Annotated in this window: 113 protein-coding genes, 1 tRNA gene and 2 pseudogenes (2 of these 116 only partly in view); 55 read left to right on the top strand and 61 right to left on the bottom strand. The window is 64.5% G+C overall.

The features are described from left to right. The 5 genes in view from ACVWZM_RS03215 to ACVWZM_RS03235 are tightly spaced (at most 30 nt apart) and all read right to left on the bottom strand, a layout consistent with a single transcriptional unit that may run on beyond the window. A protein-coding gene (locus ACVWZM_RS03215; protein ID WP_057015873.1) for a form I ribulose bisphosphate carboxylase large subunit crosses the window boundary here: on the bottom strand, positions 1 to 734 show its 5' portion. It extends 730 nt beyond the left edge of the window; the window shows 734 of its 1,464 coding nt (coding positions 1-734); its start codon is at positions 732 to 734; its stop codon lies beyond the left edge, outside the window. A 30-nt stretch (positions 735 to 764) separates the two neighbouring features. Further along, complete coding sequence (gene fba, locus ACVWZM_RS03220) at positions 765 to 1,847, bottom strand: class II fructose-bisphosphate aldolase (protein ID WP_456784420.1); 1,083 nt, start codon at positions 1,845 to 1,847, stop codon at positions 765 to 767. A gap of 15 nt (positions 1,848 to 1,862) precedes the next feature. After that, a complete protein-coding gene (gene tkt, locus ACVWZM_RS03225; RefSeq protein ID WP_456851839.1) occupies positions 1,863 to 3,884 on the bottom strand; it encodes a transketolase in 2,022 nt (673 codons plus the stop codon). Continuing rightward, entirely contained in the window at positions 3,881 to 4,756 is an 876-nt protein-coding gene (locus ACVWZM_RS03230; RefSeq protein WP_456851841.1) for a phosphoribulokinase, read from the bottom strand. The genes tkt and ACVWZM_RS03230 overlap by 4 nt, the downstream gene beginning before the upstream one ends. Positions 4,757 to 4,766: 10 nt before the next feature. Further along, positions 4,767 to 5,798: a class 1 fructose-bisphosphatase gene (locus ACVWZM_RS03235; protein ID WP_410469753.1), complete on the bottom strand. Its 1,032-nt coding sequence runs from the start codon at positions 5,796 to 5,798 to the stop codon at positions 4,767 to 4,769. Between the two features lie 155 nt (positions 5,799 to 5,953). Between ACVWZM_RS03235 and ACVWZM_RS03240 the strand changes: the two genes are divergently transcribed. Both ACVWZM_RS03240 and ACVWZM_RS03245 read left to right on the top strand, forming a co-directional pair. After that, positions 5,954 to 6,880, top strand: a complete 927-nt coding sequence (locus tag ACVWZM_RS03240; RefSeq protein ID WP_076833602.1) for a LysR family transcriptional regulator — start codon at positions 5,954 to 5,956, stop codon at positions 6,878 to 6,880. 139 nt (positions 6,881 to 7,019) lie between these two features. Continuing rightward, on the top strand, positions 7,020 to 8,735 hold the full coding sequence (locus ACVWZM_RS03245) for an ATP-binding protein (protein WP_456856612.1): 1,716 nt from the start codon (positions 7,020 to 7,022) through the stop codon (positions 8,733 to 8,735). A 13-nt stretch (positions 8,736 to 8,748) separates the two neighbouring features. Here the strand turns inward: ACVWZM_RS03245 and ACVWZM_RS03250 are convergent, their stop codons facing one another. Next, positions 8,749 to 9,453, bottom strand: coding sequence for a TetR/AcrR family transcriptional regulator (locus tag ACVWZM_RS03250; RefSeq protein ID WP_456851844.1), 705 nt, complete (start codon positions 9,451 to 9,453; stop codon positions 8,749 to 8,751). A gap of 157 nt (positions 9,454 to 9,610) precedes the next feature. Between ACVWZM_RS03250 and ACVWZM_RS03255 the strand changes: the two genes are divergently transcribed. Both ACVWZM_RS03255 and ACVWZM_RS03260 read left to right on the top strand, forming a co-directional pair. Further along, positions 9,611 to 10,795: an HlyD family secretion protein gene (locus ACVWZM_RS03255; protein WP_168857120.1), complete on the top strand. Its 1,185-nt coding sequence runs from the start codon at positions 9,611 to 9,613 to the stop codon at positions 10,793 to 10,795. Positions 10,796 to 10,803: 8 nt separating this feature from the next. Then, positions 10,804 to 12,417: a DHA2 family efflux MFS transporter permease subunit gene (locus ACVWZM_RS03260; protein WP_082653692.1), complete on the top strand. Its 1,614-nt coding sequence runs from the start codon at positions 10,804 to 10,806 to the stop codon at positions 12,415 to 12,417. A 45-nt stretch (positions 12,418 to 12,462) separates the two neighbouring features. Here the strand turns inward: ACVWZM_RS03260 and ACVWZM_RS03265 are convergent, their stop codons facing one another. From ACVWZM_RS03265 to ACVWZM_RS03275, 3 genes are all read right to left on the bottom strand, one after another. After that, entirely contained in the window at positions 12,463 to 14,106 is a 1,644-nt protein-coding gene (locus ACVWZM_RS03265; RefSeq protein ID WP_229193098.1) for a benzoate-CoA ligase family protein, read from the bottom strand. Between the two features lie 158 nt (positions 14,107 to 14,264). After that, positions 14,265 to 15,080, bottom strand: coding sequence for an alpha/beta hydrolase (locus ACVWZM_RS03270; RefSeq protein WP_456851846.1), 816 nt, complete (start codon positions 15,078 to 15,080; stop codon positions 14,265 to 14,267). 3 nt (positions 15,081 to 15,083) lie between these two features. Continuing rightward, positions 15,084 to 15,578 (bottom strand): MarR family winged helix-turn-helix transcriptional regulator, encoded by a 495-nt coding sequence (locus ACVWZM_RS03275; RefSeq protein ID WP_016845834.1) that lies wholly within the window; start codon positions 15,576 to 15,578, stop codon positions 15,084 to 15,086. Between the two features lie 294 nt (positions 15,579 to 15,872). Here ACVWZM_RS03275 and ACVWZM_RS03280 point away from each other — a divergent pair, with 294 nt between their 5' ends. Beyond that, positions 15,873 to 17,039 (top strand): ABC transporter substrate-binding protein, encoded by a 1,167-nt coding sequence (locus tag ACVWZM_RS03280; protein WP_456851848.1) that lies wholly within the window; start codon positions 15,873 to 15,875, stop codon positions 17,037 to 17,039. A 21-nt stretch (positions 17,040 to 17,060) separates the two neighbouring features. Next, complete coding sequence (locus ACVWZM_RS03285) at positions 17,061 to 17,513, top strand: cupin domain-containing protein (RefSeq protein ID WP_057015936.1); 453 nt, start codon at positions 17,061 to 17,063, stop codon at positions 17,511 to 17,513. Between the two features lie 134 nt (positions 17,514 to 17,647). On the opposite strand, the gene ACVWZM_RS03290 is transcribed toward ACVWZM_RS03285, so the two are convergent. The 8 genes from ACVWZM_RS03290 to ACVWZM_RS03325 all read right to left on the bottom strand — a co-directional run bounded on the left by ACVWZM_RS03290 (position 17,648) and on the right by ACVWZM_RS03325 (position 28,474). Then, positions 17,648 to 18,889, bottom strand: a complete 1,242-nt coding sequence (locus ACVWZM_RS03290; RefSeq protein ID WP_456851850.1) for a flavin-dependent oxidoreductase — start codon at positions 18,887 to 18,889, stop codon at positions 17,648 to 17,650. Positions 18,890 to 19,175: 286 nt separating this feature from the next. Beyond that, a complete protein-coding gene (locus ACVWZM_RS03295; protein ID WP_038382134.1) occupies positions 19,176 to 19,571 on the bottom strand; it encodes a RidA family protein in 396 nt (131 codons plus the stop codon). Position 19,572: 1 nt separating this feature from the next. Beyond that, on the bottom strand, positions 19,573 to 20,412 hold the full coding sequence (locus tag ACVWZM_RS03300) for an enoyl-CoA hydratase family protein (protein ID WP_194295415.1): 840 nt from the start codon (positions 20,410 to 20,412) through the stop codon (positions 19,573 to 19,575). An 11-nt stretch (positions 20,413 to 20,423) separates the two neighbouring features. Then, positions 20,424 to 21,203: an SDR family NAD(P)-dependent oxidoreductase gene (locus ACVWZM_RS03305; RefSeq protein WP_456851852.1), complete on the bottom strand. Its 780-nt coding sequence runs from the start codon at positions 21,201 to 21,203 to the stop codon at positions 20,424 to 20,426. Beyond that, positions 21,200 to 23,515, bottom strand: coding sequence for a bifunctional salicylyl-CoA 5-hydroxylase/oxidoreductase (locus ACVWZM_RS03310; protein ID WP_456851854.1), 2,316 nt, complete (start codon positions 23,513 to 23,515; stop codon positions 21,200 to 21,202). Before ACVWZM_RS03310 ends, ACVWZM_RS03305 begins: the two co-directional genes overlap by 4 nt. A 347-nt stretch (positions 23,516 to 23,862) precedes the next feature. Then, a complete protein-coding gene (locus tag ACVWZM_RS03315; protein ID WP_076833429.1) occupies positions 23,863 to 25,398 on the bottom strand; it encodes a sugar ABC transporter ATP-binding protein in 1,536 nt (511 codons plus the stop codon). Between the two features lie 11 nt (positions 25,399 to 25,409). Beyond that, positions 25,410 to 26,531 carry an SMP-30/gluconolactonase/LRE family protein gene (locus tag ACVWZM_RS03320; RefSeq protein ID WP_141340875.1) on the bottom strand — a complete coding sequence of 374 codons (1,122 nt, stop codon included), beginning with the start codon at positions 26,529 to 26,531 and terminating at the stop codon, positions 25,410 to 25,412. Next, complete coding sequence (locus ACVWZM_RS03325; RefSeq protein WP_456851857.1) at positions 26,531 to 28,474, bottom strand: ABC transporter permease; 1,944 nt, start codon at positions 28,472 to 28,474, stop codon at positions 26,531 to 26,533. Before ACVWZM_RS03325 ends, ACVWZM_RS03320 begins: the two co-directional genes overlap by 1 nt. A gap of 86 nt (positions 28,475 to 28,560) precedes the next feature. On the opposite strand from ACVWZM_RS03325, the gene ACVWZM_RS03330 reads away from it, so the two are divergent. Beyond that, complete coding sequence (locus ACVWZM_RS03330; RefSeq protein ID WP_456851859.1) at positions 28,561 to 28,722, top strand: hypothetical protein; 162 nt, start codon at positions 28,561 to 28,563, stop codon at positions 28,720 to 28,722. 47 nt (positions 28,723 to 28,769) lie between these two features. Here ACVWZM_RS03330 and ACVWZM_RS03335 read toward each other — a convergent pair whose 3' ends face one another. Then, positions 28,770 to 29,795, bottom strand: coding sequence for a sugar ABC transporter substrate-binding protein (locus ACVWZM_RS03335; protein ID WP_076833596.1), 1,026 nt, complete (start codon positions 29,793 to 29,795; stop codon positions 28,770 to 28,772). Positions 29,796 to 29,874: 79 nt separating this feature from the next. Further along, the gene (locus ACVWZM_RS03340; protein ID WP_225163682.1) at positions 29,875 to 30,900 is read right to left on the bottom strand and encodes an ABC transporter permease; all 1,026 of its coding nucleotides are present in this window, start codon (positions 30,898 to 30,900) and stop codon (positions 29,875 to 29,877) included. Between the two features lie 91 nt (positions 30,901 to 30,991). On the opposite strand from ACVWZM_RS03340, the gene ACVWZM_RS03345 reads away from it, so the two are divergent. The 3 genes from ACVWZM_RS03345 to ACVWZM_RS03355 all read left to right on the top strand — a co-directional run bounded on the left by ACVWZM_RS03345 (position 30,992) and on the right by ACVWZM_RS03355 (position 32,465). After that, positions 30,992 to 31,987, top strand: a complete 996-nt coding sequence (locus tag ACVWZM_RS03345; RefSeq protein WP_076833425.1) for a LysR family transcriptional regulator — start codon at positions 30,992 to 30,994, stop codon at positions 31,985 to 31,987. Between the two features lie 95 nt (positions 31,988 to 32,082). Beyond that, positions 32,083 to 32,376, top strand: coding sequence for a hypothetical protein (locus ACVWZM_RS03350; RefSeq protein ID WP_456851861.1), 294 nt, complete (start codon positions 32,083 to 32,085; stop codon positions 32,374 to 32,376). After that, entirely contained in the window at positions 32,373 to 32,465 is a 93-nt protein-coding gene (locus tag ACVWZM_RS03355) for a DUF6471 domain-containing protein (protein WP_229159983.1), read from the top strand. The genes ACVWZM_RS03350 and ACVWZM_RS03355 overlap by 4 nt, the downstream gene beginning before the upstream one ends. A gap of 289 nt (positions 32,466 to 32,754) precedes the next feature. Here ACVWZM_RS03355 and ACVWZM_RS03360 read toward each other — a convergent pair whose 3' ends face one another. Genes ACVWZM_RS03360 through ACVWZM_RS03370 form a run of 3 tightly spaced genes read right to left on the bottom strand, consistent with a single transcriptional unit; the run spans position 32,755 to position 34,760 of the window. Next, positions 32,755 to 33,318 (bottom strand): VOC family protein, encoded by a 564-nt coding sequence (locus tag ACVWZM_RS03360; RefSeq protein ID WP_076833421.1) that lies wholly within the window; start codon positions 33,316 to 33,318, stop codon positions 32,755 to 32,757. Between the two features lie 16 nt (positions 33,319 to 33,334). Continuing rightward, complete coding sequence (locus ACVWZM_RS03365) at positions 33,335 to 34,198, bottom strand: SDR family NAD(P)-dependent oxidoreductase (protein ID WP_057020286.1); 864 nt, start codon at positions 34,196 to 34,198, stop codon at positions 33,335 to 33,337. Positions 34,199 to 34,202: 4 nt separating this feature from the next. Further along, positions 34,203 to 34,760, bottom strand: coding sequence for a carboxymuconolactone decarboxylase family protein (locus ACVWZM_RS03370; protein ID WP_057020285.1), 558 nt, complete (start codon positions 34,758 to 34,760; stop codon positions 34,203 to 34,205). A 217-nt stretch (positions 34,761 to 34,977) separates the two neighbouring features. On the opposite strand from ACVWZM_RS03370, the gene ilvD reads away from it, so the two are divergent. Then, entirely contained in the window at positions 34,978 to 36,822 is a 1,845-nt protein-coding gene (ilvD, locus tag ACVWZM_RS03375) for a dihydroxy-acid dehydratase (RefSeq protein ID WP_076833416.1), read from the top strand. 241 nt (positions 36,823 to 37,063) lie between these two features. Here ilvD and ACVWZM_RS03380 read toward each other — a convergent pair whose 3' ends face one another. From ACVWZM_RS03380 to ACVWZM_RS03395, 4 genes are all read right to left on the bottom strand, one after another. Then, on the bottom strand, positions 37,064 to 37,276 hold the full coding sequence (locus tag ACVWZM_RS03380) for a hypothetical protein (protein ID WP_028345217.1): 213 nt from the start codon (positions 37,274 to 37,276) through the stop codon (positions 37,064 to 37,066). A 655-nt stretch (positions 37,277 to 37,931) separates the two neighbouring features. Next, positions 37,932 to 38,981, bottom strand: a complete 1,050-nt coding sequence (locus ACVWZM_RS03385) for a hydroxyacid dehydrogenase (protein ID WP_253640249.1) — start codon at positions 38,979 to 38,981, stop codon at positions 37,932 to 37,934. A gap of 15 nt (positions 38,982 to 38,996) precedes the next feature. Next, positions 38,997 to 39,893: an amidohydrolase family protein gene (locus tag ACVWZM_RS03390; RefSeq protein ID WP_253640250.1), complete on the bottom strand. Its 897-nt coding sequence runs from the start codon at positions 39,891 to 39,893 to the stop codon at positions 38,997 to 38,999. Positions 39,894 to 39,907: 14 nt separating this feature from the next. Next, the gene (locus tag ACVWZM_RS03395; RefSeq protein WP_456851863.1) at positions 39,908 to 40,429 is read right to left on the bottom strand and encodes a Bug family tripartite tricarboxylate transporter substrate binding protein; all 522 of its coding nucleotides are present in this window, start codon (positions 40,427 to 40,429) and stop codon (positions 39,908 to 39,910) included. 170 nt (positions 40,430 to 40,599) lie between these two features. Between ACVWZM_RS03395 and ACVWZM_RS03400 the strand changes: the two genes are divergently transcribed. Both ACVWZM_RS03400 and ACVWZM_RS03405 read left to right on the top strand, forming a co-directional pair. Next, positions 40,600 to 41,151, top strand: coding sequence for a thiamine pyrophosphate-binding protein (locus tag ACVWZM_RS03400; protein WP_050405122.1), 552 nt, complete (start codon positions 40,600 to 40,602; stop codon positions 41,149 to 41,151). An 8-nt stretch (positions 41,152 to 41,159) separates the two neighbouring features. Then, the gene (locus ACVWZM_RS03405; protein ID WP_456851865.1) at positions 41,160 to 41,762 is read left to right on the top strand and encodes a thiamine pyrophosphate-dependent enzyme; all 603 of its coding nucleotides are present in this window, start codon (positions 41,160 to 41,162) and stop codon (positions 41,760 to 41,762) included. Positions 41,763 to 41,918: 156 nt separating this feature from the next. Here the strand turns inward: ACVWZM_RS03405 and ACVWZM_RS03410 are convergent, their stop codons facing one another. From ACVWZM_RS03410 to ACVWZM_RS03425, 4 genes are all read right to left on the bottom strand, one after another. Beyond that, positions 41,919 to 42,980, bottom strand: coding sequence for a ketopantoate reductase family protein (locus ACVWZM_RS03410; protein WP_456851867.1), 1,062 nt, complete (start codon positions 42,978 to 42,980; stop codon positions 41,919 to 41,921). A 202-nt stretch (positions 42,981 to 43,182) separates the two neighbouring features. Beyond that, positions 43,183 to 43,572 carry a DUF1236 domain-containing protein gene (locus tag ACVWZM_RS03415; protein ID WP_016842369.1) on the bottom strand — a complete coding sequence of 130 codons (390 nt, stop codon included), beginning with the start codon at positions 43,570 to 43,572 and terminating at the stop codon, positions 43,183 to 43,185. A 214-nt stretch (positions 43,573 to 43,786) separates the two neighbouring features. After that, positions 43,787 to 44,566: an NYN domain-containing protein gene (locus ACVWZM_RS03420; RefSeq protein ID WP_057020277.1), complete on the bottom strand. Its 780-nt coding sequence runs from the start codon at positions 44,564 to 44,566 to the stop codon at positions 43,787 to 43,789. 148 nt (positions 44,567 to 44,714) lie between these two features. Next, positions 44,715 to 45,122 (bottom strand): hypothetical protein, encoded by a 408-nt coding sequence (locus tag ACVWZM_RS03425; protein ID WP_076833366.1) that lies wholly within the window; start codon positions 45,120 to 45,122, stop codon positions 44,715 to 44,717. A gap of 363 nt (positions 45,123 to 45,485) precedes the next feature. On the opposite strand from ACVWZM_RS03425, the gene ACVWZM_RS03430 reads away from it, so the two are divergent. After that, positions 45,486 to 46,898 carry an MFS transporter gene (locus ACVWZM_RS03430; protein WP_456815909.1) on the top strand — a complete coding sequence of 471 codons (1,413 nt, stop codon included), beginning with the start codon at positions 45,486 to 45,488 and terminating at the stop codon, positions 46,896 to 46,898. A 106-nt stretch (positions 46,899 to 47,004) separates the two neighbouring features. Further along, the gene (locus tag ACVWZM_RS03435; RefSeq protein ID WP_229189929.1) at positions 47,005 to 47,763 is read left to right on the top strand and encodes a GntR family transcriptional regulator; all 759 of its coding nucleotides are present in this window, start codon (positions 47,005 to 47,007) and stop codon (positions 47,761 to 47,763) included. Positions 47,764 to 47,769: 6 nt separating this feature from the next. On the opposite strand, the gene ACVWZM_RS03440 is transcribed toward ACVWZM_RS03435, so the two are convergent. From ACVWZM_RS03440 to ACVWZM_RS03465, 6 genes are all read right to left on the bottom strand, one after another. Beyond that, positions 47,770 to 48,879 (bottom strand): Zn-dependent alcohol dehydrogenase, encoded by a 1,110-nt coding sequence (locus ACVWZM_RS03440; RefSeq protein WP_076833361.1) that lies wholly within the window; start codon positions 48,877 to 48,879, stop codon positions 47,770 to 47,772. A 35-nt stretch (positions 48,880 to 48,914) separates the two neighbouring features. Then, the gene (locus tag ACVWZM_RS03445; RefSeq protein ID WP_076833594.1) at positions 48,915 to 49,223 is read right to left on the bottom strand and encodes a DUF6166 domain-containing protein; all 309 of its coding nucleotides are present in this window, start codon (positions 49,221 to 49,223) and stop codon (positions 48,915 to 48,917) included. Between the two features lie 40 nt (positions 49,224 to 49,263). Beyond that, the gene (locus ACVWZM_RS03450) at positions 49,264 to 49,461 is read right to left on the bottom strand and encodes a hypothetical protein (protein ID WP_024579640.1); all 198 of its coding nucleotides are present in this window, start codon (positions 49,459 to 49,461) and stop codon (positions 49,264 to 49,266) included. Between the two features lie 12 nt (positions 49,462 to 49,473). After that, a complete protein-coding gene (locus tag ACVWZM_RS03455) occupies positions 49,474 to 49,851 on the bottom strand; it encodes a hypothetical protein (RefSeq protein ID WP_057020272.1) in 378 nt (125 codons plus the stop codon). Continuing rightward, positions 49,838 to 50,635, bottom strand: coding sequence for a sterol desaturase family protein (locus ACVWZM_RS03460; protein WP_076833360.1), 798 nt, complete (start codon positions 50,633 to 50,635; stop codon positions 49,838 to 49,840). The genes ACVWZM_RS03455 and ACVWZM_RS03460 overlap by 14 nt, the downstream gene beginning before the upstream one ends. Before the next feature lie 274 nt (positions 50,636 to 50,909). Beyond that, positions 50,910 to 53,039: an acetate--CoA ligase family protein gene (locus tag ACVWZM_RS03465; protein ID WP_456815907.1), complete on the bottom strand. Its 2,130-nt coding sequence runs from the start codon at positions 53,037 to 53,039 to the stop codon at positions 50,910 to 50,912. Between the two features lie 217 nt (positions 53,040 to 53,256). Between ACVWZM_RS03465 and ACVWZM_RS03470 the strand changes: the two genes are divergently transcribed. The 3 genes from ACVWZM_RS03470 (at position 53,257) to frc (ending at position 57,111) form a co-directional block, all read left to right on the top strand. Beyond that, complete coding sequence (locus ACVWZM_RS03470; RefSeq protein WP_050387017.1) at positions 53,257 to 53,952, top strand: GntR family transcriptional regulator; 696 nt, start codon at positions 53,257 to 53,259, stop codon at positions 53,950 to 53,952. 89 nt (positions 53,953 to 54,041) lie between these two features. After that, positions 54,042 to 55,775, top strand: a complete 1,734-nt coding sequence (oxc, locus tag ACVWZM_RS03475; protein WP_168858129.1) for an oxalyl-CoA decarboxylase — start codon at positions 54,042 to 54,044, stop codon at positions 55,773 to 55,775. A 58-nt stretch (positions 55,776 to 55,833) separates the two neighbouring features. Continuing rightward, positions 55,834 to 57,111, top strand: a complete 1,278-nt coding sequence (frc, locus tag ACVWZM_RS03480) for a formyl-CoA transferase (protein WP_057020269.1) — start codon at positions 55,834 to 55,836, stop codon at positions 57,109 to 57,111. Between the two features lie 101 nt (positions 57,112 to 57,212). Here the strand turns inward: frc and ACVWZM_RS03485 are convergent, their stop codons facing one another. Both ACVWZM_RS03485 and ACVWZM_RS03490 read right to left on the bottom strand, forming a co-directional pair. Next, positions 57,213 to 57,455: a helix-turn-helix domain-containing protein gene (locus ACVWZM_RS03485; RefSeq protein ID WP_057020304.1), complete on the bottom strand. Its 243-nt coding sequence runs from the start codon at positions 57,453 to 57,455 to the stop codon at positions 57,213 to 57,215. Positions 57,456 to 57,466: 11 nt separating this feature from the next. Beyond that, positions 57,467 to 58,024, bottom strand: a complete 558-nt coding sequence (locus ACVWZM_RS03490) for a DUF2975 domain-containing protein (protein ID WP_159109482.1) — start codon at positions 58,022 to 58,024, stop codon at positions 57,467 to 57,469. A 133-nt stretch (positions 58,025 to 58,157) separates the two neighbouring features. Between ACVWZM_RS03490 and ACVWZM_RS03495 the strand changes: the two genes are divergently transcribed. Next, the gene (locus ACVWZM_RS03495; RefSeq protein WP_456851870.1) at positions 58,158 to 58,664 is read left to right on the top strand and encodes a DUF2147 domain-containing protein; all 507 of its coding nucleotides are present in this window, start codon (positions 58,158 to 58,160) and stop codon (positions 58,662 to 58,664) included. Positions 58,665 to 58,782: 118 nt separating this feature from the next. Here the strand turns inward: ACVWZM_RS03495 and ACVWZM_RS03500 are convergent, their stop codons facing one another. Next, on the bottom strand, positions 58,783 to 59,577 hold the full coding sequence (locus ACVWZM_RS03500; protein WP_456851872.1) for a helix-turn-helix transcriptional regulator: 795 nt from the start codon (positions 59,575 to 59,577) through the stop codon (positions 58,783 to 58,785). 1 nt (position 59,578) lies between these two features. Here ACVWZM_RS03500 and ACVWZM_RS03505 point away from each other — a divergent pair, with 1 nt between their 5' ends. The 7 genes from ACVWZM_RS03505 (at position 59,579) to ACVWZM_RS03535 (ending at position 66,286) form a co-directional block, all read left to right on the top strand. Then, positions 59,579 to 59,737 carry a hypothetical protein gene (locus tag ACVWZM_RS03505; RefSeq protein ID WP_456851874.1) on the top strand — a complete coding sequence of 53 codons (159 nt, stop codon included), beginning with the start codon at positions 59,579 to 59,581 and terminating at the stop codon, positions 59,735 to 59,737. Positions 59,738 to 59,925: 188 nt separating this feature from the next. Further along, a complete protein-coding gene (locus ACVWZM_RS03510) occupies positions 59,926 to 60,063 on the top strand; it encodes a hypothetical protein (protein WP_167350443.1) in 138 nt (45 codons plus the stop codon). A gap of 257 nt (positions 60,064 to 60,320) precedes the next feature. Further along, positions 60,321 to 61,613: an oxalate/formate MFS antiporter gene (oxlT, locus tag ACVWZM_RS03515; RefSeq protein WP_076833351.1), complete on the top strand. Its 1,293-nt coding sequence runs from the start codon at positions 60,321 to 60,323 to the stop codon at positions 61,611 to 61,613. Between the two features lie 237 nt (positions 61,614 to 61,850). Next, positions 61,851 to 63,167: an oxalate/formate MFS antiporter gene (gene oxlT, locus ACVWZM_RS03520; RefSeq protein WP_028331533.1), complete on the top strand. Its 1,317-nt coding sequence runs from the start codon at positions 61,851 to 61,853 to the stop codon at positions 63,165 to 63,167. 302 nt (positions 63,168 to 63,469) lie between these two features. After that, on the top strand, positions 63,470 to 63,904 hold the full coding sequence (locus ACVWZM_RS03525; protein ID WP_028331534.1) for a CBS domain-containing protein: 435 nt from the start codon (positions 63,470 to 63,472) through the stop codon (positions 63,902 to 63,904). Positions 63,905 to 64,150: 246 nt separating this feature from the next. Further along, complete coding sequence (locus ACVWZM_RS03530; RefSeq protein WP_168858126.1) at positions 64,151 to 65,146, top strand: NAD(P)H-dependent flavin oxidoreductase; 996 nt, start codon at positions 64,151 to 64,153, stop codon at positions 65,144 to 65,146. 171 nt (positions 65,147 to 65,317) lie between these two features. Next, entirely contained in the window at positions 65,318 to 66,286 is a 969-nt protein-coding gene (locus ACVWZM_RS03535) for a zinc-binding dehydrogenase (protein WP_456851876.1), read from the top strand. Between the two features lie 93 nt (positions 66,287 to 66,379). Here the strand turns inward: ACVWZM_RS03535 and ACVWZM_RS03540 are convergent, their stop codons facing one another. From ACVWZM_RS03540 to ACVWZM_RS03565, 6 genes are all read right to left on the bottom strand, one after another. After that, a complete protein-coding gene (locus ACVWZM_RS03540) occupies positions 66,380 to 66,874 on the bottom strand; it encodes a septal ring lytic transglycosylase RlpA family protein (protein ID WP_199805353.1) in 495 nt (164 codons plus the stop codon). Between the two features lie 54 nt (positions 66,875 to 66,928). Then, positions 66,929 to 67,180, bottom strand: coding sequence for a hypothetical protein (locus ACVWZM_RS03545; protein ID WP_316397107.1), 252 nt, complete (start codon positions 67,178 to 67,180; stop codon positions 66,929 to 66,931). 58 nt (positions 67,181 to 67,238) lie between these two features. Then, a complete protein-coding gene (locus tag ACVWZM_RS03550; protein ID WP_456856614.1) occupies positions 67,239 to 68,912 on the bottom strand; it encodes an alkyl/aryl-sulfatase in 1,674 nt (557 codons plus the stop codon). 89 nt (positions 68,913 to 69,001) lie between these two features. Next, on the bottom strand, positions 69,002 to 69,259 hold the full coding sequence (locus tag ACVWZM_RS03555) for a hypothetical protein (RefSeq protein WP_456851878.1): 258 nt from the start codon (positions 69,257 to 69,259) through the stop codon (positions 69,002 to 69,004). 431 nt (positions 69,260 to 69,690) lie between these two features. Continuing rightward, complete coding sequence (locus ACVWZM_RS03560) at positions 69,691 to 70,542, bottom strand: EamA family transporter (protein WP_253587335.1); 852 nt, start codon at positions 70,540 to 70,542, stop codon at positions 69,691 to 69,693. A 92-nt stretch (positions 70,543 to 70,634) separates the two neighbouring features. Next, positions 70,635 to 71,231 carry a TetR/AcrR family transcriptional regulator gene (locus ACVWZM_RS03565; protein WP_168858138.1) on the bottom strand — a complete coding sequence of 199 codons (597 nt, stop codon included), beginning with the start codon at positions 71,229 to 71,231 and terminating at the stop codon, positions 70,635 to 70,637. 426 nt (positions 71,232 to 71,657) lie between these two features. On the opposite strand from ACVWZM_RS03565, the gene ACVWZM_RS03570 reads away from it, so the two are divergent. From ACVWZM_RS03570 to ACVWZM_RS03580, 3 genes and pseudogenes are all read left to right on the top strand, one after another. Beyond that, entirely contained in the window at positions 71,658 to 72,743 is a 1,086-nt protein-coding gene (locus ACVWZM_RS03570) for an IS4 family transposase (RefSeq protein WP_456851881.1), read from the top strand. Between the two features lie 393 nt (positions 72,744 to 73,136). Beyond that, a pseudogene (locus ACVWZM_RS03575) lies at positions 73,137 to 74,526 on the top strand (cation diffusion facilitator family transporter). Between the two features lie 193 nt (positions 74,527 to 74,719). Beyond that, a pseudogene (locus tag ACVWZM_RS03580) lies at positions 74,720 to 77,042 on the top strand (ATP-binding protein). Positions 77,043 to 77,051: 9 nt separating this feature from the next. Here ACVWZM_RS03580 and mdoH read toward each other — a convergent pair. The 3 genes from mdoH to ACVWZM_RS03595 all read right to left on the bottom strand — a co-directional run bounded on the left by mdoH (position 77,052) and on the right by ACVWZM_RS03595 (position 81,765). Then, positions 77,052 to 79,172: a glucans biosynthesis glucosyltransferase MdoH gene (gene mdoH / locus ACVWZM_RS03585; protein WP_168858121.1), complete on the bottom strand. Its 2,121-nt coding sequence runs from the start codon at positions 79,170 to 79,172 to the stop codon at positions 77,052 to 77,054. Further along, positions 79,160 to 80,626, bottom strand: coding sequence for a glucan biosynthesis protein G (locus ACVWZM_RS03590; RefSeq protein WP_233475695.1), 1,467 nt, complete (start codon positions 80,624 to 80,626; stop codon positions 79,160 to 79,162). Before ACVWZM_RS03590 ends, mdoH begins: the two co-directional genes overlap by 13 nt. Before the next feature lie 242 nt (positions 80,627 to 80,868). Beyond that, a complete protein-coding gene (locus ACVWZM_RS03595; RefSeq protein WP_018270739.1) occupies positions 80,869 to 81,765 on the bottom strand; it encodes a LysR family transcriptional regulator in 897 nt (298 codons plus the stop codon). Between the two features lie 256 nt (positions 81,766 to 82,021). Here ACVWZM_RS03595 and ACVWZM_RS03600 point away from each other — a divergent pair, with 256 nt between their 5' ends. Genes ACVWZM_RS03600 through ACVWZM_RS03620 form a run of 5 tightly spaced genes read left to right on the top strand, consistent with a single transcriptional unit; the run spans position 82,022 to position 88,000 of the window. Next, a complete protein-coding gene (locus tag ACVWZM_RS03600) occupies positions 82,022 to 82,498 on the top strand; it encodes a formate dehydrogenase subunit gamma (RefSeq protein ID WP_168858119.1) in 477 nt (158 codons plus the stop codon). Further along, positions 82,495 to 84,063, top strand: a complete 1,569-nt coding sequence (locus ACVWZM_RS03605) for a formate dehydrogenase beta subunit (RefSeq protein WP_168858118.1) — start codon at positions 82,495 to 82,497, stop codon at positions 84,061 to 84,063. Before ACVWZM_RS03600 ends, ACVWZM_RS03605 begins: the two co-directional genes overlap by 4 nt. Before the next feature lie 13 nt (positions 84,064 to 84,076). Then, positions 84,077 to 86,956 (top strand): formate dehydrogenase subunit alpha, encoded by a 2,880-nt coding sequence (gene fdhF, locus ACVWZM_RS03610; RefSeq protein WP_168858117.1) that lies wholly within the window; start codon positions 84,077 to 84,079, stop codon positions 86,954 to 86,956. Positions 86,957 to 86,958: 2 nt separating this feature from the next. Further along, positions 86,959 to 87,795, top strand: coding sequence for a formate dehydrogenase accessory sulfurtransferase FdhD (gene fdhD, locus ACVWZM_RS03615; protein WP_141340902.1), 837 nt, complete (start codon positions 86,959 to 86,961; stop codon positions 87,793 to 87,795). Next, positions 87,779 to 88,000 (top strand): formate dehydrogenase subunit delta, encoded by a 222-nt coding sequence (locus ACVWZM_RS03620; protein ID WP_076833312.1) that lies wholly within the window; start codon positions 87,779 to 87,781, stop codon positions 87,998 to 88,000. Before fdhD ends, ACVWZM_RS03620 begins: the two co-directional genes overlap by 17 nt. Before the next feature lie 156 nt (positions 88,001 to 88,156). Here the strand turns inward: ACVWZM_RS03620 and ACVWZM_RS03625 are convergent, their stop codons facing one another. Beyond that, positions 88,157 to 91,114, bottom strand: a complete 2,958-nt coding sequence (locus ACVWZM_RS03625) for a bifunctional [glutamine synthetase] adenylyltransferase/[glutamine synthetase]-adenylyl-L-tyrosine phosphorylase (RefSeq protein ID WP_168858116.1) — start codon at positions 91,112 to 91,114, stop codon at positions 88,157 to 88,159. Further along, positions 91,111 to 92,565 carry a sensor histidine kinase gene (locus ACVWZM_RS03630; protein WP_057020254.1) on the bottom strand — a complete coding sequence of 485 codons (1,455 nt, stop codon included), beginning with the start codon at positions 92,563 to 92,565 and terminating at the stop codon, positions 91,111 to 91,113. The genes ACVWZM_RS03625 and ACVWZM_RS03630 overlap by 4 nt, the downstream gene beginning before the upstream one ends. 272 nt (positions 92,566 to 92,837) lie before the next feature. Between ACVWZM_RS03630 and ACVWZM_RS03635 the strand changes: the two genes are divergently transcribed. Next, complete coding sequence (locus tag ACVWZM_RS03635) at positions 92,838 to 94,115, top strand: tyrosine-type recombinase/integrase (protein ID WP_456851885.1); 1,278 nt, start codon at positions 92,838 to 92,840, stop codon at positions 94,113 to 94,115. Positions 94,116 to 94,304: 189 nt separating this feature from the next. Further along, positions 94,305 to 94,994, top strand: coding sequence for an ion channel (locus tag ACVWZM_RS03640; RefSeq protein WP_456851887.1), 690 nt, complete (start codon positions 94,305 to 94,307; stop codon positions 94,992 to 94,994). Between the two features lie 654 nt (positions 94,995 to 95,648). On the opposite strand, the gene ACVWZM_RS03645 is transcribed toward ACVWZM_RS03640, so the two are convergent. Next, positions 95,649 to 95,870 (bottom strand): hypothetical protein, encoded by a 222-nt coding sequence (locus ACVWZM_RS03645; protein WP_456851889.1) that lies wholly within the window; start codon positions 95,868 to 95,870, stop codon positions 95,649 to 95,651. A gap of 445 nt (positions 95,871 to 96,315) precedes the next feature. Here ACVWZM_RS03645 and ACVWZM_RS03650 point away from each other — a divergent pair, with 445 nt between their 5' ends. From ACVWZM_RS03650 to ACVWZM_RS03660, 3 genes are all read left to right on the top strand, one after another. Continuing rightward, the gene (locus ACVWZM_RS03650; protein WP_456851891.1) at positions 96,316 to 96,807 is read left to right on the top strand and encodes a hypothetical protein; all 492 of its coding nucleotides are present in this window, start codon (positions 96,316 to 96,318) and stop codon (positions 96,805 to 96,807) included. Between the two features lie 82 nt (positions 96,808 to 96,889). Beyond that, complete coding sequence (locus ACVWZM_RS03655) at positions 96,890 to 97,168, top strand: hypothetical protein (RefSeq protein WP_456851893.1); 279 nt, start codon at positions 96,890 to 96,892, stop codon at positions 97,166 to 97,168. Between the two features lie 74 nt (positions 97,169 to 97,242). Further along, positions 97,243 to 97,512, top strand: a complete 270-nt coding sequence (locus ACVWZM_RS03660; RefSeq protein ID WP_456851895.1) for a hypothetical protein — start codon at positions 97,243 to 97,245, stop codon at positions 97,510 to 97,512. A 141-nt stretch (positions 97,513 to 97,653) separates the two neighbouring features. Here ACVWZM_RS03660 and ACVWZM_RS03665 read toward each other — a convergent pair whose 3' ends face one another. The 10 genes from ACVWZM_RS03665 to ACVWZM_RS03710 all read right to left on the bottom strand — a co-directional run bounded on the left by ACVWZM_RS03665 (position 97,654) and on the right by ACVWZM_RS03710 (position 102,320). Further along, a complete protein-coding gene (locus ACVWZM_RS03665) occupies positions 97,654 to 97,863 on the bottom strand; it encodes a helix-turn-helix domain-containing protein (RefSeq protein ID WP_456851897.1) in 210 nt (69 codons plus the stop codon). 83 nt (positions 97,864 to 97,946) lie between these two features. Further along, positions 97,947 to 98,666, bottom strand: a complete 720-nt coding sequence (locus tag ACVWZM_RS03670) for a hypothetical protein (RefSeq protein ID WP_456851899.1) — start codon at positions 98,664 to 98,666, stop codon at positions 97,947 to 97,949. Positions 98,667 to 98,857: 191 nt separating this feature from the next. Continuing rightward, positions 98,858 to 99,283 (bottom strand): hypothetical protein, encoded by a 426-nt coding sequence (locus tag ACVWZM_RS03675; protein ID WP_456851901.1) that lies wholly within the window; start codon positions 99,281 to 99,283, stop codon positions 98,858 to 98,860. Then, on the bottom strand, positions 99,267 to 99,614 hold the full coding sequence (locus ACVWZM_RS03680; RefSeq protein ID WP_456851903.1) for a hypothetical protein: 348 nt from the start codon (positions 99,612 to 99,614) through the stop codon (positions 99,267 to 99,269). Before ACVWZM_RS03680 ends, ACVWZM_RS03675 begins: the two co-directional genes overlap by 17 nt. A gap of 8 nt (positions 99,615 to 99,622) precedes the next feature. Further along, on the bottom strand, positions 99,623 to 99,877 hold the full coding sequence (locus ACVWZM_RS03685) for a hypothetical protein (RefSeq protein WP_456851905.1): 255 nt from the start codon (positions 99,875 to 99,877) through the stop codon (positions 99,623 to 99,625). A gap of 10 nt (positions 99,878 to 99,887) precedes the next feature. Then, the gene (locus ACVWZM_RS03690; protein WP_456851907.1) at positions 99,888 to 100,046 is read right to left on the bottom strand and encodes a hypothetical protein; all 159 of its coding nucleotides are present in this window, start codon (positions 100,044 to 100,046) and stop codon (positions 99,888 to 99,890) included. A gap of 14 nt (positions 100,047 to 100,060) precedes the next feature. Beyond that, positions 100,061 to 101,014, bottom strand: a complete 954-nt coding sequence (locus ACVWZM_RS03695; RefSeq protein ID WP_456851909.1) for a hypothetical protein — start codon at positions 101,012 to 101,014, stop codon at positions 100,061 to 100,063. Position 101,015: 1 nt separating this feature from the next. After that, on the bottom strand, positions 101,016 to 101,192 hold the full coding sequence (locus ACVWZM_RS03700; protein WP_456851911.1) for a hypothetical protein: 177 nt from the start codon (positions 101,190 to 101,192) through the stop codon (positions 101,016 to 101,018). After that, positions 101,192 to 102,124 (bottom strand): PD-(D/E)XK nuclease-like domain-containing protein, encoded by a 933-nt coding sequence (locus ACVWZM_RS03705; protein ID WP_456851913.1) that lies wholly within the window; start codon positions 102,122 to 102,124, stop codon positions 101,192 to 101,194. Before ACVWZM_RS03705 ends, ACVWZM_RS03700 begins: the two co-directional genes overlap by 1 nt. Before the next feature lie 4 nt (positions 102,125 to 102,128). Further along, a complete protein-coding gene (locus ACVWZM_RS03710; protein WP_456851915.1) occupies positions 102,129 to 102,320 on the bottom strand; it encodes a hypothetical protein in 192 nt (63 codons plus the stop codon). A gap of 642 nt (positions 102,321 to 102,962) precedes the next feature. Here ACVWZM_RS03710 and ACVWZM_RS03715 point away from each other — a divergent pair. The 16 genes from ACVWZM_RS03715 to ACVWZM_RS03790 form a co-directional block, all read left to right on the top strand. Then, positions 102,963 to 103,337, top strand: a complete 375-nt coding sequence (locus tag ACVWZM_RS03715; RefSeq protein ID WP_456851917.1) for a hypothetical protein — start codon at positions 102,963 to 102,965, stop codon at positions 103,335 to 103,337. 12 nt (positions 103,338 to 103,349) lie between these two features. Beyond that, positions 103,350 to 103,868, top strand: a complete 519-nt coding sequence (locus ACVWZM_RS03720; protein WP_456851919.1) for a hypothetical protein — start codon at positions 103,350 to 103,352, stop codon at positions 103,866 to 103,868. Next, entirely contained in the window at positions 103,865 to 104,356 is a 492-nt protein-coding gene (locus ACVWZM_RS03725; RefSeq protein ID WP_456851921.1) for a hypothetical protein, read from the top strand. Before ACVWZM_RS03720 ends, ACVWZM_RS03725 begins: the two co-directional genes overlap by 4 nt. Positions 104,357 to 104,358: 2 nt before the next feature. Further along, on the top strand, positions 104,359 to 106,431 hold the full coding sequence (locus tag ACVWZM_RS03730) for an AAA family ATPase (protein ID WP_456856616.1): 2,073 nt from the start codon (positions 104,359 to 104,361) through the stop codon (positions 106,429 to 106,431). Continuing rightward, positions 106,431 to 106,652 carry a hypothetical protein gene (locus ACVWZM_RS03735; protein WP_456851923.1) on the top strand — a complete coding sequence of 74 codons (222 nt, stop codon included), beginning with the start codon at positions 106,431 to 106,433 and terminating at the stop codon, positions 106,650 to 106,652. Before ACVWZM_RS03730 ends, ACVWZM_RS03735 begins: the two co-directional genes overlap by 1 nt. Beyond that, on the top strand, positions 106,649 to 106,837 hold the full coding sequence (locus ACVWZM_RS03740; RefSeq protein WP_456851925.1) for a hypothetical protein: 189 nt from the start codon (positions 106,649 to 106,651) through the stop codon (positions 106,835 to 106,837). Before ACVWZM_RS03735 ends, ACVWZM_RS03740 begins: the two co-directional genes overlap by 4 nt. 57 nt (positions 106,838 to 106,894) lie before the next feature. Continuing rightward, entirely contained in the window at positions 106,895 to 107,056 is a 162-nt protein-coding gene (locus ACVWZM_RS03745) for a hypothetical protein (protein ID WP_456851927.1), read from the top strand. After that, a complete protein-coding gene (locus ACVWZM_RS03750) occupies positions 107,029 to 107,286 on the top strand; it encodes a hypothetical protein (protein ID WP_456851929.1) in 258 nt (85 codons plus the stop codon). The genes ACVWZM_RS03745 and ACVWZM_RS03750 overlap by 28 nt, the downstream gene beginning before the upstream one ends. Then, on the top strand, positions 107,283 to 107,654 hold the full coding sequence (locus tag ACVWZM_RS03755; RefSeq protein WP_456851931.1) for a hypothetical protein: 372 nt from the start codon (positions 107,283 to 107,285) through the stop codon (positions 107,652 to 107,654). The genes ACVWZM_RS03750 and ACVWZM_RS03755 overlap by 4 nt, the downstream gene beginning before the upstream one ends. Positions 107,655 to 107,800: 146 nt before the next feature. Further along, positions 107,801 to 107,876: transfer RNA gene (locus ACVWZM_RS03760), tRNA-Phe, on the top strand. Between the two features lie 15 nt (positions 107,877 to 107,891). Then, the gene (locus ACVWZM_RS03765) at positions 107,892 to 108,122 is read left to right on the top strand and encodes a hypothetical protein (protein WP_456851933.1); all 231 of its coding nucleotides are present in this window, start codon (positions 107,892 to 107,894) and stop codon (positions 108,120 to 108,122) included. 64 nt (positions 108,123 to 108,186) lie between these two features. Next, positions 108,187 to 108,780 (top strand): hypothetical protein, encoded by a 594-nt coding sequence (locus tag ACVWZM_RS03770; protein WP_456851935.1) that lies wholly within the window; start codon positions 108,187 to 108,189, stop codon positions 108,778 to 108,780. A 15-nt stretch (positions 108,781 to 108,795) separates the two neighbouring features. Continuing rightward, positions 108,796 to 109,023 carry a hypothetical protein gene (locus tag ACVWZM_RS03775; protein WP_456851937.1) on the top strand — a complete coding sequence of 76 codons (228 nt, stop codon included), beginning with the start codon at positions 108,796 to 108,798 and terminating at the stop codon, positions 109,021 to 109,023. Further along, the gene (locus ACVWZM_RS03780) at positions 109,020 to 109,268 is read left to right on the top strand and encodes a hypothetical protein (protein ID WP_456851939.1); all 249 of its coding nucleotides are present in this window, start codon (positions 109,020 to 109,022) and stop codon (positions 109,266 to 109,268) included. The genes ACVWZM_RS03775 and ACVWZM_RS03780 overlap by 4 nt, the downstream gene beginning before the upstream one ends. Continuing rightward, a complete protein-coding gene (locus ACVWZM_RS03785) occupies positions 109,258 to 109,641 on the top strand; it encodes an IPT/TIG domain-containing protein (RefSeq protein WP_456851941.1) in 384 nt (127 codons plus the stop codon). Before ACVWZM_RS03780 ends, ACVWZM_RS03785 begins: the two co-directional genes overlap by 11 nt. A gap of 61 nt (positions 109,642 to 109,702) precedes the next feature. Further along, on the top strand, positions 109,703 to 110,038 hold the 5' portion of the coding sequence (locus tag ACVWZM_RS03790) for a ParB/Srx family N-terminal domain-containing protein (protein ID WP_456851943.1). The gene runs 633 nt beyond the window's last position; 336 of the gene's 969 nt are visible here — the first part of the coding sequence; the start codon lies at positions 109,703 to 109,705; the stop codon falls past the right edge of the window.

Genomic DNA, 110,038 nt, shown 5'->3' on the forward strand with positions numbered 1-110,038 from the left:
ACGTTGAGATAGGTCCCCTTGATCTCGCCGGTCGCGGCCTGCGCGCGGTTGACCGCCTCCATGCAGTAAAGGAAGCGCTCGCGCCAGTGCATGAAGGGCTGCGAGTTGATGTTCTCGTCGTCCTTGGTGAAATCGAGCCCGCCTTTCAAGGCTTCATAAACAACGCGGCCATAGTTGCGGCCGGACAGGCCGAGCTTCGGCTTCACGGTGGCGCCGAGCAACGGACGGCCGAACTTGTCGAGCCGCTCGCGCTCCACCACGATGCCGGTCGCGGGGCCCTGGAATGTCTTCACATAGGCGGTCGGCAGCCGCATGTCCTCGAGCCGCAGCGCCTTCAGCGGCTTGAAGCCGAACACATTGCCGATGATCGAGGCGGTCAGGTTCGAGATCGAGCCCGGCTCGAACAGGTCGAGGTCATAGGCGATGTAGGCGAAGTAGCTGCCCGGCGAATTCGGCACCGGATCGACGCGGTAGCACTTCGCCCGGTATTTCTCCGCGGCCGTCAGCCGGTCGGTCCACACCACGGTCCAGGTCGCGGTCGAGGATTCGCCCGCCACCGCCGCGCAGGCTTCGGTCGGATCGACGCCATCCTGCGGCGTGACGCGGAACAAGGCGATGACGTCGGTGTCCTTGGGCTCGTAGTTCGGCTCCCAATAGCCCATCCGCTTGTATTCCATCACGCCGGACTTGTAGCGATCCTTGCCGCGCACCGTGATCGACTGCTGTATATTCATCGAAATCTCCTGTGGTTCGTCGCCATTTGCTCAGGCGGCCTGGGTCATCTTTCCAATTTGCGGATCGAGCGCGCCGGCGCGATAGCGGCGGGCCATCTCCGGCAGTGCAACCACCTTGATCCGGGCGGCATTGCCGGCCGTGCCGAATTGCTCGAAGCGGTCACGGCAGAGTTCACGAAGCGAATCCATCGCGGGCTTCAGGAATTTGCGCGGATCGAACTCGCTCTTCGATTGGACGGCGACCTTGCGGAAGGCCGCCGCCATCGCCAGGCGGCAATCGGTGTCGATATTGACCTTGCGTACCCCGTGCTTGATGCCGCGGACGATCTCCTCGACCGGGACGCCCCAGGTCTGCGGCATCTCGCCGCCGAACTGGTTGAACATGTCCTGCAGCGGCTGCGGCACCGAGGACGAGCCGTGCATCACCAGATGCGTGTTCGGCAGGCGGCTGTGGATCTCCTCGACCACGCGCATCGCCAGGATCTCGCCGTCGGGCCGCCGCGTGAACTTGTAGGCGCCGTGCGAGGTGCCCATCGCGATCGCGAGCGCATCGACCTTGGTGGCGCGGACGAAATCGACCGCCTGGTCCGGATCGGTGAGCAGCTGATCATGACTCAGCTTGCCCTCGACGCCATGGCCGTCCTCCTGCTCGCCGCCGCCATGCTCGAGCGAGCCGAGCACGCCGAGCTCGCCTTCGACCGACGCGCCGACCCAGTGCGCCATCTCGACGACCCTGCGGGTGATATCGACATTGTAGTCGTAGTCGGCTGCGGTCTTGGCGTCGGCCTTGAGCGAGCCGTCCATCATGACGGAGGTGAAGCCGTAGCGGATCGCGGTGGCGCAGGTCGCCTCTTCATTGCCGTGATCGAGATGCAGGCAGAGCGGAATCTGCGGATGCATCTCCTCGAGCGCGTCGATCATCTTCGCCAGCATGATGTCGTTGGCATAGGACCGCGCGCCGCGCGAGGCCTGGATGATGACAGGTGCATCGCAGGAAGCCGCAGCCTCCATGATGGCGAGGCCCTGCTCCATATTGTTGATGTTGAAGGCCGGAACGCCGTAGCCGCGTTCGGCGGCGTGGTCCAGCAACTGCCTCAGGGTTATCCGCGCCATGGTGGCGTCCTCCTTTCAATTCGCTCGTTGAATGAGCTGTTTTGCTGCAGCAGCGATTGCCGCGGGCGTGATGCCGAATTCGCGGTAGAGCACGTCGGCCGGCGCGGAAGCGCCGAAGCCGGCCATGCCGACGAACGCACCGTTGTCGCCGAGCCAGCGCATCCAGTCGCCCTCGACCGCAGCCTCCACGCCGACGCGCGGGGCGCTGCCCAGCACCTGGGCGCGATAGTCGCTCGGCTGCTGACGGAACAGGTCGAAGCACGGGGCCGAGACGACCGCGGCCTGTATCCCGTCTTCCGCCAGCAGCTTTGCGGCTTCGAGCGCGATCGCCACCTCCGAACCCGTTGCAATCAGGGTGACGTCACGCGCGAAGGCCGGCTCGACGAGAACGTAGGCGCCGAGCGCGACCTGGTTGTCCTTGCTGCCGTCGCGAACCGTCGGCAGCGCCTGCCGCGACAGGCAGAGGATCGACGGCGAGGTCTCTGCCTTCAGCGCGCAGTCCCACGCTTCCGCGGTCTCGACCGCATCGGCCGGACGGAACACCAGGACGTTTGGGATCGCGCGCAGCGCCGCCAGATGCTCGACCGGCTGATGGGTCGGCCCGTCCTCGCCGAGCCCGATCGAGTCGTGGGTCATCACATGGATAACGCGGATCCCCATCAGCGCAGCAAGGCGGATCGCCGGCCGGCTGTAATCGGCAAAGCTGAGGAAGGTGCCGCCATAGGGAATGAACCCGCCGTGCAGGGCGATGCCGTTCATCGCCGCGGCCATGCCGTGTTCGCGAATGCCGTAGTGGATGTAGCTGCCGTCGAGCGTTTCCGGCCGCACCGAAACCTGCGACTTCGCCAGCGTCAGATTGGAGTGCGTGAGGTCGGCCGAGCCGCCCAGCAAATTGGGCAACGCCTCTGCGATCACGTCGATGACCTGCTGCGAGGCCTGCCGCGTGGCGAGCTTCGGCCGCTCGGTCGCGAACCGCTCCAGCAACTTTGCCATCGCCTCGGCATAGGCGCAGGGCAATTTCCGATTCAGCCCGTCATGGAACGGAGACCGCTCGGCCCTGTCGCCTTTGCAGGCGCTGCGCGAACGCTCGATCCAGGCCCGCCGCGCGTCGCGGCCCCGGCCGCCGAGCTCGCGCCACTCCGCCAGCACCGCATCGGGGATTTCGAATGCCGGATACGGCCAGCGCAGCGCGGCACGGGTCTTCGCCACCTCATCGGCACCGAGCGGCGCGCCATGCACCTTTTCGCTGCCCTGCCGGTTCGGCGCACCGAACCCGATCACCGTCCGGCAGGCGATCAACGACGGACGATCGCTCGATCGCGCCTGCCTGATCGCCGCGGTGATCGCCTGCGGATCGTGGCCGTCGACGCGGTTGACGTTCCAGCCGCTGGCTTTGAACCGCGCCGTCTGGTCGTCCGAGCAGGACAGCGAGGTGGCGCCGTCGATCGAGATATGATTGTCGTCGAACAGCACGATCAAGCGGTTCAGCCGCAAATGGCCGGCCAGCGAGATCGCCTCATGGCTGATGCCTTCCATCAGGCAGCCATCGCCGGCGATCACATAGGTGTAGTGGTCGACGAGGTCGTCGCCGAAGCGGGCGTTCATCAGCCGCTCGGCAAGCGCCATGCCGACCGCGGTCGCAACCCCCTGCCCGAGCGGCCCGGTCGTGGTCTCGACACCCGGGGTGTGGCCGTACTCGGGATGGCCCGGGGTCTTCGATCCCCACTGCCGGAACGCCTTGAGCTGGTCGAGCGTCATGCTCTCGTAGCCTGTGAGGTAAAGCAGCGCGTAGAGCAGCATCGAGCCGTGACCGGCCGACAGCACGAAGCGGTCGCGGTCGGGCCACGCCGGATCGGCCGGGTCGAACTTCAGGAAGTCCGTGAACAGCACGGTCGCGACATCGGCCATGCCCATCGGCATGCCGGGGTGGCCGGATTTCGCCTGCTCGACCGCGTCGACGGCGAGGAAGCGGATGGCGTTGGCCATCTCGTCGTGGCTGATTTCGGGGCGGCTGGCAACGGACGCAAGTGCGGTCATATCGTTCGCCTCTTTCGTTCGATCAGTTGCAGGATCAGCGGGGTCAGGATGAGCTGCATCGCGAGGTCGAGCTTGGCGCCGTGCACCACGATCGAATTGGCGCGCGACATGAAGCTGTTCGGGATCATCGAGAGCAGATAGGGAAAATCGATGCCGCGCGGATTCTTCAAGCGGATCACGACCATCGATTCATCCGGCGTCGGGATCCAGCGCGCGATGAACGGGTTCGACGTGTCGACGGTCGGCACGCGCTGGAAGTTGATGTCGGTCTCGGTGAATTGCGGACAGATGTAGTTCACGTAGTCTGGCATGCGGCGCAGGATGGTGTCGGTCACCGCCTCGGTGGAGTAGCCGCGATGGCTGCGGTCGCGGTGCAGCTTCTGGATCCATTCGAGGTTGATGACCGGCACGACGCCGATCTTGAGGTCGGCATGCTGCGCGACATTCACCTTGGCGGTGACCACGGCGCCGTGCAGGCCCTCGTAGAACAAGAGGTCGGAATTCTCCGGCAGCGCCTCCCAGGCGGTGAAGGTGCCGGGCTTGGCGCCGTAGAGCCGCGCCTCCTCCTCGTCGTGCACATAGTGCCGCGTGGTTCCGGTGCCGGTCTCGGCATAGTCGCTGAACAGCTTCTCCAGCTCCTCGAACAAATTGGTCTCGGGGCTGAAATGGCTGAAGTGCTTGTTGCCGTGCTCGGCCCTCTCCGCCATCAGGCTGCGCATCTCGGCGCGGTCGTAGCGGTGGAAGGCGTCGCCCTCGATATAGGCGGCGACCACGTTCTCGCGGCGGAAGATGTTCTCGAACGTCTTCTTCACCGAGGTGGTGCCGGCCCCGGAGGAGCCGGTGATCGAGATGATGGGATGCCGACGTGACATGCGGTCCTCCTCAGCGGAACAGGCCGCGCCGCGCGAACAGCGGGGCATCGCTGCTTTCGAACAACGGCTCGACGGTCAGGTGGATCGCATCGACGTCGCGCACGGCGCTCGCCGATCCCATGATCAGGGGCACACGCTGATGCGGCGTGCGTGCCGACAGTTCGAGAATGCGCGACCGGCCGTTCGACGCCGCACCGCCCGCCCATTCCATGATCAATGCGATGGGATGCGCCTCGTACAGCAGACGCAACCGGCCTTCGCGGTAGCCCTGGCGCGCATCCGCCGGATACAGGAACACGCCGCCGCGCATCAGGATGCGGTAGGCTTCAGCGACCAGCGAGCCGATCCAGCGCATGTTGAAGTCCTGCCCGCGCTCGCCGTTCACTCCGGCGAGGCAATCGTCGATGTAGCTGCGCACCGGGCCGCTCCAGTGCCGCCGGTTCGAGGCATTGATGGCGAATTCCGACGCGTCCTGCGGCACGCGCAGATCGCGCGCGGTCAGGACGAACTCGCCACTTCGCGGGTCCAGCGTGAAGCAGTCGACGCACTGGTCGATCGCCAGCACCAGCACGGTCTGTGGACCGTAGATGAAACAGCCGGCGGCACATTGCGCCGTGCCGGGCTCGAAGAAGGTCGAGATGACGTCGTTTCCTTTCGGCCGGATTGAGAAAATCGTGCCGATAGAGATGTTATTTTCGAGATTGGCGGATCCATCGAGCGGATCGATCGCGACACAGAGCGGCGCGTCGGGATCGAGCGTCTCAGGCAGTTCGACCTCCTCCGACAGCACTGCGGCGACCGGCGCGGTGCGCAGCGCGTTCCGCATCAGATCGTCGGCGACGATGTCGATGGTCTTCTGGCGGTCGCCGTCGGGATTGACGCCGCCGCTCTCGCCGCCGACTCCGGCGAGCGGCCCGGCGGCAATGATGCGCGAGAGCTCGATCGCCGCACGCGCAAGGGCTTCGATCACCACAACGGTCGCGGCGCGCAACGGGTTGTGCTGCGCGGGCCACTCCAGATGGGCATGCAATGCTGGACGAATCTCCACCGGCCTCTCCCTATGATCGCGCCCTCTGTCCCGAGGCTTCGAGAGGCGACCTCAGGGGAGTCGCCTTCGCCCTATCAACGCGCGAATTGCCCAATTAGGGAAATTTTATTATCTTTGGTCCGAGCAAAGTATTTCTTATGGAGCTTGTCATGGCCGGCAACTTCTCGCGGGATCTCACCATCCGCCAGCTGCGCGCACTGTCGACCCTGCACGAGGCAGGCTCGATCACGTCCGCCGCCAACCGGTTGAACCTGACGCAGCCCGCGGTGACGTTGCAGCTCCGCAACCTGCAGGCGCTCGCAGGGTTGCCGCTGATCCAACGTACCGGCGACGGCATGGCGCTGACGGATGCCGGCGCACATGTGCTGACGCTGGTCGAGCGGATCGAAGCGGCGCTGAAGGATTGCGAGCAGTCGCTCGACATGATCGCCGGCCGCAGCGGCGGCCGCGTCGCGATGGGCGCGGTCTCCACCGCGAAATACTTCGTGCCGTTCGCGATCGCGGCGTTCTCGCGCCGCTTTCCCAAGATCGAGGTCACGCTCAGGATCGGCAACCGCGAGGAGATTCGCGACGCGCTGCGCGGCTATGATCTCGACATCGCGGTAATGGGCCGGCCGCCGGCCGACATCGAGGTCGAGATGAAGCCGCTCGGCCGGCATCCGCACTTCATCGTCGCCGCGCCCGATCATCGGCTGGCGCGGCGGCGGCACGTCGCCCCATCGGAGCTCGCCAACGAAACCTTCATTACTCGCGAGCAAGGATCGGGCACGCGGATGTTGATGCAGCAGTATTTCGAACGGGTCGGGCTGGAGCCGAAACTCGGCATGGCGATGGACAGCAACGAGACCATCAAGCAGGCTGTGATGGCCGGGCTCGGCATCGCCTTCATCTCCCAGCACACGGTGTTCCATGAGCTGGAGGACGGCCGGCTGGTGGTGCTCAAGGTGAAGGGCCTGCCGATCGTCCGGCAGTGGCACGCGATCAGGCGCGCCGACAAGATCCTGCTGCCGCCCGCGCAGGCCATGCTGGATTTCCTCGGCAAGGAGGGCTGGCGCTATCTGCCGAATTCAAACTAGCGCCCGGGCGACGTCGCAACGCCCGATCGAGCCAGAAAATCGAGGTGGCGCCGTATGTTAGGCATTGAAGTTCCGCGAAACGCATGTCACATCTTGACTGCGGTCACCCGGCGGACCGCACCCTGCGAGGGAGGTTGAACTGCAGAACCAGTCCCCGCCGACGCCCGACTTCAAGGCGTTATTCGAGGCGGCGCCCGGCCTTTATCTGGTGCTGACGCAGCCCGACTTCCGCATCGTGGCAGTGAGCGATGCTTATCTGCGCGCCACCAAGACCGAGCGCGCCGCGATCCTCGGGCGCGGGCTGTTTGAGGTGTTTCCCGACAATCCGGACGATCCGACCGCCGACGGCGTGCGGAACCTGCGCGCCTCGCTCGAGCGCGTGGTTCAGTTCCGCCGCCCCGACACCATGACGGTGCAGAAATACGATATCCGCAAGCCCGAGTCGGAGGGCGGCGGCTTCGAGGAACGCTACTGGAGCCCGCGCAATACGCCGGTGCTGGGGCCGAACGGGCAGTTCACCTACATCATCCATCGGGTCGAAGACGTCACCAGCTTCATCCAGCTGAAGCAGCGCGGTGCCGAGCAGGACCAGCTGACCGACCGGCTGCGCGAGCGCACCGAGCAGATGGAAGCGGAAATCTTCATGCGCGCCCGCGAAGTCGAGGCCGCCCGCGAACAGCTCGAAGCCGAGCAAAAGCTCCGCCAGGTGCAGAAAATGGAGGCCGTCGGGCACCTCTCCGGCGGCATCGCCCACGACTTCAACAATATCCTGACCGTCATCACCGGCCTGATCGACATCCTCGCGGAAGCCGTTGAACATGATCCGGCGCTGTCGTCTGTCGCCAAGATGATCACCGATGCGGCGTTTCGCGGTGCAGAAGTGACCAAGCACCTGCTGGCATTCTCGCGGCTGCAGCCGCTGCAACCGCGTGAAGCGAATCTCAACACGCTGGTGCAGGACACCGCGCGGCTGCTGCGCCCCTCGCTTGGCGAGCAGATCGAGATCGATACCGCGCTCGAGCCCGATGCCTGGTCGGCCTTCATCGATCCGAACCACATGGCGACCGCGCTGCTCAATCTCGCGGTCAATGCCCGCGATGCGATGCCCGATGGCGGCAAGCTGATGCTGGAGACCAGCAACGTCATCCTCGACGAGGTTTATGCCGTCGCCAACCCCGACGTGCGGGCGGGTGAATATGTGATGGTCGCGGTCAGCGACACCGGCGGGGGCATCCCGGCGGGGATCCGCGACAAGGTGTTCGAGCCGTTCTTCACCACCAAGGAGACCGGCAAGGGCACCGGGCTCGGGCTCAGCATGGTGTACGGCTTCATCAAGCAGTCCAACGGACACCTCAAGATCTATTCCGAAGAGGGCCACGGCACCTCGATCAAGCTCTATCTGCCGCGCAGCAGCGGCGACATGATCGACGTCGAGCCGCCTCCTCCGGTCGACACCCGCGGCGGCAATGAATCCATCCTGGTCGTCGAGGACGATCCGCTGGTGCGCAATTACGTCAGCGCCCAGCTCGAGCAACTTGGCTATCACACCATGGTCACCGCCAACGGCCCGGAAGCACTGGCTGCGGTCGACAACGGGTTCGTCTGCGACGTGCTGTTCACCGACGTCATCATGTCCGGCGGCATGAATGGCCGGCAGGTCGCCGACGCCGTGATCGCCAAACTGCCCTCGGTGCGCGTGCTCTTCACCTCCGGCTACACCGAGGACGCGATCATCCACCACGGCCGTCTCGACCCGGATGTAACGCTGCTGCCGAAGCCTTACCGCAAATCCGATCTCGCGCGGATGATCCGGCAGGTGCTGGCCCAGCCGCCGGCGGCGGCAATGGGCAAGTGACGCAGGGCCGGCGTCACGCCTCTCCGTTCTGCTTCTTGATCTGATCGGCCGGCACGGCGCATCCGGACAAGAACAGTGCCGCGCAGGCCTTGGCGCGGGCCTCGATCTGCGCCCGCGACGGCGGCGGCCTGTGGCCGTACATCACGTCGCGTTGCGGCTGGAACACGAGCATGCCGAGCAGCATGCCCGCAGCAGCCTGCGCGTCGTCCACCGCGATCCGTCCCCTCCGCCTTTGCACGCCGAGCCACGCAGCCAGCGCGCCAAGCGTCCGCTGCATCGCCTTCTCGTAGAACATCTCGGCGATGTCGGGAAATTTGTCGCTGTCGGCCAGGATGATGCGCTGAAGCGCGATGACCTCGGCATCGAGGATCAGCTCGCCACAGGTCGAGAGTGCGGCCTCCAGTGCCGCCGCGATATCGCGGCCATCGCAGGCGCCGAGATTTACGGCGGATATGAATCGGTCCATCCGGTCTGTCACCGTGCCCTCGAACAGCGCCAGCTTGGTCGGGATCAGCCGATAGAGGGTCTTGGTGGAGACGCCGGCGCGGCAGGCCACGTCGGCGATGTTGGCCGCAGCAAAGCCGCGCTCGGAGAACTCGCGCCGCGCGGCGTCATAGATCAGCGCGCGCGTCTCGTCGTCGGAACGCAGCTGCGGCCGCCCCCGGCCGCGCCGCGCCGGCGCGCCTTGCTCAGTCTGATCCTTGTCATTCCGGTTCATCCGCGAGCCATGCTTTTAAATGATGCCTGTCATTCTATTGACACTCCCAATATGGGCTCTATTTTGGAAAATATCAAGTTTCCTAATTAATCCTGCGAACGCCGACCGAAATTGGCAAGATTTTCCAGCAGGATAGAACTGATCAGGGAGCACTGCCATGAGCCAGCATGAGACATCATTCAAGGCCGAGAGCCAGGTTCCGGCCGAGACCGCCAGGCAATTGATCGCACATCCGGAGGCCGCCAGGCCGCCCGCCGCCAAGGGCAGGCTTCGCCGCCTCCTGCTGGCCGGCGCGGCGCTCGCCGTCCTTTCGGGCGGCGCCTGGTACGGCTGGGATTACTGGACGGTCGGCCGCTTCCAGGTCTCGACCGACGACGCCTATGTGAAGGCCGATAACACGACGATCGCACCAAAAGTCTCCGGCTATCTCAGCGCGGTGCTGGTCGGTGACAATGAGCATGTGCGCGCCGGCCAGATGCTGGCGCGGATCGACGATCGCGATTTCAGGGTCGCGCTGGATCAGGCCAAGGCTGACGTCGCGGCCGCCGAAGCCGCGATCGCCAGCAAGCATGCGCAGCTCGATGTGCAGCAGTCGGTGATCGAAGCGGCACGTGCGACCCTCGCCGTCGACACCGCGACGCAGACCTTCGCCGAGCAGGAGAACAAGCGCTACACCGACCTCGCCGGCACCGGCTTCGGCAGCGTGCAGAACGCGCAGCAGGCGCAGTCGCGCTACGCCAGCGCACAGGCCGCCGTCGCCCGCGATACCGCGAACCTCGCCTCCGCGCTCCGCCAAGTGGAGCTGCTCAAGGCCGACATTGCACAGGCGGTCGCGTCGCAGGCGCGCGCAACCGCGCTCCAGCATCAGGCCGAGTTGAACCTCGGCTACACCACCATATCAGCCCCGATCGACGGCGTGGTCGGCAACCGCACCCTGCGCACCGGCCAGTTCGTCCAGGCCGGCACGCAGCTGATGTCGCTGGTGCCCGCCACCGGCGCCTATGTGATCGCGAACTACAAGGAGACGCAGCTCACCAATGTCCGCAAGGGTCAGCCGGTCGAGATCGCGGTCGACATGTTCCCGGGACAGGTGGTGCGCGGCCATGTCGACAGTCTCGCGCCCGCCAGCGGCCAGGAATTCGCGCTGCTGCCGCCCGACAATGCGACCGGCAACTTCACCAAGGTGGTGCAGCGCATCCCGGTGAAGATCGCGCTCGACGCGACGGCGGTCGAATTGCGGCCCGGCATGTCGGTCATCCCGACCATCGCAACCTTGTCGCAACCTGGCGAGGCGCCGCGCTCCGGCGCCTCTCCCAAGCTCGCTGTCGCCTCCTTCAAATAGGTGATGTCATGTCCGATCTCGCGCTCTCCTCCCCGGCTGCCGCGCCCCGCGCGGCACCCGCAGTGGTCGATCCCAACCGCGCCAGCATGGCCGTCTGGATCTCCATCGTCGCTGCCATGATCGGCGCGTTCATGGCGATCCTCAACATCCAGATCACCAACGCCTCGCTGCTCAACATTGAGGGCGGCATCGGAACCGGCGTCGACAACGGCTCCTGGATCTCGACCTCCTATCTGATCGGCGAGATCGTGGTGATCCCGCTGACCGACTATCTCAGCCGGGTGTTTTCCTTCCGCAAGATCATCATCGGCTTCGCCACCCTGTTTGCGATCTTCTCGGTCGCCTGTGCCTTCACCCACGACCTGCCCTCGATGATCGCGATGCGCGGCTTGCAGGGTTTCTTCGGCGGCGTGCTGATCCCGATGGCCTTCACGCTGGTCTTCACCAAGCTGCCGAAGGCCCAGCAGCCGGTCGGCCTTGCCATGTTCGCGCTCGCCGTGACCTTCGCCCCCGCGATCGGCCCGACCATCGGCGGCTACCTCACCGAGAATTACGGCTGGCAGACCATCTTCTTCGTCAACGTGATCCCGACCGCGGTGATGGTCATCACGCTCTGCTTCACGCTGGAACGCCAGCCGATGCAGTTGCATCTGCTGCGCGAGGGCGACTGGCTCGGCATCGCCACGATGGCGATCGGCCTGTCGTCGCTGCAGGCCGTGCTCGAGGAAGGCAACAAGAACGACTGGTTCGGCTCGCCCTTCATCGTCAAGCTCGCGGTGATCGCCGCCGTCAGCCTCACTCTGTTCGTCTGGATCGAGCTCGTCGTGGAAAAGCCGCTGATCCGGCTGCGCCTCCTGACCCAGCGCAGCTTCGGCTTCGGCACCATCTCGGCGGTGTTCGTCGGCTTCGCGTTGTTCGGCTCGGTGTACCTGCTGCCGGCCTATCTCGGCCAGGTGCAGCGCTACAACGCCGAGCAGATCGGCCAGGTGCTGGCCTGGACCGGCCTGCCGCAGCTGATCCTGATCCCGCTAGTCCCGAAGCTGATGCAACGTTTCGATCCGCGCTTCATCGCCTTCACCGGCATGATCCTGTTCGCGGTCTCCTCCTTCATGAACATCGCGATGTCGCTCGATTACTCCGGTGACCAGTTCTTCGTCCCGAACATCGTCCGTGCGATCGGCCAGGCGATCATGCTGGCGCCGCTGTCGGCGGTCAGCCTCGGCAGCGTCGCGCCGCAGGATGCCGCGGCGGCCTCCGGCATCTCCAACATGATGCGCAATCTCGGCGGCGCGATCGGCACGGCCCTGCTCGCCACCATCGTCACCAAGCGCGAGCAGTTCCACTCCAACATCATCGGCCAGTCGGTCGACCTCGGCCGCGAGGAAGTGCGCACCCGGATCGCCGAGGTGACCAATTACTTCCTCAGCCACGGCATCTCCGATCCGGCGACCGCGCATCATCAGGCGATCGTGGCGCTCGGCAATATCGTGAAGCGCCAGGCCCTGGTGCTTGGTTTCAGCGACACCTTTGCCGTGATCGGCATCGTGCTGGTGTTCGCCGCGATTGCGATCCTCTTGACCGGCAAGCCGAAGAACGCCGCCGGCGGCGGCGCGGCGCATTGATCTGTCGGGCGGCGGCCGCGGGCCGTCGCCCTCCCCTTTTACTTGTCAGCTTGCCTCGCGCAGCTTGAAGCGCTGGATCTTCCCGGTCTGGGTCTTCGGCAGCGCCTCGACGAAGGCGATCGCGCGGGGATATTTGTACGGCGCGATCGTCGCCTTGACGTGATCCTGTAGCAGCTTGACCTCGACCTCGTCGCAGCGCGCGCCCTGCTTCAGCACGATGAACGCCGAGACGATCTGCCCCCGCTCCTCGTCAGGTGCGCCAATCACGGCGCACTCCGCGACATCGGGATGGCCGAGCAGCGCGGCCTCCACCTCGGGACCGGCGATGTTGTAGCCCGCCGAGATGATCATGTCGTCGGCCCGTGCCACGAAGGACAGCCGGCCGTTCTCGTCCCTGACGAAGGCATCGCCGGTGATGTTCCAGCCGTCGCGGACATATTTGGTCTGCCGGGAGTCGGCGAGATAGCGGCAGCCGGTCGGACCGCGAACCGCCAGCTTGCCGACCTGGCCCGCCGGCAGCTCGTTCATCTCTTCGTCGACGATCTTCGCCTCGTAGCCGGTGACAGGCGTGCCCGTGGTGCCGCCGACGGCGCTGCCGGTGCGGTTGGTGATGAAGATGTGCAGCAGTTCAGTGCTGCCGATGCCGTCGAGGATCGGCTTGCCGGTCTTCCTGGTCCAGCTCTCGAACACCGGCGCCGGCAGCGTCTCGCCGGCCGAGACGGCGAGCCGCAGCGACGACAGATCGGCGCCCTTGTCCATCGCGGCCATCATCGCTCGATAGGCGGTCGGCGCGGTGAAGCAGATGGTCGCCTTGTAGGTCTCGATGATCCGGATCATCTCGCTCGGCGCCGCGTTCTCCAGCAGCGTCGCGGTGGCGCCGAACCGCAGCGGGAAGATCGCGAGCCCGCCGAGGCCGAACGTGAACGCAAGCGGCGGCGAGCCGACGAACACGTCGTCGGGCGTCACCTTGAGCACCTCGTTCGCATAACCGTCGGCAACGATCAGGAGATCGCGGTGAAAGTGCATGGTCGCCTTCGGCTCGCCCGTCGTGCCCGACGTGAAGCCCAGCAGCGCGACGTCGTCGCGGCCGGTCTTCACCGCATCGAACTTGACCGGCTTGTTCAGCGCGATCCGATCGAGCTCGGCATCGTGGTTCTGCGTGCCGTCGAAATTGACGACCTGCTTGAGGAACTTGCTGGTCTTGGCGCAGGCCACCAGTTCATCCGCGATGCGGCTGTCGGTCAGTGCCAGCGAGATCTCAGCCTTGTCGACGATCTTGGCCAGTTCGCCGGCGCGCAGCATCGGCATGGTGTTGACGACGACGGCGCCCGCCTTGGTCGCCGCGAGCCAGGCCGCGACCAGCGCCGGGTTGTTGCCCGAGCGGATCAGCACGCGATTGCCGGGCTTGACGCCGTAATTCTCCACCAGCGCGTGCGCCAGGCGGTTCGACCAATCGGTCAATTCCTTGTAGGTGCGCTGACGGCCATTGCCGATCAACGCGATGCGATCGCCCATCCCCTGCTCGACGATGCGGTCGGTCAGTTCGACCGCGGCGTTGAGATAATCGGGATATTGAAACTCCGGCCGGTCAAGCAGCAGTTGCGGCCATTGCGCTGATGGCGGCAGGTTGCGCCGCGCGAAATCGTCGACATGCCCGGATGGGCCGAGCCCGGGAAATTCACCTGACATTCGATTGCCCCTCGCTTTCCATCCAGAAAGGCCAAGACCAACGTCGAGAAGAACAAGGACGCCCGGCAGCGTTCCAATCGCCAATCATTTTATACTTAAAACAATTCGGCGCAAGGGTGGAAATCGCGCGGCAAACGCCGGCCGATCCTTCAAGAAGCTCAGATTTGCGTAAGCTGCTTCAGCCGCGCGACCATCGCCGAGCCCGGGTCGGCGAGCGGCGCAATCGCGGTGAAATGATTGGCGTCGGGCACAGTGCCGAACCGCGTTGCAACGCCCGCTTTGCCCCAGACATCGACGATGGTCCGGCTCTGCCGGTGATATTCCGCGCTCTCGGCGCCGCCGACGACGGCATCGAGCGTCGCGCCCGCAGGCGGCGTCCAGGACAGCGGGCTCGCCGCCCTCGCTGCGGCGCGGTCGAAGCCAAGCGCCTTGTTGATGGAGGTGCCGACCAATGGCTCAAGCTCGAACAGGCCGGAGATCGCGTAAGCAGCCCTGACCAGGTCGTTCGGCAGCGATGCATCATAGGCCGGCCAATCGGTCGCGAGCATGCATGCGGCAAGATGTCCGCCTGCGGAGTGTCCCGACACGACCAGCGGCCGGCCGAGCCTGGCCAGTTCGCGGCACGCCGCACGCATCTCGCCGATGATGTCGCCGACCGTGACATTGGGGCAGAGATCGTAGCTCGGCACCGCGACGCTGATGCCGTGGCCGTTGAGCCCTCGCGCGCAGTGGCTCGATGACGAGCCGTCGAGCGCCTGCCAGTAGCCGCCATGGATGAAGACCACGAGCGGCCCGCCACGATCGCCCTCGAACAGGTCGATGACGTTGCGGCTGCCCGGACCATAGGTCAGCCGCCGCGGCGGATGCTGCTCGCGATAGGCCGCGGAGTCCCTCGCCCAGCCGGCCATCAGCGCCGGATTTTCTGGCACCCGCGCCCGGTTGTTGTATTCGACCTCGTAATCGACCTCGCTCACGGCTTAAGCGCTCCTCGCCTTGGCGGAGCGCTGCGCCGAGCCCTTGGCCTTGGCGAGCAGCCGCATCAGTTCGCGGATATCCTTCGGCGAGAGATCGCCGAAGATATCGGCGATCCACTTCTCGTGCTCGGCGGCCATCTTGCGGAATTCGGCGCGACCGAGTTTTGTGAGCCGGATGAACTGCACGCGGCGGTCCGTCTCCGAGGTGCGGCGGTCGAGATGGCCCGATTCAACCAGGCGCTCGACCAGCCCGGTGACGTTGCCGTTGGATACCATCATCCGCTTCGACAGGTCCGACAGCGTCATGCCGTCGGACACCTTGTCGAGCTGGGCCATCAGGTCGAAGCGCGGCAGCGTGACGTCGAACTTCTCGCGCAGCCGGCTGCGCACCTCGCCTTCGATCAGCGTGGTGCAGGTCAGGAGGCGCAGCCACAGCCTGAGCTCGGTGCCGTGATCGTCGGGCAGTTCGACGGCTTTGGTTTCGGAATCGAGGATCATGCGGCGATCGTGCCTCCGCGGCGGGTTCCGGTCGGACCAATTGTTTTGAGCTTCAAGCAATTCGCGGCGCCCCGCAAGGACAATTGCGAATCGTGCCTGATCCGTCTGGGCAATCCTGCAATTTCTTTAAACTTCAAGCAATTGGCGCGGCGCTTGCATGGGGTGCGCCTGCATGATGCGCGACGATCGCCCTGACGCGATGCCACATCGCTTGCAGCGGTTGCGCGCGTCAGACTAAGCTGAGGCCAATTGGGCTGAAGCCGAAAACATCAAGGCAGTGGTCGGGGGAGAGACATGAAACAATTGACGAAGCTCGCGGGATTGGCGGCGCTGCTGGGTGTCGCCGTCACCCCGGCGGCCGCGCAGGAGAAGATCAAGATTGGCGTGCTGGTCACAACGTCGGGCCCGGCCGCGGCGCTCGGCCAACAGGTCCGCGACGGCTTTGCGCTCGCGATCAAGGACCTCGGCGGCAAGATGGCCGGCCGCGATGTCGAGATCGTCAACGCCGACGACGAACTGAAGCCCGACGGCGCGGTGGTCAAGGTGCGCGGCCTGCTCGAGCGCGACAAGGTCGATTTCGTGGTCGGCCCGATCTTCTCCAACATCCTGCAGGCGATCCACCGCCCGGTCACCGACAGCAAGACCTTCCTGATCAGCCCGAACGCAGGCCCCTCCAGCTATGCCGGCAAGGAGTGCAACCCGTTCTTCTATGTGACGTCGTACCAGAATGACCAGGTGCATGAGATCCTCGGCAAGGTGGCGCAGGACCGCGGCTACAAGCGCGTCTATCTGCTGGTGCCGAACTATCAGGCCGGCCGCGACTCCGTCGCCGGCTTCAAGCTCGACTACAAGGGCGAAATCGTCGAGGAATCCTACACGCCGCTGAACACGCTGGATTTCCAGCCCGAATTGTCCAAGATTGCCGCGCTGAAGCCAGACGCGCTGTTCACCTTCATGCCGGGCGGCATGGGCGTTAATCTCGTGAAGCAGTACAAGCAGGCCGGCGCCACCGTGCCGGTGCTCTCCGCCTTCACCGTCGACGAATCCACCCTGCCCGCGCAGCAGGACGCAGCGGTCGGCATGTTCGGCGGGGCGAACTGGGCCCCGAACCTCGACAATCCCCACAGCAAGAAGTTCGTCGCGGCTTATGAAGCCGCCTACAACGGCGTGCCCGGCACCTATGCCATGCAGGCCTATGACGCAGCGTTGTTGATCGACAGCGCGGTGAAAGCCGTGAAGGGCGATCTCTCCAACAAGGACGCCGTCGCGGCTGCGCTGAAGAAGGCCGACTTCACCTCGCTGCGCGGTAACTTCAAGTTCAGCAACAACGGCTATCCGATCCAGGATTTCTACCTCACCAAGGTCGCGAAGCGGCCGGACGGCAAATTCCAGACCGAGATCGTCGAGAAGGTGTTTTCGAATTATGGCGATCGCTACGCCAAGGACTGCGCGGCAAAGTAGATCATAGGAGCAAGCATGAGCATGAAAGACGAGATTGCGGGCATCACCCGCGCCAATGAAGGCATGCAGGGCATTTCCTGGAGCATCCTTGGCCAGACCTACGTGCCGAAGAGCCGCACCGAGCATTCATTCTCCTGGCACGCCACCTTCCCGCCGGGCACCTTCGTTCCTCCGCATATCCACCCCGACCAGGACGAGTACCTCTATATCCTCGAGGGCAAGCTCGACTTCATGCTCGACGGTGCCGACGAATCCGCAACTCCTGGCGATCTGGTTCGGCTGCCGATGGGCAAGCCGCACGGCATCTTCAACAAGTCGCAGCAGCCCGCCAAGACGCTGTTCTGGGTGTCGCCGACGCGGAGGCTCTACGACCTGTTCTGGGCGATCCACAACATGAAGGAACAGAACCCGGACGACGTGGTGCGGCTCGCCGCCGAGCACAACATCCACTTCCTGCCGCCGCCGCCGGCGTAGCTTATTCCGTCATTGCGAGCGAAGCGAAGCAATCCATATTTCCGCGATCGCGGAACGATGGATTGCTTCGTCGCTTTGCTCCTCGCAATGACGGTGTGGAGATGGCCTGCCGGACGTCTCCTCCTGCAAAGGACCTACTGCCGCGCCACCACGCGCGCGGCAAAGCCGGCCTTGGCCGCATAGCCGCGTACGATCGCCTCGCGCGCCTCGTAATTGAGGATGGTGTCGACGTCGGTAAAGCCCTGCGGCGCGAGCTGCTCGACGGCGTCGATCACGCCCTCCGGCCCGCCGCGGCGGTTGGAGGCGACGATGTCGGCGGTCATCGGCAGCCGCTGCCGCTCATAGGCCGCCAGCGCCTGGCGCGGATGCTCCGCCCGCGCCAGCAGGTCGGCCAGGCAGCGCGCATCGAGGATCGCCTGCGATGCGCCGTTCGAGCCGACCGGATACATCGGATGCGCGGCGTCGCCGAGCAGCGTGACCCGGCCGCTCGACCAATACGGCAAGGGATCGCGGTCGCAGCACGGATACTCCCAGAACTCAGGCGTCGCGTTGATCAGACCGGCGAAGTCGACCTGCGGGATCGTGAAACCAGTGACATAGGGCATCATCTCGTCGCGCCGGCCGAGATTGGACCAGCCCTCGCGGCGCGGCGGCGGTGAGGTGCCGTCGCCGATCCGCACCAGCACCGCCCAGTTGGTGAGGCGGCTTGCCGGGCTCGAGCCCGGCGCGATCGGATAGATCACGGCCTTGGCGTTCAGGCCGCCGGCGATGATCATCGAGCGCCCGGTCAGGAACGCCGGCCAGTCGGTCGCGCCGCGCCACAGCATCAGGCCGTTCCAGCACGGCCCGCCCTCGTCCGGAAACAGCGTCTGCCGCACCTTCGAGTGGATGCCGTCGGCGCCGATCAGAATGTCGCCGCGCGCGGTGCGCACATGGGCGCCGCTGCGGTCGAAGAAATAGGCCGAGACGCCGCCCTCGTCCTGGGTGAAGGAGCCGAGCCGGCAGCCGGTGTGGATCGCATCCGCGCCGAGCCGGTCGATCACGGCCTGATGGATCACGCTTTGCAGACGGCCGCGATGGATCGAGAATTGCGGCACGTCGTGGCCGGCATCGAGCCCGCGCTTCTCGTGCCAGACCTGCTGGCCATGTCGCGTCAGATAGAACAGCTCATAGGTGCGGATCGCCACCTCGTCGAGCTTGTCGAGCAAACCAAGTCCCGCCAGCTCGCGGATCGCATGCGGCAGCGTGTTGATACCGACGCCGAGTTCGCGGATCGTCTCGGACTGCTCGTACAGCTCGCAAGCGATGCCGCGCGAGCGCAGCATCAGCGCAGTGGTGAGGCCTCCGATTCCGCCTCCGACGATAATCGCCTTCATCGTCCTCACCTCCACTCACAACAGGACGCTTTTACGCTTTGGGCTAAGGTCGCATGCCCCGTTGTCCGGCCGCAAGCGGGTTTGCGGCCCGGGACGAGGACTGGCCCACGACGATTGGGCTTAGCCTTAACATTGCTTCAGCGTACCCCGATCTATCCCCGTCACCCTGAGGAGGCCGCAACGCGGCCGTCTCGAAGGGTCGACGGCCACCAGCCGGGACGTGCATCCTTCGAAGCTCGCTCCGCTCGCACCTCAGGATGACGGGATTGGCGGAACTGCGTCACCCTCAATCCGGCACCACCGCAATTGCCTGGATTTCCACCTTGGCGCGGTCCTCGATCAGGCCGGCAACCTGGATCGCGGTCATCGCCGGAAAGCGCCGGCCGATGATGTCGCGATAGACCGTGCCGATCTCCTTCAGCCGCGCGGAATATTCCTTGCGGTCGAGCAAGTACCAGGTCATCGACACGATGTGCTCGGGGCCGGCGCCGCCGGCGGCGGCGACTGCGACGATGTTGCGCAGGGTTTGGCCGATCTGCGCCACGAGATCGTCGGTCTCGAACACGCATTGTCCGTTCCAGCCGATCTGGCCCGCGATGAAGAGCTGTTTGCCGCGCGCGGCCATGCCGTTGGCGTAGCCGATCGGCTTGGCCCATCCTTGGGGTTGCAGGATCTCGATCATCTCAATTGCCCTCGAAGGCCGGTTTCTGCTTGGCGGCGAACGCCTCGAAGGCGCGGCGGAAATCGCCGGTGACCATGCAGATCGCCTGCGCCTGCGCTTCCGACTCGATCATCTCGTCGACGCCCATCGCCCATTCCTGGTTGAACATCGTTTTCGTCACGCCATGCGCGAACCACGGCCCATCCGCGAGCGAGCGCGCCAATTCATGCGCAGCACCGGCGAGTTCCGCCGGCGGCACCAGACGGTTGTGGAAGCCCCACGCAAACCCTTCCTCGGCGCTCATCGCACGCCCGGTGTAGAGCAGGTCGGCCGCATGGCCCTGCCCGATCACGCGGGGCAGCAACCCGCATGCGCCCATATCGGCGCCGGCAAGGCCGACGCGGGTGAACAGGAACGCGGTCTTGGCTTGCGGCGTCGCCAGCCGCAAATCGGACGCCAGCGCCAGCATCGCCCCGGCCCCGGCGCAAATGCCGTCGATCGCTGCGACGATGATCTGCGGGCATTTGCGCATCGCCCGCACGACCTCGCCGGTCATCCGCGTGAAGGCCAGCAGGTCCGGCATCGCCATCCGCGTCAACGGCTCGATGATCTCGAACACATCGCCGCCGGAGCAGAAATTACCCTCGGCGCCGGTCAGCACGATGGCGCGGACATCGGCGGCGTATTTGAGATTGGTGAAGAGATCGCGCAGCTCCTCATAGGACTCGAAAGTCAGCGGGTTCTTCTTGTCCGGCCGGTTCAGCGTGATGGTCGCGACACGGCCGCTCGCATCGACCTGCCAGCGGAAGTGCTTGGCGGGATAATCCTTGAACGGCCGTAGCTTTGCTTTCATCTCGGACATGACGTGTTCCTTCACCCGGTAAAGACTTCGCCGCCGGCGACCGCGACGGCTTGTCCGTTGATTGACGATGCGCCCTCGGAGGCAAGCCAGAGGATGGCGTCGGCGACCTCCTCCGGCGTCACCAGCCGCTGCATCGGATTGACTTTTGCCAACGCTGCGCGCGCTTCCTGTTCGCTGCGGCCGGTCTTGGCGACGATGTTCGCGGCGGCATCCGCCACCAGCGGTGTATCGGTGTAGCCGGGACAGACCGCATTCACGGTGACGCCGCGCCGTGCATATTCCAGCGCCAGCGAGCGCGTCAGGCCGATGACGCCGTGCTTGGCCGCGACATAGGCGGAGACGTAGGCGTAGCCGGTGAGACCCGCGGTCGAGGCGACGTTGATCACGCGCCCGCGGCCGCGTTGCGCCATGCCGGGCAACACGGCATGCGTCACCAGGAACACGCTGGAGAGGTTGCTCGCCAGCATGTCGGCCCACAACGCCGCGCCGGTCTTGTCGAACGGCGCGCTCGCGGCCTTGCCGGCATTGTTGACGAGAATATCGATCGGCCCTGCCTCAGCCTCGATCTGCGCGACACCCTTGGTCACCGCGGCTTGATCGGTCACGTCGATCGAAACGGCGACGCCGGCGTGCTTGTCGAGCGATGCCGCCGTCGCCTTCAGCGCGTCGATCCGCCGTCCGGCGATGCTGACGCGCACGCCGGCTTTTGCCAGCGCGAACGCCGTCGCGGCGCCGATGCCGGACCCGGCACCGGTCACCAGCGCATGTGCGTTGGGCCAGAAGCGTGTCATGCCTTCACTCCCGTGGCGGCGCGTTCGAGATTGGCCTCGTATTGCGACTTGCCCGACAGATACTGCTTCGGCCACGCGATCTGCTTGACGCCGATCTTCGCAGCCTCATGCAGCGTCCAGGCCGGATCGGCGAGATGCGGCCGCGCGATGGCACAGAGATCGGCGCGGCCGGCGGCGATGATCGAGTTGGCGTGATCCGCCTCCGAGATCGCGCCGACCGCGATGGTCGCGATGCCGACCTCGTTGCGGATCTTGTCGGCGAACGGCGTCTGGTAGAGCCGGCCATAGATCGGATGGTCGTCGGCCCAGACCTGCCCCGAGGAGCAGTCGATCAGGTCGGCTCCCGCCTCCTTGAACAGCTTTGCGAAGACCAGCGCATCCTCGGGCGTGTTGCCGCCCTCGGCCCAGTCGTGACACGACAGGCGGACCGACATCGGCTTGTCCTCCGGCCACACCGCGCGGACGGCGCGGAACACCTCCAGCGGATAACGCGCGCGGTTCTCGATCGATCCGCCGTAGTCGTCGGTGCGGCGGTTGGTCAGCGGAGAGAGGAAGCTCGACAGCAGATAGCCGTGCGCGCAGTGCAGCTCCAGGATATCGAAGCCGGCGGCCGCAGCGCGCCTGGCTGCGGCGACGAACTGCTCGCGCACCTCGTCCATCTCGGCGCGGCTCATCGGCTCCGGAATCTGGCCGTCGGGCAGATAAGGCACTGACGAAGCCGACACCAGCGGCCAGTTGTGGTCCGGCAGCGCTTCGTCCATGCCTTCCCAGGCGACGCGCGTCGAGCCCTTGCGGCCGGCATGGCCGAGCTGGATGCCGATCCTGGCTTGCGAATTGTGATGCACGAAGTCGACGATGCGCTTGTAGGCCGCCGCCTGCGCGTCGTTCCAGAGGCCGCAGCAGCCGGGCGTGATCCGCGCTTCCGGCGACACGCAGGTCATCTCCGTAAACAGAAGGCCGGCACCGCCGAGCGCGCGGGAGCCGAAATGCACCAGATGGAAGTCGGTCGGCACGCCCTCCTCCGCCGAATACATCGCCATCGGCGAGACGATGATGCGGTTATGAAGCGACAGGCCGCGGATCTGGAATGGCGTCAGCATCGGCGGCGTGACGCGGTCGTTGGTCGCGGCCACGCCGCTGCGCTCCGCGAACCAGCGCTCATAGCCCTCGAGCCAGGTCTTGTCGCGCAGCCGCAGGTTCTCGTGGCTGATGCGCTGCGAGCGGGTCAGCAGCGAATACATGAACTGCTCCGGCTCCAGCGTGTCGGCATAGCGCGAGCCGACCACTTCGAACCATTCCATCGCGTTGCGCGCGGCGTTCTGGATCCGTGCCACGTCGACCCGGCGCAGCTCCTCGTAAGCCTTGAGCACCGCGGGAATGCTGTCGCGCGTCGCGCCGTGGATCTTGAACTGGTTGGTCAGCTCGATCGCATCCTCCAGCGCGAGCTTGGTTCCCGAACCGATCGCGAAATGCGCGGTGTGGGCGGCATCGCCCATCAGCACGACATGGCTGTTGCCGTTGAACGCGGTCCATTTGCCGCAGATCAGCCTGGGAAACGACAGCCAGGCCGAGCCGCGCAGGTGCCGCGCATTCGAGACCAGATGATGCCCCTCGAGGATTTCCGCGAACACGTTCTCGCAGAACGCGATGGAGTCGTCCTGCTCCATCTTGTCGAGACCGTGGGCGAGATAAGCCTCCTCGGTGGTCTCAACGATGAAGGTCGCCGCGCCCTCCTCGAACTTGTAGATGTGCGCCTGGAACCAGCCATGCTCGGTCTTGCGGAAGTCGAAGGTGAAGGCGTCGAACGGACGGTTGGTGCCGAGCCAGATGTAGCGGTTCGGCCGCATCAGCATGTCGGGTTGGAACGCCTCGACGTATTTGGTGCGGATCTTCGAGTTGACGCCGTCGCATGCCACGATGAGATCGGCGTCGGGGAATTCGAGATCGGAATTCACCTCGCGCTCGAAGATCAGCTCGACGCCGAGCTCCTCGGCGCGCGCTTGCAGGATGTTGAGCAGCCGCTTGCGGCCGATGCCGACGAAGCCGTGGCCGGTGGTGCGCATGCGGCGGCCCTTGATCAGGACCTCGATGTCGTCCCAGTGGTTGAAGGCCTGCTCGATCGTGTCAGCGGTGACCGGATCCCATTTGCGCATGTTGTCCATGGTCGCATCGGAAAACACCACGCCGAAGCCGAAGGTGTCGTAGGGCCGGTTGCGCTCGACCACGGAGATCCGATGCGCGGGGTCCAGCATCTTCATCAGGATGCCGAAGTAAAGCCCGGCCGGCCCGCCCCCAATGCAAACGATCCGCATGGCGTTCTCCCGTTGGCTTCGGCGGCGCGGGCACGGACGAGGCGCGTTCCCCTGGAGCCGATACGGGATATTATTTTATACTTAAAATAATTGTCAAGGGAGTTGGCGCCCCACCCAACGCTGTCGTCCCGGCGCAGGCCGGGACCCATACGCCGCAGCAGATATTGTCGGCGGGACTCGTCGTTCCAGCGACGTACAACAATGACGATCTGTGGTTATGGGTCCCGGCCTGCGCCGGGACGAGACTGAACTTGTTGCCGCTGATTTGCCCGTCGAAGGCGTGGCAAGACGGCGGATTGCGCTGCGCTAATCCGCCCTACGCCGACGACAGGCCGCGCCGCGCGCCGTCAATGCACCGCGGCGTACAGGATCTTGTCCTGCGTCGCGTCCGCCGCGTCGAACTCGGCGACGATGCGGCCGGTGCGCGCGACCAGGATGCGGTCGGACACCGCGAGGATCTCCGGCAGGTAGGACGAGATCACCACCACCGCCTTGCCCTCGTCGGCGAGGCGGCGGATTTCGCCGTGGATGTGCGGGATGGTGCCGACGTCGACGCCGCGCGTCGGCTCGTCGAAGATGATGATCGAGGGGTCCTGCACCAGCGTCTTGGCCAGCACCACCTTCTGCTGGTTGCCGCCGGACAGCTCGATGATCCTGGCCTTGCGCTGCAATGCGCTGATCTTCAGCCGATCGACCCAGTAGCTGGCGAGCTTGCTGCGCCGGGCGCGCGACAGCAGGAAGCTCCAGCCCTTTCCGGTGGCGAGGCTGCCGATATAGACGTTGTCGTCGACCACCATGGTCTCGAAGAAGCCGTTGGCCTTGCGGTCCTCGGTGATGTAGGCGATGCCGTCATTGATCGCCTGCCGCGGCACGCGGTAGCGGATCGGCTTGCCGCGCAGCCGGATGGTGCCGCCATTGACCAGATTGCGCTTCAGTGCGCCGTAGATGATCTTGGCGATCTCGGTGCGGCCGGAGCCGATCAGGCCGGCGATGCCGACCACCTCGCCGGCATAGACCGAGAACGACATGTTCTTGACCGCCATGCCCATGGTGACGTTCTCGACCGTCAGCACCTTCTCGCGGCGTTGATGGGTTTTCGCCTTGCCGCCATAGACCGCCTGCGCCACCTCGCGGCCGACCATGTGCTGCACCAGCGCATCGCGCGTCAGCTGCCTGGCCGGCGCCGTGATCACCAGCTTGCCGTCGCGCAGCACGGTGATGCGGTCGGCGATCTGCAGCGACTCCTCCAGCGCATGCGAGATGTAGATGATCGAGACGCCGCGGGCGCGCAGGTCGCGCACCAGATGGAAGAAGTGGACGATCTCCTCCGGCGTCAGCGATGCGGTCGGTTCGTCGAAGATGATGATGCGCGCCTTGTTGTAGATCGCGCGCGCGATCTCCACCATCTGCTTCTTGGCGGTGCCGAGCAGCGCCACCGGCGTCGCCGGATCGACGTGGAAGTTGAGCGACTGCAACAGCTGCTGGGCCTGGATGTTCAGGGTGCGGAACCGGGTCAGCAGCTTTTCGTTGCCGAGCTCGATGTTCTGCGCGGCGGTCATGGTCGGCACCAGGCTGGTCTCCTGATAGACCATGCAGATGCCGGCATTGAGCGCGTCGCGCGGCTGCTCGAAACCGGTCGGCTTGCCGTCGAGCAGATAGTCGCCGGAGGTGAGCTGGATCGCGCCCGCGATCGCCTTGCACAGCGTCGATTTGCCGGCGCCGTTCTCGCCGACCAGCGCATGCACCTCACCGGGATAGAGGTCGAAATTGACGCCCTCGATGGCGTGGACGCCGCCATAGATCTTCGAGCCGTTGGTGATCCGCAGCACCGGCTCGCGGACTGCGGAGGTCTCTGCCGTCTTGGCGCCGGGGGTCGCCTGCATCACACCGTCATTCATCGCAGCTCTCCCGTATGGCGCAGCAGGCGTCCGGCGCCGCGCGCCGCGATCACGACGCCCGATGGCGTGGCGCAGGCGGCGGTGACGCCGTGGAAGCGGCCGCCGGCGCGGCTGTGCAGGCCGTCGGTCGCATCGCCCTCGGCATCGAGATGCACCAGCAGACCATAGGAGCGCGGCGGCGCCCACGGCTTCTGGATGCCGAGCGCCTTGACGCTGCCGATCTGCATCGGCTCGAGGCAATCGCTGCCGCCGGCGAGCGCCGGCGCGACCCAGTAATCCGGCGGCATCGTCGCCATCATCTCCTCGCGGAAATCGTCTTCCTTGAGCACGAACTCGATCAGATGGGTGCGGCGGGCGAAGATGCCGAGCAGCATGCCGCCGTGGCCGTCCGGATGCAGCCGCGCCGGATAGCCCGGCATGTTGCCGGCGACGGTCTCGCGCGGACCAAGCCCGTTGCCGCCGAGCGCGAACCGGCTGAGGCGATGCGCCCAGCTTTCGGTGAGCCACAGGCTGCTGCCGTCGGCCGAAACACTCACGCCATAGGGATAGGGCAGATCGCGCAGCAGCACCTGCGGATTGTCGAGCCCGGCGCCGCAGCTGACGAGCCGGCCATTGGCGCGCTTCTCCATCAAATCGTGCCGCCATTCGCCTGGACGGCGACCGCTACTGCCTTCGACGGCATAGATGCGGCCATCGGGCGCCGCCGTCACCGACAGCAGCCCTGTGAGCGCGCTGCCGCCGGCAGCCTCCAGCCAGCGCGGATCGGGCTTTGCCGGATCGATCGCGGCAAGGCCCCTGCCCGCGACGCAGACCAGCAGGCGGCCGTCCGGATGCAACGCGAGCCCGCCGGCATCATCCTCGAACTCGGCGACGACCGTACGTGTCGACAAGTCATTGCCGCCGAGCTTCAGCACCCGGCGTCCGGCCGAGACATAGACCGCGCCGTCGCCGGCGGCGATCACGTCGTCGACGCCGGGCAACGGCTCGCCGATCGGGGTGGCGCTGTCGAGCCGGTCGTTCGGGCTCAGCGCACCGTCGAGCGGCGGGATCGCGTTCTGGCCGCCGTCGCGGTCGATGACGCTGCGGATGTCGCGCAGCAGATGATCGAAAAATCCCATTACGTCGTCACCCTGCTTTTCGCGCCCCAATAGGCATCGTAGCCGGTCCAGCTGTCGTCGACGCCCTCGAGCTTGATGCGGCCAATCCGGTTGTTCTCGAGCCCGCCGAGATAGAGATAGCCCTGGTGCTCGCGCATCGACGTCAACGTCGAATGCGAGATGCCGGTCGGGTCCCACCAGGATTCCAGCGCCTCGCCCTGCTCGTTGAATTTCAGCACGCAGCCATGGTTGAGCGCCGGCGCCAGCCACTCGTCGGTTGGCACCTGCTTGACCATGCGCAGGCGGAAGCCGGGCTTTCGCGCCGCAAGGTCGAATGTCGGCGTGCGGATGCCGACCAGCGCCAGCCAGTAGGTGCCGTCGGAAGCGCGGTTGATGTTGTCCGGGTTGCCCGGCAGCTCGTCCATCAGCACCTCGGTCTTGCCCTTGTTCGGCCCGTCGATCCAGTGCCGGAACACCTTGCACAGCGAGGTCGACGCGATCAGGATCGACTTGCCGTCATGCGAGACGCAGATCCCGTTCGGGAAATAGAAGTGGTTGATCACCGTGCGCGTGGTCCTGGTCGCCGGGTCGTAGCAGACCACGCGGCCGTTCGGCCGGCCCTCGAGGATGTCGAGGGTGTTGGTGGTCATCTCGTAGCGCGTGGTGCAATCGCTGAAATAGATCTTGCCGTCGGGCGCGATGTCGAGGTCGTCGGCCATGCGCAGGCGGGAATCGTCATTCAGCTTGTACCAGGTGCGATTGGTCTCGTCGGTGACCTTGAAGATGCGGCCGTCGGGGGCGACGCCGTAGACGCCCATGCCGGCGACGGCGACGATCAAATTCTCATCGCGATCGAACTGCATGCCGAGCGGCCGGCCGCCGATATGGGCGAACACCTCGCGGGTCTCGAAATTCGGCCCGGAGAAACGGATTACATTGCCGTCGCGGGTCGAGCCGTAGAGCCGGCCCTGGCGGTCGAGGATGACGTCCTCGGGCCCCTCGACCTGGTCGACGCCGATCGCCTGCGCGTTGATCAGCCGGTCGTTCTGCGCGTAGGGCGAGGCCGCGCCGGGCTGCACCGCAGGCGCCGAGGCGAGCGGCACGAAGGCCGGATTGACATAGATCTTCTGGATCGCCTTGCCGCGGTTCTTCGACCATTTGACGTCGATGCCGACGGCCGCGAGCAGGATCATGCCGGTCACCGCCGAAGTGACATAGCCCGGGATGCCCATTCGCACGAGGCCGTTGATCAAAAGAAAGATGATCAGCGCGCCGATCATCGCCCGCCACACCGTGCCCTTGCCGCCGGCCAGCGACACGCCGCCGAGCACCACGGCGGTGAGCGCCTGGAATTCCCATCCCACGCCCGTGGTGGAATCCGTCGAGGCCTGGCGCGCGGCGTAGAAGATGCCGCTCGCCGCACACAGCGTGCCCGACAGCACATAGGTCATGAACAGCATCAGGCGGACGCGGATGCCGGCATGACGCGCCGCCTTGCGGCTGGCGCCGATCGCGGTGAGATGCCAGCCATAGCGCGAGCGCGACAGGAAGATGTGGCAGATCAGCAGCACCACGAACAGCGTCGCCGCATTGACGGGAATGCCGAGCACGCTGCCGCCGCCGATGAAATCCCAGGCATCGCTCTCGACCGAATTGGTCGCGAACACCTGGGCGTAGCTGGTGTTAAGCAGATTGACCGAAGCGCGCAGGATGATCAGCGTCACCAGCGTGGTCAGGAACGGCCGCGTCTTCAGGAAGCCGATCAGAAAGCCGTTGATGCTGCCGAGCAGCGCACCGACCAGCAGCGTCGCCGGCACCGCGAGGCCGACCGGCCATTCGCGCACCAGCAGGAAATACAGCGCCGCGAAATTGCACAGCGCGAAGATCGCGCCGACCGACAGGTCGATGCCGCCGGTGACGAGGCAGAAAACCCATCGCGAGCGCGACGAAACCGAATTCGGCAAACAACCGCAGCAGCGACACCGAGTTCTGCACCGAGGCGTAGTCGGGAATGGTGAGCGCGAAATAGGCCCACAGCCCGATCATCACGGTGAACGGAACGACCGGCTCGAACCACTGTTTCAGCAACAGCTCCGACAGCAGGAGCCGGGGTGAGAACCGCCGCACCGATGCGGAAAAGGAATCAACTGCCATCGACATCGCCAAAGCACTCCCTGATCCGGTTTCAACGTTTCCGGATTCTGACCTGTGATACAGCCGGCGCGGGAATGCCCCCCGCGCCGGCTGTCTCGCGCCTTGTTAGTTTTTCTTGGGTAGCGCGAAGCAGGTGCCGCCGAGCGAGGCGTTGGTCTTATCGATCCAGATCGGCCGCGTGTAATAGGACAGGTTTTTGGTGCCGGGCTTGTCGCCGGACATCAGCAGCGTCTCGGCTGCGAACATCAGATCGTGACCCTGCTCGGTCGCCTTGTAGCTGAGGAATTTGCTGAAATTCCCGGAGTTGACCTGGTCGCAATCGAGCTGCGAGCCCTCGCCCGAGGCGAACACCTTTACATCGTCGATCTTGCCGGCATTGCGGATCGCCTGCGCGGCGCCCGACTCCATGATGCCCCAGAAGCCGATCGAGGCGCAGAGATCGGGGTGCTGCTGGATCACGGTGGCGGTGATGTTGAGCGCGGTGTTGGCGTCCCAGTTCGCGGCCTGGTTCGACACCACCTTGATGTTGGGATCCTTGTTCAGGACCTCCATGATGGCGCCGACCTGGTCGACGCTGGCCGCCGCGGTCAGTTCGCCCTGCACGATCTGCACCTTGCCCGACTTGCCGGAGCCGGTGCCGCAGGCCTTGACCGCCTCGTTGGCGAGCATCCTGCCGATCTCGCGCCAGTCGACGCCGACAAAGGCGCCGGACTTGTAGTTCGAGGCCATGTTGACCTGGATCACATGCGTACCCTGGCTTTCGGCGCGCTTCAGGTCCTTCATCAACAGCGTCACGCTCGGATTCTGCACGATCAGGACGTCGGGCTTCTGGTCGACCAGCGCGGTCAGCGCCTGCTGCATGGCCGACGGGTTGTTGTTGGGGTCGCGCACGATGTATTTCATGCCGCGCCACTCCGCCTCTTCCTGCACGACGCGGCCCCATTCGTCGGACAGCGGCACGCCGAGTGCGATCGGCAGATAGGCGACGGTCTTGCCCTGCAGCGACTTGTCGTACGCTGCGCGCAGCTCGCGCCCGGCCTTGGTACCTTCATCCTGCGCCGACGCCGCGAACGGCATCGCGGCAAGCGCCACCCCGGCGAGCAGGATCGTCCAGAACTTGGTCGTCTTCATCGTCTCCTCCACACAAAATTCTTTTGATTGATTTGGAATCGCTTTGATTGGCGCGAGGGACGCGCCCAGTCTTCATGTCCTAGTCCCCTTGCCGCGCGGTCTCCTCGTCGCGGGGGTGCAGCCAGTTGTCGAGCACGATGGCGGCCAGCAGCACCACGCCCTTGATGATGTTCTGCACCTCGCTGTTGACGTCCATGATGGTGAAGGCGTTGAGCAGCGTGCCGATCAGGATGCAGCCGACCACGACGCTGAACACGCTGCCGCGGCCGCCGATCAGGCTGATGCCGCCGATCACGACGACGAGCACGACGTCGAAGATCATGGTGCCCTGGGTGATCGCCATCTGCATGCTGCCCGTGGTGCCGACCCAGACCAGGCCCGCAATCCAGGCGAGCAGCGCAACCAGCACGTGCTCGAGCACGATCAGCGGCCGCAGCGCGACGCCGGTCAGCCGCGCGGCCTCCGGATTGTCGCCCTGCGAATAGATGAAGCGGCCGATCGAGGTGCGCGACAGGAACAAATGCATTGCGATTGCACAGGCCGCGAACACCAGGATCGGAACCGGGATGCCGAACAGCCGTCCGGCGCCGAGATACATCAGGCCCGGCGCATCCTTCGGCGCATAGACCACCCAGGCCGGCGCGATCCAGAAGGCGAGGCCATAGATCACGAAACCGGCAGCCAGCGTCACGAACAGCGCCGGCGCCTCGACGAAGGCGACCATCACGCCGTTGACGACGCCGATCAGCACCGCGACCGCCAGCGCTAGCAGCACTGCCGTGAAAACAGGCATGCCGTTCTGCATGTAGATCAGCGCGATCGCCCAGGAACCCGCCATGATCGCGACCTCGGAGAGGTCGATGCCGCGGCTGATCACGATCAGACCCATGCCGAGGCCGAGCACGCCGAGGATGGAAATACTCCGCAACAAATTCAGGAGATTGGAGACGGTGGCGAAGCCGTTCAGCGTCAGGCCGAACACGATCAGGAGCGCGATGGTGATCAGGAGCACGATCTGCTCCTGGCTCGGTTTCGCAAACATTGCGCCCAGGCGAGATGATGCCGCAGGGACAGCAACGCCGCGCGATGGCGATTGCACGCTCATCGTTTCCTCCAGGTATTATTTTGCTTGAGACTTTAAGAGTGCCGATTAGTATTCGTCAAATGCATTCGGCGGATACGGATTGATCATTTCCATGCATGTACGCGACGTCGATCTGAACCTGTTCGTCGTGTTCGACGCGATCTATTCCGAGGGCGGCGTCAGCCGCGCCTGCTTCCGCCTCAACCTGACGCAGCCCGCGGTAAGCCATGCGCTCAGCCGGCTGCGCGCGATGTTCAACGATCCGCTGTTCGTGCGCCGCAACCACGTGATGACGCCGACCCCGCTGGCTCGGCAGATCATCACCACGGTGCGCCAGGCGCTCAACGGCCTCGAGACGACGCTGACCCACACCCACCGGTTCGATCCGGCGCAGACGCCGAAGCGGTTCGTGATCGGGCTGCGCAACAATCTCGAGGCACCGATGCTGAGCGCGCTGATCAACCGCATCAGCACGGTGGCGCCGCTGGTCGAGATCGCCACCGTGCGCAGCGAGCGCAACAATCTCGAGCGCGAGCTTGCCGCCGGCACCCTCGACGTCGCGATCGATACGCTGTTGCCTCTGTCGGCGGAGGTGCGGCGCGAGCAGATCCTGACGGAGCATATCGCGGTGTTCGCGCGGCGCGGCCATCCCGAGCTCGGCACCCGGCTCGACAAGAAGGCTTATTTGCGCATGGAGCATGTCTGCGTGACGTCGCGGCGCAGCGGCCTGTCATTCGAGGATTTTCAGCTCCAGCGCCTCGGCCTGACCCGCACTGTTCGCCTGACCTGTCAGAATTTCGCAACCGCCTGCCACGTCGTGAGCCGCAGCAACATGCTGCTGACCGCCTCGGAGAGCGCCGCCTCCGTGCTGGAAGATCCCGGGCTGCTGCAGTGCTTCCCCTGCCCGTTTCCGATCAGTCCGCACGTCAATTATCTCTACTGGCACGCCACCGCCGAGGACGACACCACCAATCAATGGCTGCGCGAGCAGTTGCGCGCCGCCGCGGCGCTGCTGGCCGGCAGCCGCTTCAGCAAGAAGAATCGCCGCGCAGTGAAAGCGCGCCCCAGGGTCGGCATCCCGCTTCCGGCCAGCCTCGCCGCCGAATAGCCGCGTCCGCCCGGTATTATGGCGCAAACGCCACAAGCCTACCGAAACTCCGGTTCCTAGATTCCGGGAGGGTACCGTGAGCTAGGAGAAGCGCCGTGTGGCGGCGCGCGGCTTCGGCCGCAACGCTCTTAAGTCTTTTGATTGTATGCCGGAGCGGCGTCGGCGACAAAGTAGCCGTGCGTATTGGGATTATCGACCCTCCGCCAGCAAAAGCCGCTTTCACGGCAGACCTGTATGAAATCGAGATAGACCAAATTGCAATAGAACCAGAGGGTTTTGCCGCCTTTGCGCAATGGATCCGAAAACTCGCCGCTGGCGATGAATTCAAATTCGTTAACTTGCATTCCGTTTGGCCGCCGAGGCTGTTCAGATACCGGGTGGAACCATGAAGCTGAAACGTGGATCGTTTACGGCGATCTTCTTCCTTGCATGCGTCGCGGCACTAGAGCTTGAGCAGGTAGTGCTGGAGGAGATTTGACCGCAATAACCGGCAACTTAGTGCCTTGAGGCGTTTTCAGATCGTTCCGTGATCGGGGAGAAACATATTGCTGGCGCTCGCACGAAATAGAGCGCAGCTTTGTCTCTATCACCGCACGGCCTTTCGGCATCTATCGGTGACGAGATCGCTGTCAGTCACCGCGCTCCCGCCTCGCCCCAAGCAACGCAAGTGGAGCGCGCAATGCCTGAACTGCCACGTTTCGAATCCCATTCTGTCCCGGCACGCATTTGCCTTGGCATTGCAGCTTTCAGTACTGCCGTGCTCGTCCTCATAACCCTTGTGGCGTTTGCGCCATAATACCGCGTCGGCCCACCACGCGGATCGGGTCCGAGCCGTCCCAGGTCGCGGCCACGGTCCTGATCGTCTCGAAGAACCGCCCCTTCGATCCCGAGATGTCTGAGATCTCGATCACGGTGCCGGCATGGCCGGCGGTGTCGAAATAGGCGAAGCGTCCCCTGGGGCCGCCGATCTGGCCTTCATGACCGACCGTGAAGCCTGCCGCGACGGCGCGGTCATAGAGCAACTGGTAGTCCGTGCTCCAGTACGACATGTGCTGCAGGCCCTCGCCGTGGCGCGCCAGAAAATCCAGATACATCGACGGCGCGTCGTTGCGCTGTTGGATCAGCTCGATCTGCAGATCGCCGGAATTGGCCAGCGCGATCGACATCTCGACCGCGGAGTCCACGCCGCGGTAGCGGAACCAATCGACCTTGACCGAGGGGATCAGGAAGAATGGCCCGACCCGCAGTGTCTCGGTCCAGAACTTCAGCGCCGCATCGATGTCGCGAACGACGTAGCCGTTCTGACAGACCTTGCCGAACAATGCGCTCATGCGCCCTCCCCGCCGCTCACAAACCGCTGAGCCCGCTGTCGACCGCGAGCGTCTGCGCGGTGACATAGACGCTTTCATCCGACATGAAGAACAGCACGGCATAGGCGATCTCCCACGCCGTCGCCTGACGGCCGAACGGGATATGCCCCTTGCCGCGCGACGGCCGGCCCGCGCCGGCCTCGCGGCCGTTCGGGGTGTCGACCAGCCCGGGATAGACCAGATTGGCGCGGATGCCGCGCCGCGCGCCCGTGTGTGCGATGTTGCGCATCAGGCCGCCGAGCGCGGCCTTGGAGGAATCATAGACCGCCATCTGCGATCCCGCCTTCAGCGCCGCGATCGAGGAAATGAACACGATCGAGCCGCCGTCTTCGAATTTCGGCAAGGCCGCGCGGCAGCACAGCATCGGGCCGCGGACATTGACGTCGTAGATCCTGTTCCATTCCTCCGCGCTGACATTGTCGAGCCCGGTCTTGCCGAAGGTACCGATGTTCAGCACCATGCCGTCGAGCCCGCCCATCGTGCGATGCGCCTCGTCGATCATCCTGATGACGTCGGCTTCCTTGGTGACATCGGCGGCGATCGCGAAAGCGCGGCCGCCGTCAGCAGCGATGCGCGCAACCGTGTCCTCGGCCGAGGCGCGGTTGAGGTCGGCGACCGCGACATGCGCGCCCTCGCGTGCGAACAGCAGGCTCATGGCGCGGCCGTTGCCGATCGGATCGGTGGCGGCATCGAACACCCGCTGGCCGCCGCCGACCACGAGGATGCGGCGGCCGTTGAGCCGCCCCCTGCCCGGCGCGGTGCCGGCCGATTCCGCGCTGAGCGGACTGACATAGCGCTCCGGCTTCGTGTCTTTATTGGCCTCTTGCGAAATCTCCGACATCTCGTCAATCCCGCTTCTTGCCGCCTTCGAACACGGCCATGCCGGCGGCCGGATCGAGATCGGTCTCGGTCGCCTCGGTCAGCCGCGCCATCATCATGTAGAAGCCGAGCGCGACGATCGTCTCGACGATCTCCTGATCGCTGAAATGCTCGCGCACCGTGGCAAAGGCCGCATCGCCGACGCGGACCTTCTCGACCACCTCGCGGCCGAAGCGAAGCAGCGCACGCTCGGCTGCGTTGAGTGCAGCATCGTCGTATTCGCCACGCTCGACGGCATCGATCTGCGCCTGGGTGACGCCGACACCGAGCGCGATCGGCACATGTTGCCGCCATTCATAGGCGCCGCCCTCGAGCTGCGCGGCCTGCAGGATCAAGAGCTCGCGGTTGACCGCCGACAGCTTCTGCTTGTGCAGGATCGAATTGGCGAGCCGCATCGCCGGGATCATATTGGCCTCGGCATGGGCCATCATGCGGAAGATGTTGAGCTTGACCGGCATGCGGTCGAATGAGGCGCGGATCTCTCCGCTCGTCGTCTCCGGATCAATCAGGGGCAGCCTTGCCACGCGTGTCTCTCCCTTTTTGCTTGTTCGTTGTTCTTGCTGTCGGTACTCCCAGCTAATGCGCCGGGCCGACCGAGATCAAGCCGCCCGCGCGACATTGACCGAATTGCGGGGTTCTGCCATGCGGTTCCGCGCTTGAATCCGCATCCACGGGCAGGCATAAGGAGCGCCAACTCCCCTAAAAAATCGCCTTAGCCCAAGGATTTGAGAAGGATTTACGATGCCCGCCTATCGCTCCCGCACCACCACCCACGGCCGCAACATGGCGGGTGCACGCGGCCTCTGGCGCGCCACCGGCATGAAGAACGAGGACTTCGGCAAGCCGATCATCGCGGTGGTCAATTCCTTCACCCAGTTCGTGCCCGGCCACGTCCATTTGCAGAATCTCGGCCAACTGGTCGCGCGCGAGATCGAGAAGGCCGGCGGGGTGGCAAAAGAGTTCAACACCATTGCGGTCGATGACGGCATCGCGATGGGGCATGACGGCATGCTGTACAGCCTGCCCTCGCGCGAATTGATCGCCGACAGCGTCGAATACATGGTCAACGCGCATTGCGCCGACGCGATGGTCTGCATCTCCAACTGCGACAAGATCACGCCCGGCATGCTGATGGCGACGCTGCGGCTCAACATCCCGACCGTGTTCGTCTCGGGCGGACCGATGGAGTCGGGCAAGATCGTGCTCAAGGGCAAGAAGCGCGCGGTCGATCTGATCGACGCGATGGTCGCGGCCGCCGACTCCAACGTGTCGGACGAGGACGTCGCGGTGATCGAGCGCTCGGCCTGCCCGACCTGCGGCTCCTGCTCCGGCATGTTCACCGCGAACTCGATGAACTGCCTGACCGAGGCGCTCGGCCTCGCGCTGCCCGGCAACGGCTCGGTGCTGGCGACCCACGCCGACCGCAAGAGCCTGTTCGTCGAGGCCGGCCATCTGATCGTCGACCTCGCCCGCCGCTACTACGAGCAGGACGACGCCAGGGTGCTGCCGCGCAACATCGCGAACTTCAAGTCGTTCGAGAACGCGATGACGCTCGATATCGCGATGGGCGGCTCGACCAACACCGTGCTGCATCTGCTCGCCGCCGCGCGCGAGGGCGAAGTGCCGTTCACGATGACCGATATCGACCGCCTGTCACGCAAGGTGCCGGTGCTCTGCAAGGTCGCGCCCTCGGTGCAGGACGTCCACATGGAGGACGTGCATCACGCCGGCGGCATCATGGCGATCCTGGGCGAGCTCGACCGCGCCAAGCTGCTCACGACCGACGGGCCGACCGTGCATGCAGCAACGCTGGACGATGCGCTGAACCGCTGGGACGTCGTGCGGACCACAAGCGACAAGGTACGCAACTTCTATTGCGCCGCGCCGGGCGGCGTGCCGACCCAGGAGGCGTTCAGCCAGGACCGCCGCTTCGACGAGGTCGATCTCGACCGCGCCAAGGGCTGCATCCGCGACGCCGCGCACGCCTATTCCAAGGACGGCGGCCTCGCCGTGCTGTTCGGCAATCTTGCGGAAGACGGCTGCATCGTGAAGACCGCCGGCGTCGACGAGAGCATTCTGAAGTTCTCAGGTCCCGCCCGCATCTTCGAGAGCCAGGACGCATCGGTCGAAGCCATCCTTGGCAACAAGGTGAAGGCCGGCGACGTCGTGCTGATCCGCTATGAGGGACCGCGCGGCGGCCCGGGCATGCAGGAGATGCTGTACCCGACCAGCTATCTGAAGTCGAAAGGCCTCGGAAAGGCCTGTGCGCTGATCACCGACGGCCGCTTCTCGGGCGGATCGTCGGGCCTGTCGATCGGCCACGTCTCGCCGGAAGCCGCCGAAGGCGGCCTGATCGGCCTCGTCGAGGAAGGCGATATCATCGAGTTCGACATCCCGAACCGCAAGGTCAACCTCAAGGTCGACGATGCCGAGCTGAAGCGCCGTCGCGCAGCGATGGAAGCCAGGGGCAACGCGGCCTGGAAGCCGGCAGCGCCACGCAAGCGCGCCGTCTCAACCGCGCTGAAGGCCTATGCGGCGTTCGCCAGCAGCGCGGCCAAGGGCGCGGTTCGCATCCTGCCGGAGTGATCGGGGCGAGCTGAACTCGGCCGTTCACTTCGCAAGAGCGAGTTGGCTTCTTCTGTGTCATTGCGAGCGCAGCGAAGCAATCCATCTGTCCGCACATGCGGAACCATGGATTGCTTCCACGCTTCAGCGCAAAATTGCTCTGCAATTTTGTCGCGAGCTCCTCGCAATGACGACACCATTGGATCGCGCCCCAAACTCCCACAGGGAGAGGTCGGATGCCGCCACACGCGGTCCATCTGGTTCAGGCGTGCAAGTCGGCCGCCTCGATCCGGATGCGGTCGGCATGCAGTGACCAGTCGCACAGCGATTGTTCCTGGCAAAACTTGACCTTGGCCATCTCGGTGGCCTGGCCCTCGCTCGAGGCGTCGATCTCAAGCGCGCCCTGGCAAACCTCGCGCTCGCGGCCATTGCCGCCGAGCACGTCCTTCATGAAATGAACGACGAAGCGTGACATGGAACCCTCCCTGCTGCACCGGCAGAGCCCGGGGGTACCACGCTAGCACTAACACGAAAGGGTAGTGAGTTAATTCGGCTGATACGCGTGCGACCGTTCGCAGCGGGGAAAGCTACGCGCCGGCCTGCGGCAGGCTGGCGGCAGCGATCGCGACGATCTGCGCAAGACGGCGGCCGATCCTGGCGGGCGCGTTGCGGAGCAATGACTGGACCTGTCGCATGAACCTCTTCCTTCCGTGCCCGGAATGGACGGGCACCGACGGAAAATGGCGATTTCAGGCTAAGTCGTCGATATCTCAGGGAAAATAACAACGGACGCGTTGCGAGGCGGTCGTCCGGCAGTGGATTTATTGCCCCGATCGAGACTACGACGAAGGAGATTTTCTCCGGTGTTTTGGCGCGCGCAACAGCACTCGCACGGCTGGCCGTTTTGCGTGAGGGACACACCGGCGGAACCGTTCCCCTCTGCCCTTGCGGTAGATCTCCCCCGCAAGGCCTGGCGCTGCACGATTTCTGAATATTGGAAATGTACCCCTGAGTTGCCCGACGCGTCAAGCTGCCTGCTCGAACGCCGGCAGCCGCCGGCTCCTTTGCATGGGGTTGTTTTCGATATTTTGGCCGCGCGCAGCCGCGGCCCCGCTGGGGAAGGCCCGACCCTATCCCGGCATGAACCCGAACGCCTTCTCGAACCGTCTTGCGTAGACCGACCACACCTCGGGATTGATGATGCGCGGCGGGCGCTTGCCGTCGAGGGCATCGAGGATCTGCTCGGCCGCGATCCGGCCCATGTTGATGCGCGCCTCGCGGGTGACGCCGGCGGTGTGCGGGCTCGCCAGCACATTGTCGAACTGCAGCAGCGGATGATCCGGCGGCGGCGGCTCCTTGTCCCAGACGTCGAGGCCTGCACCCGCGATTCGCTTTTCACGCAGCGCTTCCTCCAGCGCCTTCTCGTCGTGGATGAAGCCGCGCGCGGTGGTGACGAAATAGGCGTGCGGCTGCATCAGCGCGAACTGGCGCGCGCCGATCATGCCGCGGCTGTTCTTGTCCAGCGGACACGAGATCGAAACAAAGTCCGCGCGACGCAGGAGATCGTCGAGCTCGACCTTCTCCCCGCCCCGCTTTGCCATCTCATCCGCCGTGAGATAGGGATCGTAGGCGATCACCTTCATGTGCAGGAGGCCCCTGCACAGCTCGGCGATGCGGCGGCCGACATTGCCGAGACCGACGATGCCGACGGTCTTCTCCTTCAGCTCGTTGCCGATCAGGTCGTTGCGGTTGACATTGGCCTCGCGCCGCAGCCTGCGGTCGGACTGGATGATCCGCTTCGACAGCGTCAGCATCATGCCGAGCGCGTGTTCGGCGACCGAATTGGCGTTGCCGCCGGACTGGTTGACGACCAGCACGCCCGCCGCGGTGCAGGCATCGACATCGACGGGATCGAAGCCGGCACCATTCGACGACACGATCAGAAGATTCGGCGCACGCTTCAAAAGCTCGGCATGGGCATGGAAATGCGGCGCCAGCTCATCGCGCGCCGCGCCGATCTGATAGGCGTGCGCGTCGGCGAGAACAGGCGCGAACGTCGCCTCCGGCGTCTCGTTCTCGAGACGATCAAGCCTGACGTCCGGCCGCTTCTTCAGGATATCGACGTAGATCTCGTGGGCGAGGTATTTGACGTAGAACACGCGCTTGTTGTTGACGGTCATGTCTTCGAGCAGCTTTCAGTTTGGGAAGCCATAGAGTCGTGCGGGATTGTCGACGAGGATACGGTGCCGGGTCGCCGCGTCCGGCGTCCAGTCCTGGAACAGCGTCAGCAGATGGCCAGCGTCGGGCATTTCGCCTTCGACCCGCGGATGCGGCCAGTCGCCGCCCCACACCAGCCTTTCAGGATTGGTCGACACCAGCGCCTCGTGGAACGGCCGCGCATCGGGATAATCAGGGGCCCGCCGGCTCAGGCGATGCGCGCCCGAGAGCTTGGCCCAGCACCAGCCTTCGTCCACCGCACGCAGCAGGCTCTGAAAGCCCGCGGTGTTGATGCCGGCGGCAGCATCGGTGCGGCCCATGTGATCGACCACGACCGGCAAGCCGAGCGTCTTCAGCGTCGGGATCGTGTCAGGCAAATCCTTCACGTCGATCCAGAGCTGCAGATGCCAGCCGAGTTCGGCCATCACGCCCGCATGCGTCTCGGCAACGTTCAAGGGAATGCCGCCGCGATAGTGCAACTGCCCGCCGCGGAAGAAATGGTTGAAGCGCAGGCCGCGGACGCCGAGCACATGCCATTGCCGCAGCGTGCCTGCCGCCACATCGGCATCGGCCACCGCGACGCCGCGCAGCCGCGCGGGCTCACGCTGCAACGCATCCAGCATCGCCGAATTGTCGTGGCCGTGCGCGCTGCCCTGCACCAGCACGCCGCGGGCGAAACCGAGTGTATCGAGCATGCCGAGATAGGTCGCGAGCGGCGCGTCCGGCGGCGTGTAGCTGCGATCGCCGGCATAGGGGAAGCGGTCAGCCGGGCCGAACACATGCGCATGCGTATCGCAGGCCTTCGGCGGCAGCTTGTCCCTTGGCGGCGTCACCGGACGCGGCGGCAGGCAGGCGGGAATTTCCGACGCAGCCATGTTCTATTCCGCCTTCATGCCGGCGGCCTTGATGATCGGCCCCCACTTGTCGTAGTCGGCCTTGATCTTGGCGGCGAACTTGTCCGGCGTGGAGCCGATCGGGATCGCACCGAGCTTGCCGAGCCGCTCGTGAACGGCGAATCCGCGCGCACCAGCAGCACGTTCGGCGACGACGCCAAGAACGAGATCGGCGAGAAATCCTTGAAGGTGTCGTAGGGCAGCTTTGGATAAAGGAACGGATTGGTGGCGTGGCCGCTCGCCACCATGATCAGATTGTAACCGTCGGGCGCGGAGGTCGCGATCGCCTGCGAGGCGATCACCCCGCCGGCGCCGGGCCGGTTCTCGACCACGATCGACTGCGTCCAGCTCTTCGACACCGCTTCGGCGAGCGTCCGCGTCAGCACATCGACGCCGCCGCCGGGCGGATAGGGAACGAGAATATGAACGGCCTTGGCCGGGAACGGCTGCGCGGACGCAAGCCCGGCCACAAAAATGGCCGCTGCCGCAATGGCGGTCCGCCAGACCCATCCGGCCATCGACGCCTCCCGTCCCTTTTTCGTTACGCCTGTATCGCACGTTGGTCCGGCGCTGCGATGGCCGAATTCCGCAGATCGCGTTGCGGCCGCGACATGTTGACAATCGCAGGCACCGCGTCAAGTTTCGTGCGGCAAGCGGCCACCAGCGTCGCACGAGCAGGGAGAACAGGATGGCGGCCGCGGAACAAGCCTCGTCCCAGAAGACGGCGACCACCTGGCACGGCATCGTGCTGCAGACGCTGAAGCGGAACGAGATCAAGCTCGTGCCCTACGTGCCCGACCGGGTGCTGACCACGCTGATCAAGGACCTGCACGCCGATCCCTACTTCACGACATTTCCGACCGCGCGCGAGGAAGAAGCGGTCGGCATCGTTTCCGGTGCCTGGATGGCGGGCACGCGCGGCGCGGTGCTGATGCAGACCTCGGGCTTTGCCACGCTGGCCAATGTGCTGGCCTCGCTCGCGGTGCCCTACCAGATCCCGTTGATCATGTTCGTCTCCGAGCGCGGCACACTCGGCGAGTTCAACTACGGCCAGGCGCTGGTCTGCCGCACCATGCGCCCGGTGCTGGATTCGCTCGCCATGGAGCATCACACCATCACCCGGCTCGACGAGCTCGAATTCATTGCCGACCGCTCGATCAAGCAGGCCGTCACCACCCAGGCGCCGGTGGCACTGATCCTCTCGCCGTTGCTGACCGGCGGCAAGACCTTCGACAAGTGAGATCAGCCATGACCAGCACCCCCGCGCGCAACACCAAGGTGATGAACCGCTTCGAGCTCACCCAGCGCCTCGTCGCCGGGCTGAAGGACGAGGCCGTGATCGGCGGCATCGGCAACACCAATTTCGACCTCTGGGCCGCCGGCCACCGCCCGCAGAATTTCTACATGCTGGGCAGCATGGGCCTCGCCTTCCCGATCGCGCTCGGCGTCGCGCTGGCGCAGCCGAAGCGGCGCGTATTCGCACTCGAAGGCGACGGCTCGCTGCTGATGCAGCTCGGCTGCCTCTCGACCATCGCGACACTGGCGCCGAAGAATCTCACCATGGTGGTGATGGACAACGGTATCTACCAGATCACGGGCGCGCAGCCGACGCCGGCCGCCGGCCATACCGATATCGTTCAGGTCGCAATCGCCAGCGGCATCGCGAGCAGCTCATGGGCCGCCGACGAGGACGATTTCGAGCGACTGATCGAGCAGTCGAAACAGGCCTCCGGCCCAACCTTGATCGGCGTCCGCATCGACGACAAGCCCGGCACCGGCACCACCCGCCGCGACCCCGTGCAGATCCGCGAGCGGTTTATGCATGGGATGGGGGTGAGGCAGCTGCTCTAGATAAGAAGGCGCCTGCGACCGACGCATCCGTCATTGCGAGGAGCTCGCGACAAAATTGCAGAGCAATCTTGCGCTGAAGCGACGAAGCAATCCATGCATCCGCGCATGCGGCTGGATGGATTGCTTCGCTGCGCTCGCAATGACGGCTGTGGCCACTCAATTCAACCTCAGCTCCGTGATGTGCCGCGGATCCGGCGCGAGCTCGCCGCGTTCGACGCGCTTGACGATGTCGGTCAGCGCGGCATTGGCGTTGCACGCGATGCCGAGCTTCTCGCCTTCGCTGACCACGAGCCCGTTGAGGAATTCGATCTCGGTGCGGCGGCCCTTCTGCATGTCCTGGCCCATCGAGGGACGCTGCGCCGATGAGGTGCGCTTGGCATCCTTGAAGCGCTGCTCGTCGCAGGCGCGCGTTGCGGCCTCGTCGCCCTCGCCGGCGCGGGCGATGGTCTCGGGCGGCAGATGCAGGATCTCCTCCAGCTGAAAACCCTGCGCCTGGCCGACGCGGATCGCCTCGCTGCCGAGCCGGGTCGAGAAGCGGCGCAGCGGTTCGCTTTGCAGCACCTCGCCGCCCGCCAGACCCGTGCAGGCCGAGAGCCCGTTGCCCATCACGTTGGCGACGAGCTTGGACCAGCGCTCGCCCCAGAGATTGGAGGTGACCTTGGCGCTGTCGGAATAACCGACCAGGCGGCAGACTTCCTCCGCCCGCGCGGTGATCCGGCCATGCACCTCGCCGGTGCGAAACACGGTGTGGGCGGCCCCGCCCTTGCCGGCGCCGCGGTGGATATGGCCCGGCTCCGGCAAATTGACGGTGATGCTGCTCGCGATGCAGCCGAGCGTCTTGCCCCAGCCGACGATGCCGGCGATGGTCTCCTCGTTCATACAGTTCTGCAGCGAGACGACGTAACCGTCCGCCGCCAGATATTGCCGGATCAGCATGGTGGCCCAGGCGGTGTCGTAGGACTTCATGCAGACGAAGGCGATGTCGACCGGTTTCTCTTTCACCAGCTGCTGCGCGTCGGTGACATCAAGCGCGCGCACCGGCACCGAGAATTCCGCGACGTCCATCGCGTGCGTGACGCGCAGGCCGTGCTTGCGCATGTGCTCGACATGCGCGGGCCAGGGATCGATGAAGGTGACGTCCTCCCCCGCCTGCACCATATGCGCACCGGCGTAGCCGCCGACAGCGCCCGCGCCGACGATCGCGATCTTCCGAGCCATGCTTCCATCCCCTGTTCTTGATTGAGACGAACGCTGGCTGCGTCCATCCGTTGCGGATCAGTCTAGGGGATCGCGGCGTCAGGCCAACCGGTCGCTTCATGAAAAAAGCGGGCCTGTGCCATACCAGTATTCATGGGACTCAGGAAAATCCCCGCGGGCGATGGGCCCGCGAGGATTTTCGTAGTCAGACGTCTCGACGCGATCAGTCGATGATCTTGACGATCCGGCGGGTGCGCGGCTCCACGATCACGCGGCGATCATTGACGACCGCATAGCGATACTCGGTGTAGCGCGGCACCGGGCGCAGCACGACGGTGTCGGGTAGCGGCTCGCCGACGACGACGCGTTCACGCACCACCACCGACGGCTCGTTGCGCGGGATCGACGTGATCACCGCATTCGGAATCTCGAGGCCGGCGCCGACCGCGGCACCCACCGTGCCGCCGACGATCTCGCCGACAGGCCCCGCGATTTCGCCGCCAGCCCGCGCGCCGTTCGCGGCACCCGCCGCAGTCGTGGACTGCGCGAAGGCCGAGCCGGACGCGAGCAGCGACGCAGCAGCGACAAGGGACACAGCAAAACGCTTGTTCATGATTCTCCTCCTCCGAATTGATCGATGCCCCCTCAACATCGCAAGCAACGAGAACGTTCCAGTTCCAACGCTGCAACCCGCGCAACGCCAGTTCCGCGCGCAATTCGCTTGATTCCGGCACGAACGAAAATGCTGCTCCAAACAACCTTCGAAGCAGCATTCATCCTGGGTTCAGATTCAGAGATCGTGCAGAACAGACCGCACTGCGCGCCGTTCATTCCGGCGATTTTTGATCGGCTCGCCGTCTCGGAGCTCGCCGTCTTGGCGGCGGTGCAGCCGCTGGCTTGATGCGAATTCGCATCGTCCCGCCTTTCGACTCGATCTCGAAAGCGTTGGTCCTGCGCACCAGTTCGCCGAGGGTGCGGAAGCCGTAGGTCCTCTGATCGAAATCCGACGCGAAATTAGCCAGCTGCCGTCCGACCTCGCCAAGCGTGACCCAGCCGTCTTCGCTCGCCATCTGGCTGATGACCTTCTTGATGATCGGCGTGGCAGCCTCCGGCGGCTGCAACGGCTGCGCCCGCACGGCGGCATCCTGATTGCTCGGCGCGCCGCCGCGCAGATTCTCGGTATAGACGAACCGGCGGCAGGCCTGCCGAAAACTCTCCGGCGTCTTCTGCTCGCCGAACCCGAACACGTCGATGCCGTGCTCGCGGATGCGGGCGGCAAGCCGGGTGAAATCGCTGTCCGACGACACCAGGCAAAAGCCATCGAACCGGCCGCTGTGCAGCAGGTCCATGGCGTCGATCACCAAGGTGATGTCGGATGCATTCTTCCCGGTCGTATAGGCGAATTGCTGCTGCGGGATAATGGCGTGCTTCGACAGGATGTCGGCCCAGCCCTTGGACCTGGGATTGGAGAAGTCGCCGTAGATCCGGCGCACGCTGGCCTCGCCGATCTTGGCGATCTCCTCGAACAGCCCATCGGCGATCTTTGCAGATGCGTTGTCGGCGTCGATCAGGACGGCCAGACGAGGCGAACGGAGTTCGGAAGGCATGGCATTTCTCGGCTGGGACAGGATGAATGGACAATTCCGCAGACAGCTGCGGAACCGGCGCAGCTGCCGTATCGGAGCACATCGCGCGTCCCAAGCATAGGCGGCATCGCCAAGACGTCGCGGCGATGCCAGCCTTGAGGCAGCGAGGTCAGATCACCTCGCCCAAGTCGATCGCCCGCCTGGCGAACTCGATGGCCTTCTCGGCGGTGATCGCGTCCGCTGTGGTCGTCGCCTCGTCGCGCACCGACGGCGGCGAAGCGATCCGGATCTTCTTGCCGTTTGAACGGCGGATGGTCGCGCGCCAGCGATCCACATCGCGCCGGTAGGCATCGATGACAAAATCCCGATAGGCGACACCGCTCATCAGCGGCTGAATCGATGCCGCTTCGACAGTGAGCGGCCGGCTTGCGATGTCGCGCACCATCTCGACAATGGTCTCGACGGCATGCTCACGCGCGACGCCGGTCGCGTCCCTGAGCAGATAGTTCACCGCCGCGCCGATCTGCGCCCTCGCGCGATCGTCGCTCGCAAAATCCAGATCGGCCTGAACTGACATATGGGGAAAACGCCTCCGCCCGACGCAACATCGGATACCTCCAGGCATCCGGCACCTTGCAACTACGTGACGTTTAGTCGGCTCCCCATTAAAGCCGGATTATCCGTTAGCCCCCGATTTCTCGGATGCCGTTAACCGGCTCTTGATGCCGCTTCACAGGATGCTCGACGCGACAAGGATGGTCGGCCGGATCACGGGAGGACCGCGCTACGCGCCGATGTGTCCGCGGCCCGTCCGGTGCGGCAGCCCGGTTCGCGCCGCCAGTTTGTGCGTGATCAGCAATTGACATATCACTGCTATCTGTGTGACATTTTATTAAAAGGGCCGACAAGAGCCAATCAATGTCCACTTGGGGAGGCAGCAATGACCATTTCCGACGTCACCGCGGCAGCCGGAAGCCGGGCTCCGGCCGCCGTTGCGCGAACCGCGCAGGCGCAGCAGGTCGCCGATATCGCGGCGCGGCTCGAACGCCTGCCGCTCACCTCCTATCAGCGCTGGATCTTCGGAATCATCGCGACCGCGTGGTTCTTCGACAGCATGGATCTGGCCGCGCTCACCTTCGTGCTCGGTTCGATCCGCCAGACCTTCGGCCTGTCGACGGCGGAAACCGGGCTGCTGTCCAGCATGAGCTTCCTCGGCATGTTCGCGGGCGCCGCGTCCGCCGGCCTGCTCGCCGACCGTTTCGGCCGCGCCCGCGTCTTCCAGGTCAGCATGGTCTTCTGGGGACTGGGCAGCCTGTGCTGCGGTCTGTCCACCACGGCGACCGCGCTCGGTGCATCCCGCCTGCTGCTCGGCTTCGGCATGGGCATGGAGTTTCCGGTCGCGCAGTCGATGGTCTCGGAGATCATGCCGGCGCGCAACCGCGGCCGCTACATCGCGTTCCTCGAAGGATTCTGGCCGCTCGGCTTCATCGCGTCGGGCTTGTTGACCTACTTCGTGCTGCAGGTCGCCGACTGGCGCTGGGTCTTCATCCTGCAGGCAATCCCGGCCGTGTTCGTGCTGGTGGTGCGCCGCTTCGTTCCGGAATCGCCGCGCTGGCTTGCGTCCCACGGTTATTCGGAGCGGGCCGAAGCGACCGTGCGCGACATCGAATCCAGGGTCCGCGACCGTCTCGGCGGCAAGGAGCTGCCGCCGGTGGTGCGCCAGGTGGCCGCCCCCGCGTCCGAAGTGACCGGCCTGAGAACGCTGTTTTCGGGCATCTATGCCAAGCGGACCACGATGTTGTGGACCCTGTGGTTCTTCGCGCTGCTCGGCTTCTACGGCCTGACCACGTGGCTCGGCGCGCTGCTGCAGGCCAAGGGCTTCCCGATCACCAAATCGGTGTTCTACACCATCCTGATCTCGCTCGCGGGGATCCCCGGCTTCCTGGTCTCGGCGTGGCTCGTCGAATCCTGGGGCCGCAAGGCGACGCTGGTGATGAACCTGCTCTGCGGCGCGATCGCCTGCCATTTCTACGGCTCGGCGGCGGACCAGACCCAGCTCATCATTGCCGGCCTCTGCATGCAATTCTTCCTGTTCGGCATGTGGTCGGCGCTCTACGCCTATACGCCCGAACTGTACCCGACCCATGTCCGCGCCACCGGAACGGGCTTTGCCTCCGCGGTCGGCCGAATCGGTTCGCTGATCGGCCCCTATGTGATCGGCGTGATCCTGCCGGCGGCCGGACAAGGCGGCGTGTTTGCGCTCGGCGCCGGCGCGTTCGTGGTGGCGGCGCTTGCGGTGCTGTTGCTCGGCGAGGAAACCCGCGGCCGGACGCTGGAAAGCATTTCGCACTGATGGGCTCGCGGCGCGCCGTCCGGTTCAGCGCGGCGCCGATCGACCGGCCTTGTCATTGCCATCGGGCGTGTGAGATATCTGCTGTACAGCAGCACTCACGATCCTGATGGTAAATTCGAGCAAACGATCCAGCACGGTGCGCGTGCGCACAGCAGGAAGCCGCCGGCCGGCACGGCAATCGTCCGCCGCCGGCGACAAGCCGCGCGGTTCCGCGCCGGCCCCGCTCCCGCAAAGCGACGTCACGCTCACCGATCGCGCCTATGCCGAGCTGGAAGAGCTGATCGTGACGCTGCAACTGCCGCCGGGCACCGCGCTCTCCGAGCTCGTGCTCGCCAAACGGCTCAACATCGGCCGAACCCCGATCCGCGAGGCCTTGCAGCGCCTGTCGCGCGACGGCCTCGTCAACATCCTGGCCCGCCGCGGCGTGCTGGTGTCCGAGATCGACCTCAGGGCCCAGCTGCGCCTGCTCGAAGTCCGGCGCGAGCTGGAACGGCTGATGGCGCGCGGCGCCGCCGAGCGCGCCACCAGCGAGCAGCGCATGCAGTTCTCGGAGATCGCCGCCGGCATGCGGCGCGCGGCGGAGAAATCCGACGACCTGCTGTTCATGCGGCTCGATCACCAGTTCAACACCCTGATCTCCGCGGCGTCGCGCAACGAGTTCGCCTCCCGCGCCATGGGCCTGATGCATGGCCTGTCGCGCCGGTTCTGGTACCAGCATTACAAGGAAGCGGCCGATCTGCCGCTGGCGGCGCGGCTGCATGCCGACGTCGCCGAGGCCGTCGCCGAGCGCCGCGTCGACGCCGCGGGCGCGGCGTCCGACAGCCTGATCGACTACATCGAGAGTTTTGCACGTTCGACGCTGTAACGGCTCTCAGAGCTCGACGACCGTGCGGATCGAACGTCCGCGCCGCAGCGCCTCGAAGCCGTCATTGATGCTGTCGAGGCTGCAGCGGCCTGTGATCAGTTCGTCGAGCTTGAGCCGGCCGTCCAGATAGGCCTGCGCCAGAAAGGGAAAGTCGCGCCGTGGCCGCGCGCCGCCATAGCTCGAGCGGCGAAATCGCTTCTCGCCCATCAACGCGCCCCAGCGAAAACTCACGTCCTGCGTGACGTCGATCTTGCCGAGCCAGATCACCTCGCCGCCCGGCCGCACCGCCTCCGCGGTCTGCCGAAACGCGTTGGGATGGCCCGCCGCTTCAAGGATGACGTCGGCGCCGCGGCCGCCCGTCGCCTGCTTTGCGAACTGGACCGGGTCCTCGCGGGCCGCGTTGACGACGTGCGTGGCGCCGAGCTGCCGCGCCAGCGCCAGCTTTGCATCATCGAGGTCGACCGCGATGACAGCACCTGCGCCGGCAAGCCGGGCGCCCTGCACCGCTGCCAGCCCGACCGCGCCGCAGCCGGTGACCATCACGGTATCGCCGTGACCGATGGCGGCGACGTTGAGCGCGGCGCCGACGCCGGTCATGACGCCGCAGCCGATCAGGCACGCGCGGTCGAACGGGATGTCGTTCGGCACGACGATCGCCTGCTGGGCCGGCAGCACGACATATTCCGAGAACGCGCCGAGGAACATCAGCTGCGTCAGCTTGCGTCCGTCCGCGAGCTGCGCCTTCGATGCGCCGTCGAAATGCACGCCTTCCGCACCCCGCGCGAGGTAGGTCTCGCACAGGATCGGCTGCGCGCGGTCGCAGTGAAAGCAGTGCCCGCAATGCGGATTCCAGGACAAGATGACGTGATCGCCGACGCTGATGTCCCGCACCGCGCTGCCGATTTCCTCGACGATGCCTGCCGCCTCGTGCCCGAGGATCATCGGCAAGGGATAGCGCAACGATCCGTCGATGACTTCGAGATCGGTGTGGCAGAGCCCCGCGGCACGCACCTTCACCACGACGTCGGTCGGCATGGGCGGCGCAAGCGATACGCGCTCGACGGAAAGCGGCGTTCCGCTTTGATGCAGCACCGCCGCGCGACAGGTCAGGGTCATCTCAGGAATTCTCTGCCGGGGGCATCAGCACGGGCTCAGGCCGTCTGTCCGGAGCGCAGCGCCGCGACCGCTTCGTCGAGATCGGCCGAAGAGAGCTCCCATTCATTGTCGAAATTGGCGACGACGCGCCGCATGAACGGCTCGTGCAGCGCTTTCGCGGCAGCGGCATCGTGCAGATGGTCATAGAGCAGCGCGAAGGCCAGTTGTGCCGGCTCGGGCCCCTCGTAGCTCCATTCAAACCCGTGCTCGGTGAGACGAAGCTGGTCGTAATGCGGTGACAGCGGCTTGCCGTCGACCAGCACCGAAATGCCGTCGATGGTGCGGTCCCCGGTATAGCTCGCCATCGGATCCTCCCTGTGCTGCAGCATCATATCAGGAGCTCGGTCAGGATCCCGGCGGACGCATCTTGAGGTCCTTCTTGACGACCTCGGGGAAGATCCACATCGCGACCGTGGCGAACACGCCGAGGAAGGCGACCGCATAGCTCGGTCCCTGCTGGCCCAGATAGACCATGAAAAAGTATCCGCAGGCTGCCGTGGCGAGGCAGGCCAGCGACAGCATGAGCTTGATGTGGCTTGGCATCGAGACCTCCCTTCAGGTTATCCACGTGGAAAAGGACGGCGCGGCGACGCGGACCAGCAGCGCGAGCGCGGCGATCATGGCGCAACAGGACAGCCGCAATCCCGCGCGTCCGTCGCGCCACCATTCCGGCAGCGCCTGAAACAGCCCGGGTAGAAACAAGAACAGCACGCCGCCGACGACAACGATTGTGGTCCAGCGCAATTCGGCCAGCGCGAATGCCAGCGTGCCGGCGAGCAGCATCACCCACAATGCGGTGGTCATCGTCACCGGCAGGACGGCGCGCCCGCGCAGCGGGTACATCCCGGCCAGTTGCAGGAAGCCGATGCAGCACACGCTCCACAGCAGGCCGAACCAGGCGAGACCGGCGAGATTGGGCTCAAGCTGCGGCATGCGGCACCGATTGCTCCTTCGCCATGACCCGCGGCGTCCGCGCCGTCCGGCGCATGTCGGTCTTCACATGGCGCGTGCTGTAGCCGTTGAAGATGTGGCCAAGCAGGCCGCGATTGAGATCGGAGGTGCCGAACACATAGTCCATCACCGGGAAGGTCAGGTTCATGTTCCGCTCCATCATGATCGACTGGTTGTGATGGGCGGTATGATGCCGGCGGATGGTGTTGACGAACGGCATGTTGCGCACGAAGGCATTTTCCTCGACGTGGCAGCAGAAATGCATGAACTCGTAGATCAGGTACATCGAGGTCGTCGTGGTGATCAGCAGCCAGCCGGTGTTGGCCGAGATCACAAGGCCCGCGACGATCGCCGGCGGGATCGACATCAGAGTAAACACCACCAGCGCATAGGGCGGGAAGAAGGTGACGCGCCAGTCGTGATGATCGGCGAAGCGCATCTCCTCCTCGGTGAAGAACTGATGGTGCATCAGCGTGTGGCGGCTGTAGATCGCGCGCAGCAAGGGCACATTCGAGGGCCGGTGCATGACGAAGCGATGCACCGCCCATTCGAAGAAGTTTGCGATCAGGAAGACCACGGGAATGGTGAGGTATTCCCACCATTTCACGTCGTGCACATTGGCCAGATAGACGTACAGCGCCGTGAAGCCGATCGTGTAGATCAGCACGACATGCAGCCAGCCATTGTACCAGCCCACCACGCGCTCGCGGTAGGTCGCGCGATATTTGCGCTGGCGGTCGGTCATCCCTGTTGCAGCCAACTCCATCGCGGGTCCCTCCGTCATTCCTGATCTGATATATCAGTAGCACATCAGATGCCAAAGGCAAGCTGCCTTGGTGGGCCGGAAGCGGTCAGGAAAAGGGATCGGCGCGCGGAACCCACGCAAGACGGAGCAGGAAGGCCTGGCTGGATTCGAACGGTCAGGCGGGTTGCGCCCTGCCCGCCCACCCCGGCGAAGGCTCGGACGGAAGCGCCCCCATGAAAAAAAGCCGCCCCGGACGGTGTCCGAGGCGGCCTGTGGTATTCGACAGATCAGAAGGTCAGAGCAGGCCCGCGCCGCGCGCCCACTTGTACTTGGCGCCGAGCACCTCGACCGGGAGTTCGGTCGAATAGGCGTAGGCCGGGATGCCGTTCTGGTAGAGATACTCGGCGGCTTCCTCGACCTCGACGTCGCCGGCGAGCGAGGCGACGATCGGCTTGACGAAGCCCTTGGCCTCCATCTCCTTCTTCACCTCGACCATGTTGCGCGCGAACACCATCGGCGGCGTCACGATGGTGTGCCAGTAGCCGAGGATCAGCGCGTGGATGCGCTCATCCGACAGGCCGAGCTTGACCGTGTTGACGTAGGTGATCGGCGGCTCGCCGCCGGTGATATCCACAGGATTTCCGGCCGCGCCGAACGGCGGGATGAACTTGCGGAACGCCGCATCGAGGTCCGGCGGCATCTGCATCAGCGACAGGCCGTTGTCGACCACGGAGTCGGAGAGCAGCACGCCGGAGCCGCCGGCGCCGGTGATGATCAGCACGTTCTCGCCCTTCGGCGTCGGCAGCACCGGCACGCCGCGGGCGAATTCGAGCAGCTGCCGCAGGCTGCGGGCGCGGATCACGCCCGACTGCTTGAACACGTCCTCGTAGATCTTGTCGTTGCCGGCGAGCGCGCCGGTATGCGACGAGGCCGCCTTCGCGCCCGCAGACGTGCGCCCGGCCTTGAGCACGACCACCGGCTTCTTCTTGGAGACGCGCTTGGCGGCTTCCGCGAAGGCGCGGCCATCCTTCAGGTCCTCGCAGTGCTGCGCGATCAGGTTGGTGTTGGGATCCTGCTCGAAAAAGGCGAGCAGATCGTCCTCGTCGATGTCGGACTTGTTGCCGAGGCCGACGATCGCCGACACGCCCATCTTGGCCGAGCGCGAGAAGCCGATGATCGCCATGCCGATGCCGCCCGACTGCGACGACAGCGCGGCGTGGCCCTTGACGTCATAGGCGGTGCAGAACGTGGCGCAGAGATTGGCCGGGGTATAATAGAAGCCGTAGATGTTCGGCCCCATCAGGCGGATATTGTACTTCTTGCCGACCTCGACGATCTCGGCCTGCAATTCCGGCGCGCCGGCCTCGGCAAAGCCCGAGGGAATCAGCACCGCGCCGGGGATTTTCTTCTCGCCGCATTCGGCGAGCGCGCCGGCGACGAATTTCGCCGGGATCGCGAACACCGCCGTGTCGATCACGCCGGGCACGTCCTTGACGCTCTTGTAGGCCTTGTAGCCGAGGATCTCGTCGGCCTTGGGGTGGATCGGATAGATCTCGCCCTTGTAGCCGCCGTTGATGAGGTTCTTCATCACGGAGTTGCCGATCTTGCCGTCCTCGGCGGAGGCGCCGATCACAGCAACGCCCTTCGGCTGCATGATTCGGTTCATCGCGGCGACGATCTCTTCGGTCGGACGCGGCGCCGGGCGCGGCTTGTAGTTGAAGTCGACGACGATGCGGACGTCGGCCGCGATCGCGTTCTTGCTGGTGGCGAACACCGGGTTGAGGTCGAGCTCGACGATCTCGGGGAAATCGCTGACCAGCTGCGACACCTTGATGATGACGTCGGCGAGCGCCTCGCGATTGACCGCCTCGCCGCCGCGCACACCCTTCAGCATCTCATGCGCCTGGATGCCGTCGAGCATCGACAGCGCATCGTCCTTGGTCGCGGGCGCGAGGCGGAAGGTGATGTCCTTGAGGATTTCGACCAGCACGCCGCCGAGACCGAAGGCGACCAGCTTGCCGAACGAGCCGTCGGTGATCGAGCCGACGATCACCTCGGTGCCGCCGCCCAGCATCTGCTGGACCTGGATGCCCTCGATCTTGGCATCGGCCTTGTACTTCCTGGCGTTGGCGAGAATCGTCTCGTAGCTCTTCTCGGCCTCGGCGGCGCTCTTGACGCCGACCACCACACCGCCGGCCTCGGTCTTGTGGAGGATGTCGGGCGAGACGATCTTCATCACGACCGGGAAGCCCATGTCGGAGGCGATGCGGGCGGCCTCGGCCGCCGACTTGGCGACACCCTCTTTCGGCACCGGAATGCCGTAGGCGTCGCAAACCACCTTGCCTTCGGGCGCGGTGAGGCTCGTGCGCTTGTCGGCCCTGACCGCATCGAGAATTTTGCGGACCGCATCCTTCGAATTTGACATTGGCTTCCTCCTGGGACAGATTTCGTGGCATTTGGTATGCCAAAAACGCAATTGTCAAGGTCGGTTGAGGTCCAAAAAGATCGAAAAATATAGGCAGCTTGACATTCTGGTATTTGGCATGCCAAAAATCTAAGGTAATTTCTTCTGCTAAGAAGACGTCTCCAAGAGGAGGAGACGAGTCGTGCCAGAACCGAAACAGACCAAGGCGTCGCCCACCATGGCTGACACAGATATCGCCATCGTCCGGATCGCGCCGGAGACGAGCTTCAAGAACAAGGCCTATGAGGCCTTGAAGGAAGCGATCCTGAAGATGGACATCTACGCGACGCCGGAGCCGGTGATGCTCGACGAGCGCGCACTGTCCGAGCGCCTCGGCGTCAGCCGCACGCCGATCCGCGAAGCGATCGCGATGCTCGAGCAGGACGGATTCGTGAAAACCGTGCCGCGCCGCGGCATCGTCGTGGTCCGCCGTACCAAGGCGGAGATCGTCGACATGATCCGCGCCTGGGCGGCGCTGGAGAGCATGGCGGCGCGCCTGATCACGACCACCGCGCGCAAGAAGGACATCTCGGCGCTGCGCGACTTCTTCAAGGACTTCAGCGACGATCGCCTGCCGCAGGATCACGTCGAGGAATATTCCAAGGCCAACATCGCCTTCCACCAGGCGCTGATCTCGCTGTCGGAATCGCCTGTTCTGGTCGACCTCACCAATGACCTGCTGCTGCATGTGCGCGGCTATCGCCAGCTCACGATCGGCCGCAAGGACCGCACCGCGACCTCGCTGCCCGAGCATCTCGGGATCATCGAGGCGCTGGAAGCGCGCGACACCGAGCTTGCCGAGAAGCGCGCGCGCGACCACACGCTTGGGCTTGCCGCCTACGTCGAGGCGCACGGCCAAGAATTATTCACGTAGAGAACCGTTCACTTAAATTTGAGAGTCCACACCCGCTTCAGACGACAATCAGATCGTCCGAACAAAGAACGACCAGGGAGACGATGCCGATGCTGAATACCGCTACGAAGTCCGAGGCACCGGGCACCGAGCAAGAACTGACCGATGGCTTCCATCTCGTCATCGATGCGCTCAAGCTCAACGGCATCGACACCATCTATGGTGTGCCGGGTATCCCGATCACGGACCTGGGCCGCATGGCCCAGGCGGCGGGCATTCGCGTGCTGTCGTTCCGCCACGAGCAGAATGCCGGCTACGCGGCTTCGATCGCCGGCTTCCTGACCAAGCGGCCCGGCGTCTGCCTCACGGTGTCGGCGCCCGGCTTCCTCAACGGCCTCACCGCGCTCGCCCACGCCACCACCAACTGCTTCCCGATGATCCTGGTCTCGGGCTCGTCCGAGCGCGAGATCGTCGACCTGCAGCAGGGCGACTATGAAGAGATGGATCAGCTCGCGATCGCCAAGCCGCTGTGCAAGGCCGCGTTCCGCGTGCTGCACGCCCAGGACATCGGCATCGGCCTCGCGCGCGCGATCCGCGCCGCGGTGTCGGGCCGTCCGGGCGGCGTCTATCTCGACCTGCCCGCAAAGCTGTTCTCGCAGGTGATGAACGCCGACGCCGGCCAGAAGTCGCTGGTCAAGGTGATCGACGCCGCGCCCGAGCAGATCCCCTCCCCGTCTTCGGTCAAGCGCGCGCTGGACGTCCTGAAGAGCGCGAAGCGTCCGCTCATCATCCTCGGCAAGGGCGCGGCCTACGCGCAGGCCGACGAGGCGATCAAGAATTTCGTCGAGAAGAGCGGCGTGCCGTTCCTGCCGATGAGCATGGCCAAGGGCCTGCTGCCCGATCTGCATCCGCAATGCGCGGGTGCGGCGCGCTCGACGGTGCTGAAGGAAGCCGACGTCGTGATGCTGATCGGCGCCCGCCTCAACTGGCTGCTCTCGCATGGCAAGGGCAAGACCTGGGGCGAAGCCCCGAAGAAGTTCATCCAGGTCGACATCGAGCCGAAGGAAATGGATTCCAACGTCGAGATCGTCGCCCCCGTGGTCGGCGATATCGGCTCCTGCGTGTCGGCGTTCCTCGACGCCATGGGCGCGAACTGGACCGCGGCGCCGTCCGACTGGCTCTCGACCGTCAGCAAGAAGCGCGACGACAACGTCGCCAAGATGGCGCCGAAGCTGATGAGCAACGCTTCGCCGATGGATTACCATGGCGCGCTCGGCGCGCTGCGCGCCATCATCGCGGAACGTCCGGACACCATCTTCGTCAACGAGGGCGCCAACACGCTCGACCTCGCCCGCGGCGTCGTCGACATGCACAAGCCGCGCAAGCGGCTCGACGTCGGCACCTGGGGCGTGATGGGCATCGGCATGGGCTATTCGATCGCCGCTGCGGTCGAGACCGGCCTGCCCGTGCTCGCGGTCGAAGGCGACAGCGCGTTCGGGTTCTCGGGCATGGAGATCGAGACCATCTGCCGCTACAGGCTGCCGATCTGCGTCGTGATCTTCAACAATGACGGCATCTATCGCGGCACCGACGTCAACAGCGCCGGCGACGATCCGGCGACCACCGTGTTCGTCAAGGGCTCGCGCTACGACAAGATGATGGAAGCCTTCGGCGGCGTCGGCGTCAACGCCACCTCGCCGGACGAGTTGAAGCGCGCGGTCAATGCAGCGCTGGATTCCGGCAAGCCGACTCTGATCAACGCGGTGATCGATCCGGCGGCGGGCTCGGAGAGCGGCCGCATCGGCAACCTCAATCCGCAGAGCGTTCTGCAGAAGAAGAAGTAACCCTAACCCCCATCACTCCCTGCGGGTGCAGGGGCATATAGAGTACGGAGCAAACATTATGACCAAGGCGCTGAAGGGCGTTCGCATTCTCGATTTCACCCACGTCCAGTCGGGTCCGACCTGCACGCAATTGCTGGCCTGGTTCGGCGCCGACGTGATCAAGGTCGAGCGTCCCGGCGTCGGCGACATCACGCGCGGCCAGCTGCAGGACATCCCGAACGTGGACAGCCTGTATTTCACCATGCTGAATCACAACAAGCGCTCGATCACGCTCGACACCAAGAACCCGAAGGGCAAGGAAGTGTTGACCGCGCTGATCAAGCAGTGCGACGTGCTGGTCGAAAACTTCGGCCCCGGCGTGCTCGATCGCATGGGCTTCCCCTGGGAGAAGATCCAGGCCATCAACCCGAAGATGATCGTCGCCTCGATCAAGGGTTTTGGCCCCGGCCCGTATGAGGACTGCAAGGTCTACGAGAACGTCGCGCAGTGCACCGGCGGCGCTGCCTCGACCACCGGCTTCCGCGACGGCCTGCCGCTGGTCACCGGCGCGCAGATCGGCGACAGCGGCACCGGGTTGCATCTCGCGCTCGGCATCGTCACCGCGCTGTACCATCGCACCCACTCCGGCAAGGGCCAGCGCGTCACCGCCGCGATGCAGGACGGCGTGCTCAACCTCGCCCGCGTCAAGCTGCGCGACCAGCAGCGGCTCGCCCACGGTCCGCTGAAGGAATACAGCCAGTTCGGCGAAGGCATTCCGTTCGGCGATGCCGTGCCGCGCGCCGGCAACGATTCCGGCGGCGGCCAGCCCGGCCGCATCTTGAAGTGCAAGGGCTGGGAGACCGATCCGAACGCCTACATTTACTTCATCACCCAGGCCCCGGTCTGGGAGAAGATCTGCGACGTGATCGGCGAGCCGACCTGGAAGACCGATCCGAACTACGCCAAGCCGCCGGCCCGCCTGCCGCGCCTCAACGAGATCTTCGCCCGCATCGAGCAGTGGACGATGACCAAGACCAAGTTCGAGGCGATGGAGATCCTCAACAAGGACGACATCCCCTGCGGTCCGATCCTGTCGATGAAGGAGATCGCCGAAGACCAGTCGCTGCGCGCGACCGGCACCGTGGTCGAGGTCGATCATCCGACCCGCGGCAAGTACGTCTCGGTCGGCAACCCGATCAAGCTCTCGGATTCGCCGAGCGACGTTCAGCGCTCGCCGCTGCTCGGCGAGCACACCGACGAGATCCTGCGCGAGGTGCTCGGCTTCAGCGATCACCAGGTCGCCGAGATCCACGACTCCGGCGCGCTCGACCCGCCGCGCAAGCAGGCGGCCGAGTAAAGGCAGCGCTCAAGCAGAAACACGAATGGCCGCGGGCAACCGCGGCCATTTTGTTTTGGGAGGAACTTGCGGTCCCGCGCCGCTGTCGACCGCACGCCGGATCAACCGCCCTCGCCGCTCTCGCCTTCGCCGCCCTCATCGCCCGGCACATATTCCAGGATATCGCCCGGCCGGCAGTCCAGCTCGCGGCAGATCGCCGACAGCGTCGAGAAGCGCATCGCTTTCGCCTTGCCGGTCTTCAGGATCGACAGGTTCTGGATCGAAATGCCGATCGCGTCCGCGAGGTCTCCGAGGCGGCGCTTGCGCTTTGCGAGCATGACATCGAGGTTCACCACGATGGGCACAAGCATCACCCTCAGATCGTCAGATCGTTTTCGGACTGCAACAGGATGGCCTGCTCGATCACGAATTTCAGCGCCATCAGGAACACGCCGCCTGCGACCGTGCCGACGTCGACGCCGTAGCTCGGCAGGAAGAACTTGATGTCGCCAAGCTGATACAGCGCATAGGTCACCGCGATGGTCGTGATCGTATCCACAAACGGCCAGACCACCAGGAAGATCCCCATCCACCAGACACCCTGCAGCGTTTCGGACACGAAGATCCGTCCGTTGGCGAATCGGTTCACCATGCGATGTAGGATGCCGATCAGCACGGCGTAAAACGATACCCCAAGCGCGAACAGCGACCAGAACAGCACCTGGCCCTTGGCCGACATGGTGAGCGGGTTGGCGACGATGCTGGCGCACTTCGCCTGCTCGCCGATCAGGCTCTCGGCGATCGTCGCCGACGCCGTGGTGGTGCGGTAATAGGCCAGCCACAGCACCACCGGCAGTGCCGCCCAGATCAACCAGAACGCCCGATCGAGCCTGCGAAACCAGAGCTGGCGCTGCTCACGAACCGATTTCCCCATCGCACCCATCCGAAAAATTCTTTGCCAAAAAGCCGGTACGGCCGGATTGCATCATGCCCAGGCAATGTCATTGACTCAACCTTAAGCGTGATTTATTTCATGTTTATCATGAAATTTTTCATGAAGAAGGTGGATGATGACGGTAATCCCGGACCAAAACGGCCTGCGCAAGGCTCTGAAGCAATTGATCCACGCTCACCTCACGCGCCGCCTGATCGTGGCCGCGTTCCACATCCCGCTGCTCGGCAGCCCCGCCGATGCCGCCAAGGCGAGCGACAAGGCCAACGATCCGGCCGGCGTCTGGCTGACCCAATCCGGCGACGCCAGGATCAAGGTCCAGCGCTGCGGCAGCGCGCTGTGCGGCCGCGTCGTCTGGTTGAAGGAGCCGACAGACAGGGCCACCGGCAAGCCGCAGCTCGACGACAAGAACTCCGATCGCGCGCAGCGCACCCGACCGGTCATAGGCATGTCGCTGTTCATCAACATGCAGCCCGCCGGCCCGAACAAATGGGCCGGCCGGATCTACAACGCCGACGACGGCAAGACCTATGAGAGCTCGGTGACGCTGGTCTCGCCGGGCACGCTGAACGTTCGCGGCTGCATGGGAACGCTGTGCGCCGGCGAAGACTGGACGCGGTGAAGCGAATGCGGTGAAGGGACTTGGCCCCGACCCTTCATCGGCCAAGAAGAAAAGCAAACCCGCTCACTCGAGGCCGCCGCATTTGGGCGGCCTTCTTTTATGAACTCGCTGCCCGCCCTCAGCCTTCCACGCTGAGCTTCCACAACGGCGGCAGATCGGCGAAGGGCGGCGTGGTGTGGGCAATGACGATCGCGGCGCGCCGGCTGTCGGAATCGATCTTGCTGTTGATCGCCTTGACGTGCGCCTTCACGGCATCGAGCCCGACGCCGAGGATGCCCGCGATCTCTTCGTTCGACTTGCCCTGCGCGATCCACGACGCCACCTCGATCTGGCGCGGCGTCAGCGCGGGAAATGCCAGACGCAGGCGGTCGCTCGGTGTCAGCGCCGCCAGCGTTCGCTCCTGCGCCTGGCGGTAGCCGCGTAGGATGTGCGGACGAAAACCCTGCATCCGGTCGCGCTCCTCGTCGCTGAACGCCGGCCGTCCCACCACGCGATGCCCGACAACCGTGACCACATAACCGGCGTGCTCGAACGCGATCCCCATGATCCGCCGCGCCCCCGACGGCAGGAACACCTCCTTGGCAATCGGCAGCTCGACGAATTCCTCGTCGCTGAAGAAATCCGACTCGCGCAGCGCGCGTTCGCCATAGAACGCCGGATCGTGCTGCCAGAACGGATGCGAGTGCATGTGCTTCGCAAACGCCTGCATGCCGCGGGCACGAACCTCCGGATCGTCGCCGACCGAAATCAACGACCGGAAATCCCAGCTCGGACGATGGAACTCGGTGAAGCTCACCACCTCCACATCGACCAGGCGGCCGACGCCGGCGAACAGGCGGTGGCCTGGCAGTACGCCTTCGGCGACGTGACCCCGATCGGCGCTCGCGTTCCAGGGCCTGGGAACCGGATTCACCGTGGCCGGCGTGCCGCTGGCGCGGAACGCGGCACTGGTCGAAGGCGGCCTCGACCTGCGGGTCACACCGCAGGCCAGCATCGGCATCGCCTATGTCGGCCAGCTTGCCGACCGGGTCCAGGACCACTCGGTAAAGGCCAGTTTTAGCTGGAAATTCTGACCCGGCGTCGCCGCCTGGCTCCCGCCCCATCCACGCCGATCCGGAATCCGATCCGCCGATTTTGCTGCATTGCACAGTCGTGCATGCTGCCATGCAAACAAATCCGTTGTATCTGGCATCTGGTATACATAGTTTGACTGCAGATGATGAGCCGGCCCATTGCTGGCCTCCAATGAAAGGGGACACCAATGTCCAAGACCACTGTACTGACGCTCGCGCCCTCCTCCACCCTGTTCGGCCGCCTGCTGGCCTCGATCGACCGCCTGCTGATGAAGAGCGCGGAGATTTCGAATCGCAACGGCGACCTGCCGCGCTTCGGCCTCTAAGCCAAGGGATTTCCGGCGCTCTCCGCCGATGCAGCTTTCGTCGCAAGATGCGACCTGACATTGAACCTTCGACCAATGGCCCCGATTTTCGGGGCCATTTCCTTGCGCGCTGAACTACTCTCCCGGGGTGCCCGGGCTGAGTCCTGTGCGGCATAAGCGCGCGCTGCCCCTGCGACAGCTTGAACCTTGGCATATCGGATACCAAGATGGCCATCGCGCGCTCATAAGCAACGACAAGGGGCGCACTGGGAGGATCTATGTCGGACATGGTTCAGGCAACTGCGGCCCCCGCGGCCGCGCGTGTCAGCGACACCTATCGCTGGATGCAACTCGCGATCGGCGTCGCCGCGATGGTGATGATCGCAAATTATCAATACGGGTGGACATTCTTCGTCCCCGACATCCAGAAGAAATTCGGATGGGATCGCGCATCGATCCAATGGGCCTTCACGCTGTTCGTGCTGTTCGAGACCTGGCTGGTGCCGGTCGAAGGCTGGTTCGTCGACAAATACGGTCCGCGCATCGTCGTGCTGGTCGGCGGCATCCTCTGCGCACTCGGCTGGGCGATCAACGCCCAGGCGACGTCGCTGAACGGCTACTATCTCGGCATGATCATCGCCGGCATCGGCGCCGGCGGCGTCTACGGCACCTGCGTCGGCAACGCGCTGAAATGGTTTCCGGATAAGCGCGGACTTGCCGCGGGCATCACCGCTGCCGGCTTCGGCGCAGGCTCGGCGCTCACGGTCGCGCCGATCCAGGCGATGATCAAGGACTCCGGCTTCCAGACCACCTTCCTTTATTTCGGTCTCGGCCAGGGCATCATCATCGTGCTGCTCTCCTTCTTCCTGCTGGCGCCGAAGGCCGGACAGGTGCCGGCCGTCGTGGCGAACGCCAACATCATCCAGACCCGGCGTAACTATCAGCCGACCGAAGTGCTGCGGCAGCCGATCTTCTGGCTGATGTACTTCATGTTCGTGATCGTCGGCGCCGGCGGCCTGATGGTGACGGCGAACCTGAAGCCGATCGCGGTCGACTGGAAGGTCGACAGCGTGCCAGTCACGCTGATGGCGGTGACGATGACGGCCGTCACCTTCGCGGCAACCATCGACCGCGTCCTCAACGGCCTGACGCGTCCGTTCTTCGGCTGGATCTCCGACATGATCGGCCGCGAGAACACGATGTTCATCGCCTTCGGCATGGAAGGCATCGGCATCTGGATGCTCTACCTCTGGGGACACGACCCGGTTTGGTTCGTGCTGCTCTCGGGCTTCGTGTTCTTTGCCTGGGGCGAGATCTACTCGCTGTTCCCCTCGACCTGCACCGATACGTTCGGCGCCAAGTTCGCCACCACGAATGCGGGCCTGCTCTACACCGCGAAGGGCACCGCGGCGCTCTTGGTGCCGATCGCCAACTACATGCAGCAATCGTCGGGCAACTGGGACAAGGTGTTCATCATCGCGGCAGGCGCCAACATCCTCGCCTCGCTGCTCGCGATCATGCTGCTCAAGCCCTGGCGAAAAATCGTGGTCGCGAAATCGGCTACGGCTTGAGCAACCGCCTCACCACAGCCTGCGAAGCGCCTGGCCAAAAGCCGGGCGCTTTTCATTTTGGCTGGCCACGAGATGCCGTCAGGACCGGCGCGTCGAATGTCAGATTTGCTGCGTTGCAGCGGAATGAAGGGCTTGCTTTCTGGAATATAGTATACCAACTTCCGCCGGGCGCTTGCGACGATACGCCACAATAATTGCGACACTCGGTCACAAGACCAGCGCGCTCGGGAGGACTTGATGGTTTCCAGCAATACTGCCGTCACACAAGCTCAACCTTCGTCCAGCGGCTTCCGCTGGCTGCAGCTCGTCATGGGCATCGTCTGCATGGCGATGATCGCGAACCTGCAATATGGCTGGACGCTGTTCGTCGATCCGATCGACGGCGCGCATCACTGGGGCCGCGCGGCGATCCAGTTCGCCTTCACGATCTTCGTGGTGACCGAGACCTGGCTGGTGCCGGTCGAGGCCTGGTTCGTCGACAAATACGGCCCGCGGCTCGTCATCATGTTCGGCGGCATCATGATCGCGCTCGCCTGGGTGTTGAACTCCTATGCCGACTCGCTCGCCCTGCTCTACACCGCCGCCGTGTTCGGCGGCATCGGCGCCGGTGCGGTGTACGGCACCTGCGTCGGCAACGCGCTGAAGTGGTTTCCCGATCGCCGCGGCCTCGCCGCCGGCGCAACCGCGGCCGGCTTCGGCGCCGGCGCCGCGCTCACGGTGGTGCCGATTGCAAAGATGATCGCCGCGAGCGGCTATCAGACCGCGTTCTTCGATTTCGGCATCGGACAGGGATTGATCGTCTTCCTGCTCGCCTTCTTCATCCAGCCGCCCGCGGTCTCGATCCCGCCGAAGAAGAAGCAGCTCAATCTGCCGCAGACCAAGGTCGACTTCACGCCGCCGCAGGTGCTGCGCAGCCCGATCTTCTGGGTGATGTATCTGGTGTTCGTGATGGTCGCCGCCGGCGGCCTGATGGCGGCGGCGCAGATCGCGCCGATCGCGCACGACTACAAGATCGCGAACACGCCGGTCACGCTCGCCGGCTTCCAGATGGCCGCGCTGACCTTTGCGATCTCGCTCGACCGCATCTTCGACGGTTTCGGACGGCCGTTCTTCGGTTGGGTGTCCGACAATATCGGCCGCGAGCACACCATGTTCATTGCGTTCGGCACCGGCGCGCTGATGCTGCTCACGCTATCCACCTGGGGTCACAACCCGGTGGTGTTCGTGCTGGCGACCGCGGTCTATTTCGGCGTGTTCGGGGAGATCTACTCGCTGTTCCCGGCGACCTGCGGCGACACCTTCGGCTCGAAGTTCGCGACCACCAACAACGGCATGCTCTACACCGCGAAGGGCACCGCAGCGCTCTTGGTGCCTGCCGCCAGCATCGTTGCCGCCAGCTATGGCTGGCAGGCGGTGTTCGTGATCGCGGTCGCCCTCAACGCCACTGCGGCGCTGATGGCGCTGTTCGTGATCAAGCCGATGCGCCGCGCCTTCATCAACGGCAACGAGGCTGCAGCCGCGGAAGAGACCGCGACGAGCGCCAAGACGGCTTGAATCAAGACGGCTTGGCTAAAGACCACCCGATCAGGACCGCTTGGTCCCGACATTTCCCCGGAGACTGATGGAGGCGCATTTCGGTGCGCCTCTTCTCTTTTTTGCCAGCTCAGGGATGCCAGATGCCACCACGTTTAGTGCGGCAGATCGCCCGCGCCGCCCACGGCCGCTCACAATCGTCGGAAATGTCAGCAAACCTGCCTATTTAAGCATTTTGCTGATGGTAGATTTCTGTGACAGCCACGTTGACAATTGGCATTTTGTATACCAGACTCCAGTCAACGATAACCAAGGAGGTTGCCATGCAAGTCGGAGATATCCTGCGCAAGAAGACCCCCCGCGTCGCCACGGTGCGCATGAACGAGACGGTGGCGATCGCCGCGCAACTGATGCGCGCCAGCAATATCAGCGCGCTCGTGGTCAAGGATGTCGTTCGCACCGAGGGTAACACCGCCGTCGGCATGTTCACCGAGCGCGACGTGGTGCGCGCGATCGCCGAGCACGGTGCGGCGGGCGCAAGCATGAAGGTGTCGCAGTTCGTGTCGGTGCAGCAGCTGGTGTCGTGCACATCGAGCGACACGCTCGAGCACATCCGTCATCTCATGACCAAGCACCACATTCGCCACGTGCCCGTCATCGACAATTACAGCCTGATCGGCGTCGTCAGCATGCGCGACATCGCCGCCGCATTCGACGAGGAGACCGCCGCGTCGAAGAAGGACGCCGTGCCGGCGTAACAAGCGCCTGCTTTGCGTTGCTCTCAGCCAGGCGCTGCGTGTTCGATCACCAGCGCCTGAACAGATGACGAAAGATTTCCGTCCCGCCCTCGCCTGACCGCCGCGGCCCGTCATTTCCGCATGGGCGCGCCGCAGGTCGCCGGTAGACAATTGCCGGACAGGACTGCATCCTTCCCTCGACATCCCATAACAACACCGTGCGCCGCCGTCCGCGCCACGGAAAATTTTGATGGAAACGAGGGCAGAATGATCAAGACACGTTTCACCGAGATGTTCGGCGTCGACCACCCGATCGTGCAGGGCGGCATGCAATGGGTCGGGCGCGCCGAGCTGGTTGCCGCCGTCGCCAATGCCGGCGCGCTCGGCATGATCACCGCTCTGACGCAGCCGACGCCGGACGATCTGCGCAAGGAAATCGCGCGCTGCCGCGAGCTGACGGACAAGCCGTTCGGCGTCAACCTGACCATCCTGCCCGCGATCAAGCCGCCGCCCTACGCCGAGTATCGCCAGGCCATCATCGAGAGCGGCATCAAGATCGTCGAGACCGCCGGCAACAAGCCGCAGGAACATGTCGACGAGTTCAAGAAGCACGGCATCAAGGTGCTGCACAAATGCACCAGCGTGCGCCACGCGCTGTCCGCCGAGCGGATGGGCGCCGACGCGATCTCGATCGACGGCTTTGAATGCGCCGGCCATCCCGGCGAGGACGACACCCCCGGCCTGATCCTGATCCCCGCCGCCGCCGACAAGGTGAAGATCCCGATGATCGCTTCCGGCGGCTTCGGCGATGCGCGCGGCCTGGTCGCAGCGCTCGCGCTCGGCGCCGAAGGCATCAACATGGGCACGCGCTTCATGTGCACCAGGGAGAGCCCGATCCATCAGCTGGTGAAGGAACGCATCGTCGCCAATGACGAGCGCGAGACCGAGCTGATCTTCCGCACCATGCGCAACACCTCGCGCGTCGCCAAGAACGCGATCTCGACCAAGGTCGTGCAGATGGAGAAGGAAGGCGCCAAGTTCGAGGACGTGCGCGAGCTGGTCGCCGGCGCGCGCGGCAAGATGGTCTACGCGTCAGGCGATGCCGACGAAGGCATCTGGTCGGCCGGCCAGGTGCAGGGCCTGATCCACGACATTCCGTCCTGCGCCGAGCTGGTGTCGCGCATCGTCCACGAAGCGGAAGCGATCATTCGCGAGCGGCTGGAAGCGATGATGTCCGGCGCCAAGCGCCAGGCCGCGGAATAGGCCGGAGCGGAGCACGAGTGTTATCCGTCACCCTGAGGAGCGCGAAGCGCGTCTCGAAGGGTCAACGGCCACCAGCCGGGCCGTCCATCCTCCGAGGGCCGCTGAAAAAGCGGCCACCTCAGGATGACGGAATTCAAGTCATCTCGCGTTAGACACAACGAGAAGAAGCCCATGAAAGCCTATGTCTACGGCCCTAACGGCCCTGAAATCACCGACGTTGCGAAGCCCGTGCCGAAGGGCACCCAGGTGCTGGTCAAGGTCCATGCCTGCGGGCTGAACCGCGCCGATCTCGGCATGACCAAGGGCCATGTCCACGGCGCGGCCGGCGGCGTCGGCACCGTGCTCGGCATGGAATGGGCCGGCGAGGTCGCCGAGCTCGGCCCCGATGCCAAAGGCGTCAAGGTCGGCGACAAGATCATGGGCTCCGGCGGCGCGGCATTCGCCGAATACACGCTGGCCGATCACGGCCGGCTGTTCCGCGCGCCCTCCAACATGAATTTCGACGAGGCCGCAACCCTGCCCGTTGCGCTCGCCACCATGCACAACGCCGTCGTCACCAACGGCGCGCTGCAGCCGGGCCAGAGCGTGCTGATCCAGGGCGCAAGCTCCGGCGTCGGGCTGATGGCGATGCAGATCGCCAAGCTGAAGGGCGCCAAGCTCGTGGTGGGCTCATCGACCGACGCGATGCGTCGCGGCCGACTGAAGGAGTTCGGCGCCGATCTCGCGGTGGACTCGAAGGATCCCGGCTGGGTCGATCAGGTGCTGCAGGCGACATCAGGCGAAGGCGTCGACCTGATCGTCGACCAGGTTTCCGGACTGGTCGCGAACCAGAACCTCAAGGCGACCAAGGTCAAGGGCCGCATCGTCAATGTCGGCCGGCTCGGCGGCACCCATGGCGACTTCAACTTCGACCTGCACGCGGCGCGCCGCATCCAGTATATCGGCGTCACCTTCCGCACCCGTTCGATCGAGGAGATCCGCGCGATCTTCGAGGAGGTGCGCAAGGACATCTGGCCCGCGGTCGAGGCACGTAAGCTGCAGCTGCCGATCGACCAGGTCTACAAATTCGCCGACATCGGCAAGGCGTTCGAACACATGGAAGCCAACAAGCACCTCGGCAAGATCGTGGTGACGCTGTAGCAGCAGGCTCCGGCGATTTGCGAGTGAAGGGCGGATCAGCCAACGGGTCCGCGCTTGCCGCGTGCTATGCCCTGGCTCTTTCGCGTGCGATGTTCAGCCGACCGGTCCGGGAATCCAATAGTCCCCCGCAAGCGGGCTGACCTTGACGCCACTGATGACTCCGAGCTCCAGGCTTGGATCGAAATAGCGCATCGTCCGCTCATTGAGGTCAATGATGCGGCCAGGCCTGAGTGGCCCCACGTCATTTATCTTCACGATGACCTTCTTGCCGACGGCCTCGACGAGGGCATATTTCGGCCTCGCGCCAAATTGGACCCCACCAAACTTCCGGCGCAGACTCGTCTTGATGGCAGCCGCCCAGACCGAGTGATCATAGCGCTCGCCGGAGGCTGTGCTCGGACCGCCCTCCTCCTTGCCGGGCTTGAATGGATTGTACATGGATGCCGCGCCAACGATTGCATCCCCACACGCGGCATTGACGACGGCGCTTGAATGAACCGCAGCGATTTCACTTCGAGCAGCGGTGCCAGAAAAGGCGAGCGCAACCAGGGCGCCGCAAATCGCGGCGCTCGAGCCGAACAGCATCATAACTCCTTGATTGATTTTCTTCGATCGTCCGGTTCCCGATGCCGCAAAACATGGTCAAGCGAACGCGGAGGCGTTTACGCGTGCCAATTCCTTGCGGATTCGTGCCAGTTCCGGCAGTGGAACCATCGTGAGAACCTGGGCGGCCCTCACACCGTGTTTTTCAGTTTCTGGCTCGACTAAAACAGAGATTGCGTCAGCAAAATGACTGAATGGAGCTGTCTTCGACAGCGCGTGAAGAGTGTCGGCGTCACCTTCCGCACCCGCTCGATCGCGGAAATCCGCGCGATCTTCGGCGAAGGTGCGCATAGCAAAGCGGCGCGAAGCAAGTGCTCCGCGCCGCTTGACCGTATGATTAACGTTATGATTATCGCGACGTTCCCCCTCGCCCCGTCGTGGCGGATTGAGCCGTCTGGTTCGGCGTCACGATATTGAACCAGAAGTCGAACGTGTCGAGATACGACACGAGATCGCGCAGCTTGGTCTGGTCTCCGCTGACCTTCACCGCGCCGGCCGAGATGGCATCATCAAACCTGGTTTGCTGCAGGATGATGCTGTTCAGCGTATCCCGCGACAACGCGACGGTCGCATCGGCATTGTTGGACTTCATGTTCGCCGTGTGGTTCAGCACTCCGTTCTTCAGTTCGACGAAGTAGTTGCCGTCCTTGCCGAACTCGAAGTTGAGCTTCGCATGTGCGTTGCCGGCCTTCTCCGCGTTGAGGCGAACCCCGAGATAGTCGAAGAACAAATCCGCGGACATCGCGCGCACCGTATCGGGGCTCGCGGTGTTCGGCGTCGGCAGCTTGGCGACACCGTTGCGCAGCTCCTGGGCGCCGGTCAGGTAGAAGTTGCGCCACGGTCCGGACTCGGCCTGATAGCCGAGCTGCTCGAGCGCGTCGGCTTCGAGATTCTTGGCGGCCTGATTGTCGGGATCGGCGAACACGACGTGGTGGACGGCTTGAGCCACCCAGCGATATTCGCCCTTGTCGTAGGAAGCCTTGGCCTTCTTCAGAACCTCGTCGCTGCCGCCCATGAACTCGACGTACTTCTTGCTCGCCTCGACCGGCGGCAGTTCGTGCAGGGTGGCCGGGTTGCCGTCGAACCAGCCAAGATAAAGAACATAGGTGGCGGCCACGTCATGATAGATCGAGCCGTAGTAACCACGGTTTGCCCAGACGTTGGCGAGGCTGTCAGGCATTTTGAATCCGTCGGCGATCTCGCGCATCGTCATGCCGTGGTTGACCATGCGCAAGGTCTGGTCGTTGATGAAGCGGTAAAGGTCGCGCTGGCTCTCCAGAAGTGAGACCACCTTGTCATTGCCCCATGTCGGCCAGTGATGCTGCGCAAACACCACGTCGACCTTGTCGCCCCACATCACCAGCGCCTGGTTGAGGTACTTCGACCAGGGGAGCGGCTCGCGAATTTTGGCGCCGCGAAGCGAATATGTATTGTGCAGCGTGTGGGTCGCGTCCTCGGCGGATTCCATCGCCTTCTTTTCCTCGATGAACCACATCATCTCCGACGGCGCTTCCGAACCGGGCGCCATCAGAAATTCGTAGGTCAAGCCGTCGATCTTCTCTTTCTGTCCGGTTTCCTTGATGATGTTGGTCGGCGCGATGAGCGTGACCGTGCCCGCCGAGGTCGTGGTGCCGAGACCCGCGCCGACCTGACCTTTCGGATCCGCCTTGAGCAGGTTGCCGTACATGTAGCTGGCGCGCCGGCTCATCGCGGTGCCGGCCATGACGTTCTCGGCGACCGCAGCCTCCAGGAATCCATCCGGCGCGTAGATCTTGACCTTGCCGGACTGGACGTCGTCCTCGCTGGTGACGCCCCGCACACCACCATAGTGATCGACGTGGCTGTGGGTGTAGATCACGGCCTTGACGGGTTTGTTTCCGCGCTTCGAGCGGTACAGGTCGAGCGCCACCTTTGCCGTCTCTGCCGACACGAGCGGATCGACGATTGTAATGCCCTCGCTGCCCTCGATGATCGTCATGTTCGACAGGTCCTGATTGCGGACCTGATAGATGCCGTCGGTCACCTCGAACAAGCCGGAGATGTTGATCAGCCGGGATTGTCGCCACAGGCTTGGGTTGACCGTATCGGGGGCTGTCGCGTCGCTGATGAAGCCTACTGCTGCGGGTTCCAGATCGCGTTGCCCGTGCTTCCCTTGATTGCCTCGGAAGGCAGCACGGCCATGAAGCCTTTGTTCGCGGCGTCGAAATCGGAGGTGTCGTTAAACGGCAGCTGTTTCAGCAAGACCGAATTTGCCTGCTTGGTCGCATCGGCCGCGCCCTTGCGCAAATCTTGAGTCTGTGCCGCAGCCGTACCGATCAGCCCCGCACTGACAACCCCGAGGATTGACGCCTTCGCGAAAACGCTCCTCATGTGGCCTCTCCCTTCTGCATTGGATATTGGTCCACTCCCTGAGCACCGAGAGCATCGCCGCCAAACACTTCCAGAGGGGAATCGTTCCCCCGTAGTTGCGGGTCAGACCATACGCTGCAGCATCTGTCCGCATGGCTGGCACCAACTGCACACCAACGCCGCGAGCCGAGCCGCCGAAAAAGGTGTCTAGCGCGGGAAATCACGCGCCGGGCAGCCGTGCATGCCGCGATTGCCGGATTTGAAGGTGAGGCACAGCGCAACAGCCCTGCCGGGAGGGCGTTGATTTGCCGCACGTGCTCACGTCCTGGCGATGGCGAACCGTTCGCATTTTACAGCAAACGGAAGACCGCCCGAAGGCGGTTCCCTGTTGTGGAAGCGGAACCATCGACCACGGCCGAATTCGGTCCCTGCGAGCGCTACGACTGGTCCGCCTACGCACCCGGTCTGACTTGTGTGATGGCGACTCCGGAGATCGCGAGCAGTCCGCCGACAATCAGCTTCGGCGTCACGCTGTCGCCAAGGAACAGCACGCTCGAGATCAGCGCGAACACCGGAAGCAGCAGTCCGAACGGCGCGACGCGGGCCATGGAGCAGCGGGCGATCAGCCAGAACCACAGGCCGAACCCGACAATGCCGCCGATGAAGACGGTGTAGGCGAGCGCCAGCCAGCCCCGTTGATCCGCAGTGCCAAGGCTCGCCAGCTGTCCGTATTCCAGCAACAGCGACATCAACATCACCTGCGGCACCGTGAGCAGCGACGACCACCCCATCAGCATCAGGGGATCAAACGGGCCGTAGCGTTTCGTCAGGACGGTGGACACCGCGAATGCGAAGGCAGCGGCAACCACGAGCAACAGCGGAAGCGCGTTTGCCGACAGCCCCGGCCCCGCTGCCAGCACCACCACGCCGACGAACGCCAGTACCACGCCGGCGGATGTGACGAGCGACGGCCGCTCCGCGAGCAGCGGCCAGGCGAGCAGCACGGTGAAGGGCGGGGCGAGTTGATAGGCGACGGCCGACATGCTCCCCGAGCCGAGCCCAAGGCCGACATAGAACAGCCCGAAGTTCAGTCCGCCGAGGAAAACCGAAATAGCTGCGACAGGGCCGAGTTGTTGGCGTGTCGGCCTTCTGACGAACGGAACAAGCAGCAGCGCGATGGCCAGGAAACGCAGTCCGAGGAAGAACAGCGGCGGAAACTCGGTGACGCCGACCTTTATGACCACGAACTGATAACCCCAGAGCAAGGGAACGGCCACCGCGCAAATGATCTGGATGGCAGACATCGCATCCTTCCTTTCAAGACCGATCGGTCCATATATGGGCGTACCGATCGCGCAGACGTCCAGAGGACATCAAGGGTCATTCCAACAGTTGCTTATTTGATGAAGCGATCGAGCAGCGCGTCAGCGGTGGCCTGCGACGTGGTACGTGCCGGAGCCGTCTTTGCGACCACGCGCAGCCCCCAAAGGAAACAGATCAGGATTCGGGCGGCACTCGAAGGCTCGACGCCATCGGCCAATCTGCCCGCGATCTCCGCACGGGAAAATGCGTCCGCCACCCTGGTCTCCATGGTTTTGAAGAAGCTCGCGAAGCGACGACCAACCTCGGCATCCTGGCCGGCCAGCTCCATCGCCGTCGCCACCAACAGGCAGCCACGCCGGCCATTGGCACCGCACGTGCGCTCAACGTAACCGGCAAGGTAGGCCCGCAGGCCATCGACCGGATCTCTGCGGGGATCGAGTTCGTCATCCATCCGGGTCAGGGCATCGGCAATGTAGCGATCGAGTGCGCGCAGGAACAGCGAATGCTTGTCGCCGAACGCGGCGTAAAGGCTGCCGCGCGAGAGTTTTGTCGCACGCAGCAGGTCCGGGAGTGCCGTGGCGTGATAGCCGCGCGACCAGAACACATTCATCGCGCGTTCGATGGCGGCGTCCACGTCGAAACTTCGCGGGCGGCCACGGGGCGCCTGCATGGTGGTTTGGCGGCTCATTGCCGATATATAGACCAATCGGTCCTTAAATGGCAAGGGCCGCTTTGGATCATTAGCTCGTAGGATGGGTAGAGCGAAGCGAAACCCATCGATTGCATCCGCACGCCGAGATGATGGGTTTCGCTGCGCTCTACCCATCCTACGTTACGCGTCGAGATGGCGGCATGAGTTACCCATTCGACACGACGGGCGGTGCAGCGCGCACCCGGCATTCCCTGCTCCCTCTTGTGTCGTGGCGAAACGATTTTGCAAAGCTCGGGCGAAACGCGCCGCGAGAACGCAGACGTTCGGTTGACACGTCGCGCAACACATCCAGCGTCGTCCTGGCGGAAGCCCATAGGCGCTAAAATAGGATTTGCGCCTTGGATTCGTTTGTGATTCCAAGATGGAATGGCACACGAATCGCTTGTGAACAAAGATTGGGCGCGCGTTGTCGCCCGACTTGGCGGAGCCGAGGCTCTGAACATTAGCGCGCGCAAGACGAAGGCGTTTGTCCGTCCGCGGGAGATCAGCAATGCGGTCGACTTGCTGCGCCTGATCTTGGCTTATTGCCTTGGTGAGAAAGGGCTGCGGTTGACGGCGGCATGGGCCACGTCGGTTGGGCTTGTCGATATCTCCAACGTGGCTCTGTTGTATCGCTTACGTCAGTGCGGAGATTGGCTGGCAATCTTGGTCGAGCAGGCGCTTGCCGACGCGGCGCCGAAGGCGAGCCGCGGTCGTCTGATCCGTATTGTTGACGCCACGACGGTCCCCAAGGCTGGGACGAGCGGCAGGAACAAGAACGCAGTGTGGCGTATCCATAGCGCGTTCGATCTTCCGCAGGAGCGCTTTGGTCACTTCGAGCTGACCGATCAGCGAGCGGGCGAGACGCTGGATCGGATACCGGCGGTTGCCGGTGAGATCCGTCTTGCCGATCGCGCCTATCTGCAACCGGAGCGCATGGCGCATCTCGTCGATGCCGATGCAGACTTCGTGATCCGGGCCGGCTGGAAGAGCGCGCGCTGGCTCGATGCCGAAGGTAATCTTGTTGACCTCACTGCCGAACTGCGCAACGCCTCGGCGCGTGGCCTGATCGATCGGCCGATTTGGATAAAGCGCAAGTCAGGTGCGCCGCCGCTCGCAGTGCGTCTGGTTGCCGCGAAGAAGCCGGCGCAAGCTGCTGCGGCTGCGCGACGCAAGGCGCGCCGGACTGCACAAAAGGGAGGTCATCAGCTCTCCAGGCAAACACTTGACGCCGCAGATTGGGTGATCCTGGTGACCTCACTCAGGCCAGAGGACTTCACGACTGCAGATATCCTCGCCCTCTATCGGCTGCGATGGCGCATTGAGCTCGGCTTCAAGCGGCTGAAAAGCCTGATTGGCCTGAAGGGACCTCCCGGAACCGACGAGCGGTCCGCCAGACCCCATATCCTCGCTCATCTGCTGATCATTCTATTGCTCGAGCCGCTCGTCGACGAACTCGAAGACTCTCCCCGCTTGCCCGACGCCGCCTGACCCACCCAGTGACGTGGCGTCTGCTGCGCCAGCTCGTCGCTTCGCTACGGCAAGCGATCATTCCACAGCCCGCAATCGCTCTACTCTGCAGAGCCAGTCACGCTCTCCGGCGACATCTACGCGAGCCACCCAGACATAAGCGCCACTATCAGACTATGATCAAACTATCTTAGCGCCTATGGGCGGAAGCCAGGACCCATTACCCCGAATGCGAGTCATGACGCGATGCGGTTGCCACAGCTCACTTCAACCACACAACCCTGTGGTTGTGGATTCTGGCTTCCGCCGGGACGACCGCGCGATTTTGGCAAAATCCTGCAATTGCAACTGAGTGGCGATTGCGTTTCATCAACGACACTTGATGTTCACCAACTCCCTGCTAAACCGCCGCCCATGAGCTCTTCCAGCACCAGCGCACCCTCCACCAAGACATCGGTCGCCGCGATCTCGATCCTCGCCAGCGGCAGCATGGCGGTGGCGAAGTTCGTGGTCGGCATCGCGATCGGATCGCTGGCGCTGATCTCGGAGGCGCTGCACTCGTCGATCGACCTGGTCGCCACCATCATCACCTGGGCGGTGGTGCGGGTGTCGGACCAGCCGGCCGACGCCGAGCATCATTACGGACACGGCAAGTTCGAGAGCGTCTCGGCGCTCGGCATCATCGCCCTGCTCTATGTGCTGGCCGGCGGCATCCTGGTCCAGGCCTACAGCCATCTGCGCGAAGGCGCGCCGCCGCCGTCGATCTCGGCCATTCCCTTTGTCGTTCTGGTCATCGATATCGGCGTCAATCTGTGGCGGGCCCGCGCGCTGCACCGCGCCGCGCGCGACACCAAGAGCCAGGCGCTGGCCGCCGATGCGCTGCATTTCGCCTCCGACGTGATGGGCTCGACCGCCGTCATCGTCGGCCTGGTGCTCGCCGGCTTCGGCTTCTGGTGGGGCGATGCCGCAGCGGCGATCGCGGTCGCGGTGATGATCGCCCTGCTCGGCCTGCGCATGGCGCGGGAGACGGTCGAGACCCTGCTCGACCGCGCGCCCGAAGGCGCGCTGGAGAAGGCCACCGCCGCCATCAAGGCCGTGCCGGGGGTGGTCGATGTCGACCGGTTGCGCGTCCGCATGGTCGGCGCGACGCATTTCATCGATGCCATCGCCAAGGTGCCGCGCACCTACCCGATCGACCGCGTCGAGGACATCAAGCCGCCGGGCGCAGGCGGCGCTGACCAAGACGTTCGGCGACGCCGACCTCACCTTCACCGCGGTGCCGGTGGCGCGCGACAATGAGAGCGTGCGCGAGCGCATCATGGTGATCGCGCGCAATTCCGGCCTCGCCATCCACCACGTCACGGTGCACGACATCGGCGGCAAGCTGATCGTCGGCATCGACCTCGAGGTCGACAGCGACATGGCGCTCGACGCGGCGCACGACATCGCCCACGGGCTCGAGCGCGCGATCCGCGAGGATTTCGGCGAGGACGTCGAGGTCGACACCCATATCGAGCCGCTCGAGCCGGAACTGCCGTGGGGAACCGACGCCGCGCCGGACCGCGTCGAAGCCATCAAGGCGGCGCTGACCGGCTTTGCCGATGGCGGCGCGATCCATGACATCCACAATGTGCGGGTCCGCAACACCGACGCCGGCGAGGTCGTCAACTTCCATTGCCGCGCGCAGCCTTCGATGAGTGTGATCAAGGTGCACGAAAGCGTCGACGAGATCGAACGCAAACTGCGTCGTGCGTTCCCCACCGTGAAGCGTGTGATCAGTCACGCAGAGCCGACGCGCGCGTAATTTTACGGAGCCGTTCCCGTTTCGGACTCGCTTTGCGCCGCATGATTCTTCCCGGGACAAGAATTTTTTCGCATTAACGAATCGTTGACTCTCGACAGTCCCGGAAATCTGGATTCAAATGATCATGATTCGGATGCATCGTGGGGAGCATCCGAACCGGGTAAAAAATCAGCTTAGAGCGGGGGTCTCAGGCATGGCGCGCGCGCATGCAGCGAACGCGTGCGTCCAATCCGATTCGATCAAGGGATTGGCGCAGTCGATCGCGAAACCGGCCTATCACAGGCTCCTGACGGCCGAGCCTGCACTGCGCCGCGCTGTCCCTACGCTCATCATCGCCTTCCTCATCACGATCTGCCTCGGCGCCTTCGTCCAGGTGATCGACCAGAACCGGCAGAAGCGCGGCGCGATGAAGCGCGACCTTGCTGCACTGTCCGACATCCTCGCCGAACGTCTCGATCGCCTGACCTCGGTGCGGCGCGACCGGCTCGCCAACATCGAGCGGATGCAGGAACTGCTGCCGGACCTGATCCCGTCCTGGGGCATCGCCTACGGCCGCCACGTCATCATCACCAGCGCCGATCACCGCGTGCTGGCGCGCGTGCCGGTCGACGGCGCCGGCGAGAACGACCGCATCCTCGACATCGTCTCCACGGCGCAACTGCTCGTCGCGCCCGGCCAGCAGGGCACGGTCAGCGACATGACGCTGCCCGGCGGCACCGGCGCGCTGGCGATCTCGCAGCTCGTCAAGTCGCTGCCCGGCCAGGTCGTCGTCATCCAGGAGATGAACGAGCCGATCTGGGGATCGGACGCGGCACTCTCGGTGACGCTGTCGGCGACCACGAGCTTCGTCGTGCTGATCCTCGGCTTCGCATTCCACTGGCAATCGACCCGCGCCCGCGAGGGCGACCTGATCCAACGACGCCGTGCGCGGCCGGATCGACACCGCGCTCAACCGCGGCCGCTGCGGATTGTGGGACTGGGACCTGTCGCGCGGCCGGATCTTCTGGTCGCAGTCGATGTTCACCCTGCTCGGCCTCGACACCCGCAACGACCTCCTCACCTTCGGCGAGGTCAACGCGCTGGTGAATTCCGACGACATCAACCTGTTCGACATCGCCGACCAGCTGATCTCGGGCAAGATCGATCACATCGACCAGAGCTTCCGCATGCGCCATGTCGGCGGCCACTGGATCTGGCTGCGGGTGCGCTGCGAGCTCAGCCATGCTGCCGCCGACGGCGGCCTGCATCTGATCGGCATCGCGGTCGACATCACCGAGCAGAAAAGCCTCGCCGAGAAGTCTGTGGAAGCCGATCTCAGGCTGCGCGACGCGATCGAGACCATTCCCGAGGCTTTCGTGCTCTGGGATGCCGACGACCGCCTCGTGCTCTGCAACTCGCACTTCCAGCGGCTGCACAAGCTGCCCGATTCCGCCGTCAGCCCCGGCACCTCCTACGAGACCGTGATCGAGGTCGGCAGCATGCCGGAAGTGCGCACCCGCCTGCACGAGAGCGGCGTCCCGGCGCCCGGCGCCCGCACCTTCGAGGCCCAGCTTGACGACGGCAGCTGGCTGCACATCAGCGAGCGCCGCACCAAGGACGGCGGCTACGTCTCCGTCGGCACCGACATCACCCGCATCAAGGCGCACGAGCAGAAGCTGGTCGACAACGACCTGCGCCTGCGCGCCACCGTGATCGACCTGCAGCGCTCGCAAACCGAGCTGGAACGGCAGGCCGTCGAGCTCGCCGACCTCGCCGAAAAATACTCGCAGGAAAAAACCCGCGCCGAGGACGCCAACGCCGCGAAGTCGAAATTCCTCGCCAATATGAGCCATGAGCTGCGCACCCCGCTCAACGCCATCATCGGCTTCTCCGAGATCATGGGCAGCGGCCTGTTCGGCACGCTCGGCTCGGACAAATACGCGGAGTACTGCCACGACATCCTGACGTCGGGGAAATACCTGCTCGAGGTCATCAACGACATCCTCGACATGTCGAAGATCGAGGCCGGCCGCATGAAGTTCGACATGGAGCCGCTCGATCTCTCCGGCATCCTCGCGGAGTCGCTGCGCGTGGTCTCTGGCCGCGCCGAGCACAAGGGACTGTCGCTGGAGTCGGATATCGAAAGCACGATCTCGGTCGTCGCCGACCGCCGCGCGGTCAAGCAGATCATCGTCAACCTGCTCTCCAATGCAGTGAAATTCACGCCCGACCACGGCCGCGTGCTGGTGCGCGGCCAGATGCTGGATGACTCGATCGTGCTCCTGATCGCCGACAGCGGCATCGGCATCGCGCCGGAATCGCTGCGCCGGCTCGGCAAGCCGTTCGAGCAGGTCGAGAGCCAGCTCACCAAGAGCTACCAGGGCTCCGGTCTCGGACTTGCGATCGCGCGCTCGCTCACCAATCTGCACGGCGGCTCGATGCGGCTGCGCTCCAAGCTCGGCGTCGGCACCGTCGTCCGCGTCACGCTGCCGCGCGATCCGCGGTCCCTCCAGACGAAGCTGCCGGAAGCGGCCTGACGCCCCCCACTACTTCGCAAGCACCCCTTCCAGCAGCGCGGAATCACCGAGCACGGCCAACGTCTCGCGAGGCGTGAGATGGCGGACCGCCTGGTCGAAGCTGTCGCTTGCCTCGATCCGCGCACGCGCCACCGCGAGATGAAGATCGATCTCGCCCGGACCGCCGCGCCGCGCCGGCGGCAGCGACGAGAGATGGCGCTGCAACAGCCCGGAATCCTGCCGCAACGTCGCGAGCGCAGGGGCCGATGCGTGTGCCGGCGACGCCGCCAGCTCATTGGCGCGAACCAGCACGCGTGGCGGCTTAGCTTCCTCCGGCGTCACGAACAGCGCGTGCATCGCCGGCCGGGCGGTCCAGGCGCCGATCGGAATCGCAAACAGCAGGCCAACGATCACCGGCGACATCCACAGCAACAGCGGCAGCGACACCGCCCAGGCGCTTATCGCCATCGCGACACCGCAGGCGGTGGGAACGCCATACTTCCGATACAACTCCCGCCGCTCGACCGCGCCGTCGTCGCGCCGCTGCGTCTGCCAGCCGGCGTCCCGGCCGAGCAGGATCTCGACGACGGCGATCGACTGGAACACCATCATGACCGGCGCGATCATCGCCGAGATCAGCACCTCGGCGAGCACGCCCGTCAGCGCCCGGAACCCGCCGCCGAATTGCCGGCGCGTATCCGAGCGCGTCAGCAACAGGATGAAGCCGAGCAGCTTCGGCACGATCAGCAGCGCCATGGTGAGGCCAAATACCCAGGCGGCGAGCACCGGGTCCTGCGCCGGCCAGTTCGGGAACAGCGAAAAACCCTTCGGAAAATATTCGGGCCGAATGAAGCGCGCCTGCAACGAGATCAGGATTCCGAGCAGCAAGAACGACAGCCAGAGTGGCGCGGTGATGTAGGAGCCGATCCCGGTCATGAAATGCAGCCGCGAGATCCAATGCAACCGGCGCGTCCTCAGCACGGCGAGATGCTGCAGATTGCCCTGGCACCAGCGGCGGTCGCGCGCGGCAAAATCCAATAGCGACGGCGGCACCTCTTCGAAGCTGCCGCCGAGCATCGGCGCCATGTAGATGCCCCAGCCGGCGCGCCGCATCAGCGCCGCCTCGACAAAGTCGTGGCTCAGGATATGTCCGCCGAACGGCTTGCGTCCGGAGAGCTCGGGCAGCCCCGCCTGCTCCGCAAATGCCTCGATCCTAATGATGGCATTGTGCCCCCAGTAATTGCCCTCGGAGCCGTGCCACCACGCGACACCGGCGGCGACCATCGGCCCGTAGAGCCGGCCGGCAAACTGCTGCAGGCGGCTGAACAGGCTGCGCGCGTTGACGATGACCGGCAGCGTCTGCAGCAGCGCCGCCTGCGGATTGGTCTCCATGGCGTGCGCCATCCGCACCATGGTGTCGCCCGACATCAGGCTGTCGGCGTCGAGCACGATCATAAACCGATAGGCGCCGCCGAACCGCGTGATCCACTCGCCGACATTGCCGGACTTCCGCGCCGTATTGTCGGCGCGATGCCGGTAGAACAGCCGTTGCGCGCCGCAGGCCTCGCACAGTTCGAGAAACGCCCTCTCTTCGGCGATCCAGATATCGGGATCGCGGGTGTCGCTGAGCACGAACCAGTCGAAGCTGTCGCCCTGCCCGGTCCCCTCGACGGACTCGTAGATGGCGCGCAGGCGCGCCATCAATTGATGCGGATTCTCGTTGTAGGTCGGGAGCAGGACCGCGGTCCGGCTCGCGAGCTGCGGCAAGGGACCGTCGTCGCGGATCGGCAAGGCGTTGCCGTTGCGGCGAAGCAGAGCGAAGAAGCCGGCGAGCGCCGAAGCGAACGAAAACGCGATCCAGGCGAGCAGCGCGACGAACAGCACCAGCACCATGCCTTCCATGATCGTCACGCCGCCGACCTGGACCACCATGTAAATCTCGTAGGCGCCGGCACCGGTCAGCGCCGCCGTCAGCATCAGGACGAACGCGCGGCGCATCAACATGCCCGCGCCGACCGACACCGGCGTGCTCACCGCATGCGGCGGCCGGCCGAGATCGGCCGCCGACATCGCAAGCGGGCTCTCTTGTGGCAGGAAGCCGTCGGCCGCCGCGGCGACGTCGGACTGAGGCGACGTGACTATGGCGCCCATCGATAGACCCAGATCTCGGAGAGCGGCTTGTCATCCTGCGCCAGATGCGCACGCAGCTCGACCGGGTCCTTCTTGACGGCGCATTGGAAGCTGAGCCGCCATCCGCCGGTATTCGGATTTGGCTGCGTGACGACATTCGTGATCTCGGACTTCTCGGCCGCCACGACGCCCTTGACGCTGCCGGGATCGATCCCCTTCAGATTGTCACCGAACAGGTCGAGCACGAACAGCTTGCTGTTCTCGCCATGCGCGCCGATGCCGCTGCGCGTGAAGCGCGCGAGCGAATGCGGCTTCGGCGCATCCGGCCCCCAATGCAGGCGATAGGTGAAATTGGTCTCGCTCTTGGCCTTGAGCGGCGCCTTCGGCCGCCAGAACGCGGCGATGTTGTCGTGGATCTCTTCCTTGGTCGGGATCTCGAACAGGATGACCGCGCCCTCGCCCCAGTCGCCGATCGGCTCGACCCACAAGCTCGGACGCTTCTCGAAGCGCGATTCGATGTCCTGATAGGCGAAGAAATTCTTCTCGCGCTGCATCAGACCGAAGCCATGCGGATTGACGTCCTGGAACGTGCTGATCTGGAGGTCGCGCGGATTGCTCAGCGGGCGCCACAGGCTCTCGCCCTTGCCGTTGTAGATCGCAAGCCCGTCCGAATCGTGCACCGACGGCCTGAAGTCGTCGACCTCGTTGCGATCGTTGGGCCCGAAGAAGAACATGCTCGTCATCGGCGCAAGGCCCACGTGCTCGAGATCGGCACGCGGATAGAGCGATGCCTCGACATCGAACACCGTGGTCGCTCCAGGCCTGATCGTGAAGCGGTAGCTTGCCGCGCAGCTCTTGCTGTCGAGCAAGGCGTGAATGACCAGCGAGGTCGCGTTGGGCACGGGACGCTCGAGCCAGAACGCCTTGAAGAACGGAAACTCCTCGCCCTTGGCTTCGCCGGTATCGATCGACAGGCCGCGCGCCGACAGGCCGTAGGTCTCGTCCTTGGCGACCGCGCGGAAATAGCTCGCGCCGAGGAAGACGCAGACCTCGTCATAGTAATTCGGCTTGTTGATCGGCGCGTGGATGCGAAATCCGGCAAAGCCGAGGTCGGTCTCGGTGAAGTCAGGCACGGTCTCGCCGAACGAAAACATGTCCTTGCTGTACTTGACTTCGCTGACCTTGCCGTCGGCGACCTCGAAGATCTTGACCTTGTTCTTGTAGAAGAAACCGCGGTGGAAGAACTGCGCTTCGAACGGCAGCTTCGCGCCGCGCCACAGCGCGCGCTCGGACGTGAAGCGGATCGAGCGGTACTGGTCGTAGTTGAGGTCCGTCAGGCCGTTCGGCAATTTCTCGTCCGGCGCCTCGAACGACTTGCCGGCGAGATTGCGCGCAAGCTCCCTGACCATGCCTGGGTTGAAGGGTGCGTCCGTCGCGCTCGCTGCGGCGGCGGCCTGGCGCTGTGGCAAGAACATGAGTGTCGGCAATACGGCCGATCCGTGGAGTAACTGGCGACGATTCAAAGCAGCTCCTGCTCGCTGACCGGGACGCCGCAATGCAACCGCCGAGCCGGCGCTGAGTTCCATCTTTGCTGCGAGCAAGCGAAGATTGTCCGCCGGCTGAACACCAGGACTTGCTTCAACGCAACCACACAACGCGTGGTCGGTTGCTGCTGTGCCGGAACCGTGGCGGAAAGGCTACGAAGGAATGCCGAGAGCTACGCGCTCTCGAGCGTCGGCGCGACCTCGCGTGCGACCTGCACCAAGGCTGCGATCAGCGGCGTCATCGGATCGCGCTGCGGGATCACGAGGCCGATGCTGTAGTCCACGACCGGATCGACGATCGGAATGCTGCGCACCGCATCCGCAAGGCCGAGCGTCTCGGCGAGCTTGGCCGGCATCACGCTGGCCCAGCGGCCGGTCTTCACGTGGGTGTAGAGCACGAGCAGTGAGTTCGACGTCAGCGTCGGCGTCGCCTCCGCGCCGACCGAGGTCAGCGCGCGATCGATGATGCGGCGGTTCTGCATGTCGGGCGTGAGCAGACAGAGCGGCACGGTGCCGACTTCCTTCCACGTCACCTGCTTGCGGTCGCCGAACATCGCATCCGGCGCCGTCAGCAAGCGATAGCTCTCGTTATAGAGCGGGATGGTGCGGACCTTGCCGATCGGCTCGTTCTCGATATAGGTCAGCCCGGCATCGACCTCGAGATTCTCGAGCAGGCCGAGCACATCGGCCGACGTGCACGACTGGATGCGGAACCGCACGTCGGGATGGCGCGCCCGGAACGGCGTGGTCAGCGAGGCCACCATGCCGAGCGCGGTCGGGATCGCCGCGATCCGGATCTCGCCCGACAGCTTGTCCTTGAGGCTGTTGATCTCCTGCTTCATCGCGCGCGCATCGCCGACGATGCGCCGCGCCCAGTCCAACGTCCGCTCCCCTTCGGGCGTGAAGCCCTGGAAGCGGGATCCGCGCTGCACCAGCATGACGCCGAGGATTTCCTCGAGCTGCTTGAGACTGGTCGACATCGTCGGCTGGGTGACGCCGCACGCCTCCGCAGCCCGGCCAAAGTGCCGTTCCTTGGCCAGCGCCAGCAGAAGTTCCAGCTTGTCGATCAAGGTTCAAATCCCTTCGGAAAACGGCGCCCCAAGCGGCAGCCCAACACGTCCATAGGTAGCACGATCGGGGTACGATCCCGAAATCCAAAGCGCCCCGGAAGTGCGTGATTCCAGAACATTATTACGATCCCGCATCGATCCATTCGGCGACGCTATTAATCGCGTTTCGCAATCGCCGCATGAGACAGCTTTATTGATGTTTCGAAGGATTCCAACTCTCATGTGCGAAGCAAAAAACTGATCGTGAGAAGCGCTGATGACGGTGGGATACGAACCTTGGGACAAGGCGCGCGGCGCTGAAATCATCGCCGAGCACGCCGGGCTCGAAGGCGCCACGCTGGTGATCCTGCACGCGCTGCAGGAAGCCTTCGGCTATGTGCCCGAGCCGGCGATCCCGATGGTCGCGGAGGCGCTCAATTTGTCGCGCGCCGAGGTGCACGGCGTCTTCACCTTCTACCATGATTTCCGGAAGCAACCTGCGGGCCGCCACGTCCTCAAGCTGTGCCGCGCCGAGGCCTGCCAGGCCGCCGGCGGCGATGCGCTCGCTGCGCGCGCGGAAGCCAAGCTCGGCGTTGCTCTCGGCAATACCACGGCGGATGACCGCGTGACGCTGGAGCCGATCTACTGCCTCGGGCTGTGCGCCACCGCGCCCTCGGCGATGCTGGATGGCCGCGTGGTCGGCCGGCTCGACGAAGGGCGGATCGACGCGCTGGTCGCGGAGGCACAGCGATGACAATGCGGATCTTCATTCCCCGCGACGCCGGCGCGGTCGCCGTCGGCGCCGACGACGTCGCCCTCGCCTTCGAGCAGGCCGCAGCAGCGCGCGGCATGCCGATCGAGATCGTCAGGACCGGTTCGCGCGGGCTGTACTGGCTGGAGCCGCTGGTCGAACTCGCGACCGCCCAGGGCCGCGTCGGATTCGGCCCGGCGACGCCGGCGGACGTTCCACCCCTGCTCGACGCGATGGCCGGCAACGGTCAGCACGCGCTGCGGCTTGGGGTCACGGACGAGATTCCCTGGCTGAAGCGCCAGACCCGGCTGACCTTCGCCCGCTGCGGCGTGATCGATCCGCGCTCGGTCGACGATTACCGCGCCCATGGCGGCTACAAGGGCCTGGAGCGGGCGCTGACGCTGACCTCCGACCAGATCCTCGCCGACGTCACGACGTCCGGTCTGCGCGGCCGCGGCGGCGCCGGCTTCCCCACCGGCATCAAGTGGAAGACCGTGGCGCAGGCCAGCGCTGACCGCAAATACATCGTCTGCAACGCCGACGAAGGCGACAGCGGCACCTTCGCCGACCGCATGATCATGGAAGGCGACCCCTTCGTCGTGATCGAGGGCATGACGATCGCAGGTATCACGGTAGGCGCCACCAAGGGCTACATCTACATCCGCTCGGAATATCCGCACGCGGTCGACGCGATGAACGCGGCGATCGTGGCCGCCCGCCGCGCCGGCTTGCTCGGCAAGCGCATCGGCGGCTCCACCCATGAGTTCGATCTCGAGGTGCGTGTCGGCGCCGGCGCCTATGTCTGCGGCGAAGAGACCTCGTTGCTGGAAAGCCTCGAGGGCCGCCGCGGCATCGTGCGGGCCAAGCCGCCGCTGCCGGCGCATAAGGGCCTGTTCGGCCGCCCGAGCGTGATCAACAACGTGCTGTCGTTCGCGGCGATTCCCTTCATCCTCGACAACGGCGCCAAGGCCTACGCCGATTTCGGCATGGGCCGCTCGCGCGGCACGATGCCGATCCAGCTCGCCGGCAACATCAGATATGGCGGGCTGTTCGAGACCGCCTTCGGCGTCACGCTCGGCGAACTCGTCGACGAGATCGGCGGCGGCACCTTCACCGGGCGCGAGGTGCGCGCGGTTCAAGTCGGCGGCCCGCTCGGGGCCTACTTCCCGCGCGCGCTGTTCGACACGCCGTTCGACTATGAAGCGTTCGCCGCGCGCGACGGCCTGATCGGCCATGGCGGGATCGTGGTGTTCGACGACAGCGTCGACATGGCGAAGCAGGCCCGCTTTGCGATGGAATTCTGCGCGGTCGAATCCTGCGGCAAGTGCACGCCGTGCCGGATCGGCTCGACCCGCGGCGTCGAGACCATCAACAAGATCATCAATGGCGAGCGCGTGGCGGAAAACCTCGCCGTTGTCGAAGACCTCTGCAACACCATGAAATTCGGCTCGCTGTGCGCACTCGGCGGCTTCACGCCCTACCCCGTGATGAGCGCACTGAAACACTTCCGGGAAGATTTCGGCGGAGATCTAGGTCCCGCACCGGCCCACCTGCAGGCCGCGGAATAGCAAGGAAATCACGATGTCGCTGATCCAGGAAACCGATTTCGGCACGCCCAAATCCAAATCCGAGACGATGGTCACGCTGACCATCGACGGCAATCAGATCACGGTGCCCGAGGGCACCTCGATCATGCGCGCGGCGATGGAAGCCGGCACCCAGATTCCAAAGCTCTGCGCGACCGACATGGTCGACGCCTTCGGCTCCTGCCGGCTCTGCCTCGTCGAGATCGAGGGCCGCGCCGGCACGCCGGCCTCCTGCACGACGCCGGTTATGCCCGGCCTCGTCGTGCACACCCAGAGCGAGCGGCTGAAGAAGCTGCGCAAGGGCGTGATGGAGCTCTACATCTCCGACCACCCGCTGGACTGCCTGACCTGCGCCGCGAACGGCGACTGCGAATTGCAGGACATGGCGGGCGCGGTCGGCCTGCGCGACGTGCGTTACGGCTATGAAGGTGAGAACCACGTCTTCGCCAAATCGCACGGCTGCGAAAACGACAACTGGATGCCGAAGGACGAGTCCAATCCGTACTTCACCTACGACCCCTCGAAGTGCATCGTCTGCTCGCGCTGCGTCCGCGCCTGCGAGGAAGTGCAAGGCACCTTCGCGCTGACGATCTCCGGCCGCGGCTTCGACAGCCGCGTCTCGCCCGGCATGAACGAAAGCTTCCTCGGCTCGGAATGCGTGTCCTGCGGCGCCTGCGTGCAGGCCTGCCCGACCGCGACGCTGACCGAGAAATCCGTGATCGAGATCGGCCAGCCCGAACACTCGGTCATCACCACCTGCGCCTATTGCGGCGTCGGCTGCGCCTTCAAGGCCGAGATGCGCGGCGAGGAAGTGGTACGCATGGTGCCGTGGAAGGACGGCAAGGCCAATCGCGGCCATTCCTGCGTCAAGGGCCGCTTCGCCTGGGGTTACACCACCCACAAGGAGCGCATCCTGAAGCCGATGATCCGCGAGCGGACCGAGGATCCCTGGCAGGAAGTGTCGTGGGACGATGCGCTGAATTTCGCCGCCGCGAAGTTCAAGGGCATCCAGCAGAAATACGGCCGCGACGCGGTCGGCGGCATCACCTCGTCACGCTGCACCAATGAAGAAACCTATCTGGTGCAGAAGCTGATCCGCGCCGGCTTCGGCAACAACAATGTCGACACCTGCGCCCGCGTCTGCCATTCGCCGACCGGCTACGGCCTGTCGCAAACCTTCGGGACTTCGGCCGGCACGCAGGATTTCGACTCGGTGGAGGACACCGACGTCGTGCTGATCATCGGCGCCAATCCGGCTTCCGCCCATCCGGTGTTCGCCTCGCGGCTGAAGAAGCGGCTGCGCCAGGGCGCCAGGCTGATCGTGATCGATCCGCGCCGCACCGAGATGGTGGAATCGCCGCACGTGAAGGCGCTGCATCTGCCGCTGATGCCCGGCACCAACGTCGCCGTGCTCACCGCGCTCGCCCATGTCATCGTCACCGAAGGGCTCGTCGATGAGACCTTCGTGCGCGAGCGCTGCGACTGGAGCGAGTTCCAGGATTGGGCGGCTTTCGTCGCCGATTCCAAGCACAGCCCGGAAGCCACCGCGATCATGACCGGCGTCGATCCGAAGGCGCTGCGCGAGGCGGCCCGAATCTATGCCACCGGCGGCAACGGCGCGATCTATTACGGGCTCGGCGTCACCGAGCACAGCCAGGGCTCGACCACGGTGATCGCGATCGCCAACCTCGCGATGGCGACCGGCAATATCGGCCGGCCCGGCGTCGGCGTGAATCCGCTGCGCGGCCAGAACAACGTGCAGGGCTCCTGCGACATGGGCTCGTTCCCGCACGAGCTGCCGGGCTACCGCCACATCGCCGGCGATGCGGTGCGCGAGCAGTTCGAGGCGATGTGGAACGTCAAGCTCAACAACGAGCCGGGCCTGCGCATCCCGAACATGTTCGACGCCGCCATCGAGGGCAGCTTCATGGGGCTTTACGTGCAGGGCGAGGACATCCTGCAGTCCGATCCGAACACCAAGCACGTGGTGGCGGCGCTGTCGGCGATGGAATGCGTCATCGTCCACGATCTCTTCCTGAACGAGACCGCGAACTACGCCCATGTCTTCCTGCCCGGCTCGACCTTCCTCGAGAAGGACGGCACCTTCACCAATGCCGAACGCCGCATCCAGCGCGTCCGCAAGGTGATGACGCCGCTCAACGGCTACGCCGACTGGGAAGTGACGATCATGCTCGGCAAGGCGATGGGCTTTGAGATGAACTACACCCATCCATCCGAGATCATGGACGAGATCGCCGCGCTGACGCCGACCTTCGCGGGCGTCTCCTATGCCAGGCTCGACGAGCTCGGCTCGGTGCAGTGGCCCTGCAACGAAAAGGCGCCGGAAGGCACCCCGGTGATGCATATCGGCGGCTTCGTGCGCGGCAAGGGCAAGTTCATCCTCACCGAATATATCGCGACCGACGAACGCACCGGCCCGCGCTACCCGCTGCTGCTCACCACCGGCCGCATCCTCAGCCAGTACAATGTCGGCGCGCAGACCCGCCGCACCGAGAACGTGGTGTGGCACGCCGAGGACCGGCTGGAGATCCATCCGCACGACGCCGAGCAGCGCGGCGTGCGCGACGGCGACTGGGTGCGGCTGGCGAGCCGCGCCGGCGAGACCACGCTGCGCGCCGAGATCACCGACCGCGTGGCGCCGGGCGTTGTCTACACCACGTTCCACCACCCTGACACCCAGGCCAACGTCATCACGACTGATTTCTCGGACTGGGCCACCAACTGTCCCGAGTACAAGGTCACCGCAGTGCAGATCTCGCCGTCGAACGGTCCGTCCGACTGGCAGAAGGCCTATGACGAGCAGGCTCGCCACTCCCGCCGCATCGCCGCGCCGGTGGTGGAAGCCGCGGAATAGCGATGCGCGAGCCCGTCTATCAGGCGAACCGGAAGGTCTGGCGCAACGGCGTCTTCAGCGACGGCGCGCGCCTGATCCCGGAGGAGACGCCGCTCGCGCTGACCTATAATGGCGGCACCTACGCCGTGATGATGGGCTCGCCCGAGGACCTCGGCGATTTCGCCGTGGGCTTCAGCCTGAGCGAAGGCATCGTGCAAGCGGCCGACGAGATCGAGACCCTCGACATCGTCGAGCTCGATGACGGCATCGAGCTTCGGATGTGGCTCAGGCCTGACAGGGCCGAGCGGATCGCCGAGCGACGGCGCAACATCGCCGGACCGACCGGCTGCGGCCTGTGCGGGCTCGATTCCATCAGCGAGGCAGTCCGGCCGGCCGCGGTGGTACGCGCCGGCCGCGCCTTCTCGCCGCGCGAGATCATGGCGGCGATGGCGGCGGTGGCGCCGCTGCAGGAGATCAACCACCAGACCCGCGCCGTGCACGCCGCGGCGTTCTGGACGGGCGCGCGCGGCATCGTGGCGCTGCGCGAGGATGTCGGCCGCCACAATGCGCTCGACAAGCTCGCCGGCGCGCTGGCCCGCGACAAGGTCATGGCCGGCGAAGGCATGGTGCTGCTCACCAGCCGCGTTTCGGTCGAAATGGTGCAGAAGACCGCCGCGATCGGCGCGCCGCTGATCGCCGCAGTGTCGGCGCCGACCGCGCTTGCGGTGCGGATGGCGGATGCCGCCGGCATCACGCTCGCCGCGATCGCTCGCGCCGATGGATTTGAAATCTTTACGCATCCGGAACGCGTCACAGGCGCGATGGCCGGCAAGGAGCCCGCTTATGTCGTCGTCGCCTGACAAACTGGTCTATATGGCGAACCAGATCGGAAAATTCTTCCAGAGCCAGGGGCGCGAGCGTGCCGTGCAGGGCATTTCCGAGCACATCTGGAAGTTCTGGGATCCGCGGATGCGCAAGCAGATCTTCGCCCATCTCGACGCCGGCGGCACCGGCCTCGATCCCGACGTCCGCGATGCCTTGCAGAAGCTGAAGCAGCAGGCGTAGCTTTCTGGACTATCATTCCTAGAGGCTGTGAGCGCTCCGCACCGCCGTCATTGCGAGGAGCGATAGCGACGAAGCAATCCACCTCTCCGCTTGCGGAACTGCTTCGCTTCGCTCGCAATGACGTGGATCGAGCGGTGATTGTAGGCGCTACCGCCCCTACCCCACGATCGTGTTGAAGACGCGGCGCACCTCGCTTTGGGTCTCGCGCAGGCGGGCTTCCAGCGCGGAGAAGTCCGGCGTGTCCCCGGCCCGCGCCATTACGCGCAGCAGGTCTTCGCCCGCGGTCTCCGGATTGAACTTGCCGGTGACGCAGAGCCGCAGGATCTGCGTCAGGTCATGATAGAGCCGCGCCGCCGAGCGCAGGATCTCCGCCTCGGACTGGCCGAGCAGGCCGAGCTTGGCGGCATTGTCGAGCACCTGCAGCGTCGAGACGCTGAGGATTTCCGGCTTCACCGCGGCATGCGCGAGCTGGAGATATTGCGCGATGAAATCGATGTCGACGAGCCCGCCGGCGGCGAGCTTGAGATCCCAGACGTCGTCCTCGCCCTTCTCCAGCGCGATCGCGCGCCGCATGTCGGCAACGTCGGCCGCGGTCGACGCCGCATCGCGCGGCCGGGTCAGCACGCTGCGGATGATCGCTTCGATCTTCTCGCGGAATTCCGGCGACGACGAGATCACGCGGGCGCGCGTCAGCGCCATGTGCTCCCAGGTCCAGGCCTCGCGCTCCTGGTAGTCGGAGAATGAATCGATCCGCGAGGCGACCGGGCCGGCGCGCCCCGACGGGCGCAGCCGCATGTCGACCTCATAGAGCACGCCGTAATTGGTTCGGGTCGTGAAGGCGCTGATCAGGCGCTGGGTGAAGCGGGCAAAATACTGCGCGCCATGTAGCGAGCGCTCGCCGTCGGAGTCCGGCGCCTCGCTGTCGAAATCGTACAGCAGGATCAGATCGAGGTCGGAGGACGCCGTCATCTCGCGGCTGCCGAGCCGGCCCATCGCGACGATCGCGGTCTCCTGCCCCTTGATCCGGCCATATTGCGCGGCGAACTGATCGGTGACGAGGCCGTGCACGGTGTGGACGATCCCCTCGGCCACATCGGCAAAGGCGGTGCTGGCGTGCTGCGCCGATACCGTGCCGGACAGGATCCGCGTGCCGATCAGGAACAGGCTCTCCTGGCCGAACAATCTCAGACGATCGAGAAAATCCTCGTAGGACGAGGCATCCTGCAGCGTGGCGGCGAGCCGCTCCGACAGTTCCTTCTTGTCCGGCATTGCGCCGAAGAAGCGCGGATCGACCAGGCCGTCCATGATCTGCGGCTGCCGCGCCAGCATGTCGCCGAGCCGCGGTGCCGCGCCGAGGATCAGCGCCACCAGCGCGACGAAGTCGCGGTTCTGGCTGAGCAGCGAGATCAGCCGGCCGCCCCGCTGCAGCGCGCCGAGGAAACGGTCGAACGCCGCCACCGCATCGTCCGGCTCCTCGGCATGCGCGAGGCCGTCGATCAGGCCGGGAATGAATTCCAGGAACGCGGCGCGCGTCGCCTCGACGCGCAGCGCGCGATAGTCGCCCTCGATCCATTGCTGCACGGTGCCGGCAACCGCAATGGGCTTCTTGAAGCCGAGATTGGCGAGATGTTCGATCAGGCGGGCGTCCTCAGGTCCGGCGCCGTAGTCGATATCCGGCAGCTTTGCGGTGCCGGTCGGATCGTCGCCCTCGAACAGCTTGCCATAGTGGTTCTGCACGATCTTGAGCTGGCCGAGCAGGTCTCTGGCGAAGGCCTCGCGATTTTCGTAGCCGAAGAAATGCGCAAAGCGCTCGACATCCTCAGGCGCTTCGGGCAGCGAATGGGTCTGCTCGTCGGCGATCATCTGCAGCCGGTGCTCGACCCGGCGCAGGAATTCATAGGCCGTCGTCAATTCGTCGCGCGCTTCAAAGGTGATCCAGTTGCTGTTGGCGAGCACGTTGAGCGCCTCCAGCGTCGGCCGCACCCGCAACTCCGGATGGCGGCCGCCAGCGATCAGCTGCTGGGTCTGGGCGAAGAACTCGATCTCGCGGATGCCGCCGCGGCCGACCTTGACGTTATGGCCCTCGACCGAGATCTCGCTCTGGCCGCGATAGGTCTGCATCTGCCGCTTCATGTCGTGGACATCGGCAAGCGCGGCAAAATCCAGATGCTTGCGCCAGACAAAGGGCGCGAGCTCGGCGATCAGCGCCTCGCCGGCCTTGGGATCGCCGGCGCAGGGCCGCGCCTTGATCATCGCAGCACGCTCCCAGGTGCGTCCCTCGCGTTCGTAATAATGCAACGCCGCGTCGGTCGAGATCGCGACCTGGGTCGAGGCCGGGTCCGGACGCAGCCTGAGATCGACCCGGAACACATAGCCGTCGCCCGAGCGCTGCTGTAGCATCCGCGCCATCGCCTGGGTGACGCGCACGAAGAACGGCTGCGGCTCAATGTCCTCGGCGAGCGAGGTGGCCGCGCGATCGAAGAACACGATCAGGTCGATGTCGCTGGAATAGTTCAGCTCGCCGGCCCCCATCTTGCCCATCGCGAGCACGATCAGGCCCGAACCTGCTTCGGGGTGATCGGGATCGGCCGCGGTCATCCGGCCGCGGGCCACTTCCTGCCGGAACAGATATCGCAGCGCCGATTGCACCGAATTCACCGCGATGTCGGTCAGCGCCGCCGTCACCCGCATCACCGGCCAGACGCCGCCGATGTCGCACAGCGCGATCATCAGCGCGGCCTCCGCCTTCATGCGGCGAAGCAGAACCATCACGTCGGCCTCGCTGCCGGCGGCGAGCACCTCGCGCGACGTCGTCTCGATCAGGTTGGCCAGATGCGACTCCGGGTCGCATGACAGGATCCGGATCAGCCGCGCGGCGTCGGCACGCGCGAGCTCGAACAAATAGGGCGAGAACTCGGCGATGCCGCGCAGGATGTCGCGTGCGAACGGATGTTCAAGCAGCGCATTGAGCGCGGCCAATTGCGCCGGCTCGAGCTCGGCGAACCAGTCGGTCAGGCGCTGATCGGCGGATGTGGGCGCGGCGACACGCGGTCCGTCCGCGAACCGCGCGGCCAGACGATGTCGATCCGCGTTTCCCGGCGCGGCGGCATTCATGCCGCCTTCTGTGGCACATCCTGCGTTTGAGCCGCAAGCCTGTCACTGCCGCCCGCCCGCGCGGGCAGCACCAGGGTGGCGACCAGCCCCGGATGGGCATCGCCGAGCCTGAGCTCGCCGCCATGAAGCGTGGCGACCGCCGAGGCCAGGCTGAGGCCGAGACCGGAACCGGGTAAGGTCCGGCTCGCCTCGAGCCGGACGAAGCGCTCGACCGCGTGCTTGCGGTCGGCCTCGGGAATGCCCGGACCGTGGTCGGTGACGCTGAGCAGGACCTGGTCGCCCTCGCGCCGCGCCTCGATCAGGATCTCCCGCGCATCCGCATTGAGCGGCTGCACGCTGACGTCGGGCTTGCCGTATTTGATGGCATTCTCGACCAGGTTGGCGACGGCCTGGCTGATCAATTCGCGGTTGCCGTGAATCGGCGCCGGCACGGTCTTCACCTGCAGCGTCATGCCGTCGTCCTCGGCCAGCGGCTCGTACAGCTCGTGGATGCCGTTGGCGACATCGGCGCCGTCGAAATCGTCCATGTTGCCGCGCGCCTGGCCGGACTCGGCACGCGCAATCATCAACAGGGCGTTGAAGGTGCGGATCAGCCCGTCGGATTCCTCGATGGTCCGCTCCAGCGCCGCGCGATAGTCGGCCTCGCAGCCCGACCGCGCCAGCGCCTCCTCGGCGCGGTTGCGCAGCCGCGTCAGCGGCGTCTTGAGGTCATGGGCGATGTTGTCGGAGACCTCCTTCAGCCCCGTCATCAGCGCCTCGATGCGCTCGAGCATGGCATTGAGATTTTCCGCCAGGCGATCGAGCTCGTCGCCGCTGCGGCCGACCGGCAGCCGGCCGGACAGATCGCCCGCCATGATGCGCTTGGTAGTGCCGGTCATGGCGTCGATCCGGTGCAGCACGCGGCGGGCGACGAAGATGCCGCCGCCAATGCCGAGCACGACGACGACGAGGATCGACCATTGCGCGGCCTTGGCGACGATGCCGAACAGCCGCCGCCGCTCCTCGAGGTCGCGCCCGACCAGCAGGCGGAAGCCGTTCTCCATCTCGGTGACCTTCACGAGCGCGCGGTGATCGGTCTTGTCCTGGTCGTCGAGCCGGCGATAGGCGGTCTCGGTCCAGCCCTGCACGCTCATCACGCCCGGTGCCAGCGCGCCGACATTGCCGGCGAGCATCTGCCCGTTCGGCGCCGTCACCAGATAGAGGTTGGCACCCGGCCGCAGCGCACGATTGCCCATGGTGCCCAGCAGGCCGCGCAGGCCGCGGCGGTTGTAGATGTCGGTGATCTCGCTGATCTCGACGTTGACCGTCGTCGTGATCTGCTCGGTGATCAGCCGCCGCGTGTTCCAGGCGAAGTAAGCCAGCAGCGAGGCGGCGAACAGCGCGAACAGGAACAGGTAGACCAGCGTCAGCCGAAACGCCGTGGTCCGGATCAGTTTACCGAATGCCGTCACGGATCATATATCCAAATTCTAGGTTGTATGTGGTATCATACGCCATCACAACCTCTCCAGAACCCCTATAAAAACCGGCATTTTCTGTCATCGCCTCTCACCCACAACCACCGCACGCCACCCGCCGAACGTAAAAAATCGGTAAAACGGCGCATGGACAATTGAAAAGCATCCGTGTCGGCATGAAACTCATTTTAGGGCGGGATTTCGCCCCGCCACCGTTCCGGGCCAGGGGTCCGTGACGGCATCCGGTAAACCCCAGGAACCCTAGTATGGCCCTCAATCCAAACCAAATTAAAACCCTGCAACCCGGCACCTACGCCGACAAGGGCGGCCTTTACCTCTGCGTCCGCCCCACTGCCGGGGGTAAGCAGCTCAACCGCATCTGGCAGTTCCGCTTCACCGATCCCCAGGGCAAGCGGGCGGGCATGGACTTCGCCAAGTTCGGCGACCGCGACAGCGCGGCGGGCGATGTGCTCACCCTGTCCACCGCCCGCGAGAAGGTGGCGGCCTATATGACCGACCTCCGCCGCCAGGGCATCGATCCGCGCTACACGAAGCGGCTCGCAACCACCGACGGCATCACGTTCAAGCAGTACGCCGATAAAACCTATCCCGGCTGGTGCGTCGGCAAGCACAAGGACGAAGAGAAGGCCTGGGCGCGATCCATCCGCGATGTGCCAAGCCTGCATGACCTCAAGCCGAGCGAGATCGACAGCACCCACCTCATCGAGGCGCTGAAGCCCATCTGGTGGGAAAAGCCGATCAGCGCCAACCGCACCCGCGAGCGGATCGAGAAGCTGCTCGACGCCGCCAAGGTGGAGAAATTGCGCACCGGCGAAAACCCGGCGGCATGGCGCGGTAACCTCAAGTTCGTGTTGCCCTCGGCCCGCAAGCTCAACAAGAAGAAGGGCCACGCCTCGGTGCCCTATGCCAAGGCTCCCGACCTCATCCGCCAATTGCGCTACGAGACCGGCAACGTCGGCCGCTGCGTCGAGGTCGGCATGCTCACCTGCACCCGCAGCCAGGAAGTCCGCTGGATGGAGTGGGACGAGCTGGACTTCGTCAAAAAGACGTGGCTCATCCCGGGCTGGAAAATGAAGATCAAGGGCGAGGCGGCCGACGGCAAGCCTCATCTAGTCCCGCTCAGCGATCAGGCCATTGCCATCATCACCGCTCAGCCCCGCGTCGGCAAATATGTGTTTCCCTCCGACGCCAAGCAGGTCACCGAGCACGCGGCGTTTTTGCCGAACGCCCTCACCAACTGCATCAAGCGCTGCGGCTTCAAGGCGACGATGCACGGCCTGCGCACCACCTTTCGCAACTGGGGCGCGGACAGCAGGGAGCACAATTTCCGACGCGAGGTTCTGGAGTTCTGCATGTCGCATCGCGTCGGCGACGAGGCCGAGCTGTCCTATTGGACTTCCGAAATGCTGGACCGTCGCCGGGAAGTCATGGATGCCTGGGCCAACTACATCAAGCCCCTCAAGCCCAAGTCCGGCACCAAGCCCAAAGCCAAGTTGCGTCTGGTGTCGGCTTTTGGGGTCTAAGCAGAAATTTTCTGCTCAATCAGAGCATTGCCCGGTTTTGTGACCCGTTGCGGACTTCGGGATTGTGCGCGCCGGTCAAGACAGATCGCCGATTGAGCGGTCACTTGACCTAGATCAAAGGAAGTGGCTGTCATTCTTGCAGCTACTCCGGGGGGTCCCACGACGGAACGCGCGTCTCGGAGTGCGACAATGCCCAATCCCATCCATAGCATGCGCTTATTGCGGCGCGAATACAACGACCGCTTGCTCACGCTGCTCGCCATCTTGCTCGCGCTTGAGATGTTCGTAATTGCCCCACTTCATGCGATGGGCATTTTTGTATTTCAAGGCTTCGCGATAGTTGCCTTGCTGGGCATCATAAGCGGCATGCTCATCATTTCCGACCATCCGGCGGCGCTCGCCATCATGACGGTTTGCGTTGTCGCAAATGTGGTCGTCTTCCTGGTGCGCTTGTTTTACCCCCCTTGGCCATATAGCGCTTATCTTTTGGCTGCCGCCTGGCTTGCCATCGCGGTCACGCTCGGAGCGGTCGTTGCTCAAGCTGTATTTAGAAGCGGCCCCATCAACTACCATCGAATTGTCGGAGCAATCCTGCTCTATTTACTGATCGCGCTCGCCTTTGGGACGCTGTTCATATTTGTCGGATTGTCGCTTCCGGATGCATTCAAGGGAATAACATTCGAACAAAACTCAGGCCTCGCCAGCTCGGTCTTCTATTTGAGTTTGGTCACTCTTACATCAACGGGATACGGCGATCTTGTCCCGGTGCATCCCATAGCGCGGAGCTTGTGTAACCTTGAAAGCGTGGTGGGTCAGCTGTACCCAGCTACGCTATTGGCGAGGCTCGTCTCGCTCGAACTGAAGGAGCACGTCCCGTAGTCGTTTATCTGCTAGGTCAGCTTTCTGGCCAATCGCGTCATTTCGCGGCGATGCGGAATTTTGGTCGCTATCGGGCATAGCGGACACTGAGTAGGACGCACCGCCACTGTAACTGGCAAGTGCGGTCAGGCGGTCCCCGCCGTTCCAAGGAGCCCCAGAGGACACGGACGACCGTGCGGCAGGGCGTCGGAAGGGTCACGACGAAGCGCCCCATCTCGATCCGATCATTTCTTCCCTTCATGCACGCGAGCTAATGCAAGCGCTTAATCGGGACGATGAGCGGCGATGATGACCCTATCGAGCCCCTAGACGCTGTAGCCAGGCTACTTGGCTGTCCCCGTCGTAACGCCTGTCCCCGGCGTAACTCCGCGCCGTATTTGGCGCGCTTCACGGCGACCCTCACGCCGCACTTCGCGCGCTTCACGCCGCCCCTCGCGGCGCTCGCGCCTCCCCTCGCGTCGATCTTGGCGCCTTTCCATGCCAGCCGTCTGCGCCTCCGCATCATGGGCCATCAGCACGGTCGGGAGCGCTGCTATTGCGGTCGCCAAGCCCAAAGAAGAAAGAAGCTTCCGTCGAGAGATCATGACCGCCTCCTTGCTTGGTTGCCCCAAGATTGAAGTTTACTCGCTTTACCCGTCCTCTGCTTGATCTATGTCATTGGACGGTTGCACTCGCACATCCGCCATCCTTCGATGGTCCCGCCAGCGATGCAACACGCAGCTCATCCTCATCAAGCATCTCAAGTTGTTTTGCGAGGCCAGTGAGGCTATTGGCGATATTTCTGCATATGGCCGCCGTTTTGGGAGGTACGGCAGGATCTTTGACCTGACTTCTATAGCTCTGCGCGAGCTCACGGCATTGCGTTACGGTCAGCATCGAAGGCTCCGAACCGGTGACAGAAAGGCCGCGCAGCCAGCGGCCTACCACGCACTTTCTGCTTAGCTCATCGACAGCCGAGCAATTTGAGCCATATCAACTGCGCTTAGCCGCCGCTTTGCTCTAGTGAACCTAGGCTCGCGCCCACGCGGGCCGGTAGAAGGCCCCAGCAACTAGCCTCCACTCGGCCCCCCAACGAGTTGCTGGGGCCGCTCTAACACACACTATGGCCGCCGTTGACCTAGATCAAGCTTCTTACACAGCAACCCCGCTATCGGTTCTTTCATGGGAGACCGCCATGAAGGTCAGCCGCACATCTCTCGGACACAGAAACGCGAGGCCGTCTTTGAAGCGGTGGCGATGAGCGCCGCCTTCTCAATCGCGGTGTTACCGGATCACTGATTGGGGTGGAGTTACCTGGAGTACTTAACACTGGAGGTTGAACATGACGCAAAGAATTGTCCGGAATACTGCAATTGCGCTTTCGACTTTCGCCTGTGCGACACTGTTCTCCATCACCTGGTCTGAGCAGGGCGGCCTTGCGGCGTCGGTCGAGCGCGCCCAAGCGCGTGTGGGCCGACCGCTGACGCCAGTGAGCGTCGCGGGCGTTGCGCGTCGTCAAACCCGGCGGGCCGCGTACGGATACGGGTATGGGTACGGGGTTGGCGCCGGTGTCGCCGCTACGGCAGCGGTCGCCACGGCAGCCGCTACCGCGCCGGCCTATGCCGGCTGGGGCACCAACAGCTGGACCAATTCGTATGCCGCCCAGACCGATCCTCACTTCGGCCAACCCTACTATCCGGCACGCGCCTATCATGGGATCAGCCCGTATTACGGCTACGCCGGATGGGCAGAATACAAGGCAGCCAACGGCATCGGCTGCGAGCCCGGCACGATGACGAAATGGGCTGACGGCCGCATGTACGTCTGTCAGTGACGTTCCGCAACGGCACCGCAAGAGGGTGGCTCCCTGAGCCGCTCTCTTGATCTGCAAGTGAAGCACATCGATTTCGCGTACGATGAGGAAGATGACCATGCGTCGGACGAACATTTTTCCAACCAAGTCGGTGACGGTTGCGGGGGTTGCGGCCAGCCTAATGTTGGGGTTTGCGGGTGCCGCTCTCAGTCCAGCACCAGCCAACGCCGTGGTTTACTGCACTTATGTCGATTATCCGGCAGGCTGCGTGGCGAGGGCTGGCGTCGTGCTCAGGCCTCGCCCGGTGGCGCGCGCTGCGGTCCGTCATAACGCGGGCGGCAACATGAATGGCGGCGTTAACCGGGTTGGAGCGCGACGGTAGTGCCGTCTTGCGGTTCACGAGCGGAGCACCTTCCGGCAAGGCAGCTTTGTGACCCATTGCATTCAGAGCAATCGATGAGGCGCACTTGGTACGTCACCTTCGAAGTGCAGCAGCGTCGAGGGATGTTGCCAAAGCCAAGACATCCTCGGCTGACCAAGACATTTGAGACAGAGTCGGAAGCCAAGCTATTTGCGAAAGAGAAACTTGATCAAGGACTCGTCGTGACAGCGGGCACACTCAATCCACACGCGCCCAAACAGGTTATTCCGTCGAGCGCCGTGTCTATCTGGCTTGGGAGCGTGCTGGATCAAAGTGCGGGGAGGTCCGACGATCTGGGCGACTGAGAAGTCGCTGAAGTCAGCTTATGGGCCCTTCTCGGACCTCGTGCAATGTCCGCTTCTTCGCCGCTGTTGGGGGAGAGGCGGACATCGCGGATTTATGAGTACCCCCCCTTAGGAAGGCAGACCCACACAAAACGACCGCCCTCATTCGGGGCGGTCGCTTTTTTGCTCGCTCGCCAACGGCATCGCCTTCAGCCACGCCTTCAGATCGTCGGGCAAAATGATGGTCCGTATCCCGTGCTTGTGGGCTTCCAGCGCGCCGCTGGCCACCGCCTCGCGGATACGCGTCAGCCCGATCCCGCTCAGCGCGCTCGCTTCCTCTGGCGACAGCGACAACCGGTCGGCCAGCGGCACGATATGCTTTCGCGAAACAACGTCGTCCATTTTCGCCTCGCCTATTCGGTTCCGATTTTTCGCTCACCCGCTGTGCCGCCCTTCTATCCACCGCCCAGCGCCTTGCGGACCACGTCGAGGGACTTCCCAATCCGCTCGGCCTCATTGTTCAACCGCTTCAGGTCAGCCACGATCACCTCCGCTTGCGCGGTCGCTTTCTTGACCTCGTCGAGCAGCCGCGACGCATCCGCAACCTGTCGCCTGATTTCCTCGTTGGCCATCTCGTCGCCGAAATTCTCGTCGCGGATCAGCCTGACCCACGCGCGCGGCACGCCCAGGTCGGACGCGACCCTTTCGTCGGTCCATCCCGCGCTATAACCGACCTTGTCGTTGACGTAGACCTCGTTGAGCTTTTCAAAAATGATCCGGCGATCATCACGCCCCAACATGCGGGCCGCGACATCATTGAACGACTTGATGGGCGTGACTGACACAGATGCTCCTCCGTTCATTGCCGGTGATCCATTCTCGGGCGCACGCCGGGCGGCGGTCGCCTTGATCGATGAGAAGCATTTCGAGCATCGATGCTGAGCGGGCTTGCTCCCGATCTTCCAGCCGCGCGCCTCCAGCTTGCGCTTGACGAACTGGAATTCCACGTCGTTGCCGGACCCGTTTCTGCCTGGGAAATTGTTCACCGGCATGTTCTCGCACGCGCCGCAATGACCGCAGATCACGGCCACGCCGCGCACAAACTTTCCGGCGTCGCCATAGGGAACCTTGCTCACGCTGAACAGTTCTGCGGTTTGACTTTGCACGTTGCTCATCGCCACTCCCATCCGCTTCCCCGAAAGGCCACGGCAGCGGACCCGTCCGAAAAGTCGCCGCCGTGGCCCTGCCAGCTCTCCGGCGGCAAAGCCGTCACTGGCTGCAAGGCCGTTGTTTCTTCCCGCCACCACCTGCCTGCTGGGCGGCGTCTGGCCATCCTTCGGCACACCCGCCAGCTAGGTACGAAGCCTCACGCCGAAGCCCGCGCGTCGGTGACCTGCACGATCTCGGTCTGCGCCTGACGCATTTTCCCAACGATGTCATGGAGACGGCCGACCTCCGCGTTGACATAGCGGCAGATCACGGCGTGGCCCTCGACCTCGGCCTGCACCCGCGCGGCCGAGACCAGCATCAACTGCTCAAGCTCATCGAGCTCGGAGCGCAAGTCGGACAGCGCCTTGCCGTTCTGCTCGCTCATGCCGACGACGATCGCCTTGATCGCATCGCGCGAGCTGTCGCCATAGGCGGGCGGCTCCATATGCTCGGGCTGATCGTGCCTGGGCTTATGCACCTCCGCTGGCTTCTCGGGCATGAAGTGCTGCTCGCGCGGGGCGCCGCGCATCGGCACAGCCTCACCATTGAGCGTCATCTCGGGAAGTTCAGTTCGGTGCATCATTCGTCTCCTGTTTGTTGATCGCCGAGTAGTTGTAGCGCGGGGCATCGCGGCGCGGCGGCAGCGTGCCGAGATAGGACCGCGCAGTCTTGAGCTGGATGTGCATCACGTCGGCGACCCGCTGCTCCGACATGCCAAGCGCGTGCAGGCGCCGCGCGACGATAGCGCGCGCCTCGACCGCCTCCTGCGCGCGGTTACCGTTCTCGATCAAAGCGGGGTCAACGCCGTGCTCGATCGCGACCTCTCGCACGATCGCACGCCGCAACTCGCGCGGCGTCAGCGGCGAGATCGGCACGACATCGCTCACGTCGATGATCTCGACCTTGCTCGCCATGGCGGCCCTCACTGCATCGATCCGGCGGACAGCTTGTCGGCCGCCCCGGCCACGAGGACGTAGTTGCAGCCGCGCGCCAGGATGTCGGTGATCGCGTTGCACTCCTCGCACTTCCCGGCCAGGAAGAACTGGTTCGGCACGCCCATGGTCTGGCGCGAGCCGCAGCGGTGGCAGGTGAATTTCTGATGCACGGTGTGCCCGGCCTCGATGTACTTCGAGGCCGTCTCGACAACCTCGGTGAACGGAAAGTCTTTGCCCGACATGTGTCCCTCCCTACTGGTTCGGCACCTTGCGCTCGCCGAGCCACCGCTCGGCGATCTGAAGCATCCTGATCCATTGGCGCAGCGTCTCAGGCTTCCGTGCGGTGTCGTCGGCAATGATGCGAACGCTGCGCCCGCCGTCGTTTGTGGTCCGCTCAAGCTCCACCTTCATCGCTCCTCCAGGGATCAGGCCGTGGGGGCGACCGCGCCGCCGTCAGGGGCTGGGGGCAAATCTGACGACGACGCGGTCTCGGCGGGTGCCGTGGCATCCGCCGGTCCAGAAGCATCACCTTTGCTGGACCTCTTGGGATCGGCAGGCGTTGCCGCAGCAATCGCCTCATCGATCGAACTCTTGGTGTGCTCGAAGCCCTCGCCAACGGGGCCGCGCAGCCGCTCGCGCAGCTTCGGCGAGGTGTCGGTCACGCGCTGGACCTCGACCACTTCGGTGTAGCCAGCGTTGACCAGCTCATCGCGGGTGTAGGCACCCGCAACGATGTCGGCGCAGTACATGCGCGACCAGTCACGGCTCATGGAGTAGAACATCTGCAACGCGGGCTTGTCGTCCCACAGCGGCGAGCCCTTCACCGCGCCGTACTCGTTGTGGCCGGGATGCAGCTTCTTGAGCGTGAATTCCTTCTCGGTGCCCTTCGGCGGAAACTGGCGCGGCTCGTGCTCGCCCTTGAAGGTGGCATAGACGATGCACACCAGCTCGTCGCCTTCCCCTTCGTAGCGAACCGCCAACCGCTCCTTCAGCGGCGCGAACTTCTCGACCATGGTGCGGAAGTACACGCTGTCATAGCCGACACGCTGGACGCCCTTCTTCTCGGTGACGAACATCATCTGCGCCAGGGCGAGCGCCGAGATGCCGGTCTCCTGGGAGCGCAGCAGCACCGCCCAGCAACCGCCGACGTTGCCTTGCAGCCAGGGCGGCAGGATCGGACCCGCCGTGCTCATCAGCTTGGCCGCTTCGGCGAGCTGGAAAGCGTTCTCGAACTTGAGCCCGCCCATCACGTCGTTCATCGGGATCAGGCCGGTGCGCTCAGGCGACACCACCTTTTCGATCTGGCCTTCAGCCAGCATGCGCCGCGTCACGCGATCGTCGGTCATCGGGCGGTCGCCCGGAAAAGATTGCTCGCTCATGTCAGTAATCCTCGCGCTGCATCTCATCGCGGTAGGCGATGACGTTGTTGCGGACCTCAAGCCACGCATAGAGGACCGCCCGCCGCATGCCGTGAAGCAATTCCGCGAAAAACGCCCACAGCAGGATCAGCGGCAGTGCCGCCGTGAGCACGGAGCGATAGAAGAACTTGCGGGCCATCACGCCGCCTCCCGCAGCTCGAACTTGAGCCGCTCATCGATCTGTTTCCGCTTCCAGTCGGGGAGATCGACATACTCGGCATCGTCGCGGTCGTCCCCAGGGCCGGGCCAGACGCCGGACGCGAGGCAATCGGCGAAGGTGCGCAACGCGGCACGGTTCTGCTTCATGCCGCGGGCGATGTCATCGTCCTTGAGCTGCTGTGCGCGCACGCAGTACGGCGGCGATTTCTCGACCCAAATGAGCGTGAAGGAGTTGGCCTCGAGGCCGAGCGCCATCGCGCCTTCGAGCACGAGCGCGGCCTGCTGATGGTAGTTGAACGTAGCGACCGATGATTGCAGATCGCGGTACAGCACCGAAGGGGTGGTCTTCAGGTCGGTGAAGTCGCCGCTGGCATTCGGGGTCACGTCCGGCCGTGCCTTCAGCCACAACCCGGTTTCCTTGTCCTTCCAGATCAGACTGCGCTCGATCAGGCCGTTCAACGCGCCAGCCTGGACGAGGGGGAACGCACCAAGCGAGATGGCCATTCCCCTGATGACCTCGACCTGGGCGACGGTCACCACGGTCAGGCCCTCGCGCTTCTTCGCGGCGAGCCAGCGCTTGCATTCCTTCCGATTGCCGTTCCACTTCTCGCCGTCGAGCGTCTCGGGCCGGACCACGAACACGTCGGCAAAGCCGATTTCGGCGGTCAGCAGGTGATGCGCGGCACGACCCAGGACAAACGCCTCGCTGTCGGGCTCCTCGACGCGCGCCGGGTTCACCGGACAATGCGCCCAGGCATGCGCGGGCGAGGTCTCCCACAACTTGCGCAACGTGGTCGACGACACGCTCGGCCCATCGCAGATGTCGCCGCGATGATAAGCAGGAAGCGGCAGCTTCGCGTAGACGCCGTCCTGGGTGATCGCGTTTCCACCCCACTTGATCGACTGGATCATCGCGTCACACCTTCAGCGTTTCAAGGATTTCGGTGCGGTACTCGTCCATCAGCTCGACCGCGAGCGAAGCGATCTCGCCCGGCTCATCGCGCCGCTTGAGCTTCGCAACTTCGGCCAGCATGGGAGCCGCATGCGCTTCGGCCAGCAGCGCAGCGGCGAGTGCCCTGCCAATTGCAGCGATCGATTTGTCCGACATGTCGCGATGTCCCCGTGTTCGATTTCGAGGACGATAGCGCGTCTGAAAAATTGATGGCGTCACCTAGGTGACGCTGAGCTGCAAATAAATCCCGCGTAACGCGATGTAACGGCGCCGCGTAACGTGGCGACGCGCGCGCGAGGGAGTATTCTCGGTAGCAGTTGTTGGAGAGAGAGGACGTAAAACGTCCCCTCTCCACATACTGGATATATATTTAATCTAACTACTGCGCGCGCACGCGCGTAGCAGGAAGCGTGCCAGCGATCTCGCGCGACATCGAAAATAAATGGTGTAACGGAGACCGCGTAACGGATTGTGGCGACGGCTGGGCAGCGTGCTCGTGCGCGGTGACAGCGTGTTTCATGTGCGCAGATGTCGCACAGACCGTCACCTGGGTGACGCTGTTCTCGCGGCGACGCAGCGACAAGCGTCACTTAGATGACGCGTGTTCCCGCGCAGCGTCATCTAGGTGACGCTCAACGAGCTGTTTTCGGCGCTAACTTTTTTTCGTGCTTGATTTTCGATTTGCGAGTGACGCAACATCGTCACCGGCCTGTCCATCTTCATTTCTCAAGCACGTCGATCGCGCGAGCATTTGCTCGCGTGACGCCGCACGCATGTCGCAACATCGGAGAATGCCGAATGGCAAAGAATGCCGCCGAAAACACCCCATCCGCAGAGAACATCAGGGACGCCGTCGCCGCGATCGAGAAGATCGACCAGGAGCTGCTCACCGAGAAGATGGCCTATATGAAGCGCTGCAAGGTCATCCGCGACAGGCGGGCCGACCAGTTCGACCACGCCGCCGATCGCGGCATCCGCAAGAAGCTTCTCAGGGCCAAGATCAAGGAGCGCAGTCTGCTGCGCAAAGCCGACGCCGTCGCCGACGATTTCGAGGAAGACGATCGCAACGAATACACGATGCTGTCCGAGAAGCTCGGCGAGTTCGGCGACACGCCCCTGGGCGCTGCGGCGCTGAAGCGTGCAGAAGGTGGCAACGCGCACGCGGGTGCGTGAATGCCCGCGTGCGTGCTCGCCCTCGACCTAGCATCACGCACCGGCTGGGCCGTGGGCGAGCCGGGCCAAGAACCGACGCACGGCTCGATCCTGTTCGCCAAGCCGGGCGCCTCGCCCGAGGCGATCTTCTCCAAGGCGTGGGGCTGGATGGAAAGCATGCTCGTTGACTTCGGCCCGAGCACGGTGGTCTGGGAAGCGCCAATGCCGACATCCTTCAACCGAGGCCGCAGCAACATCAACACCACGACGCTGCTCTACGGACTCCCGGCCATCATCGGCGGCTGCGCCTATCGATGCGGCCTCTACGATCTCCGCAAGGCCGATACCCGCGACGTGCGATTGCACTTCATCGGCTGCAACCCGAAGCGCGACCGCGCGAAGGCCCTGGTCATGCGCAAGTGCCGGGCAATGGGCTGGGACATCGAGGACGACAACGAGGCCGACGCACTCGCGACCTGGCACTACATGTGTTCGCTCATCCAGCCGCAGCTCGCGCTGGTCACCACACCGATGTTCGGGGTGCGACGATGATCCCCGTGGAGCTGTCTTGGTCGGAGGTGTGGTTCGCAATAAATGCTGGCGTGATGCGACGGCTCAATGCAGTGCGCAACGGACGCAAGGAGCTTTATCAGGTTCACGCTGCCGCATCGTGGAACGAAGACATAAACGGCTGCATCGCCGAGCTAGCGCTGGCGAAATATCTCGGCGTGTTCTGGTCCGGTACGGTTGGGCGCATCGATCTGCCGGATGTCGGCAGACTTGAGGTTCGGAGCAAGATTGAAACCCAACACCGTTTGGTCGTCCGAAAGAGTGATGACGACGCAAAGCTGTGTGTTTCGGTGCTGGTCGGCATACCGACATGTCAATTATGCGGATGGATGCTCGCGCAGGACGCAAAGCGCTCGGAGTGGCTGCTTGCCGATCCAGGCAAGCCGGATCGGTTTTTTGTGCCAAACGCGGAGCTTCACCCCGTCGAAACACTTCGCGCTCATCTCACTGAAAGTGAGGAGATGGCGTGAACATGCACGAGCCGGTCACATCGTTTGCCGCGCACATGGAAGCAATCGCAGAGGAGCTGCTCGGCGCTCCGAATGTGCGGCTCTCAACAGAAGGCGATCGACGCTACGGCAAGCACGGCTCGCTATCGATCGACGTGGAGACCGGAAGATACTACGACCACGAGAGTAAGACCGGCGGTGGCGTGCTCGATCTCATTTCACGTGAAACCGGACGCGACCATAAGAGCGCGATGCAGTGGATGCGCGAGCACGGCTATCTGGAGCAACGCCAAAAGCCAAACGGCGCGCACCCGCCACAAGGGCTTGGGCGCGAAGTCGCGCACTACGTCTACACCGACGAGAACGACGAGGTTCTCTTTCAGGTCGTGCGCTTTGAGCCGAAGACATTCCGGCAGCGGCGCCGCCCGCAGCCCGACGATCCACCGGACAAGATCAAGCACGGCTGGGTCTATGCCGTGCGCGGCATCAGGCATGTACCCTATCGCCTTCCTGAGCTGATGGAGGCAATTGCGAACGGCCACACCGTGTTCGTGGTCGAGGGCGAGAAGGACGTCGATAATTGTGCGAAACATGGCATCGTCGCGACAACAAACCCCGGCGGCGTCGGCAAATGGAGCGACGGCCTGACTTCCTTCTTCCACGGCGCCGACGTGGTCATCCTTCAGGACAACGATCCCCAGGCCAAGAACCCGGAGCCGCCGCAAGGCGACGGCGCGCTGCGCTGGCACCCGGACGGCAGGCCGGTGCTGCCCGGTCAGGATCACGCCCAGGACGTCGCTAAGTCGCTTTCCGGCACCGCCGCCAGGGTGCGCGTGCTCGATCTCGCCCGACACTGGCCCGACATGCCGCCCAAGGGCGACGTGTCCGATTGGCTTGCTTCGGGCGGCACCTCCGCTTCGCTGCACGCGCTCGCCGACGCGACGCCCGACTGGTCGGCCGCCCCGTTCCGCTCGCGCTTCGGCGGCATGCGCTGGGAAGAGATCGCGGTCCTGGGCCATGCGTCGGGCTACGGATGGCTGGTCGAGGACATCATTCCCCTGGATGAGATCACCCTCATATTCGGGGATAGCGGCAGCGGCAAATCGTTCGGCACGTTCGACATGTCAATGGCGGTGGCGCGCGGGCTCACCTTCATCGGCAGGAATACCGAGCCCGGACTCGTCGTCTACGTCGCCGCGGAGGCGGGCAAGGGCTTCAGCAAAAGAAAGCTCGCCTATGTCATCCAGCACGAGCTGGCCTACAACGCGGCTTTCCCGTTCTATCTCTGCACCAAGCGTCCGGACTTCTTCAGCAGCGACGACGACGTCAATGCGCTGATCGCCGAAATCGAGGCCGTCGCCAAGACCTACCCGCAGCGGCTGGTCCTGATCGTCATCGACACCCTTTCCGCCCTCGCGCCCGGCATGAACGAGAACGCCAGCCAGGACGTGTCGATCGTCAGGAAGCGGCTGGTCACCCTGCAACAGCGGTTCGGCAGCGCCGTCATTTTGGTTCATCACAAGCCCAAAGGGGGCGGCAGTCCGCGCGGGCATTCGTCGCTGACCGCCGACTTCGAGACCACGATCGAATTCGAGGTCGTGGCTGACCGGCGAACCTCCAAAGGCGGCAACATCCACCGCGCGACCGTCAGAAAGCAGCGCGAGGGCAAGTCCGGCATCTGCTGGGAGTTTACGCTGCCCATCATCAGCGTTGGCCGGAACAAGTGGGGCAACGAAGAAACCTCGTGCGCAGCGGTCGCCTACGATGCGAGCCGAAGCACGGAGCGCAGCGGCTATCAGGCCACCAGCAATCAGCGCCTGCTCATTCACGCCCTGTACGACGCGCTGGCCGAGTACGGCGTGCCGCCGCCGTTCCCGGTCCCGGCCAGTATCAGCAAGGTGGTCGATGTCGGCTATGTGCGGGATGCCATGCGCAGCAAGATGGTCGATGGCGATGCCGACACAGAGGCCGCCGATGGCCGCTTCCGCGCAGCCTTCAAGCGCGCCGGGGACCGGCTGCGCGACGCTGGCATCATCGGCATTCAGAAGCCGTACTGGTGGGCGACGGGCAAGCCGGTCGCCGGGATGGGAGGCTGATGATGACAATCGTCAAGGTGCAGGTGCCGGTGTTCACCAACGATCCAGCGATGGTCGACATGGCCCTCATCTACGGCTTTGGCCGCAGGCGCATGACGCAGCAAAAGCTCGATCAGGCCACCAGGGCCATGATGGGCTCCGACGCGAAAGCGTTCTTCGAAGGGAACTACCGTGCAGGACGTTGGGAATTCGGCAAGCGCGTGGAGGATCAGGACTGGTGATGCTGCGGCGGGAACGCAAGGAAGAGAAGCGGCAGCGGCTGGCCATGCAGCGCTACGTGGCGCTGCGCATGGAAGAAGACATCGAGGCCTGCATTGAGGTCGTGAAGCGCAAGGCGGCCAGGATCAGGAAGGCGCGCGCACGGCGTAACGCGGCGAATGCAGCAAAAACGACCGAAACGCAATGACATAACCGCGCGTGTAACGGGATGTAACGGCGCCGCGTAACGGAATGAGGCAAAACCATGAGGCTGTTCTTCGATCACGCCGGACCCATGCTGAGCTACCGCGACGGCGTCCTGCACGTTGCGGACCTGAACCCCGAACTGAAGACGCAATGGAGCATGACGCGATGGGAGATGTTCAAGCTGGGAGTGCGGTGCCTGCTGGCGTCACTGATCCGCTGAGCGAGTTCGAATTCGAGGAGATCGCGACCAGCGTCGAGGAGCGCTTCAGGCGCGCTTATGACCCCGACGTGGTCGGCAACGCCAGGGTCGAGAGCCAGATGGAGCCCGAGCTGGTGTCAACCGGATGGTGGCTCGTCATCAGGCGCCTGGGGCTCGCGCTCTGGATCGGCAAGGACAAGCCCGCGATCGAAGCCGGGGACGTGCTTCGCATCAGGATCGCCAAGCGATGAGCGACGACGACAAGGTCTCGCGCCTGCCGGTCAGGTTCAAATCGCCGCCATCTGACGGCGAGGTGCCGTTCCTCAACATCGTTGATCGCTGGGGCGACAAGGATGGTTGCGATCACCGATCCTACTATGTCGAGGGGCGCGGCTTCGTGCCGGTCACCTATTATCTGCGAGAGGGCGAGACCGAGGTCGAGTGCGGTCGCTGCAAGACCCGGATCGATCCGATGTTCGTCCTGCGGATCATGGCGAGCGAGGAGACGCAATGGTCGAGGGCGCGCGCACGCTACATCGACGAGATGAAGCGCCTGCGAGAGCGGAGCAGGACGAAGTGCTTCCACTGCGGTAAGATGACCGACATATCCCGGCGATGAACAAGCGATGCGGGCGCCAGAATGTGGAGGGGCATGGAGCGATGCGCTATCATGCCTGGGCACGAAGCTGCCATGTGTGCTTGCTCCATGCTTTGCAGCGACGGGTGGAAGGGGTGGCGCAAGCCGCCCCTTTTGCCGCTTCATGAGCCGGGATAGCTCAGACGGTAGAGCGGCGGGCCGAAAACCCGCGCGTCGGTGGTTCGACCCCATCTCTCGGCACCAAACGGAGTGACCACCATGCTGCGCATGAACGACGCCACGGCGATCGAGTACAACGACGAGACCCGAACAGCGACAGTCAGCTTTGCCGATTACATGGTCGATGTGATCAACGTCGTGGCCTACTGCGTCGATGCCAGCAACGGTGAGGTCGAGACCATCCGCATTTTCGCGCGCCAGCGGCTTCACTTCGAATATCAGCGCAGCAATGGCGGCTTCGATCTCGTCGCGCGGCACCGATTGCAGTGAAGTCGCCAGATGCTGGCGGGAAAGAGCCAACCGGAATAAGGTCGCGGCGCGCGGGAGGTGCCGCATGATCGAGATCAACATCGACGGCTCGGGCTTCATGAAGGCCGCGATCGAGCTGGGCGCCGCGATCGATCAAATCCCCTACATCATGTCGCGCACGCTCAACGACGCGGCCGACGTCACCCGCAGCTATTTGATCAACCAGACGTGGCCATCGTCGGTGCAGGTCAGAAATCAGAGCTTCATGAGGGCGGCGCTGACCACCAGGGGCGAGCGCGCAAGCAAGGGCGATCTGTCGGTCACGATCTACGACAAGCTTGGCCGCGCCAACCTCGCGCTGCATGCGAAGAGCGGAACGCGCATGGCCGCGAAGAGCGCGCTGGCCATCCCGCCGACCGGCGCCGTCAACCGGACCTCTCGCGGCGTGCCGCAGGGCCAGCGGCCCAGGAACCTGAAGAACAGCTTCCGCAAGGGCGACGTCATCTATCAGCGCATCGGCAAGGACCGCCTTCGCCTGATGTACGTTTTGAAGCCGCAAGCAAAAATAAAAAAGGATGTCCCGTTCTACGCCGACTTCGCGAAGATCATGATCGCGGAGATCGAGCGCAATCTGCCTCGCAATGTCGCGCTCGCCATGAAGACGCGGCGGCGGCGATAAGGAAAGGATCACGACATGACCGAGAAAAGCGAAGAGCCGATGTTGCAGTTCTTCACCTACACCCATCTGAAGGCCGAGCTTCAGCCGATCAGCGCCAAGTTCGCCGAGATCGCGGACTATGTCGCCAATCTGCTGCCGCGCAATCCTGAGCGTTCGGCGAGCCTGCGCAAACTGCTCGAAGCGAAGGACTGCGCGGTGCGCGCCGCGCTCTACAAAACGCCAACCACTGGAGAAGGCAAATGACCGACACCAAAAGGACCGCCAGGGCCGACGAGCCGAAGGTGAAGACACCTGAACAGGTGCGCGCCGAGAAGGAGGCACTGGCCGCTGGCATGCCCGACAATCTTGGACCGACCGATTACTCGGGCACCAAGTATTCGCCCAACGCGCCCGATGGAGCGCCGCCGACCAGGGAGCAGGTCGAAGCCGCAGCCGCCGCTGGCATCGCGCCTGCGGCCCAGCACAAGGAAGAAGCCGATGGACGCTGACAACATCCGCAAGTCCGTCCTGGCCGGTGTTGCCTATGACACCGCCCACGCACTCGCCAAGAGCGCCGAGGCCGAGCCTCCGCCTGCGCCCCCTGTGCTCTCTTCGTTGAGCCCGAACACCGCAGTCTCTGGCGATCCGGACCTCGTGCTCTCATGCATCGGCACCGGCTTCGACCAGAGCACGACCATCATCTTCGGCGACTACGACGAGGAGACGACCCTGGTCTCCGATACCGAAGTCACCACGATCGTGAAGCCGTCGCTGTTCGCGCCCGCCGTCGTGCCGGTGAAGCTGCGCAACGGTCCTGCCTATTCGGACCCGCTCGACTTCACGTTCACAGCAGCAAGTGGACGCACCAGGGCACGGCGCTGAAGGGCTCGCGGGACTCGCTCAGCCGGGCCTAGATCAAGCAGGACAAGCGGGGTGCATCACCATGCCCCCCGTCACCACACGCGCACCAGGGAGCCCCCCATTCGGTTCACGGGTCCTTTGGGGACTCCCAAAACGCGGGGTACGCGCGACCGCGCCTCTTCAGCATATTCCCCGTTTTGAATTTTTGCTTTTCGTTTCGGCCGCTTACACGAGGACCAACCCGGTGAACGAGCACGCTAGAACCACATCTGGCCCTGCCTGGAAGATCGAAACACGCCGCGTGAACGAGCTGATCCCATCGCCACGCAATGCCCGGCAGCATTCGCAGGAACAGATCGAGCAGATCGCGGCATCGATCTCGCAATTCGGGTTCACCGTCCCGCTCCTCATCACCGAG

The sequence above is a fragment of the Bradyrhizobium sp. USDA 4501 genome (assembly GCF_054062115.1).

Bases quoted from the DNA above. Each gene is read 5' to 3' on its own strand.
- fba (WP_456784420.1), bottom strand. From the start codon at position 1,847: ATGGCGCGGATAACCCTGAGGCAGTTGCTGGACCACGCCGCCGAACGC.
- tkt (WP_456851839.1), bottom strand. From the start codon at position 3,884: ATGACCGCACTTGCGTCCGTTGCCAGCCGCCCCGAAATCAGCCACGAC.
- ACVWZM_RS03230 (WP_456851841.1), bottom strand. From the start codon at position 4,756: ATGTCACGTCGGCATCCCATCATCTCGATCACCGGCTCCTCCGGGGCC.
- ACVWZM_RS03240 (WP_076833602.1), top strand. From the start codon at position 5,954: ATGGCCGGCAACTTCTCGCGGGATCTCACCATCCGCCAGCTGCGCGCA.
- ACVWZM_RS03250 (WP_456851844.1), bottom strand. From the start codon at position 9,453: ATGAACCGGAATGACAAGGATCAGACTGAGCAAGGCGCGCCGGCGCGG.
- ACVWZM_RS03255 (WP_168857120.1), top strand. From the start codon at position 9,611: ATGAGCCAGCATGAGACATCATTCAAGGCCGAGAGCCAGGTTCCGGCC.
- ACVWZM_RS03260 (WP_082653692.1), top strand. From the start codon at position 10,804: ATGTCCGATCTCGCGCTCTCCTCCCCGGCTGCCGCGCCCCGCGCGGCA.
- ACVWZM_RS03265 (WP_229193098.1), bottom strand. From the start codon at position 14,106: ATGTCAGGTGAATTTCCCGGGCTCGGCCCATCCGGGCATGTCGACGAT.
- ACVWZM_RS03275 (WP_016845834.1), bottom strand. From the start codon at position 15,578: ATGATCCTCGATTCCGAAACCAAAGCCGTCGAACTGCCCGACGATCAC.
- ACVWZM_RS03280 (WP_456851848.1), top strand. From the start codon at position 15,873: ATGAAACAATTGACGAAGCTCGCGGGATTGGCGGCGCTGCTGGGTGTC.
- ACVWZM_RS03285 (WP_057015936.1), top strand. From the start codon at position 17,061: ATGAAAGACGAGATTGCGGGCATCACCCGCGCCAATGAAGGCATGCAG.
- ACVWZM_RS03290 (WP_456851850.1), bottom strand. From the start codon at position 18,889: ATGAAGGCGATTATCGTCGGAGGCGGAATCGGAGGCCTCACCACTGCG.
- ACVWZM_RS03295 (WP_038382134.1), bottom strand. From the start codon at position 19,571: ATGATCGAGATCCTGCAACCCCAAGGATGGGCCAAGCCGATCGGCTAC.
- ACVWZM_RS03300 (WP_194295415.1), bottom strand. From the start codon at position 20,412: ATGTCCGAGATGAAAGCAAAGCTACGGCCGTTCAAGGATTATCCCGCC.
- ACVWZM_RS03305 (WP_456851852.1), bottom strand. From the start codon at position 21,203: ATGACACGCTTCTGGCCCAACGCACATGCGCTGGTGACCGGTGCCGGG.
- ACVWZM_RS03310 (WP_456851854.1), bottom strand. From the start codon at position 23,515: ATGCGGATCGTTTGCATTGGGGGCGGGCCGGCCGGGCTTTACTTCGGC.
- ACVWZM_RS03315 (WP_076833429.1), bottom strand. From the start codon at position 25,398: ATGCAGGCGACCCCCGGCGCCAAGACGGCAGAGACCTCCGCAGTCCGC.
- ACVWZM_RS03320 (WP_141340875.1), bottom strand. From the start codon at position 26,531: ATGGGATTTTTCGATCATCTGCTGCGCGACATCCGCAGCGTCATCGAC.
- ACVWZM_RS03335 (WP_076833596.1), bottom strand. From the start codon at position 29,795: ATGAAGACGACCAAGTTCTGGACGATCCTGCTCGCCGGGGTGGCGCTT.
- ACVWZM_RS03340 (WP_225163682.1), bottom strand. From the start codon at position 30,900: ATGAGCGTGCAATCGCCATCGCGCGGCGTTGCTGTCCCTGCGGCATCA.
- ACVWZM_RS03345 (WP_076833425.1), top strand. From the start codon at position 30,992: ATGCATGTACGCGACGTCGATCTGAACCTGTTCGTCGTGTTCGACGCG.
- ACVWZM_RS03355 (WP_229159983.1), top strand. From the start codon at position 32,373: ATGAAGCTGAAACGTGGATCGTTTACGGCGATCTTCTTCCTTGCATGC.
- ACVWZM_RS03360 (WP_076833421.1), bottom strand. From the start codon at position 33,318: ATGAGCGCATTGTTCGGCAAGGTCTGTCAGAACGGCTACGTCGTTCGC.
- ACVWZM_RS03365 (WP_057020286.1), bottom strand. From the start codon at position 34,198: ATGTCGGAGATTTCGCAAGAGGCCAATAAAGACACGAAGCCGGAGCGC.
- ilvD (WP_076833416.1), top strand. From the start codon at position 34,978: ATGCCCGCCTATCGCTCCCGCACCACCACCCACGGCCGCAACATGGCG.
- ACVWZM_RS03380 (WP_028345217.1), bottom strand. From the start codon at position 37,276: ATGTCACGCTTCGTCGTTCATTTCATGAAGGACGTGCTCGGCGGCAAT.
- ACVWZM_RS03385 (WP_253640249.1), bottom strand. From the start codon at position 38,981: ATGACCGTCAACAACAAGCGCGTGTTCTACGTCAAATACCTCGCCCAC.
- ACVWZM_RS03390 (WP_253640250.1), bottom strand. From the start codon at position 39,893: ATGGCTGCGTCGGAAATTCCCGCCTGCCTGCCGCCGCGTCCGGTGACG.
- ACVWZM_RS03395 (WP_456851863.1), bottom strand. From the start codon at position 40,429: ATGGCCGGATGGGTCTGGCGGACCGCCATTGCGGCAGCGGCCATTTTT.
- ACVWZM_RS03400 (WP_050405122.1), top strand. From the start codon at position 40,600: ATGGCGGCCGCGGAACAAGCCTCGTCCCAGAAGACGGCGACCACCTGG.
- ACVWZM_RS03405 (WP_456851865.1), top strand. From the start codon at position 41,160: ATGACCAGCACCCCCGCGCGCAACACCAAGGTGATGAACCGCTTCGAG.
- ACVWZM_RS03410 (WP_456851867.1), bottom strand. From the start codon at position 42,980: ATGGCTCGGAAGATCGCGATCGTCGGCGCGGGCGCTGTCGGCGGCTAC.
- ACVWZM_RS03415 (WP_016842369.1), bottom strand. From the start codon at position 43,572: ATGAACAAGCGTTTTGCTGTGTCCCTTGTCGCTGCTGCGTCGCTGCTC.
- ACVWZM_RS03420 (WP_057020277.1), bottom strand. From the start codon at position 44,566: ATGCCTTCCGAACTCCGTTCGCCTCGTCTGGCCGTCCTGATCGACGCC.
- ACVWZM_RS03425 (WP_076833366.1), bottom strand. From the start codon at position 45,122: ATGTCAGTTCAGGCCGATCTGGATTTTGCGAGCGACGATCGCGCGAGG.
- ACVWZM_RS03430 (WP_456815909.1), top strand. From the start codon at position 45,486: ATGACCATTTCCGACGTCACCGCGGCAGCCGGAAGCCGGGCTCCGGCC.
- ACVWZM_RS03435 (WP_229189929.1), top strand. From the start codon at position 47,005: ATGGTAAATTCGAGCAAACGATCCAGCACGGTGCGCGTGCGCACAGCA.
- ACVWZM_RS03440 (WP_076833361.1), bottom strand. From the start codon at position 48,879: ATGACCCTGACCTGTCGCGCGGCGGTGCTGCATCAAAGCGGAACGCCG.
- ACVWZM_RS03445 (WP_076833594.1), bottom strand. From the start codon at position 49,223: ATGGCGAGCTATACCGGGGACCGCACCATCGACGGCATTTCGGTGCTG.
- ACVWZM_RS03450 (WP_024579640.1), bottom strand. From the start codon at position 49,461: ATGCCAAGCCACATCAAGCTCATGCTGTCGCTGGCCTGCCTCGCCACG.
- ACVWZM_RS03455 (WP_057020272.1), bottom strand. From the start codon at position 49,851: ATGCCGCAGCTTGAGCCCAATCTCGCCGGTCTCGCCTGGTTCGGCCTG.
- ACVWZM_RS03460 (WP_076833360.1), bottom strand. From the start codon at position 50,635: ATGGAGTTGGCTGCAACAGGGATGACCGACCGCCAGCGCAAATATCGC.
- ACVWZM_RS03465 (WP_456815907.1), bottom strand. From the start codon at position 53,039: ATGTCAAATTCGAAGGATGCGGTCCGCAAAATTCTCGATGCGGTCAGG.
- ACVWZM_RS03470 (WP_050387017.1), top strand. From the start codon at position 53,257: ATGGCTGACACAGATATCGCCATCGTCCGGATCGCGCCGGAGACGAGC.
- oxc (WP_168858129.1), top strand. From the start codon at position 54,042: ATGCTGAATACCGCTACGAAGTCCGAGGCACCGGGCACCGAGCAAGAA.
- frc (WP_057020269.1), top strand. From the start codon at position 55,834: ATGACCAAGGCGCTGAAGGGCGTTCGCATTCTCGATTTCACCCACGTC.
- ACVWZM_RS03490 (WP_159109482.1), bottom strand. From the start codon at position 58,024: ATGGGGAAATCGGTTCGTGAGCAGCGCCAGCTCTGGTTTCGCAGGCTC.
- ACVWZM_RS03495 (WP_456851870.1), top strand. From the start codon at position 58,158: ATGATGACGGTAATCCCGGACCAAAACGGCCTGCGCAAGGCTCTGAAG.
- ACVWZM_RS03510 (WP_167350443.1), top strand. From the start codon at position 59,926: ATGTCCAAGACCACTGTACTGACGCTCGCGCCCTCCTCCACCCTGTTC.
- oxlT (WP_076833351.1), top strand. From the start codon at position 60,321: ATGTCGGACATGGTTCAGGCAACTGCGGCCCCCGCGGCCGCGCGTGTC.
- oxlT (WP_028331533.1), top strand. From the start codon at position 61,851: ATGGTTTCCAGCAATACTGCCGTCACACAAGCTCAACCTTCGTCCAGC.
- ACVWZM_RS03525 (WP_028331534.1), top strand. From the start codon at position 63,470: ATGCAAGTCGGAGATATCCTGCGCAAGAAGACCCCCCGCGTCGCCACG.
- ACVWZM_RS03530 (WP_168858126.1), top strand. From the start codon at position 64,151: ATGATCAAGACACGTTTCACCGAGATGTTCGGCGTCGACCACCCGATC.
- ACVWZM_RS03535 (WP_456851876.1), top strand. From the start codon at position 65,318: ATGAAAGCCTATGTCTACGGCCCTAACGGCCCTGAAATCACCGACGTT.
- ACVWZM_RS03540 (WP_199805353.1), bottom strand. From the start codon at position 66,874: ATGATGCTGTTCGGCTCGAGCGCCGCGATTTGCGGCGCCCTGGTTGCG.
- ACVWZM_RS03545 (WP_316397107.1), bottom strand. From the start codon at position 67,180: ATGCGCACCTTCGCCGAAGATCGCGCGGATTTCCGCGATCGAGCGGGT.
- ACVWZM_RS03555 (WP_456851878.1), bottom strand. From the start codon at position 69,259: ATGAGGAGCGTTTTCGCGAAGGCGTCAATCCTCGGGGTTGTCAGTGCG.
- ACVWZM_RS03560 (WP_253587335.1), bottom strand. From the start codon at position 70,542: ATGTCTGCCATCCAGATCATTTGCGCGGTGGCCGTTCCCTTGCTCTGG.
- ACVWZM_RS03565 (WP_168858138.1), bottom strand. From the start codon at position 71,231: ATGCAGGCGCCCCGTGGCCGCCCGCGAAGTTTCGACGTGGACGCCGCC.
- mdoH (WP_168858121.1), bottom strand. From the start codon at position 79,172: ATGGGCGCCATAGTCACGTCGCCTCAGTCCGACGTCGCCGCGGCGGCC.
- ACVWZM_RS03590 (WP_233475695.1), bottom strand. From the start codon at position 80,626: ATGTTCTTGCCACAGCGCCAGGCCGCCGCCGCAGCGAGCGCGACGGAC.
- ACVWZM_RS03600 (WP_168858119.1), top strand. From the start codon at position 82,022: ATGACGGTGGGATACGAACCTTGGGACAAGGCGCGCGGCGCTGAAATC.
- ACVWZM_RS03605 (WP_168858118.1), top strand. From the start codon at position 82,495: ATGACAATGCGGATCTTCATTCCCCGCGACGCCGGCGCGGTCGCCGTC.
- fdhF (WP_168858117.1), top strand. From the start codon at position 84,077: ATGTCGCTGATCCAGGAAACCGATTTCGGCACGCCCAAATCCAAATCC.
- fdhD (WP_141340902.1), top strand. From the start codon at position 86,959: ATGCGCGAGCCCGTCTATCAGGCGAACCGGAAGGTCTGGCGCAACGGC.
- ACVWZM_RS03620 (WP_076833312.1), top strand. From the start codon at position 87,779: ATGTCGTCGTCGCCTGACAAACTGGTCTATATGGCGAACCAGATCGGA.
- ACVWZM_RS03625 (WP_168858116.1), bottom strand. From the start codon at position 91,114: ATGAATGCCGCCGCGCCGGGAAACGCGGATCGACATCGTCTGGCCGCG.
- ACVWZM_RS03635 (WP_456851885.1), top strand. From the start codon at position 92,838: ATGGCCCTCAATCCAAACCAAATTAAAACCCTGCAACCCGGCACCTAC.
- ACVWZM_RS03640 (WP_456851887.1), top strand. From the start codon at position 94,305: ATGCCCAATCCCATCCATAGCATGCGCTTATTGCGGCGCGAATACAAC.
- ACVWZM_RS03645 (WP_456851889.1), bottom strand. From the start codon at position 95,870: ATGCTGACCGTAACGCAATGCCGTGAGCTCGCGCAGAGCTATAGAAGT.
- ACVWZM_RS03650 (WP_456851891.1), top strand. From the start codon at position 96,316: ATGACGCAAAGAATTGTCCGGAATACTGCAATTGCGCTTTCGACTTTC.
- ACVWZM_RS03655 (WP_456851893.1), top strand. From the start codon at position 96,890: ATGAGGAAGATGACCATGCGTCGGACGAACATTTTTCCAACCAAGTCG.
- ACVWZM_RS03660 (WP_456851895.1), top strand. From the start codon at position 97,243: ATGAGGCGCACTTGGTACGTCACCTTCGAAGTGCAGCAGCGTCGAGGG.
- ACVWZM_RS03670 (WP_456851899.1), bottom strand. From the start codon at position 98,666: ATGAGCAACGTGCAAAGTCAAACCGCAGAACTGTTCAGCGTGAGCAAG.
- ACVWZM_RS03675 (WP_456851901.1), bottom strand. From the start codon at position 99,283: ATGATGCACCGAACTGAACTTCCCGAGATGACGCTCAATGGTGAGGCT.
- ACVWZM_RS03680 (WP_456851903.1), bottom strand. From the start codon at position 99,614: ATGGCGAGCAAGGTCGAGATCATCGACGTGAGCGATGTCGTGCCGATC.
- ACVWZM_RS03685 (WP_456851905.1), bottom strand. From the start codon at position 99,877: ATGTCGGGCAAAGACTTTCCGTTCACCGAGGTTGTCGAGACGGCCTCG.
- ACVWZM_RS03690 (WP_456851907.1), bottom strand. From the start codon at position 100,046: ATGAAGGTGGAGCTTGAGCGGACCACAAACGACGGCGGGCGCAGCGTT.
- ACVWZM_RS03695 (WP_456851909.1), bottom strand. From the start codon at position 101,014: ATGAGCGAGCAATCTTTTCCGGGCGACCGCCCGATGACCGACGATCGC.
- ACVWZM_RS03700 (WP_456851911.1), bottom strand. From the start codon at position 101,192: ATGGCCCGCAAGTTCTTCTATCGCTCCGTGCTCACGGCGGCACTGCCG.
- ACVWZM_RS03705 (WP_456851913.1), bottom strand. From the start codon at position 102,124: ATGATCCAGTCGATCAAGTGGGGTGGAAACGCGATCACCCAGGACGGC.
- ACVWZM_RS03710 (WP_456851915.1), bottom strand. From the start codon at position 102,320: ATGTCGGACAAATCGATCGCTGCAATTGGCAGGGCACTCGCCGCTGCG.
- ACVWZM_RS03715 (WP_456851917.1), top strand. From the start codon at position 102,963: ATGGCAAAGAATGCCGCCGAAAACACCCCATCCGCAGAGAACATCAGG.
- ACVWZM_RS03725 (WP_456851921.1), top strand. From the start codon at position 103,865: ATGATCCCCGTGGAGCTGTCTTGGTCGGAGGTGTGGTTCGCAATAAAT.
- ACVWZM_RS03730 (WP_456856616.1), top strand. From the start codon at position 104,359: ATGCACGAGCCGGTCACATCGTTTGCCGCGCACATGGAAGCAATCGCA.
- ACVWZM_RS03735 (WP_456851923.1), top strand. From the start codon at position 106,431: ATGATGACAATCGTCAAGGTGCAGGTGCCGGTGTTCACCAACGATCCA.
- ACVWZM_RS03745 (WP_456851927.1), top strand. From the start codon at position 106,895: ATGAGGCTGTTCTTCGATCACGCCGGACCCATGCTGAGCTACCGCGAC.
- ACVWZM_RS03755 (WP_456851931.1), top strand. From the start codon at position 107,283: ATGAGCGACGACGACAAGGTCTCGCGCCTGCCGGTCAGGTTCAAATCG.
- ACVWZM_RS03765 (WP_456851933.1), top strand. From the start codon at position 107,892: ATGCTGCGCATGAACGACGCCACGGCGATCGAGTACAACGACGAGACC.
- ACVWZM_RS03770 (WP_456851935.1), top strand. From the start codon at position 108,187: ATGATCGAGATCAACATCGACGGCTCGGGCTTCATGAAGGCCGCGATC.
- ACVWZM_RS03775 (WP_456851937.1), top strand. From the start codon at position 108,796: ATGACCGAGAAAAGCGAAGAGCCGATGTTGCAGTTCTTCACCTACACC.
- ACVWZM_RS03780 (WP_456851939.1), top strand. From the start codon at position 109,020: ATGACCGACACCAAAAGGACCGCCAGGGCCGACGAGCCGAAGGTGAAG.
- ACVWZM_RS03785 (WP_456851941.1), top strand. From the start codon at position 109,258: ATGGACGCTGACAACATCCGCAAGTCCGTCCTGGCCGGTGTTGCCTAT.